This is a genomic window from Pseudomonas sp. lyk4-TYG-107, assembly GCF_030209055.1.
In the GTDB taxonomy this organism is placed as follows: domain Bacteria; phylum Pseudomonadota; class Gammaproteobacteria; order Pseudomonadales; family Pseudomonadaceae; genus Aquipseudomonas; species Aquipseudomonas putida_A.
Genome location: NZ_JARVST010000006.1, coordinates 1 through 112,744 on the forward strand (window position 1 = coordinate 1; position 112,744 = coordinate 112,744).

General features: G+C 60.8%; 108 protein-coding genes and 1 pseudogene (1 of these 109 cut by a window edge). 53 read left to right on the forward strand and 56 right to left on the reverse strand.

All coding sequences use genetic code 11. The features are described from left to right. Positions 1-69 precede the first annotated feature (69 nt). Positions 70-399 (reverse strand): thioredoxin TrxA, encoded by a 330-nt coding sequence (trxA, locus tag QRN61_RS05750; protein WP_003177349.1) that lies wholly within the window; start codon positions 397-399, stop codon positions 70-72. 120 nt (positions 400-519) lie between these two features. Beyond that, a complete protein-coding gene (locus QRN61_RS05755; RefSeq protein WP_097089549.1) occupies positions 520-1,227 on the reverse strand; it encodes a FadR/GntR family transcriptional regulator in 708 nt (235 codons plus the stop codon). A gap of 256 nt (positions 1,228-1,483) precedes the next feature. Between QRN61_RS05755 and QRN61_RS05760 the strand changes: the two genes are divergently transcribed. The 5 genes from QRN61_RS05760 to ppx all read left to right on the forward strand — a co-directional run bounded on the left by QRN61_RS05760 (position 1,484) and on the right by ppx (position 6,068). Beyond that, positions 1,484-2,269 (forward strand): transporter substrate-binding domain-containing protein, encoded by a 786-nt coding sequence (locus QRN61_RS05760; protein ID WP_285373404.1) that lies wholly within the window; start codon positions 1,484-1,486, stop codon positions 2,267-2,269. Between the two features lie 22 nt (positions 2,270-2,291). Next, entirely contained in the window at positions 2,292-2,960 is a 669-nt protein-coding gene (locus tag QRN61_RS05765; protein WP_202369147.1) for an amino acid ABC transporter permease, read from the forward strand. Next, entirely contained in the window at positions 2,957-3,607 is a 651-nt protein-coding gene (locus QRN61_RS05770; RefSeq protein ID WP_150370105.1) for an amino acid ABC transporter permease, read from the forward strand. Before QRN61_RS05765 ends, QRN61_RS05770 begins: the two co-directional genes overlap by 4 nt. Then, positions 3,594-4,331 carry an amino acid ABC transporter ATP-binding protein gene (locus QRN61_RS05775; protein WP_139055145.1) on the forward strand — a complete coding sequence of 246 codons (738 nt, stop codon included), beginning with the start codon at positions 3,594-3,596 and terminating at the stop codon, positions 4,329-4,331. Before QRN61_RS05770 ends, QRN61_RS05775 begins: the two co-directional genes overlap by 14 nt. 234 nt (positions 4,332-4,565) lie before the next feature. After that, positions 4,566-6,068, forward strand: a complete 1,503-nt coding sequence (gene ppx, locus QRN61_RS05780; RefSeq protein ID WP_027610472.1) for an exopolyphosphatase — start codon at positions 4,566-4,568, stop codon at positions 6,066-6,068. A 263-nt stretch (positions 6,069-6,331) separates the two neighbouring features. On the opposite strand, the gene ppk1 is transcribed toward ppx, so the two are convergent. Together ppk1 and hemB are read right to left on the reverse strand one after the other, a co-directional pair. Beyond that, the gene (gene ppk1 / locus QRN61_RS05785) at positions 6,332-8,557 is read right to left on the reverse strand and encodes a polyphosphate kinase 1 (protein WP_027610471.1); all 2,226 of its coding nucleotides are present in this window, start codon (positions 8,555-8,557) and stop codon (positions 6,332-6,334) included. An 18-nt stretch (positions 8,558-8,575) separates the two neighbouring features. Then, complete coding sequence (hemB, locus tag QRN61_RS05790; RefSeq protein ID WP_027610470.1) at positions 8,576-9,589, reverse strand: porphobilinogen synthase; 1,014 nt, start codon at positions 9,587-9,589, stop codon at positions 8,576-8,578. A gap of 207 nt (positions 9,590-9,796) precedes the next feature. On the opposite strand from hemB, the gene QRN61_RS05795 reads away from it, so the two are divergent. Together QRN61_RS05795 and elbB are read left to right on the forward strand one after the other, a co-directional pair. After that, the gene (locus QRN61_RS05795; protein WP_027610469.1) at positions 9,797-10,447 is read left to right on the forward strand and encodes a DedA family protein; all 651 of its coding nucleotides are present in this window, start codon (positions 9,797-9,799) and stop codon (positions 10,445-10,447) included. A 279-nt stretch (positions 10,448-10,726) separates the two neighbouring features. Beyond that, positions 10,727-11,395, forward strand: a complete 669-nt coding sequence (elbB, locus tag QRN61_RS05800; protein ID WP_027610468.1) for an isoprenoid biosynthesis glyoxalase ElbB — start codon at positions 10,727-10,729, stop codon at positions 11,393-11,395. Positions 11,396-11,533: 138 nt separating this feature from the next. Here elbB and QRN61_RS05805 read toward each other — a convergent pair whose 3' ends face one another. The 3 genes from QRN61_RS05805 to QRN61_RS05815 all read right to left on the reverse strand — a co-directional run bounded on the left by QRN61_RS05805 (position 11,534) and on the right by QRN61_RS05815 (position 14,979). Further along, the gene (locus tag QRN61_RS05805) at positions 11,534-11,989 is read right to left on the reverse strand and encodes a YaiI/YqxD family protein (protein ID WP_285373405.1); all 456 of its coding nucleotides are present in this window, start codon (positions 11,987-11,989) and stop codon (positions 11,534-11,536) included. A 108-nt stretch (positions 11,990-12,097) separates the two neighbouring features. After that, positions 12,098-13,993, reverse strand: coding sequence for an FTR1 family protein (locus QRN61_RS05810; protein ID WP_096796118.1), 1,896 nt, complete (start codon positions 13,991-13,993; stop codon positions 12,098-12,100). 86 nt (positions 13,994-14,079) lie between these two features. Continuing rightward, complete coding sequence (locus QRN61_RS05815) at positions 14,080-14,979, reverse strand: LysR family transcriptional regulator (RefSeq protein WP_096796117.1); 900 nt, start codon at positions 14,977-14,979, stop codon at positions 14,080-14,082. A gap of 128 nt (positions 14,980-15,107) precedes the next feature. Here QRN61_RS05815 and QRN61_RS05820 point away from each other — a divergent pair, with 128 nt between their 5' ends. The 5 genes from QRN61_RS05820 (at position 15,108) to QRN61_RS05840 (ending at position 19,884) form a co-directional block, all read left to right on the forward strand. Continuing rightward, positions 15,108-16,487, forward strand: a complete 1,380-nt coding sequence (locus QRN61_RS05820) for a COG3014 family protein (protein ID WP_096796116.1) — start codon at positions 15,108-15,110, stop codon at positions 16,485-16,487. A gap of 241 nt (positions 16,488-16,728) precedes the next feature. Next, positions 16,729-18,123: a COG3014 family protein gene (locus QRN61_RS05825; protein ID WP_285373406.1), complete on the forward strand. Its 1,395-nt coding sequence runs from the start codon at positions 16,729-16,731 to the stop codon at positions 18,121-18,123. A gap of 15 nt (positions 18,124-18,138) precedes the next feature. Further along, positions 18,139-18,513, forward strand: a complete 375-nt coding sequence (locus QRN61_RS05830) for a YcfL family putative periplasmic lipoprotein (RefSeq protein WP_007968467.1) — start codon at positions 18,139-18,141, stop codon at positions 18,511-18,513. A 36-nt stretch (positions 18,514-18,549) separates the two neighbouring features. Beyond that, positions 18,550-19,137 (forward strand): penicillin-binding protein activator LpoB, encoded by a 588-nt coding sequence (gene lpoB / locus QRN61_RS05835; RefSeq protein WP_003229365.1) that lies wholly within the window; start codon positions 18,550-18,552, stop codon positions 19,135-19,137. A 3-nt stretch (positions 19,138-19,140) separates the two neighbouring features. Next, positions 19,141-19,884 carry a hypothetical protein gene (locus tag QRN61_RS05840; RefSeq protein ID WP_047297243.1) on the forward strand — a complete coding sequence of 248 codons (744 nt, stop codon included), beginning with the start codon at positions 19,141-19,143 and terminating at the stop codon, positions 19,882-19,884. A 199-nt stretch (positions 19,885-20,083) separates the two neighbouring features. On the opposite strand, the gene QRN61_RS05845 is transcribed toward QRN61_RS05840, so the two are convergent. From QRN61_RS05845 to QRN61_RS05855, 3 genes are all read right to left on the reverse strand, one after another. Beyond that, on the reverse strand, positions 20,084-20,716 hold the full coding sequence (locus QRN61_RS05845) for a LysE family transporter (RefSeq protein ID WP_027610461.1): 633 nt from the start codon (positions 20,714-20,716) through the stop codon (positions 20,084-20,086). Between the two features lie 221 nt (positions 20,717-20,937). Then, on the reverse strand, positions 20,938-21,519 hold the full coding sequence (locus tag QRN61_RS05850) for a mechanosensitive ion channel family protein (protein WP_027610460.1): 582 nt from the start codon (positions 21,517-21,519) through the stop codon (positions 20,938-20,940). Next, complete coding sequence (locus QRN61_RS05855) at positions 21,519-23,429, reverse strand: ATP-binding cassette domain-containing protein (RefSeq protein ID WP_027610459.1); 1,911 nt, start codon at positions 23,427-23,429, stop codon at positions 21,519-21,521. The genes QRN61_RS05850 and QRN61_RS05855 overlap by 1 nt, the downstream gene beginning before the upstream one ends. Before the next feature lie 50 nt (positions 23,430-23,479). Between QRN61_RS05855 and QRN61_RS05860 the strand changes: the two genes are divergently transcribed. Continuing rightward, positions 23,480-23,944, forward strand: coding sequence for a TIGR02444 family protein (locus QRN61_RS05860; protein WP_247839674.1), 465 nt, complete (start codon positions 23,480-23,482; stop codon positions 23,942-23,944). On the opposite strand, the gene QRN61_RS05865 is transcribed toward QRN61_RS05860, so the two are convergent. Next, positions 23,941-25,113 (reverse strand): AlgP family protein, encoded by a 1,173-nt coding sequence (locus QRN61_RS05865; RefSeq protein ID WP_285373408.1) that lies wholly within the window; start codon positions 25,111-25,113, stop codon positions 23,941-23,943. The genes QRN61_RS05860 and QRN61_RS05865 overlap by 4 nt on opposite strands. 192 nt (positions 25,114-25,305) lie before the next feature. On the opposite strand from QRN61_RS05865, the gene QRN61_RS05870 reads away from it, so the two are divergent. Continuing rightward, a complete protein-coding gene (locus QRN61_RS05870; RefSeq protein ID WP_096796111.1) occupies positions 25,306-25,971 on the forward strand; it encodes an FKBP-type peptidyl-prolyl cis-trans isomerase in 666 nt (221 codons plus the stop codon). Between the two features lie 75 nt (positions 25,972-26,046). Here the strand turns inward: QRN61_RS05870 and QRN61_RS05875 are convergent, their stop codons facing one another. From QRN61_RS05875 to QRN61_RS05905, 7 genes are all read right to left on the reverse strand, one after another. Further along, the gene (locus tag QRN61_RS05875) at positions 26,047-26,505 is read right to left on the reverse strand and encodes an Rsd/AlgQ family anti-sigma factor (RefSeq protein WP_027610455.1); all 459 of its coding nucleotides are present in this window, start codon (positions 26,503-26,505) and stop codon (positions 26,047-26,049) included. A 186-nt stretch (positions 26,506-26,691) separates the two neighbouring features. After that, positions 26,692-27,243, reverse strand: a complete 552-nt coding sequence (locus tag QRN61_RS05880; RefSeq protein WP_027610454.1) for a disulfide bond formation protein B — start codon at positions 27,241-27,243, stop codon at positions 26,692-26,694. Positions 27,244-27,461: 218 nt separating this feature from the next. Then, positions 27,462-28,700, reverse strand: a complete 1,239-nt coding sequence (locus QRN61_RS05885) for a heme biosynthesis protein HemY (RefSeq protein ID WP_096796110.1) — start codon at positions 28,698-28,700, stop codon at positions 27,462-27,464. Continuing rightward, complete coding sequence (locus QRN61_RS05890) at positions 28,697-29,839, reverse strand: uroporphyrinogen-III C-methyltransferase (RefSeq protein WP_027610452.1); 1,143 nt, start codon at positions 29,837-29,839, stop codon at positions 28,697-28,699. Before QRN61_RS05890 ends, QRN61_RS05885 begins: the two co-directional genes overlap by 4 nt. A 16-nt stretch (positions 29,840-29,855) precedes the next feature. Next, a complete protein-coding gene (locus QRN61_RS05895; protein WP_285373409.1) occupies positions 29,856-30,623 on the reverse strand; it encodes a uroporphyrinogen-III synthase in 768 nt (255 codons plus the stop codon). Continuing rightward, entirely contained in the window at positions 30,620-31,561 is a 942-nt protein-coding gene (gene hemC / locus QRN61_RS05900; RefSeq protein WP_098966228.1) for a hydroxymethylbilane synthase, read from the reverse strand. Before hemC ends, QRN61_RS05895 begins: the two co-directional genes overlap by 4 nt. A gap of 137 nt (positions 31,562-31,698) precedes the next feature. Further along, positions 31,699-32,445 carry a LytR/AlgR family response regulator transcription factor gene (locus QRN61_RS05905; protein WP_003229385.1) on the reverse strand — a complete coding sequence of 249 codons (747 nt, stop codon included), beginning with the start codon at positions 32,443-32,445 and terminating at the stop codon, positions 31,699-31,701. A 472-nt stretch (positions 32,446-32,917) separates the two neighbouring features. Here QRN61_RS05905 and argH point away from each other — a divergent pair, with 472 nt between their 5' ends. Then, positions 32,918-34,312 carry an argininosuccinate lyase gene (argH, locus tag QRN61_RS05910; protein ID WP_096796108.1) on the forward strand — a complete coding sequence of 465 codons (1,395 nt, stop codon included), beginning with the start codon at positions 32,918-32,920 and terminating at the stop codon, positions 34,310-34,312. A 130-nt stretch (positions 34,313-34,442) separates the two neighbouring features. Here the strand turns inward: argH and QRN61_RS05915 are convergent, their stop codons facing one another. Then, positions 34,443-35,102, reverse strand: coding sequence for a glutathione S-transferase family protein (locus QRN61_RS05915; RefSeq protein WP_027610448.1), 660 nt, complete (start codon positions 35,100-35,102; stop codon positions 34,443-34,445). Between the two features lie 123 nt (positions 35,103-35,225). Between QRN61_RS05915 and QRN61_RS05920 the strand changes: the two genes are divergently transcribed. The 3 genes from QRN61_RS05920 to QRN61_RS05930 all read left to right on the forward strand — a co-directional run bounded on the left by QRN61_RS05920 (position 35,226) and on the right by QRN61_RS05930 (position 39,044). Continuing rightward, a complete protein-coding gene (locus tag QRN61_RS05920) occupies positions 35,226-35,510 on the forward strand; it encodes a hypothetical protein (protein WP_027610447.1) in 285 nt (94 codons plus the stop codon). A 260-nt stretch (positions 35,511-35,770) separates the two neighbouring features. After that, entirely contained in the window at positions 35,771-36,016 is a 246-nt protein-coding gene (locus QRN61_RS05925) for a TIGR02647 family protein (RefSeq protein WP_027610446.1), read from the forward strand. A gap of 184 nt (positions 36,017-36,200) precedes the next feature. After that, positions 36,201-39,044, forward strand: a complete 2,844-nt coding sequence (locus QRN61_RS05930; RefSeq protein WP_285373410.1) for a class I adenylate cyclase — start codon at positions 36,201-36,203, stop codon at positions 39,042-39,044. A 6-nt stretch (positions 39,045-39,050) separates the two neighbouring features. Here the strand turns inward: QRN61_RS05930 and rnk are convergent, their stop codons facing one another. The 3 genes from rnk to cyaY form a co-directional block, all read right to left on the reverse strand. Beyond that, a complete protein-coding gene (gene rnk, locus QRN61_RS05935) occupies positions 39,051-39,470 on the reverse strand; it encodes a nucleoside diphosphate kinase regulator (protein ID WP_115988639.1) in 420 nt (139 codons plus the stop codon). 259 nt (positions 39,471-39,729) lie between these two features. Further along, positions 39,730-39,948 (reverse strand): DUF1289 domain-containing protein, encoded by a 219-nt coding sequence (locus QRN61_RS05940; RefSeq protein WP_081730175.1) that lies wholly within the window; start codon positions 39,946-39,948, stop codon positions 39,730-39,732. 4 nt (positions 39,949-39,952) lie between these two features. After that, positions 39,953-40,285, reverse strand: coding sequence for an iron donor protein CyaY (gene cyaY / locus QRN61_RS05945; protein ID WP_003229398.1), 333 nt, complete (start codon positions 40,283-40,285; stop codon positions 39,953-39,955). 317 nt (positions 40,286-40,602) lie between these two features. On the opposite strand from cyaY, the gene lptM reads away from it, so the two are divergent. Genes lptM through QRN61_RS05975 form a run of 6 tightly spaced genes read left to right on the forward strand, consistent with a single transcriptional unit; the run spans position 40,603 to position 45,212 of the window. Beyond that, positions 40,603-40,776 (forward strand): LPS translocon maturation chaperone LptM, encoded by a 174-nt coding sequence (gene lptM, locus QRN61_RS05950; RefSeq protein WP_007911098.1) that lies wholly within the window; start codon positions 40,603-40,605, stop codon positions 40,774-40,776. Positions 40,777-40,785: 9 nt separating this feature from the next. Then, positions 40,786-42,033: a diaminopimelate decarboxylase gene (gene lysA / locus QRN61_RS05955; RefSeq protein WP_027610442.1), complete on the forward strand. Its 1,248-nt coding sequence runs from the start codon at positions 40,786-40,788 to the stop codon at positions 42,031-42,033. A gap of 3 nt (positions 42,034-42,036) precedes the next feature. Beyond that, on the forward strand, positions 42,037-42,867 hold the full coding sequence (gene dapF, locus QRN61_RS05960) for a diaminopimelate epimerase (RefSeq protein ID WP_027610441.1): 831 nt from the start codon (positions 42,037-42,039) through the stop codon (positions 42,865-42,867). 13 nt (positions 42,868-42,880) lie between these two features. Continuing rightward, on the forward strand, positions 42,881-43,606 hold the full coding sequence (locus tag QRN61_RS05965) for a DUF484 family protein (RefSeq protein WP_097089519.1): 726 nt from the start codon (positions 42,881-42,883) through the stop codon (positions 43,604-43,606). Between the two features lie 2 nt (positions 43,607-43,608). Further along, positions 43,609-44,508, forward strand: coding sequence for a tyrosine recombinase XerC (gene xerC, locus QRN61_RS05970; RefSeq protein ID WP_003229409.1), 900 nt, complete (start codon positions 43,609-43,611; stop codon positions 44,506-44,508). Continuing rightward, complete coding sequence (locus tag QRN61_RS05975; RefSeq protein WP_285373411.1) at positions 44,505-45,212, forward strand: HAD family hydrolase; 708 nt, start codon at positions 44,505-44,507, stop codon at positions 45,210-45,212. Before xerC ends, QRN61_RS05975 begins: the two co-directional genes overlap by 4 nt. Positions 45,213-45,401: 189 nt before the next feature. On the opposite strand, the gene sutA is transcribed toward QRN61_RS05975, so the two are convergent. The 4 genes from sutA to glnK form a co-directional block, all read right to left on the reverse strand. After that, complete coding sequence (gene sutA / locus QRN61_RS05980) at positions 45,402-45,728, reverse strand: dormancy-specific transcriptional regulator SutA (RefSeq protein WP_007951900.1); 327 nt, start codon at positions 45,726-45,728, stop codon at positions 45,402-45,404. Between the two features lie 102 nt (positions 45,729-45,830). After that, positions 45,831-46,256 (reverse strand): secondary thiamine-phosphate synthase enzyme YjbQ, encoded by a 426-nt coding sequence (locus QRN61_RS05985; protein WP_003229414.1) that lies wholly within the window; start codon positions 46,254-46,256, stop codon positions 45,831-45,833. A 215-nt stretch (positions 46,257-46,471) separates the two neighbouring features. Further along, a complete protein-coding gene (locus QRN61_RS05990) occupies positions 46,472-47,809 on the reverse strand; it encodes an ammonium transporter (protein ID WP_027610437.1) in 1,338 nt (445 codons plus the stop codon). Between the two features lie 36 nt (positions 47,810-47,845). Continuing rightward, on the reverse strand, positions 47,846-48,184 hold the full coding sequence (gene glnK, locus QRN61_RS05995; RefSeq protein ID WP_002555808.1) for a P-II family nitrogen regulator: 339 nt from the start codon (positions 48,182-48,184) through the stop codon (positions 47,846-47,848). A gap of 413 nt (positions 48,185-48,597) precedes the next feature. Between glnK and QRN61_RS06000 the strand changes: the two genes are divergently transcribed. Both QRN61_RS06000 and QRN61_RS06005 read left to right on the forward strand, forming a co-directional pair. After that, on the forward strand, positions 48,598-48,858 hold the full coding sequence (locus QRN61_RS06000; RefSeq protein ID WP_007920416.1) for an accessory factor UbiK family protein: 261 nt from the start codon (positions 48,598-48,600) through the stop codon (positions 48,856-48,858). Between the two features lie 763 nt (positions 48,859-49,621). Beyond that, a complete protein-coding gene (locus QRN61_RS06005) occupies positions 49,622-51,115 on the forward strand; it encodes a YifB family Mg chelatase-like AAA ATPase (RefSeq protein WP_097089516.1) in 1,494 nt (497 codons plus the stop codon). Here the strand turns inward: QRN61_RS06005 and QRN61_RS06010 are convergent. The 3 genes from QRN61_RS06010 to QRN61_RS06020 form a co-directional block, all read right to left on the reverse strand. Continuing rightward, a complete protein-coding gene (locus tag QRN61_RS06010) occupies positions 51,112-52,326 on the reverse strand; it encodes an aldose 1-epimerase family protein (protein WP_150370083.1) in 1,215 nt (404 codons plus the stop codon). The genes QRN61_RS06005 and QRN61_RS06010 overlap by 4 nt on opposite strands. 219 nt (positions 52,327-52,545) lie before the next feature. Beyond that, positions 52,546-54,522, reverse strand: coding sequence for a methyl-accepting chemotaxis protein (locus tag QRN61_RS06015; protein WP_285373412.1), 1,977 nt, complete (start codon positions 54,520-54,522; stop codon positions 52,546-52,548). Positions 54,523-54,703: 181 nt separating this feature from the next. Further along, the gene (locus QRN61_RS06020) at positions 54,704-55,624 is read right to left on the reverse strand and encodes a LysR substrate-binding domain-containing protein (RefSeq protein ID WP_047596753.1); all 921 of its coding nucleotides are present in this window, start codon (positions 55,622-55,624) and stop codon (positions 54,704-54,706) included. A 159-nt stretch (positions 55,625-55,783) separates the two neighbouring features. On the opposite strand from QRN61_RS06020, the gene QRN61_RS06025 reads away from it, so the two are divergent. After that, on the forward strand, positions 55,784-57,178 hold the full coding sequence (locus tag QRN61_RS06025; protein WP_285373413.1) for a NorM family multidrug efflux MATE transporter: 1,395 nt from the start codon (positions 55,784-55,786) through the stop codon (positions 57,176-57,178). Positions 57,179-57,304: 126 nt separating this feature from the next. On the opposite strand, the gene QRN61_RS06030 is transcribed toward QRN61_RS06025, so the two are convergent. Then, positions 57,305-58,978 (reverse strand): putative bifunctional diguanylate cyclase/phosphodiesterase, encoded by a 1,674-nt coding sequence (locus QRN61_RS06030; protein WP_097089513.1) that lies wholly within the window; start codon positions 58,976-58,978, stop codon positions 57,305-57,307. A gap of 254 nt (positions 58,979-59,232) precedes the next feature. Between QRN61_RS06030 and rep the strand changes: the two genes are divergently transcribed. Both rep and QRN61_RS06040 read left to right on the forward strand, forming a co-directional pair. Beyond that, a complete protein-coding gene (gene rep / locus QRN61_RS06035; RefSeq protein WP_027610430.1) occupies positions 59,233-61,242 on the forward strand; it encodes a DNA helicase Rep in 2,010 nt (669 codons plus the stop codon). 55 nt (positions 61,243-61,297) lie between these two features. Further along, complete coding sequence (locus tag QRN61_RS06040) at positions 61,298-61,870, forward strand: xanthine phosphoribosyltransferase (RefSeq protein ID WP_007962388.1); 573 nt, start codon at positions 61,298-61,300, stop codon at positions 61,868-61,870. Between the two features lie 128 nt (positions 61,871-61,998). Here the strand turns inward: QRN61_RS06040 and QRN61_RS06045 are convergent, their stop codons facing one another. From QRN61_RS06045 to dadA, 6 genes are all read right to left on the reverse strand, one after another. Next, a complete protein-coding gene (locus tag QRN61_RS06045; protein WP_285373414.1) occupies positions 61,999-63,921 on the reverse strand; it encodes an acetyl-CoA hydrolase/transferase C-terminal domain-containing protein in 1,923 nt (640 codons plus the stop codon). 135 nt (positions 63,922-64,056) lie between these two features. After that, a complete protein-coding gene (locus QRN61_RS06050) occupies positions 64,057-64,473 on the reverse strand; it encodes a c-type cytochrome (protein ID WP_041071964.1) in 417 nt (138 codons plus the stop codon). 182 nt (positions 64,474-64,655) lie between these two features. Continuing rightward, positions 64,656-65,204, reverse strand: coding sequence for a cupin domain-containing protein (locus QRN61_RS06055; RefSeq protein ID WP_007920393.1), 549 nt, complete (start codon positions 65,202-65,204; stop codon positions 64,656-64,658). Between the two features lie 88 nt (positions 65,205-65,292). Next, a complete protein-coding gene (gene alr / locus QRN61_RS06060) occupies positions 65,293-66,366 on the reverse strand; it encodes an alanine racemase (protein ID WP_285373415.1) in 1,074 nt (357 codons plus the stop codon). A gap of 94 nt (positions 66,367-66,460) precedes the next feature. Further along, entirely contained in the window at positions 66,461-66,814 is a 354-nt protein-coding gene (locus QRN61_RS06065) for a RidA family protein (protein WP_027610426.1), read from the reverse strand. Next, a complete protein-coding gene (gene dadA, locus QRN61_RS06070) occupies positions 66,786-68,090 on the reverse strand; it encodes a D-amino acid dehydrogenase (RefSeq protein ID WP_007962383.1) in 1,305 nt (434 codons plus the stop codon). The genes QRN61_RS06065 and dadA overlap by 29 nt, the downstream gene beginning before the upstream one ends. A 156-nt stretch (positions 68,091-68,246) precedes the next feature. On the opposite strand from dadA, the gene QRN61_RS06075 reads away from it, so the two are divergent. Further along, a complete protein-coding gene (locus tag QRN61_RS06075) occupies positions 68,247-68,735 on the forward strand; it encodes an Lrp/AsnC ligand binding domain-containing protein (RefSeq protein WP_003177284.1) in 489 nt (162 codons plus the stop codon). A gap of 110 nt (positions 68,736-68,845) precedes the next feature. Here QRN61_RS06075 and QRN61_RS06080 read toward each other — a convergent pair whose 3' ends face one another. Beyond that, a complete protein-coding gene (locus QRN61_RS06080) occupies positions 68,846-69,199 on the reverse strand; it encodes a YkgJ family cysteine cluster protein (RefSeq protein ID WP_027610425.1) in 354 nt (117 codons plus the stop codon). A gap of 147 nt (positions 69,200-69,346) precedes the next feature. On the opposite strand from QRN61_RS06080, the gene QRN61_RS06085 reads away from it, so the two are divergent. Beyond that, complete coding sequence (locus QRN61_RS06085; protein ID WP_285373416.1) at positions 69,347-70,657, forward strand: NAD(P)/FAD-dependent oxidoreductase; 1,311 nt, start codon at positions 69,347-69,349, stop codon at positions 70,655-70,657. Between the two features lie 141 nt (positions 70,658-70,798). Here QRN61_RS06085 and QRN61_RS06090 read toward each other — a convergent pair whose 3' ends face one another. After that, on the reverse strand, positions 70,799-71,044 hold the full coding sequence (locus tag QRN61_RS06090; protein ID WP_285373417.1) for a DUF1127 domain-containing protein: 246 nt from the start codon (positions 71,042-71,044) through the stop codon (positions 70,799-70,801). Between the two features lie 179 nt (positions 71,045-71,223). On the opposite strand from QRN61_RS06090, the gene QRN61_RS06095 reads away from it, so the two are divergent. Beyond that, entirely contained in the window at positions 71,224-72,642 is a 1,419-nt protein-coding gene (locus QRN61_RS06095) for an aminotransferase-like domain-containing protein (RefSeq protein WP_097089506.1), read from the forward strand. Here the strand turns inward: QRN61_RS06095 and QRN61_RS06100 are convergent, their stop codons facing one another. The 4 genes from QRN61_RS06100 to QRN61_RS06115 all read right to left on the reverse strand — a co-directional run bounded on the left by QRN61_RS06100 (position 72,643) and on the right by QRN61_RS06115 (position 77,050). After that, the gene (locus tag QRN61_RS06100; RefSeq protein ID WP_115988629.1) at positions 72,643-73,173 is read right to left on the reverse strand and encodes a DUF1120 domain-containing protein; all 531 of its coding nucleotides are present in this window, start codon (positions 73,171-73,173) and stop codon (positions 72,643-72,645) included. Next, complete coding sequence (locus QRN61_RS06105; protein ID WP_285373418.1) at positions 73,170-75,599, reverse strand: fimbria/pilus outer membrane usher protein; 2,430 nt, start codon at positions 75,597-75,599, stop codon at positions 73,170-73,172. Before QRN61_RS06105 ends, QRN61_RS06100 begins: the two co-directional genes overlap by 4 nt. Continuing rightward, entirely contained in the window at positions 75,599-76,312 is a 714-nt protein-coding gene (locus tag QRN61_RS06110) for a fimbria/pilus chaperone family protein (protein ID WP_247267202.1), read from the reverse strand. Before QRN61_RS06110 ends, QRN61_RS06105 begins: the two co-directional genes overlap by 1 nt. Positions 76,313-76,399: 87 nt before the next feature. Further along, complete coding sequence (locus QRN61_RS06115) at positions 76,400-77,050, reverse strand: DUF1120 domain-containing protein (RefSeq protein ID WP_027610418.1); 651 nt, start codon at positions 77,048-77,050, stop codon at positions 76,400-76,402. 312 nt (positions 77,051-77,362) lie between these two features. Between QRN61_RS06115 and QRN61_RS06120 the strand changes: the two genes are divergently transcribed. Next, positions 77,363-78,913: a phospholipase D family protein gene (locus QRN61_RS06120; protein ID WP_219737985.1), complete on the forward strand. Its 1,551-nt coding sequence runs from the start codon at positions 77,363-77,365 to the stop codon at positions 78,911-78,913. A gap of 32 nt (positions 78,914-78,945) precedes the next feature. Here QRN61_RS06120 and QRN61_RS06125 read toward each other — a convergent pair whose 3' ends face one another. After that, positions 78,946-80,091 (reverse strand): MFS transporter, encoded by a 1,146-nt coding sequence (locus tag QRN61_RS06125; RefSeq protein ID WP_285373419.1) that lies wholly within the window; start codon positions 80,089-80,091, stop codon positions 78,946-78,948. Positions 80,092-80,277: 186 nt separating this feature from the next. Then, on the reverse strand, positions 80,278-81,771 hold the full coding sequence (locus QRN61_RS06130) for an aldehyde dehydrogenase (RefSeq protein WP_285373420.1): 1,494 nt from the start codon (positions 81,769-81,771) through the stop codon (positions 80,278-80,280). Between the two features lie 234 nt (positions 81,772-82,005). Between QRN61_RS06130 and QRN61_RS06135 the strand changes: the two genes are divergently transcribed. Then, positions 82,006-82,368: a cupin domain-containing protein gene (locus QRN61_RS06135; protein WP_097089496.1), complete on the forward strand. Its 363-nt coding sequence runs from the start codon at positions 82,006-82,008 to the stop codon at positions 82,366-82,368. Between the two features lie 180 nt (positions 82,369-82,548). Here the strand turns inward: QRN61_RS06135 and rpmG are convergent, their stop codons facing one another. Then, the gene (rpmG, locus tag QRN61_RS06140; protein WP_003177274.1) at positions 82,549-82,704 is read right to left on the reverse strand and encodes a 50S ribosomal protein L33; all 156 of its coding nucleotides are present in this window, start codon (positions 82,702-82,704) and stop codon (positions 82,549-82,551) included. 11 nt (positions 82,705-82,715) lie between these two features. After that, on the reverse strand, positions 82,716-82,949 hold the full coding sequence (gene rpmB / locus QRN61_RS06145) for a 50S ribosomal protein L28 (RefSeq protein ID WP_003229474.1): 234 nt from the start codon (positions 82,947-82,949) through the stop codon (positions 82,716-82,718). Positions 82,950-83,394: 445 nt separating this feature from the next. On the opposite strand from rpmB, the gene QRN61_RS06150 reads away from it, so the two are divergent. Then, entirely contained in the window at positions 83,395-84,981 is a 1,587-nt protein-coding gene (locus QRN61_RS06150; RefSeq protein ID WP_285373421.1) for an ABC transporter substrate-binding protein, read from the forward strand. Between the two features lie 134 nt (positions 84,982-85,115). On the opposite strand, the gene radC is transcribed toward QRN61_RS06150, so the two are convergent. Next, on the reverse strand, positions 85,116-85,790 hold the full coding sequence (gene radC, locus QRN61_RS06155) for a RadC family protein (protein WP_098966267.1): 675 nt from the start codon (positions 85,788-85,790) through the stop codon (positions 85,116-85,118). Between the two features lie 136 nt (positions 85,791-85,926). Here radC and coaBC point away from each other — a divergent pair, with 136 nt between their 5' ends. The 4 genes and pseudogenes from coaBC to argB all read left to right on the forward strand — a co-directional run bounded on the left by coaBC (position 85,927) and on the right by argB (position 90,224). After that, positions 85,927-87,135 carry a bifunctional phosphopantothenoylcysteine decarboxylase/phosphopantothenate--cysteine ligase CoaBC gene (gene coaBC / locus QRN61_RS06160; RefSeq protein ID WP_285373422.1) on the forward strand — a complete coding sequence of 403 codons (1,209 nt, stop codon included), beginning with the start codon at positions 85,927-85,929 and terminating at the stop codon, positions 87,133-87,135. Positions 87,136-87,140: 5 nt separating this feature from the next. Further along, entirely contained in the window at positions 87,141-87,596 is a 456-nt protein-coding gene (dut, locus tag QRN61_RS06165; RefSeq protein WP_123585864.1) for a dUTP diphosphatase, read from the forward strand. A 328-nt stretch (positions 87,597-87,924) separates the two neighbouring features. After that, positions 87,925-89,301, forward strand: a pseudogene (locus QRN61_RS06170) (phosphomannomutase/phosphoglucomutase); the annotation flags it as partial. 17 nt (positions 89,302-89,318) lie between these two features. After that, positions 89,319-90,224 (forward strand): acetylglutamate kinase, encoded by a 906-nt coding sequence (gene argB / locus QRN61_RS06175; protein WP_285373423.1) that lies wholly within the window; start codon positions 89,319-89,321, stop codon positions 90,222-90,224. Positions 90,225-90,389: 165 nt separating this feature from the next. On the opposite strand, the gene pyrE is transcribed toward argB, so the two are convergent. Beyond that, on the reverse strand, positions 90,390-91,034 hold the full coding sequence (gene pyrE / locus QRN61_RS06180) for an orotate phosphoribosyltransferase (protein ID WP_011336558.1): 645 nt from the start codon (positions 91,032-91,034) through the stop codon (positions 90,390-90,392). 81 nt (positions 91,035-91,115) lie between these two features. Here pyrE and crc point away from each other — a divergent pair, with 81 nt between their 5' ends. Beyond that, complete coding sequence (gene crc / locus QRN61_RS06185; protein ID WP_003229491.1) at positions 91,116-91,895, forward strand: catabolite repression control protein Crc; 780 nt, start codon at positions 91,116-91,118, stop codon at positions 91,893-91,895. A 78-nt stretch (positions 91,896-91,973) separates the two neighbouring features. Here crc and gltS read toward each other — a convergent pair whose 3' ends face one another. The 3 genes from gltS to rph form a co-directional block, all read right to left on the reverse strand. After that, complete coding sequence (gene gltS, locus QRN61_RS06190; protein ID WP_285373424.1) at positions 91,974-93,182, reverse strand: sodium/glutamate symporter; 1,209 nt, start codon at positions 93,180-93,182, stop codon at positions 91,974-91,976. A 389-nt stretch (positions 93,183-93,571) separates the two neighbouring features. Next, the gene (locus QRN61_RS06195) at positions 93,572-93,940 is read right to left on the reverse strand and encodes a DUF4870 domain-containing protein (RefSeq protein WP_003229492.1); all 369 of its coding nucleotides are present in this window, start codon (positions 93,938-93,940) and stop codon (positions 93,572-93,574) included. Between the two features lie 29 nt (positions 93,941-93,969). Then, on the reverse strand, positions 93,970-94,692 hold the full coding sequence (gene rph / locus QRN61_RS06200; protein ID WP_027610407.1) for a ribonuclease PH: 723 nt from the start codon (positions 94,690-94,692) through the stop codon (positions 93,970-93,972). Between the two features lie 270 nt (positions 94,693-94,962). On the opposite strand from rph, the gene QRN61_RS06205 reads away from it, so the two are divergent. The 6 genes from QRN61_RS06205 (at position 94,963) to QRN61_RS06230 (ending at position 100,270) form a co-directional block, all read left to right on the forward strand. Then, on the forward strand, positions 94,963-95,826 hold the full coding sequence (locus QRN61_RS06205) for a YicC/YloC family endoribonuclease (RefSeq protein ID WP_047596795.1): 864 nt from the start codon (positions 94,963-94,965) through the stop codon (positions 95,824-95,826). Positions 95,827-95,836: 10 nt separating this feature from the next. Next, on the forward strand, positions 95,837-96,457 hold the full coding sequence (gene gmk / locus QRN61_RS06210; RefSeq protein WP_003229498.1) for a guanylate kinase: 621 nt from the start codon (positions 95,837-95,839) through the stop codon (positions 96,455-96,457). Positions 96,458-96,624: 167 nt separating this feature from the next. Beyond that, complete coding sequence (gene rpoZ / locus QRN61_RS06215) at positions 96,625-96,888, forward strand: DNA-directed RNA polymerase subunit omega (RefSeq protein ID WP_003229503.1); 264 nt, start codon at positions 96,625-96,627, stop codon at positions 96,886-96,888. A gap of 57 nt (positions 96,889-96,945) precedes the next feature. Continuing rightward, positions 96,946-99,051 carry a bifunctional GTP diphosphokinase/guanosine-3',5'-bis pyrophosphate 3'-pyrophosphohydrolase gene (gene spoT, locus QRN61_RS06220; RefSeq protein ID WP_064389568.1) on the forward strand — a complete coding sequence of 702 codons (2,106 nt, stop codon included), beginning with the start codon at positions 96,946-96,948 and terminating at the stop codon, positions 99,049-99,051. 24 nt (positions 99,052-99,075) lie between these two features. Further along, positions 99,076-99,456: a deaminase RidA gene (gene ridA / locus QRN61_RS06225; RefSeq protein WP_003229509.1), complete on the forward strand. Its 381-nt coding sequence runs from the start codon at positions 99,076-99,078 to the stop codon at positions 99,454-99,456. A 73-nt stretch (positions 99,457-99,529) separates the two neighbouring features. Next, positions 99,530-100,270: a putative periplasmic lipoprotein gene (locus tag QRN61_RS06230; protein ID WP_007962358.1), complete on the forward strand. Its 741-nt coding sequence runs from the start codon at positions 99,530-99,532 to the stop codon at positions 100,268-100,270. 136 nt (positions 100,271-100,406) lie between these two features. Here QRN61_RS06230 and QRN61_RS06235 read toward each other — a convergent pair whose 3' ends face one another. Next, complete coding sequence (locus QRN61_RS06235; RefSeq protein WP_096795393.1) at positions 100,407-101,264, reverse strand: SDR family oxidoreductase; 858 nt, start codon at positions 101,262-101,264, stop codon at positions 100,407-100,409. Between the two features lie 188 nt (positions 101,265-101,452). Here QRN61_RS06235 and exbB point away from each other — a divergent pair, with 188 nt between their 5' ends. From exbB to QRN61_RS06265, 6 genes are all read left to right on the forward strand, one after another. Beyond that, the gene (exbB, locus tag QRN61_RS06240; protein ID WP_166495212.1) at positions 101,453-102,409 is read left to right on the forward strand and encodes a tonB-system energizer ExbB; all 957 of its coding nucleotides are present in this window, start codon (positions 101,453-101,455) and stop codon (positions 102,407-102,409) included. A 6-nt stretch (positions 102,410-102,415) separates the two neighbouring features. Further along, entirely contained in the window at positions 102,416-102,844 is a 429-nt protein-coding gene (gene exbD / locus QRN61_RS06245; RefSeq protein WP_047297280.1) for a TonB system transport protein ExbD, read from the forward strand. Then, positions 102,841-103,590: an energy transducer TonB family protein gene (locus tag QRN61_RS06250; protein ID WP_095137707.1), complete on the forward strand. Its 750-nt coding sequence runs from the start codon at positions 102,841-102,843 to the stop codon at positions 103,588-103,590. Before exbD ends, QRN61_RS06250 begins: the two co-directional genes overlap by 4 nt. Before the next feature lie 275 nt (positions 103,591-103,865). Beyond that, positions 103,866-104,795, forward strand: a complete 930-nt coding sequence (locus QRN61_RS06255) for a hydrogen peroxide-inducible genes activator (RefSeq protein ID WP_007962352.1) — start codon at positions 103,866-103,868, stop codon at positions 104,793-104,795. A 9-nt stretch (positions 104,796-104,804) separates the two neighbouring features. Then, positions 104,805-106,880 carry an ATP-dependent DNA helicase RecG gene (gene recG, locus QRN61_RS06260; RefSeq protein ID WP_027610400.1) on the forward strand — a complete coding sequence of 692 codons (2,076 nt, stop codon included), beginning with the start codon at positions 104,805-104,807 and terminating at the stop codon, positions 106,878-106,880. A gap of 79 nt (positions 106,881-106,959) precedes the next feature. Then, the gene (locus QRN61_RS06265) at positions 106,960-108,360 is read left to right on the forward strand and encodes an aminoacyl-tRNA deacylase and HDOD domain-containing protein (RefSeq protein ID WP_095137709.1); all 1,401 of its coding nucleotides are present in this window, start codon (positions 106,960-106,962) and stop codon (positions 108,358-108,360) included. 256 nt (positions 108,361-108,616) lie between these two features. Here QRN61_RS06265 and QRN61_RS06270 read toward each other — a convergent pair whose 3' ends face one another. Further along, a complete protein-coding gene (locus QRN61_RS06270; RefSeq protein ID WP_003229522.1) occupies positions 108,617-109,000 on the reverse strand; it encodes a helicase in 384 nt (127 codons plus the stop codon). Between the two features lie 518 nt (positions 109,001-109,518). Between QRN61_RS06270 and QRN61_RS06275 the strand changes: the two genes are divergently transcribed. Further along, positions 109,519-109,890, forward strand: coding sequence for a DUF6124 family protein (locus QRN61_RS06275; RefSeq protein ID WP_027610398.1), 372 nt, complete (start codon positions 109,519-109,521; stop codon positions 109,888-109,890). A gap of 500 nt (positions 109,891-110,390) precedes the next feature. Here the strand turns inward: QRN61_RS06275 and QRN61_RS06280 are convergent, their stop codons facing one another. The 3 genes in view from QRN61_RS06280 to QRN61_RS06290 are tightly spaced (at most 60 nt apart) and all read right to left on the reverse strand, a layout consistent with a single transcriptional unit that may run on beyond the window. Further along, positions 110,391-110,990 carry a lysozyme inhibitor LprI family protein gene (locus QRN61_RS06280; protein WP_103369793.1) on the reverse strand — a complete coding sequence of 200 codons (600 nt, stop codon included), beginning with the start codon at positions 110,988-110,990 and terminating at the stop codon, positions 110,391-110,393. After that, entirely contained in the window at positions 110,987-112,072 is a 1,086-nt protein-coding gene (locus tag QRN61_RS06285; protein ID WP_103369792.1) for a tetratricopeptide repeat protein, read from the reverse strand. Before QRN61_RS06285 ends, QRN61_RS06280 begins: the two co-directional genes overlap by 4 nt. Before the next feature lie 60 nt (positions 112,073-112,132). Next, positions 112,133-112,744, reverse strand: partial view of a lysozyme inhibitor LprI family protein gene (locus QRN61_RS06290; protein ID WP_285373425.1) — the 3' portion only. 147 nt of this gene lie beyond the right edge of the window; the window shows 612 of its 759 coding nt (coding positions 148-759); the start codon falls outside the window, past its right edge — the gene reads right to left on this strand; it ends in the stop codon at positions 112,133-112,135.

Genomic DNA, 112,744 nt, shown 5'->3' on the forward strand with positions numbered 1-112,744 from the left:
GTGCATCGGGCATTTTGAGACTGAAACAGGTGTAAACCTATTTCAGGACTAGACAATTTACTGCGACGCTTAGATGTTGGCGTCGAGGAAAGCAGCCAGTTGCGACTTCGACAGGGCGCCGACTTTGGTCGCTTCAACGTTGCCGTTCTTGAACAGCATCAGCGTCGGGATACCACGCACGCCGTGCTTGGCCGGGGTTTCCTGGTTTTCGTCGATGTTCAGTTTGGCGATGGTCAGCTTGCCTTTGTAAGTCTCGGCAATCTCGTCCAGAACCGGAGCGATCATTTTGCAAGGGCCGCACCATTCAGCCCAGTAGTCGACCAGTACAGCGCCTTCGGCCTTGAGTACGTCGGCTTCGAAGCTGGCGTCGCTAACGTGTTTGATAAGATCGCTGCTCATGGAATTCTCCAGGTTGTAAGCAAAAAAACGTGGCCCATCATAGCCGCCCTTCCCTTGTTCAGGAAGCCGCAGTTGATTGAGTCTTGCTATGGCACTCGATGAGTTTGGGTATAGCCCAAGTCACGCCGTGGCGGGGGCAATGAAGGAAATTCCGGTGCGCAGGGCGGCGTTGCGCACGTGTTCCTGCATGGCCTTCTGGGCCGCAGCGGATGCCCGGCGCGCCAGTGCACGAAGGATCTTGCGGTGCTCCTGCCAGGTTTCCATCGCCCGTTCGGCGCGGATGAACGGTAGCTTCTGGCTCTCCAGAAAGATCTCGGCGCTGGCGGTGAGGATGCTCAGCATCGCCTGATTGCCGCTGGCCAGCAGAATACGCCGATGGAATTCGAAGTCGAGTTTCGCCGCGGCCTCGAAGTCGCCGGCCTTCAATTGCTCGCGCATCGCCGCAACGTTGTCCTCCAGCGCATCCAGATCGAACGTGCTCAAGGTCACCGCCGCCAGCCCGGCGGCAAACCCCTCCAGCGCATAGCGCAACTGAAAGATGTCCAGTGGCGAGGCCTGCGCTGCGAACGGCCAGCCCGGCGCATTGTCACCCTGCGCAATGTCCACCGGTGCCTGCACGAACACGCCTTTGCCCGGCTGGATGCTGACCACGCCCAGCGCACTGAGCGACGACAGCGCCTCGCGCAACGACGCCCGACTGACCCCCAGCTGCACCGCCAGATCCCGTTGCGACGGCAACGCATCGCCCGCACCGAAACCCTGCTCAGTGATCAGTTTGCGTATGGCTTGCAGCGCCACTTCGGGTACGGCGCGGGAGATCGAGTTCATGGTTTTTCAGACGAGCCAGGCCAAGGTGCGGCTAGTTGTAAAGCTATTCGCCGGATCCGGCAAGTCGTGCCCCAGCGGGGTTCGGCGCCCGCTGCCGGTGCGCCATCGGGGTGCGAAAAACAACCTGACTGTTCAGACCAGTAAGACCGAATAAACCCGGCAAACCCGCGGCCTGCCGGGGATAAATCCGGGTATTGGCACGGCCCGTGCTCTGTCCGATCGCAGAAATCACTTCCCGTCGATCCGGAGATTTGCCATGACCCTGCGTTACCGAGCCCTCCTCGCCGCTCTGTTTTCCAGCCTGATGCTGAGCCAGATCCCCGCCCACGCCGATGGCCTGGAAGACGTGATCAAACGCGGCACACTGAAAGTTGCCGTGCCTCAGGACTTCCCGCCATTCGGCTCGGTCGGCCCGGACATGAAACCCCGTGGCCTGGATATCGACACGGCGAAGCTGCTGGCTGATCAACTTAAGGTCAAACTCGAACTGACCCCGGTCAACAGCACCAACCGCATCCCGTTCCTCACCACCGGCAAGGTCGACCTGGTGATCTCCAGCCTCGGCAAGAACCCGGAGCGCGAGAAAGTCATCGACTTCTCCCACGCCTACGCGCCTTTCTACCTCGCGGTGTTCGGCCCGCCTGATGCCGCCGTCACTACGCTCGACGACCTCAAGGGCAAAACCATCAGCGTCACCCGTGGTGCGATCGAAGACATCGAGCTGACCAAGGTCGCCCCCGAAGGCGTGACCATCAAGCGCTTCGAGGACAATAACTCGACCATCGCCGCCTACCTCGCAGGGCAGGTCGACCTGATCGCCAGCGGCAACGTGGTGATGGTGGCGATCAGCGAGAAGAACCCGAAACGCGTGCCGGCGCTGAAAGTGAAGCTCAAGGATTCGCCGGTCTACGTCGGCGTGAACAAGAACGAGCCCGCGCTGCTGGGCAAGGTCAACGAGATCCTCGCCACCGCCAAGGCCGACGGCGCGCTGGAGAAAAACTCGCAGACCTGGCTCAAAGAGCCGCTGCCGGCCGATCTCTGATCGGTCGCGCGGGAGACAATCGATGGCTTATCAGTTCGATTTCATGCCGGTGGTGCAAAACACCGACCTGTTGCTGCGCGGCGCCCTGTTCACCCTGGAGCTGACGGCGATTGGCGCGCTGTTCGGGGTCGGCGTGGGCATCGTCGGCGCGCTGGTGCGGGCGTGGAACATCCGCCCGTTCTCGGCACTCTTCGGCGTCTACGTCGAGTTGATCCGCAACACGCCATTTCTGGTGCAACTGTTCTTCATCTTCTTTGGCCTGCCATCCCTCGGGGTGCAGATTTCCGAGTGGCAGGCGGCGGTGCTGGCGATGGTGATCAACCTCGGCGCGTATTCGACCGAGATCATCCGCGCCGGCATCCAGGCGATTCCGCGCGGACAACTGGAAGCCGCTGCCGCACTGGCGATGAGCCGTTTCGAAGCGTTCCGCCATGTGGTTCTGCTGCCGGCGCTGGGCAAGGTCTGGCCGGCCCTGAGCAGCCAGATCATCATCGTCATGCTCGGTTCGGCGGTGTGTTCGCAGATCGCCACCGAGGAGCTGAGCTTCGCCGCCAACTTCATTCAGTCGCGCAACTTCCGCGCCTTTGAAACCTATGCGCTGACCACGCTGATCTACCTGTGCATGGCGCTGCTGATCCGCCAGTTGCTGAACTGGATCGGCCGCCGCTATATCGCGAGGAGCAGCCGATGAGCGACTTCACTTTCTGGGACATCCTGCGCAACCTGCTGACCGGCCTGCAATGGACGCTGGCGCTGTCGCTGGTAGCGTTCATCGGTGGCGGCATCGTCGGTCTGCTGATTCTGATCATGCGCATCTCGAAAAATCCGTTATCGAGCAATATTGCTCGCACCTGGATCGAGCTGTTCCAGGGCACACCGCTGCTGATGCAGCTGTTTCTGGTGTTCTTCGGCGTGGCGCTGGCCGGGATCGAGATCTCGCCGTGGATGGCGGCAGCCATTGCCCTGACATTGTTCACCAGCGCCTATCTGGCGGAGATCTGGCGCGGTTGCGTCGAAGCGATCCCCAATGGCCAATGGGAAGCCTCGTCGAGTCTGGCGCTGAATCCGCTGGAGCAGTTGCGCTACGTGATCCTGCCGCAGGCGCTACGCATCGCCGTGGCGCCGACCGTGGGCTTCTCGGTGCAGGTGGTCAAGGGCACTGCGGTGACCTCGATCATCGGTTTCACCGAGCTGACCAAGACCGGCGGCATGCTCGCCAACGCCACCTTCGAACCGTTCATGGTCTACGGCCTCGTCGCCCTCGGCTACTTCCTGCTCTGCTACCCCTTGTCGCTCAGTGCGCGCTACCTGGAAAGGAGACTGCATGCCTCTGCTTAGAATTTCCGCCCTGCATAAATACTACGGCGATCACCACGTGCTCAAAGGCATCGACCTGAGCGTCGAGGAAGGCCAGGTGGTGGCGATCATCGGCCGCAGCGGCTCGGGCAAATCGACCCTGCTGCGCACCCTCAATGGTCTGGAGTCGATCAACGACGGGGTGATCGAAGTCGACGGCGAATACCTCGACGCCGCCCGCGCCGACCTGCGCAGCCTGCGGCAGAAAGTCGGCATGGTGTTCCAGCAGTTCAACCTGTTCCCGCACCTGACCGTCGGCGAGAACGTGATGCTCGCGCCGCAAGTGGTGCAGAAAGTACCGAAGGCCAAGGCGGCCGAACTGGCGCGCAAGATGCTCGAACGCGTCGGGCTGGGGGAGAAGTTCGACGCCTTCCCGGATCGGTTGTCCGGCGGACAGCAACAGCGCGTGGCGATTGCCCGGGCACTGGCGATGTCGCCGAAAGTGTTGCTGTGCGACGAGATCACCTCGGCGCTGGATCCGGAACTGGTCAACGAAGTGCTCGCTGTGGTGCGCCAACTGGCCAGGGAAGGCATGACGCTGATCATGGTCACCCACGAAATGCGCTTCGCCCGGGAGGTCGGCGACAAACTGGTGTTCATGCACCATGGCAAGGTGCATGAGGTGGGGGATCCGAAGGTGTTGTTTGCCAATCCGCAGACGGCGGAGCTGGCGAATTTCATTGGCACGGTGGAAGCAACAGCCTGAAATAGCCGCAGTGATGGGGCGGACGCCTTCGCGAGCAGGCTCGCTCCCACAGGGATCTCTGTTGGACCACTATGGTGAGTTCGCTGCAAAACCTGTGGGAGCGGGCTTGCTCACGAATGGCCGCGCCGCGGTCTCAAGCTTTTATGCGCAGGATCAACGGTTTGAACCATGCGCGTTGGCGTCAGCGTTTGATCGTGGCACGATGGCGGGGTTATCGACCGAGACCCCCTGACCATGCCGCAATCCAAAGCCAAGAATCTGTCCCTGATCGCCGCAATCGACCTGGGCTCCAACAGCTTCCACATGGTCGTGGCCAAGGCCCAGAACGGTGAAATCCGCATCCTGGAGCGCCTCGGAGAGAAAGTGCAGCTCGCCGCCGGTATCGACGATGAGCGCCATCTCAACGAAGAATCGATGCAGCGCGGCCTCGACTGCCTCAAGCGCTTTGCCCAACTGATCAACGGCATGCCACTGGGCGCCGTGCGGATCGTCGGCACCAACGCCCTGCGCGAAGCGCGCAACCGCCTGGAATTCATCCACCGCGCCGAAGAAATCCTCGGCCACCCGGTGGAAGTCATCTCCGGCCGTGAAGAAGCGCGGCTGATTTATCTGGGCGTTTCGCACACCCTCGCCGACACCCCGGGCAAGCGTCTGGTGGCCGACATCGGCGGCGGCAGTACCGAATTCATCATCGGGCAGCGTTTTGAACCGCTGCTGCGCGAAAGCCTGCAAATGGGCTGCGTCAGCTTCACCCAGCGTTATTTCAAGGACGGCAAGATCACCCCGGCCCGTTACGCCCAGGCGTACACGGCGGCACGGCTGGAGATCATGAGCATCGAGCACGCCCTGCACCGCCTGACCTGGGATGAAGCCATCGGCTCCTCGGGCACCATCCGCGCCATCGGCCTGGCGCTGAAGGCCGGCGGGCATGGCACCGGCGAAGTGAATGCCGAAGGCCTGGCCTGGCTCAAGCGTCGTCTGTTCAAACTGGGTGACGTCGACAAGATCGACTTCGAAGGCATCAAGCCTGACCGTCGGGCGATCTTCCCGGCGGGCCTGGCGATTCTTGAAGCGATCTTCGACGCCCTCGAACTGCAACGCATGGATCATTGCGAAGGCGCACTGCGTGAAGGCGTGCTCTACGACCTGCTCGGGCGCCATCACCACGAAGACGTGCGCGAACGCACCCTGACTTCGCTGATGGAGCGCTATCACGTCGATCTGGAACAAGCCGCGCGAGTTGAACGCAAGGCACTGCACGCCTTCGATCAGGTCGCCGCAGACTGGGAGCTGGATGACGGCATCTGGCGCGAATTGCTCGGTTGGGCAGCGAAGGTCCACGAAGTCGGCCTCGACATCGCGCACTACCACTATCACAAGCACGGCGCCTATCTGATCGAGCACTCGGACCTTGCCGGTTTCTCCCGCGAAGACCAGCAAATGCTCGCCCTGCTGGTGCGCGGCCATCGCCGCAACATCCCCAAGGACAAGTTCGCCGAGTTCGGTGACGACGGCGACAAGCTGATCCGCCTGTGCGTGCTGCTGCGCTTCGCGATCCTGTTCCACCACATCCGTGGTACCCAGGCGATGCCGCAAGTGACGCTGCACGCCAAAGGCAACACCCTCGACGTGGAATTCCCGGAGAACTGGCTGGATGAGAATCAGCTGACTCAGGCCGACTTTGGCCTCGAAGCCGACTGGCTGACGAGGGTGGGGATCGTTCTGACCGTGCATTGAGTAACGGGCAGGCACAAAAAAGGCGATCCTTCGGGATCGTCTTTTTATTGGGTGTTTGGCTTGGTTCAAAAGGGGTGCTTGAGATCGATCCCCCTCACCCCAGCCCTCTCCCCCAAAGGGGCGAGGGGGAAAGGGAGCCGATTTATGGGCCTTTCAAATCCTGAGTTCGACTCGAAATCTCAGGTCGATGTACCTCGAACATCCAACTCGGTCAGTCCCCTCTCCCTCCGGGAGAGGGTTAGGGTGAGGGCGCTTTTAAGCTGTTAGCTGCTCACCGGCAGAATCGGGCTGCCCAGGCGTTCCAGCAACGTCGCCTGCGCGCTGCGCGGGTTCTGGTTGCCGGTTGGCGTGTTGCGGATGTAACGGCCATCCGACTGCAGGCTCCAGCTGTGAGTGTTGTCGGTCAGATACAGCTCCAGCTCTTTCTTCACGCGGGTCAGCAGCTTCTTGCCCTCCACCGGGAAGCAAGTCTCGACGCGCTTGTCGAGGTTGCGCTCCATCCAGTCGGCACTGGAGAGGAACATCTGCTCCTCGCCGCCGTTGAGGAAGTAGAACACTCGCGTGTGTTCAAGGAAGCGACCGATGATCGAGCGCACATGGATGTTGTGCGAAACCCCGGCAATGCCCGGACGCAGGCAGCACATGCCACGCACCACCAGATCGATGCGCACGCCGGACTGGCTGGCCTTGTACAGCGCACGAATGATCTTCGGATCGGTCAGCGAGTTGAACTTGGCGATGATGTGCGCCGGTTTGCCTTCGACGGCGAACTGGGTTTCCCGGGCAATCATGTCGAGCATGCCCTTCTTCAGAGTGAACGGCGCGTGCAGCAGCTTCTTCATGCGCAGGGTTTTACCCATGCCGATCAACTGACTGAACAGTTTACCGACGTCTTCACACAAGGCGTCGTCGGAGGTCAACAGGCTGTAGTCGGTGTATAGACGCGCATTGCCGGCGTGGTAGTTACCGGTGCCGAGGTGCGCGTAACGCACGATCTCACCGGCTTCGCGGCGCAGGATCAGCATCATCTTGGCGTGGGTCTTGAAGCCGACCACGCCGTAAATCACTACCGCACCGGCCGCTTGCAGACGGCTGGCCAGTTGCAGGTTGGACTCTTCGTCGAAGCGCGCGCGCAGTTCGATGACCGCGGTCACTTCCTTGCCGTTACGCGCGGCGTCCACCAGCGCATCGACGATTTCCGAGTTGGCACCGGAGCGATACAGGGTCTGGCGTACGGCCAGAACATGTGGATCTTTGGCGGCCTGGCGCAGCAGGTCGACCACCGGGGTAAACGACTCGAACGGGTGCAGCAGCAGGATGTCCTGCTTGCTCACCACGCTGAAAATGTTCTCGCTGTTCTGCAGCAGTTTCGGGATCTGCGGGGTGAACGGCGTGTATTGCAGCTCCGGGTGGCTGTCCAGACCGGTGATGCTGAACAGACGGGTCAGGTTGACCGGGCCGTTGACCTGATACAGCTCGGTCTCGCTCAGGTTGAACTGCTTGAGCAGATAGTCCGAGAGGTGTTTCGGGCAGGTGTCGGCGACTTCCAGACGTACCGCATCACCGTAGCGCCGCGAGAACAGCTCGCCACGCAGGGCGCGCGCAAGGTCTTCGACATCTTCGGAGTCGAGCGCCAGGTCGGCGTTTCGGGTCAGGCGGAACTGGTAGCAGCCTTTTACCTTCATGCCCTGGAACAGGTCATCGGCGTGGGCGTGGATCATCGACGACAGGAACACGTAGTTGTCGCCCGGGCCGCCGACTTCTTCCGGAACCTTGATGATCCGTGGCAGCAGGCGCGGTGCCGGGATAATCGCCAGACCGGAATCGCGACCGAAGGCGTCGATGCCTTCCAGTTCGACGATGAAGTTCAGGCTCTTGTTCACCAGCAACGGAAACGGGTGCGTCGGGTCGAGGCCGATCGGGGTGATGATCGGCGCGATCTCGTCGCGGAAGTAGCGGCGCACCCAGGTCTTGATCTTGGTCGTCCAGTGACGGCGACGGATGAAGCGCACCTGATGCTTTTCCAGCTCCGGCAGCAGGATGTCGTTGAGGATCGCGTACTGGCGGTCAACGTGACCGTGCACCAGCTCGCTGATCCGCGCCAGTGCCTGGTGCGGTTGCAGACCGTCGGCACCGGCCTGTTCCCGGGCGAAGGTGATCTGCTTTTTCAGGCCGGCGACGCGGATTTCAAAGAATTCGTCGAGGTTGCTGGAGAAGATCAGCAGGAACTTCAGCCGCTCCAGCAACGGATAGGACTCGTCCAGCGCCTGTTCCAGCACGCGGATGTTGAACTGCAATTGCGAAAGCTCGCGATGGATATACAGGCTGCTGTCATCCAGGCCCGGGATCGCAATCACTGGCGCCACCGCGACGGCTTCGGTAACCGGCGCGGGTGGCGCAGGCTCGAGTTCCGGCGGGGTTTCGGTGATTTGCTCCACCACCGGTTGAGCTTCTTTTACTGCAACTTCAGTGAGTCCTTCGGTATTCATCGAATGTTCCTGGGAGGGCTATTTCTGCTCTCGTAACAATTGAGCGGCGCGGACAGCAAAGTAAGTCAGGATGCCATCAGCGCCGGCACGTTTAAAGGCGGTCAGTGATTCAAGAATTACCGCCTCGCTCAACCAGCCATTCTGGATCGCCGCCATGTGCATGGCGTATTCGCCGCTAACCTGATAGACGAAGGTCGGCACTTTGAAGGCATCTTTTACCCGGAAAAGAATGTCCAGGTACGGCATGCCGGGTTTGACCATGACCATGTCCGCGCCTTCAGACAAGTCCGCGCCGACTTCGTGCAGCGCTTCGTCGCTGTTGGCCGGGTCCATCTGATAGGAGGCCTTGTTGGCCTTGCCCAGATTCGCCGCCGACCCCACGGCATCGCGGAACGGCCCGTAATAGGCGCTGGCGTACTTGGCCGAGTAGGCCATGATCCGCACGTTGACGTGACCGGCCAGCTCCAGCGCCTCGCGGATCGCCTGAATCCGACCGTCCATCATGTCCGACGGCGCCACGACCTGAGCGCCGGCTTCGGCGTGGGACAGTGCCTGCTTGACCAGTGCGTCGACGGTGATGTCGTTCTGCACGTAGCCTTCTTCGTCGAGAATGCCGTCCTGCCCGTGGGTGGTGAACGGATCGAGGGCGACGTCAGTGATCACGCCCAATTCCGGGAACCGCTCACGCAACGCGCGAGTAGCACGTTGGGCAATGCCCTCGGGGTTCCAGGCTTCGGCAGCATCAAGGGATTTCAGTTCGACAGGCGTGACCGGGAACAGCGCCAGCGCCGGGATACCCAGTTCGACCCAGTTCGCCGCTTCTTCAAGCAGCAGGTCGATGGTCAGGCGCTCGACACCGGGCATCGAGGCCACGGCTTCGCGACGGTTTACACCATCGAGCACGAACACCGGCAAGATCAGGTCATCGACCGTCAGCACGTTTTCCCGCACCAGCCGACGCGAAAAATCATCGCGACGGTTGCGACGCAGGCGAGTGGCAGGGAACAGACGATTGGCAGGGGTAAAGCTCACGGCGGACTCCTGAGCCCGCGCAAACGGGCGAGCGTGACAGTTATAGACGGCCATTATGACCAACAGATTACAGTTGTGCGTACCCCGTGACATGTAGCCGCATTCCATTGTTAGCGTAGGAATTGTTCACGTCGAGACACATTTGGACACTTTCATGAATGTGTCCGAAGGGTTAGGCTGCGCGTTCATTTCGCCAGCACCCAGACAATGCTCCAACAATTTCTGCATGACTTTGGCTACTTTGCCTTGTTCCTCGGCACGTTCTTCGAAGGCGAAACCATCCTGGTGCTCGCAGGCTTCCTCGCGTTCCGTGGATACATGGACATCAACTTGGTAGTGGTCGTGGCGTTCTTCGGCAGCTATGCCGGCGATCAGCTGTGGTACTTCCTGGGGCGCAAGCACGGGCGCAAATTGCTCGCGCGCAAACCGCGCTGGCAGATGATGGGCGACCGCGCGCTGGAACATATCCGCAAACATCCGGACATCTGGGTCCTGAGTTTCCGCTTCGTTTATGGCCTGCGCACGGTGATGCCGGTGGCGATCGGCCTGTCGGGTTACCCGCCGGGACGTTACCTGCTGCTGAACGGCATCGGCGCGGCAATCTGGGCAACCGCGCTGGCGGCCGCCGCCTACCACTTCGGCGCGGTGCTCGAAGGCATGCTCGGCAGCATCAAGAAGTACGAGCTGTGGGTGCTCGGTGCGCTGCTGATTCTTGGCGTTGGTCTGTGGCTGCGCCGCCGCTTCAAGAATGCGCGACTGGCAAAACAGGTTTACGCCGATGAGCAAGCCGCAAAAGCGGCACTGCTGAATCAAGCCGAAGTGGCCAAACCTGCCGAACCGAAGACGCCAGCCGAATAACGCGCTGGCGCCTGGCGCACAGCCCTGCGCAAAGCCCGGGCTGGCCGGCTCTTTTAGTCATTTATCCCCTCTGCGCCAGCGGACTCCCGTTCGCCAGCGGCGTTCTCACGCCAAAAATCTCCTGCTCGTCACGAGGCAGGCAACCGCAAATAATGAACACCCCGCCGTTGTTGCGATCCATTTAGAAAGCGCTCCATGCAGGTGCCGCCGCCACTTTAGCCTATGGCAACGCGCGATAAATTAGTGGACATTTAGCGCCATGAATCTGGAGAGAAACCCATGAGCAAAAAAGTTGCAGTGATCCTGTCCGGCAGCGGCGTGTACGACGGCGCCGAAATCCATGAAAGCGTCATCACCCTGCTGCGCCTGGATCAACGCGGCGCACAGGTGCAATGCTTCGCGCCGAACATCGCGCAATTGCATGTGATCAATCACCTGACCGGTGAAGAAATGCCCGAAACGCGCAACGTGCTGGTGGAGTCGGCGCGCATTGCCCGCGGCAACATCAAGGACATCCGCGAGGCCGACGTCGATGACTTCGACGCGCTGATCGTACCTGGCGGTTTTGGCGCCGCGAAAAACCTCTCGAACTTTGCCGTAGAAGGTGCCGGCTGCGCAGTACAGCCTGAGGTGCTGGCCTTGGCGGAAGCGTTTGCCGAAGCGGGCAAACCGGTGGGCCTGATGTGCATCTCGCCGGCGCTGGCAGCGAAGATCTACGGCCCGGGCGTGACCTGCACCATCGGCAACGATGCCGACACCGCTACCGCGATGAACAAGATGGGCGCCAGCCACGAAGACTGCGCGGTGACTGACATCATTGAAGACAAGGCACGCAAACTGGTGACGACCCCGGCTTACATGCTGGCGCAGAACATCAGTGAGGCGGCTTCGGGGATCAACAAACTGGTCGACCGCGTGCTCGAACTGACTCACGAGAACGATGCCTGATGCGACCTTGATGAAGGTTTTTGTGGTGAGGGGATTTATCCCCGATGGCTGCGCAGCAGCCCCTTTGCATCTTGAAGCATTGGGCCTGCTGTGCAGGCCATCGGGGATAAATCCCCTCACCACAGGAATACGGTTGAATCAGGACTGACGTGCAAGGCGGGTGAGGATGCGGTCCAGCGCATTGGCAAACGCCTGCTTCTCACGCTCGCCAAACGGTGCCGGGCCGCCGCTGATCTGGCCCTGCTCACGCAGGTCGGTGAACAGGTTGCGCACCGCCAGCCGCTCGCCCATGTTCTGCGCATCGAATTCCTTGCCGCGCGGGTCCAGCGCCGCCACGCCCTTCTTCACCAGACGATCGGCCAGCGGGATATCGCTGCAGATCACCAGCTCACCAGGCACCGCGTGCTCGACCAGATAATCGTCCGCCGCATCCGGACCGCTGGGCACCACGATCAGTTTGACGATGGCCAGTCCCGGCTTGGTCTGCGGCTGCCCGGCCACCAGCACCACTTCGAACTGGCGCTTGAGGGCGAACTTCATCACCAGATCCTTGGCGGCCCGGGGGCAAGCGTCGGCATCGATCCATACACGCATGATTTTTTCCTCTTCAAAAAAGCATCGCGGGCAAGCCCGCTCCCACAAGGTTAACGCTAAACCTGTGGGAGCGTGGCTTGCCCGCGAATGTGAGCGCAGCGAATGCTGTTAAGCAGTGACCCGCTTCTTCTCCGCGATCCGACTCCGCCCGTACAGCACAACAATCGCCAGAATCGCCACGGCCTGAGCCGTCAGCGAATAGGCGTCGGCGTGAATCCCCAGCCAGTCGAATTCAAAGAACGCCACCGGTCGCGTGCCGAAGATCCCGGCTTCCTGCAGCGCCTTCACGCCATGCCCGGCGAACACCACCGACAAGGCACAGAGCAGACCGGCGTTGATGCTGAAGAACAGCGCCAGCGGCAGTTTTGCCGAACCGCGCAGGATCACCCAAGCCAGACCGATCAGCAGCACCAGCGCCGTCGCACCACCGGCCAGCACCGCGTCATGCCCGGCGGGGCCGGCCTGCAGCCACAGGGTTTCGTAGAACAGGATCACTTCGAACAACTCGCGGTACACCGAGAAGAACGCGAGGATCGCGAAGCCGAAACGTCCGCCGCCGCCCACCAGACTCTGCTTGATGTAATCCTGCCAAGCCGCGGCGTGCCGCCGGTCGTGCATCCACACGCCGAGCCACAGCACCATGACGCTGGCGAACAGCGCCGTGGCGCCTTCGAGCAGTTCACGCTGCGAGCCGCTGACGTCGATCACATACGCCGCCAGCGCCCAGGTGCCAAGACCGGCGAGCAACGCCAGGCCCCAACCGATGTTGACGCTGCGCACCGCCGACTGCTGGCCGGTGTTGCGCAGAAACGCGAGGATCGCCGCCAGCACCAGAATCGCTTCGAGGCCTTCACGCAGCAGAATCAGCAGGCCGGAGATAAAGCTCAGCGACCAGCTCAGACCATCGCTGCCGAGCAATTCGGCAGATTCTTTCAACTTGCCCTTGGCTACGTCCAGACGCTGTTCGGCCTGCGCCACCGGCAAGCCGTCCTGCAACGACTGACGGTAGGCCATCAGCGATTTTTCGGTGTCCTTGCGCACGTTGGCGTCGACGTTATCCAGCGAGCTTTCGACCAGTTCGAAACCTTCCAGATACGCCGCCACCGACAGGTCGTAAGCCTGATCGTGATCACCGGCGCGGTACGCCGCCAGGCTCTTGTCCAGCGTGGCGGCGGTGTAATCGAGCAATTGCGCCGGGCCGCGTTTGACCTGCGGCGGTTGCGCGCGCTGGGCACGGAAGCTTGCGGCGACCTGCGGGCCTTCGGCGGCTTGCACTTCGGCCGGCGTCTGGCGTGCCAGATCAGCGATGTTGAAGGTCTTGTCGGACTTGGCCGCAGCCGGGTCGGCACTGAAACCGGCAATGTAGGTCGCCAGATCCCAACGCTGACGGTCGTCCAGTTGATCGGCGAACGCCGGCATGTCGGTGCCTTCAACGCCTTGGCCGAGGGTGCTGTAGATCGCGTACAGGCTCAGGTGATCGATGCGTGCGGCATCGCGCAGATTGGCCGGCGGCGGCGTCATGCCGAGCCCCGCCGGGCCGTCGCCGGCGCCGGTTTCACCGTGGCATACCGAGCAGTTCTGCGCGTACAACGGCGCGCCCCGGGTCGGATCGGGAGTGATGATCGGCGCTTGGCTGACTTCATACGCCACCGCCAGTTTCGCCCCCAATTGTCGGGCGTGACGCGCGACGTCGGCGCCGTCCTGTTTCGCGGTGATGGCCGCGTGCAGAGCCTCGACACCCTGCTCTAGCTCAGCCTTCTCCGGTTTGGCCGGCAGACCGCCGATCAGCCCTTGCAGCACCTGGGTGAATTCCAGTTGCTCGCGATATTCGCCGTCGTCGACGACCTTGCCCGCCTCGACCGTCGGCGGGTAGTCGGCGCTGATGTAATCGAGCAGGTGCAGCGCCTGCGGGGCGCCTTCCACGGTGTCGGCCAGCAGGTTGAAACTGCTCAGGGCAAACAGCGGGAACACCAGCCAGGCCAGGAATCGGGACGCGGCAGTCATGAATGAGTCTCAAATGGAAATGCGAAGTTACATATTGTTCACTTCGAACGCTTTTCACTCAAGCTTTGTCGACGTCTCATGGCGTTTTAACGCAGCGCTGCGGCGGTGTTGCGGTAGTGCTCAAGCATGAATTCAACGAACACCTGCACCTTCAGCGCGACGTGCCGGGCATGCGGATAGAGCGCGTAATAGTGGCGCTGCCCAAGGCTGTAGTTGGGCAGGATTTGCACCAGCCGGCCGCTGAGCAGATCGTCCTGCACTGTGGCCCGGGTGAACGCGGCGATGCCAACCCCGGCCAACGCGGCGGCGTGCAGCGAACTGATCGAATCGGCCTTGAACCGGCCCTGCACGCGCACGCTGGTGGTGAGTCCACGCGTATCGGTCAGCACCCAGTCACTGCCACCGGCAAACGCCAGCAACTGCTGCTCGGCGAGTTCGCGCACCTGGCGCACCAGACCATTGCGCGCCACATACACAGGCGAAGCCACCAGCAACATGTCCGAGACAGTCAGCAACCGCGCCACCATGGATGAATCGGCCAAGGGTCCGCAGATGCGCAGGGCTACATCGAAACCCTCGGCGATCAGATCGACGAAGCGGTCATCGCAGGACAGGTCCACCTCAATCTCGGGATAGCGCTGCTGAAACGCTGGCAGCCAGCTCGCCAGTTCCAGCGTACCGATGACCATCGGTGCACTGATGCGCAGCACACCGCTGGGGCTTTCATGTGCCTGCCCCACCGCCAGTGCGGCTTGATCGAGGCGATCGAGAATGTCCACGCACGCCGCGTAATACTGCTGCCCCGCCGTGGTCAGGCTGAAACCTCGGGTGTTGCGATTGATCAGCCGCGTGCCCAGCTCGCGTTCCAGCTGCTGCAACTGCCGGGAGATGGTCGAGTGAGTGGTGTCGAGGCGCTCGGCAGCGGCGCTGAACCCGCGACACTCGACGATGCAACGAAACGCGCGCATGGCTTGCAGTTGATTCATTAAAGCCCCGGATCTGTTGAGCGCTGAGCGCGCAAGCCTAGCGCAATCCTTGTCCACCCGGCAGCAGCAAAGCGCCCCTATAATGCGTCACCTCCGTGCTTTTGCCGTTCAAGGAAGAACCCGTCTCCATGCGCCATTGCCTGCCGCTCTACCTGCTGCTTAGCCTCATCATGCAACTGAGTGGGTGCGCCGCTTACCGCAATTACGATCAGGAAATGCAGCAGACCATCGATCAGATGGCGCAGGGCAATCTCAACGAAGCGCTTTATCTGATGGAGCTGCACAATCCTTGGGAAGACAAGGATCTGCTGTATTTCATGGAACGCGGCGCGATCCTCAGCGCCGGCACCAACCTGCCAAAAAGCCAGGAAGCGTGGCGCAGTGCTGACCGGATGATTTTTCAGCGCGAAGAAGCCGTGCCCTCCGCAGGCATGAAGTTGCTGACCCGTTTCGGTAATGAAATGGGCACCATGCTGGTCAATGACAAGCTGCAGCGTTACGAAGGCTACGACTACGAAAAAGTCATGCTGACCACCGAAATGGCCCTCAACCAACTGGCGGAAAACGATTTCGACGGGGCCCGCGCCGACATCAAGAAAACCCACGAGCGCGAAACCCTGATCGCCCGCCAGCGGGAGCGGCAATACGAAGAGGCGCAAGAGCAAGCTACGCAACAGGGCATCACCTTGCACTACAAGGATCTGGAAGGCTATCCGGTGGCCATCCTCGATGCCCCGCAAGTGCTTGAGCTGAAGAACGGCTACCAGAGTGCATTCAGCCATTATCTGGCCGGCTTCACTTATGAAGCGCTGGGCGAACGCGCGCTCGCAGCGCCGGGGTATCGACAGGCGATCGAATTGCGCCCGGGCGTGCCGCTGCTCGAAAACGCTTTGCGCAACCTGGACAAGCCCGGACCGGCAGCCGATGAAAGCGAGATTCTGATCGTGGTCCAGGCCGGTTTCGCCCCGGCACGCAGTTCGGTGCAAGTGCCGATCCCGGTGCGGCTGAACGAAAACCTGACGATTGTTGCACCGATCTCGTTCCCGCTGATGGTGCCCGACACCCTCACACCTGCCGTGACCCAGATCCTCGTCGACGGTAAAAAGCACCCATTGACCATGATTAACAGCGTGTCGGACATGGCCATCCGCACATTGCGCGATGACATGCCGGCGATCATCTCTCGCGCCATGTTCCGCGCCAACATGGCCGCCATCAGCCAGGCGCAAAAGAACGAGCGCGATCCGTCCAAGGCGTCGTTGGTGGTGACCGATCCTGATCCTTTTGAAGAGGCTGACACTAGAACCTGGCGCACGCTGCCGGACAAAACCCTGGTCGCCCGTCTGCGCCTGAAAAAAGGCCTGCACCGCGTGCGCTTTCCGTATTTTCGTGCAGAAGACGGGTTCACGGTACGCGTCGACCACAGCCATCAAGTGTTCAACCTGCGGGTATTCATGGGCCAGAACTATTACGTCGGATCGGCATTGGTCCTGCCCGAAACGCCATGAACGAAAGGTGTCAGATAAAGCAGAGGAGTAATGGCACCAAACTAACAACTGCAATTAAAAAGCTATTACATGGCCAGCATCGCCCGCTTATAATGCCGCGCCCGCGCTATAGCAACGCGGCATAAAAGCTCCTCTGGTTATGAGGAATTGGCAGGAGGCCAGCGCCACTGTCGATGGGTCACACCAGCCCGACCAGCACCGGCGGCTGATGCAGTTACTAGCTCAGGGAAGAAGTCCCCCCATGGCATTGCGCACTCCCACCTTGATCGCGCTCAGCGCTGTCACTTTGCTGTCCGGCTGTTCGGCGTTTCGCAACTACGATTCGGAACTGGCCCAGACCAACCAGCAACTGGCCACCGGCAACGTCGACGCCGCGCTGAGCCTGCTGGAAAAGAACAACACCGGTCCGGACAAAGACCTGCTCTATTACTTCGAGAAAGGTGAGTTGCTGCGCGCCAAGGGCGACCTGTCCGGCAGCCAGAACGCCTGGACCAGCGCCGATCAGGTGGTTGGCCAGTGGGAAGATTCGGTCAAGCTCGACACCGGTAAATACCTGGCTCAGTTCGGCAGCTTCCTGGTCAACGACAAGGTGCGTCGCTACGAAGGCTACGACTACGAAAAAGTCATGTTGACCACGCAGATGGCCCTCAACCTGCTGGCGGTCAATGACTTCGACGGCGCCCGCACCGCGATCAAGAAGACTCACGAACGTGAAGCGGTGATCGCCGACCTGCGCGACAAGGAATACCTCAAGAGTGAGGAAGAGGCCGAGAAAGAAGGCATCAAGACTCAGTACAAGGATCTGCAAGGCTACCCGGTCGCCAGCCTCGACGCGCCGGAAGTGGTCGGCCTGAAAAACAGCTACCAGAGTGCGTTCAGCCATTACCTGGCCGGTTTCGTCTACGAAGCCCTGGGCGAGAAAGACCTGGCTGCGCCAGGCTACCGCAAAGCCGCCGAACTGCGTCCGAACACCCCACTGCTGGAGCAGGCGCTGGTCAATCTCGACAAGCCGACCAAGAGCGACGACAGCGACATCCTGATCGTCGTGCAAAGTGGTCTGGCACCCTCGCGTGATTCGATCCGCGTGCCACTGCCATTGCCGATCTCCAACAACGTGGTGATCACCCCGCTGTCGTTCCCGATCATCAAGCCTGACACCTCTACCGCACCATTCACGCAGATTGGCGTCGATGGCCAGCAAGTCAACCTGACCGCCCTCAACAGCACCACCGCCATGTCCCGTCGCGCCCTGCGCGATGACATGCCGGGGATCATCGTCCGCACCACCGTGCGCGCAATCACCAAAGGCGTGGCGCAGAAGAAGATCAACGAAACCAACCCGCTGGCCGGTCTGGCCGTGGGTATTTCTTCAGCTGTGCTGGAAGGTGCCGATACCCGTACGTGGCGCACCCTGCCGGACAACACCCAAGTGGTGCGTCTGCGCTTGAAGAAAGGCGAACACCAAGTCAGTCTGCCGAGCGCCGTCGGCGGTTCGCTGGTCAAGGTCACCGTCGATCAGCGTTATCAAGTGATCAGCCTGCGTGCCGTGGGCAATCAGGTATTTGCCGGCGGCGTCGCCGCCCATGTCATCCCGAGCGCCGGCGCGACCAACGTCGCCAGCCTCAAACAACCTTAAGAACGGAGTCTTTGCATGCGCTTCAAACTCTTCGCCGTTGCCGCCCTCGCCGTGCTGGCCAGCGGCTGCGCCACCCCGCCACCTCCTGAGCCGGGCAGCGCCGCGAGCAAGGTCGTGGCCATGGGCCCGCAGAAACACATTGCGGTCGGCGCCATGCGCGTCGCCCGTGAGAACGGCTTCATGACCGTCAATGTGCAGTTGACCAACACCCTCAACAGCAACAAGACGTTCTACTACCGCTTCGCCTGGCTCGGCCCGGAAGGTTTCCCGGTCGCCGAGGAAGAAGTCTGGAAGAGCCAATTGATGTACGGCGCTCAGACCAGCTTCATCCAGGGCATCGCCCCGACCCCGAAAGCCGTGGATTTCCGTCTCGAACTCAAGACGCCTTAAGTCCGCCACCCTATTCCTGTTTTAGAGAGCATTCCCATGTTTGCACGCTTTTCCCTGATCGCTGTCCTCGCCCTGCTGGCTTCCGGTTGCGCCAACACCTCGCCGACCCTGGGCAGCAAGAACATCAGCTACGGCGACACCAAAGCGGTTGAAACCGTGACCAACGAATTCGGTTCGACCGACCTGCAAATGATCGCCGAATCGATGACCCGCTCGCTGGCCCAGTCCGGCATTCTGCAGGGCCGCCCGGTGGTGCAGGTTTACGACGTGAAGAACAAGACCAGCGAGTACATCGATACCCGCGAAATCACCACCAGCATCAAGACTCAGCTGATGAAGTCCGGCACCGCCCGCTTCGCCAGCGACAACACCGCGATGCAGAGCCAGGTCGACCAGCTCAAGCTGCAGAACCAGAGCGGCCTGTACAAGAAGAGCACCGTGGCCAAGACCGGCAACATGATCGCCGCCAAATACCGTCTGGAAGGTTCGATCAGCTCCATCGTCAAGCGCAGCAGCGACTACAAGGACGTCTTCTACAAATTCAGCCTGCAACTGATCGACGTCGAAAGCGGTCTGGCCGAGTGGATGGACGAAAAAGAGATCCGCAAAACCACGGAGCGTTAAGCAATGCGCGCATGGATTGGCATGATGGCCCTGGCTTGTGCGTTCAGCGTGCAAGCGGCCCCGAAAGTCGCGGTAACGGATCTGGCGTATCAGGAACGCGTGGAGCAGTACATCCACATCGTTTCGGCGCAGAACAATTACCGCGAGGGTTACTACAGCTCCAGTGGTTCGTCGAACTACAACGAGCTGGAAGCGACCACCAGCTACATCGAACAGGGTGAACTGCGTAAATTCACCGGCGACATCAAAGGTGAAATCCTCCGCACCGGGATGTTCCAGCTGGTGCAGGGCACGCCGTACACCGCGTCGTCCAAGGGTGACGTCTACGACGTGATCAAGCGCATCAAGGCCGGCAGCTTCAAGGGTGCCGACTACGTGCTGTTCGGCACCGTGTCGGACATCGACTTCACCCAGGACATGAACGAGCTGGCGCACACCGACAGCTACTCGGCGGTTTTGGGCCTGACGCTGGTGGCGGATTTCAGCCTGATCAACACCAAGACCTACGAAATCACCTCGGCCTTCACGGCGATGGGCGAAGCGCAGGACACCAAACTGGTGAACGGCCGCGACATCAAGATCTCGCTGAACCGCCCACGGGTGGTACGTGAGGTATCGAAAGCGCTGGGTGAGGACGTGGCCGGGCAACTGAGCATGCAGCTCGGTGGCGGCGGTTACGAGCAGCCGCGTGAGGCGCAGCAGCGCAACAATCTGCCGCGTGATACCGCGCCGGTGATTTTGCACTGACCGGCTGAGTGAATAACTCTGTGGTGAGGGGATTCATCCCCGATGGACTGCGCAGCAGGCCCCTTCTTGTCAGGTCAAGAGCGGGGCCGCTTCGCGCCCCATCGGGGATGAATCCCTTCGCTACAACGGAGTTCACTGGAGAAATCAGTAGGAATAAAAAGGCGACCTCAAGAGGTCGCCTTTTTTGTGCCGGCAGGTTTTACACCGCCGCTTTACGCAACGTCGCCATGAATGCCGCCGCGCCAATGAACAGCCCGGCAAACGTGCGGTTCATGCGTTTCTGCTGCTGCGGTGTACGCAACAGGCGCAGCACCTTCGACGCCAGCCCGGTGTAACCGGCCATGACAATCAGATCCACGCAGATCATGGTCGCACCGATCACCACATACTGAATCAGCAACGGTGCGTGGGGATTGATGAACTGCGGCAACACCGCCAGCATGAACACCAGCGCTTTGGGGTTGCTGATGTTCACCAGAAACCCACGGAACACCAGCGCCAGCGGCTTGCCGATCGGCCGTACCGCCGCGTCATCGCTCATGTCCATGGGCAGCGCGCGCCACTGCTTGATCGCCAGATAGACCAGATACGCCACACCGAACCATTTGATCGCGTGGAATGCGGTGGCCGAGGCGGTGAGGATCGCGCCGACACCGGCGCCGACAATCGCGATCTGCACCGCCAGACCGATCTGCAGGCCAAGGGCGTTCCAGTAACCGCGCCAGAAACCGTATTGCAGACCGCTGGACATCGACGCAATGGCGCCCGCGCCCGGGGACAGACTGATCACCCAGCAGGCGGCAAAGAATGCCAGCCATGTTTGAAGCTCCATCGCACACCTCGACTCATGCTCGTGACAAGACGTCAAAGCTAATGCGCTTTGGCGCGGATGACTACCGATTTTTGCTGGAGGGTTCGGGCGCGGCTGATGATCCCTTCGCGAGCAAGCTCGCTCCCACAGTGTCCTGGGTGGAACACACAATCTGTGAAAACCAAATACCCTTGTGGGAGCGGGCTTGCTCGCGAAGGCGTCAGATCAGGTGACCGGAGAAACTACTTCTCGAAACCGCTCGATGGAAACACATCACTCCCGCGCCAGCGCCGCACCGAACGCTGGAAGAACAGGCTGTTCGGCACTTGCACCATGGCGCTGCCCGTCCCGAGTTCTTCAGCCTCGATCAACGTGGTGTAGAGCAGATTGATCGCCACCACCCGGCCTTTGACGCCAGGCTTGTCGGTGGTGTCCACCAGCTCGACCACATCGCCCAGGCGGAACGGGCCGACGGTGAAGATCAGAATCGCGCAAAGCAGGTTCGACAGCACACTCCACATCGCGAAGAACGCCACCGCCGCCACCGCGACGAAACCCGACAGCGCCGTCCACAACACCGTGGCCGATACGCCGAGGCGCTCCAGCACAAAAATCACCGCGCTGCCCATGATCAGCCAGCGCAATACGCCACGCAGGGGCATCAGCAACTGCGGCGGAAAAGGATAGCGCTCGCCCAGGCGGGTGAGGAATCGAGCGACGACACGTTGAGCGAAGTAGCCGGCCAGCAGGATCAGCAGAATCTGCACGCCGAGCCAGATCGGTTCGACCCACACCGCCGGCAGCGGCAGCTTGAACGCTTCCATCAGGACAGCGCCTCCAGCTCCGCCTGCATGCTTTCCAACGTTTCGAGTGCCTCCATCCACGCTTCTTCCAGCTCGGCTTCGCGCACTTTCAGCTTGGCCTGCTCTGCCAGCAGATCACGCAACTCGTTCTTGCGCGCCGGCTCGTAGATGTCGCTGTCGCCGAGGCTGGCATCGACCTTGGCGAGTTTTTCGTGGAGCTTGCCCAGTTCGGCTTCGAGCTTGTCGGCCTCGCGCTTGTGCGGTGCCAGTTGCTGACGCAATGCAGCAGCGGCCTGGCGCTGGGCCTTTTTGTCGGTCTTGTCCGGGTTCACCGGGGTGTTGCTGACCGGCGCATTGCGTTGACGATATTCCACCAGCCAGCGCGCGTAATCTTCAAGGTCGCCATCGAACTCTTCTACCTTGCCGTCAGCGACCAGGTAGAAGTTGTCGGTGGTGCTCTTGAGCAAGTGCCGATCGTGAGACACCACCAATACCGCGCCGCTGAATTCCTGCAGCGCCATGGTCAGCGCCAGGCGCATTTCCAGGTCGAGGTGGTTGGTCGGTTCGTCGAGCAGCAACAGGTTCGGCCGTTCCCAGGCGATCAATGCCAGCGCCAGACGCGCTTTCTCGCCACCGGAGAAATTCAGCACTGGCTCGTCAATGCGTGCGCCACGGAAATCGAAACCGCCGAGGAAGTCGCGCAGGGTCTGCTCGCGTTCGGTCGGCGCCAGACGCTGCAAGTGCAGCAGCGGGCTGGCCTTGGCATCCAGCGAGTCGAGCTGATGCTGGGCGAAATAGCCAACCACGGTGTTTTCGCCACGGGTCAGACGCCCGGCCAGCGGTTCAAGTTCGCCAGCAAGGTTCTTGATCAAAGTCGATTTACCGGCACCGTTCGGCCCGAGCAGACCGATCCGCGCACCCGGGGTCAGTTGCAGCTTGACCTTCTCCAGGATGGTTTTGTCGCCGTAACCCAGGCGCGCATCGGACAGGTCGATCAGTGGACTGGAGATCTTGGTCGATTCGCGGAACACGAAGTCGAACGGTGAATCGACGTGGGCCGCCGACAGCTCTTCCATGCGCTCCAGGGCCTTGATCCGGCTCTGCGCCTGACGGGCCTTGGTGGCCTGGGCCTTGAAGCGGGCGATGTAGCTTTCCATGTGCGCACGTTGCGCCTGCTGCTTCTCGTAGGCCTGTTGCTGCTGGGCCAGACGTTCGGCACGGGCGCGTTCGAACGCGGTGTAGCCGCCACGGTACAGGGTCAGTTTGCGCTGATCGACATGAGCCACGTGATCGACCACTTCATCGAGGAAGTCGCGGTCGTGGGAAATCAGCAGCAAGGTGCCCGGATAGCTTTTCAGCCACTCTTCGAGCCAGATGATCGCGTCGAGATCCAGGTGGTTGGTCGGTTCGTCGAGCAACAACAAGTCCGAAGGACACATCAAGGCCTGCGCCAGGTTCAGACGCATCCGCCAGCCACCGGAGAAATCTCCTACCTGACGATCCATCTGCTCGTTGGTGAAACCGAGACCGGCCAGCAACTTACGCGCCCGCGCATCGGCGGTATAGCCGTCGGCGCTGTCGAGTTCGGCGTGCAGGCGGGCCAGAGCCGTGCCATCGTGGGCCGCTTCGGCCACGGCGAGGTCACGTTGCACCTCGCGTAGACGCAGGTCGCCATCGAGCACATAGTCGACCGCCAGGCGTTCGAGGGTGTCGACCTCCTGGCGCATGTGCGCGATTCGCCAGTCGGCCGGCAGCAGGCAATCGCCCGAGTCCGGGTGCAACTCGCCGCGCAGCAAGGCAAACAGGCTGGATTTGCCGGCGCCGTTGGCACCGATGAGGCCGGCTTTGTGGCCGGCGTGCAGGGTCAGCTCGGCGTCTTCTAGCAGACGTTGCGGGCCACGCTGTAAAGTCAGGTTCTGAAGTCGGATCATAATGGCGGCGGAGTCTACCAGCTTCGCTCACAACTGGCGCGAGTAGCACGATGTCCTCTGACCTGTGGAGCTTTTCCCTTGCCATCTACGCCCGACCGGGCGTGGAACCTGCCTGCCTGCAACTGCAAGCGGCGGGGGCCAATGTCTGCCTGCTGCTGTGCGGTCTGTGGTTGGAACAACGTGGCGTGGCCTGCGACGAACAACGCCTGGAGCAGTTGAAAACGCTGGTGGGGCCTTGGGATGCGGAGGTGGTGCAGCCACTGCGTGCATTGCGCACTCAATGGAAAACCCTGGCCGAGGAAGATCCGGTACTCAAGGGTCTGCGAGAACAAATGAAAGCATTGGAGCTGGAAGCCGAACGGCATCTGCTGTGGCAACTGGAACAGGTTGCGCAGGATTGGCCGCGCGATGACGCATCAGCGTCGGGGGAGTGGCTGGAGAGTCTGACGGGATCGGCCGCCAGCCCGAACCGCGACGCGCTGCAAGTGCTGCGCGTCGCGGCAACCGGCACTTAGGAAGCGCTGGTCGGGTTGCTGCTGGCGCTCGACGCGGCGGCTGGCGTTGGCGCAGTCGTGGTGGTCGAGGTGGAAGCGGCTGGAGCAGGCGCGGCGGCGGCCGGCGCCGGAGCGGCTGGCTTGGCGGCAGGTGCAGTCGCCGGCTTGGCGGCAGGTGCAGTCGCCGGCTTGGCGGCAGCTGGTTTGGCAACGGCCGGTTTTTTCGCGGCAGGTTTGGCAGCTGGCTTGGCGGCTGGTTTAGCGGCTGGCTTTGCGGCTACTGGTTTGGCGGCAGGCTTGGCTGCAGCGGTCGCAGGTTTTGCTGCTGCAGGTTTGGCAGCGGTTTTAGCGGCAGGCTTGGCTGCTGGTTTGGCAGCAACCTTGGCAGCAGGTTTTGCCGCGACTGGTTTGGCCGCAGTCTTGGCTGCCGGTTTTGCCGCAGCGGTTTTCGCAGCCGGTTTGGCAGCAGGTTTTACCGCTACCTTGGCAGCCGGTTTTACTGCGGCGGTTTTTGCCGGAGCGACTTTGCGCGCAGCAGGTTTGGCCGCTGGCTTGGCAGCCGCTTTTGTCGCTGCAGGTTTGGCAGCGGCAGTACGTGCGGCCGGTTTCGCAGCGCTCGCCGCAGCCGGTTTTTTCACTGCGGTTTTGGCAGCAGGTTTGGCGGCGGTTTTAGCCGGTGCCTTGGCTGCTGGTTTGGCTGCCGGTTTTGCCGCAGCGGTTTTCGCCGGGGCTTTCGCCGCAGCAGGTTTGGCTGGCGCTTTTTTCGCAGGCGCTGCTGCTGGTTTAGCGGCGCGGGAGGACAGCGCTTTGCCGGCGGCCTCTTGCACCCGGCCGACACCCTGGGCCAGTTTCAGGCTTTCCTGGGCATCGCGCTTGAGTTGCAGAATGTAGCCGCGAGTGTCGGACTGACGATCCTTCAACGCATCGAGCAGGTCTTCAAGTTCTTTGACGGCAGCCTTGGCCTTGTTCTGTGCCTTGGCTTTACCGGCAGCAGCGGCGTCCTGCAATTTGGTGCGGGACTTGTGCAGTTTTTCTTGCGCCTTGCCGCGTTGCTTTTCCAGTTTGGCGAGCAGTTTTTCAGCATCAGCCAAGGCTTGGGAGCAAGCGTTTTCCAAATGCTCGAGCAGGCTGCCCGAGAGTTGTTGGAGTAAGTGCAACGGAGTGTTTACAGGCTTCTTGGTGGCCGACATGGTTTACCTCCTGGCTGACGTGAGTGCGGCTCATACTAGACCTCTGCAGTTACCGCCGCTAGGTCATCTTGACAGTAACGAAACCGTTGCGTTGCAACGAAGCGAAAATGTTCTGCACAAAGACAAAAGCAGTTCACCGTTGCAGACCTTCGCGCTGGCATAATCGCCCGCATCTCAGGACGGAGAGTGCCCATGTCGCGCTACCTTTTTTTATCCCTCTGCATGATTTTTTCCGCCGCCCACGCCGACGAAAAAACCACCGCGAACGATGCTCACGATCTGGCCTACAGCCTCGGCGCCAGCCTCGGTGAACGCTTGCGCCAAGAGGTGCCGCAATTGCAGATTCAGGCATTGGTCGACGGTTTGCAGCAGGCCTATCAAGGCAAGCCACTGGCACTGAGCGAAGCACGGATCGAGCAGATCCTCGCCGATCATGAATCGCAAAACGCCGAACACGCGTCGCTGCCTTCCAGTGATGCTGCGATGGAAAACGAGCAGCGTTTTCTCACCGCCGAAAAAGCCAAACCGGGTGTGAAGGAATTGGCCGACGGCATCCTGCTGACCGAACTGACGCCGGGCACCGGTGCCAAGGCCGGTCCGGATGGAAAAGTCCAGGTGTTGTATGTCGGACGCCTGCCGGATGGCACGGTGTTCGATCAGAACACTCAGCCACAATGGTTCAGCCTCGACAGCGTGATAGCCGGCTGGCGTTCCGCGCTGCAGAACATGCCGGTGGGTGCCAAGTGGCGACTGGTGATTCCATCGGATCAGGCCTATGGCGCCGACGGTGCGGGCGATCTGATCGCGCCGTTCACACCGCTGGTGTTTGAAGTCGAATTGCGCGGTGCAACGAGCTGAACGACGCCGATTCGCAGGCATAAAAAAACGCGGTGCGCTTTCGGCGCATCGCGTTTTTTTGCCTGAGAAAACCAATCAGGCCTGAGCGGTATCTTCTTCCTTGTGTGCCGTGTGCAACACTTCAATCAGGCAGTCTTCAAGTTCGAAGCGTTCGTGAAGCAGGCCACCGAGCTCCTTGAATTTCTCCGCAACGCATTTGCCTTCGTCGCAAAGGTCGTTGAACGCGAGGAGTTTTTCGGTGATGACGTCGATGCGCGGGTAGATTGTCTCGGCCAATTCCAGACCGCGCGTGTCACCGAACGCCTTGGCTTCACCGGTCAGCTGTTCGTAGATCTCGAAGTGCCCGGCCGAGACGTAATCGACCAGCACGCCGCAGAATTCAAGCAAGGGTTTACGGTTCTCGGACAGAGCCTGTGGTTTGTCACCCAACTTGTCGTAGGCACCGATCAGATCTTCACGCTCTTGCAACCAGCGGTCGATCAGCAGATGAACTCCACCCCAGCGTTCCTGAGCATTCTGACAACTTTCGAGCATGGCGATCTCTCTTCCCTTGTGGGTCATGCTGCTCTACACCCGCGCCCCTCTTCTGGCTGTTATCGCTTGGGGGCCGACCGGGCAGAGCGTCATCGAGCAACATAAATCCAATGACACGTGCGGGCCAGATTATGCCCGCACGCCTATGGCTTCAAGGTACGCAGGAGATAAAGTTCATACAAGTGTTTAATCCCTGACCAGCGTGCGGTGCGACGCTTCGCCGCTGAGCGGTCGCTGCAGAGCGCTCCAGACCAGCCGCAGCAATTGATAGACCGCCAGGATCGACATCGCCACAAAGAACAGCAGGCTCCATTCCGGGATGCTCAAATCGAACAGCGTCCAGGAAATTTCTGCGCAATCTACACCGCCCCTAAGCATCCGCAACGTTGCACACAACCACGGCAGGTTGCTGAACAACGCTTCGGCATCAGGCGCGCACCTCGCCATCTGCATCAACGGGTCACTCTGCAACAATACCTGTCGCCAGGCCGCCGTAGTCCCGCCCAGGCTCAGGCCAAGCGCGGCGACCCAGTACAGCGACAGGCCGACACGCCGTGGGCCGTGGACCGCCGCCAACCCGCAACAGAACGTCAGCAACGCCATGAAAAACCTTTGCGCCAGGCACAGGCTGCAGGGCGTCAGCCCGACCGCATACTCGAGATAATAGGAAGCTCCCAGGGCCATGGCCCCTGCAGTGAAAGCCGTGAAAAACAAGGAGCGTGAACAGGCCAACGACATGGCTTTTCCGTAACAGTGGAGACAGGCAGTTACGGTAGAGGAAAGCTTGTCAGCCTTTCAAGGCGGGGCCTTGGCGACAGTTCACCAGAAGTGTAGGGAAAACCCGACAGGTGCGAGAGGAATAGGTGTAGTCCGTTGTAGGACTTTGCCCAAGACGCCCGCCACAGGTAATTTTTCGCTCACTGAACGTTAACGAGGGAGCATGCTCCCTCGCGATATCAGGCGTGAACCGGCACCGGCAACGGCGCGGCCAGCAGACGCTCATCCAGCAATCCGAGACCTTCCTGGAACAGCTGGTTACTGCGCTCGGTGTCACCCAGTTGCGCAAGCAGACGCGCCAGCTCGGCGCAGGCTTCAGGGTTACGCTGCACTCGCAGACTGCTTTCCAGATAATCCCGTGCCTTGCCCCACAAGCTGGCTTGCAGACAGAGACGACCGAGGGTCAGCAACAGGCTCGGGTCAGCAGGATGTTCCTTGAGCCAACCTTCGGCGGTCTGCAACTGGCGCGCCGGGTCGCTGCCGCGCACCAGGCCATACAGACGCGCGAGATGGCTGTCGTACTTGCGCTTGAGGGCACTGCGCAGGATTTCTTCTGCTTCGACCTGAGCACCCAACTGACGCAATTGCTCGGCGTATGCCAGCACCAGCGCCGGCTCCTGACGCTGCGCGGAGGTCAACTGCTCCCAGGCACGGGTGAGTGACTGCAGACCGACCTTGCCGTCCTCGTCCCGATGCGCTGCCAGAGACAGGTTGTTGCCCCAGGCACGCCGCTCCAGTTCAGCCAGTTCGGCCGCAGGCAAAGCCTTGTCCTTGCGCAGCTCCGGCAACAGGCGAATCACCGCCGACCAGTCGCCGCGCTGCTGATGCAGACGCTGCAACTGTCGCAAGGTCTGCACGTTATGCGGATGTCGCTCGTGCATCGCCTGCAGGGTCACCAAGGCGCCGTCGGTATCACCACGATCGGTCTGCAACTGCGCATGACTCAAGGCAATCGCCAATTCGGCCTGCGGCTGGCGCTCCAGCGCACGTTCAAGCAGGTGATCACACTCTTCGTACTTGCCTTGTTCGTTGGCCGCGCGTGCCGCGCCGAGGTAATACAACAGCGGCTGGCGCTCGGCCTCGGCGGCGCGAGACAGATGACGTTGCGCGCTGGCCCAGCGACCTTCGGCCAGATCCAGCTGCCCGTGTTCGATGGCCACCTGCACCCGCCGGCTGCGGTTGCGGCGCGACCACGGATTGACCACGCCACTGGAGGCCATGAGCAGCTCGACCAAGGCCTTGATCCCCCAGATCAGCAGCCACAACACCGCGATCAGGCCCAGCGTGGCCCACAGACTGGCCTCGTAGCGGAAGCTCTTGTAGGCAATCAACACGTACCCGGAGTGCTCGGCAATCGCCAGGCCCAGTGCCGCCGTCGCCGCGATCACCAGAAACACGATCACATACAGGCGTTTCATGGCGTGGTCTCCTGCGCGGTGTTGGCGGCAGGTTTGGCGAACGGTTTGACCGATTCTTCAGCGTTGACGTTACGGCGCTCCAGATAAGCCTGCACCGCACTCAGCGTGCCGGTCAGGTCCGGCGTCTTGACCGTGACCGGTTGCTTGCTCAGCTCGGCAACCTGTTCAAGCATGATTTTGCTCTGCGGATTGTCCGGGTTGAAATTGCCCGTGAGCACATCCCGCGCTTCGGTCAGTGCCTGGGTGTAGACCGGTGCCTGGCCATTGAGCGCCGCCCATTGCGCTTGCTCCAGCGCGAGACTCAGGGCAAGGCGCACCTGGCTCAGACTTTGCCCGGCCAGCAGTGGCTTCACGTTCTTGTCGGCATTGAAATCGATGCGGATGTAACGCGACACCTGATCCCACCACTGCGCCCAGCGACTGGCGCCATCGCCGTCAGCGGTCAGGCCCAGCAGCGACTCGCCGCGATCCTTGTACTCAGGCGCCAGCTCGGTCAGTTCGATGACCTGATCACGCAAGGCACCGATGCGCAGGAACAGACCGGTGCGATCCGGCTGCTCGGTGCTGCGCAGCGCGACGAGGGTTTTCGCCACTTGCTCGCGGGCGGCGAACGAGCCGGGATCGTTCTGCTCACGCAGAATTTCGTCGGCACCCTGCACCAGCGCCTGGGCGCTGCTGATGTCCTGCAAGGCCGACAGACGCAGGCTGGCCAGACGCAGCAGATGCTCGGCCTCGGCCAGACGCCAGTCCTTGCGGCTGGCACCGAGGACGGTTTCCAGACGCTGGTTGAGACGCTGCTGATCCCCCTGCAGTTGCGTCACCAGACGCTGACGTTCGGCGAGTTCATCGGCACCGGGCAATTGCGCGAGGCGCTCGGTCAGGCGCTGTTCGTTGAGCTTGAGGCTCTGCGCCTGATCGTTCAGTGCCTGCACCTGGCCTGACTGTTGTGCGGTGTTGCTCTGCAGGTGACGCACCTGCCAGACACCCCAGCCACCGATCGCCACGCCGGCAGCGCCGAGCAACAGGGCGACAATGGCCAGTCCGTTGCCTCGGCGCGGCTCTTTGGCCGGCGGTGGAGTTTCAACCTGGGCATCGATCACAGGCTGGACATCATCTTTAGGCAAGGCTGTTTCGCTCACGTATCCATCCTTTGCATTAGAGAACGGGCACGGGATGCTCCCGTAACGCCGTCAGCAAAGCCGCGGCACTCGCGCCGCGGCAATCCACAACTGTTCGGGCCCCGGCGGCACGTGCCAGCTCGGCGACCCTTGGGCTTGGCACAAACAACGGCAACTGCGCAATTGACGGCCAGGCATCGCCGGCCATCTGGCGCAAGTGCTCGAAACCCTGTCCACTGCTGACCACCAGCCCGTTCAAGCGTTCCGCTGCGATGCGCCGCGGCAGCTCTTGCGGCGGGTAGGCCGGCAGGTCACGCCGATACAACTCCAGATACTCGACACTAGCACCAAGCGCGCGCAGGCGCTCGGCGAGCAGCTCGCGGCCACCCTCGCCACGCAGGATCAGAACCTGCGCGCCGGGCTCGGTGACCGCCTCGCGCAGACGCGACAATTGCAGCAGGGCTTCACTGTCATCGCCGTCGGCGGGACAGTGCACATCGAGACCGTGATCGCGAAGAATCTGCGCGGTCGCCGCACCGACGCTGAACCACGGCATCGACAGCGACTGAAGCCCATGAGCGTCTAGCAGATCAAGCGCAATCCGCGCCGCCGGTTTGCTGACCACGATGACCGCGCTGCAACCCGGCAGCTGCGCCAGCGCCTGACGTATCTTGTCAGAGACCGGCAGCGGCGCGATGTCCAGAAGCGGCAGGCAACTGCTGAAAATCCCCTGTCCGGCCAACACCGCGGCCAGCACCGCGCAGTCATCTGCAGGGCGCGTCAGCAGCAGGCGCCAGCCAGTCACTCGTGACCTGCCTCGCCATACACCGCTTTGAGAATGTCGTCGGCACCCTGACTGAGCAACGCTTCAGCGACCTGCACGCCCAACGCTTCGGCATTGGCCCGCGGCGCACGCGCTTCGGCGCTGAGCAGCTTGCCGCCGCTCGGCTCGCCCACCAGACCACGCAGCCACAGCTGCTCACCTTCAAGCACGGCGTAGCAGGCGATCGGCACCTGGCAGCCGCCATTCAGGTGTTTGTTGAGGGCACGTTCAGCGGTCACGCGCGAAGCGGTGTCGGCGTGATGCAACGGTGCGAGCAAGGCGTGGATTTGCGTGTCGGCGCTGCGGCATTCGATGCCGACAGCGCCTTGGCCACCGGCCGGCAGACTGTCGTCGACGCTGATCGCAGAAGTGATGCGCTCTTCGAAACCGAGGCGGATCAGGCCGGCCGCCGCGAGGATGATCGCGTCGTACTCGCCGGCATCGAGCTTGGCCAGACGAGTGTTGACGTTACCGCGCAGGAAGCGGATTTCCAGATCAGGACGACGGGTCAGCAACTGCGCCTGTCGCCGCAGGCTGGAGGTGCCGACGATGGCGCCGGCAGGCAGCGCATCAAGGCTGGCGTAGGTATTGGAAACGAAAGCATCGCGCGGGTCTTCGCGTTCGCAGATACAGAACAGGCCAAGGCCTTCGGGGAAGTCCATCGGCACGTCTTTCATCGAATGCACGGCGATGTCGGCTTCGTTTTCCAGCAGCGCGGTTTCCAGCTCCTTGACGAACAGGCCCTTGCCGCCGATTTTCGACAGCGGCGAGTCGAGCAGCTTGTCGCCGCGACTGACCATGGGCACCAGTGTCACCAGCAGACCCGGGTGGGCCGCCTCCAGACGGGCTTTGACGTATTCGGCCTGCCAGAGGGCCAGCGCACTTTTACGGGTGGCGATGCGGATTTCGCGAGAGGACATGGATCAATCCGTACTGAATAGATACGGCGGATAATAACAGCTCAGCCAAATCCACTTTGACTTGAATCAGAAACGGCGTGGCCTCCCTGGCCTGCAATGCCCGGCAGAAGAAAGTGCAACCGTGCGCGAAGGCCGGGTCAGAGGCCCTGCATCATCTTGCGCACACCGGCCACATGCCGGCGGCTGACAATCAGCGCATCACCATTGAGGCCTTTGAGGAACAGCTGGAAATGCCCCAGCGGTGTGCGTTGCAGACGCTCGATGCGGTCGCGGGCGACCAGCGCATTGCGGTGGATGCGCACGAAACGCTCGCCGAATTCGTCTTCGAGGGCTTTCAGCGGCTCATCCAGCAGCACCTCGCCGCTTTCATGGCGCAGGGTCACGTATTTGTGATCGGCAATGAAATAGACCACCTGATCCAGCGGGATCAGCTCGATGCCTTTGCGGGTGCGGGCGCTGATGTGACTGCGCGGGCCATTACCGCTTTCGGCGGCGGGACGGGTCAGGGCCGAGAGTTGCGCCCGGTTGGGACGTTCAGCCCGTTTCAGGGCGTCATGCAGATGTTCGGTTCGCACGGGTTTCACCACATAGCCCACGGCGCTGGCCTGCAGGGCTTCCACGGCAAATTCATCGGGGCCGGTGCAAAACACCACGGCCGGCGGCGTTTCGCGTTCGCACAGACGGGCAGCGACTTGCAGGCCATCAAGGCCCGGCATGCGAATATCGAGCAGCACGATATCCGGCTTGTGGCTGTCGATCAGCGCCAACGCCTCTTCGCCATTCGTGGCGCTGGGCTCCAGGACTGTATAACCCTCGAGCTCGCTTACCATTCGGCTTAGGCGCTCGCGAGCCAGTGGTTCGTCATCAACGATCAGGACATTCATATTGCGCTGGATTCCTGCGTGAGTCTCGCACAAGGATAGCGTAGACAGGTGAAGTGACGTCCGTCACCGCGATCCACGCTAAGACTAGCCCGAGCGCCAAAAAGTGCCGTACGTCGGCCAGCAATATTTGCCAGTGTCCGGGTCGTACCGCTCAAAGCCCGCTGTTTCCTGCGTTTTTCACGGGGTATGCCAAAGGACAAAACCACCCACCCCCTCTTCTTATAGTCGGCGTCCGGACCTTTGTGCGATCCGCAGTCGCGCCGACCCTTATGTCCAACTGTAGACGCTTGCCGGGCCGATATTGCTCAATCGAAAAATATCCTTGCGCAAATCCCCCGCAGACGGCGCCGACTATGAATGAGCAGATGAGAAAAAAACGTATCGACCGGTGTCAGCGACAGGATTGGCAACCCTGTTATTATCCGCGCCAGCGTTTCACGCCTTCTTTCTTCAAGCCGATACGAGCGAATTCATGAGCACTGACAAGACCAATCAGTCCTGGGGCGGCCGCTTCAGTGAACCCGTCGACGCCTTCGTCGCCCGCTTCACCGCCTCCGTCACCTTCGACCAGCGCCTGTATCGCCACGACATCATGGGCTCGATCGCCCACGCCACCATGCTGGCCAAGGTCGGCGTGCTGACCGATGCCGAGCGCGACAGCATCATCGACGGCCTGAAGACCATTCAGGGCGAAATCGAAGCCGGCCAGTTCGACTGGCGCGTCGACCTCGAAGACGTGCACATGAACATCGAAGCGCGCCTGACCGACCGCATCGGTATCACCGGCAAGAAACTGCACACCGGGCGCAGCCGCAACGATCAGGTCGCCACCGACATCCGTCTGTGGCTGCGTGACGAGATCGACCTGATCCTGGCCGAAATCACCCGCTTGCAAAAAGGTTTGCTGGAACAAGCCGAGCGCGAAGCGGCGAGCATCATGCCCGGCTTCACTCACCTGCAAACTGCTCAGCCAGTGACCTTCGGCCACCATATGCTGGCGTGGTTCGAAATGCTCAGCCGCGACTACGAGCGTCTGGTCGACTGCCGCAAGCGCACCAACCGCATGCCGCTGGGCAGCGCTGCGCTGGCCGGCACCACCTACCCGATCGATCGCGAATACACCGCGCAACTGCTGGGTTTCGACGCCGTCGGCGGCAACTCGCTGGACAACGTTTCCGATCGCGACTTCGCCATCGAATTCTGCTCGGTCGCCAGCATCGCGATGATGCACCTGTCGCGTTTCTCCGAAGAGCTGGTGCTGTGGACCAGCGCGCAGTTCCAGTTCATCGATCTGCCTGATCGCTTCTGCACCGGCAGCTCGATCATGCCGCAAAAGAAAAACCCGGACGTACCGGAACTGGTTCGCGGCAAGACTGGCCGCGTGTTCGGCGCATTGATGGGCCTGCTGACCCTGATGAAAGGCCAGCCACTGGCCTATAACAAGGACAATCAGGAAGACAAAGAGCCGCTGTTCGACGCCGCCGACACCCTGCGCGATTCGCTGCGGGCGTTTGCCGACATGATCCCGGCGATCAAACCGAAACACGCGATCATGCGTGAAGCGGCGCTGCGTGGTTTCTCCACCGCGACCGACCTGGCGGACTACCTGGTACGCCGTGGCCTGCCGTTCCGTGACTGCCACGAAATCGTCGGTCACGCGGTGAAGTACGGCGTGGATACCGGCAAGGATCTGGCCGAGATGAGCCTGGAAGAACTGCGTAAGTTCAGCGACCAGATCGAGCAGGACGTGTTCGCCGTGCTGACCCTGGAAGGCTCGGTGAATGCCCGTGACCATATCGGCGGGACGGCGCCGGCGCAGGTCAAGGCAGCGGTGGTTCGCGGTCAGGCCCTCATCGCCAGCCGCTAAGGTCAAAAGCTTCGCGAGCAGGCTCGCTCCCACATTTGGATTTTTGTTAAACACAAAATTTGTGGCCGACAAAAATCCCCTGTGGGAGCGAGCCTGCTCGCGAAGGCTTCCCTTCAGAGCGCTATAAAATTCACTTCTTGGCAGCGATCATCGCCAAAAACGCCGGCATCGCCGCCTCTTTGTCCGCTGCAATCTTCTGCACGTGCAGATTCTGCTCAAGCCGCTCCAGCAGCGCCTTGGCTTTCGGCATCTCTGCCAACAAATCGATCCCGAACAGTTTCTGCCCGACCGCACACGCCAGCGGCACGCTGTACAGGAAATACAAATCCGCGATGCTCAAACTGTCGCCCGCCACGTACGGGGCGAATTTGCCGTGGCGGCCCAGTGCCGCGAAACCCAGCAGCAGCTCGGCTTTGGTTTTCTCCTTGATCGCCTCCGGCACCGGCGAGCCGAAGAACGCTTCGCCATAACAGGCGCGGCCCGGCAGTTCGATGTACAACTCGATTTCCTTGGCGATCGCCAGCACCTGCGCCCGCTCGAATGGATCACTCGGCAGCAGCGGCGTGCCTTTCTGGGTCTGCTCGAGGTATTCTAGGATGATCGCGGTTTCGTTAATAAATCCGGCATCGACGCCGAGTACCGGTACTTTGCCGCGTGGGCTGATCGCCAGCGATTGTGGGGTCGGCGTCGGGTAAAACGTCACCTCTTCGAACGGCAGGCCTTTTTCCAGCAGCGCCAGCTTGACCATGTTGTAGTAGTTGCTGACAGCGAATCCGTAGAGCTTGAACATCACATAGCCTCCAGGCCGTGCGGGGTGGGCAGGCACTGTTTATAGATCGCCGGGCTCGATCCTGCCAGCAGCATCACGCCGCTGAATGCGGGTAAACTGGCGCCTTTCCTTGAGGAGCCTGCCATGAGCGAGCCGACTGACATCGACAATGATGAAGAAGAGTTCACCGAATCGACGCTGATCGAAGCGATCGAGAACCAGATCGAAAGCGACAACCCTCCAGCGGCCAAGGCAACCTTCAACAAGCTGACGCTGGTCGGTTACGAGCGTGATGACATCCTGAATCTGATGGCCCACGTGCTGGCCTACGAAATCGACGCGATGCTCGACGAAGACCGCGCGTTCAATACCGAGTGGTATGAAACTGCTCTGCGTGCGTTGCCTGAGCTGCCACCCGAAAAACAGTAGGCCAAATACATCCCCCTGTGGGAGCGAGCCTGCTCGCGAATGCCGTGCATCAGCAAAAACAACGCTATATGACACACCGCTTTCGCGAGCAGGCTCGCTCCCACACAATTTGTCACCCATCCATCCAGCCAACTCTCCGGCCCCGACTAGACTGGAATTCGCCTCAAGACAAAATCCCTGATCTGAGCACTGGACATGCCGCAAAAGCGGGTTCACCTTAGGGGCGCTGTCGTCCAATTCCTAGAAAGTCTGGAGTCCTTATGTCGCTTACCCCTGAGCTGGTTGCCGAACTGGAAGTCCTCGCACTCTTTCCCCTGGACAGTTCCCAGGAAGGTTTGAAAATTCATCAGACCGCTGCCCCGAAACATATCGCCGCCGCCAAACGCCTCTTCGAGAAAGACCTCACCGACCAGCCTGATGGCGGGTATCTGACCAGCCTGGGTCGTGATGCCGCGCAAAATGTGCAAACCGTGCTGACCATTTTGAGAGAGCAGGAAACCGCCTGATTTTTCCCCGTCTTTGCCCACGGGAACTCCTGCCACGGGATTTCCGCGGGCCCGCTTGATCGCTCACCGCTAAAAATCTGACGTCAAAAACAAATTCAGCTTAAAAGTCCCGCTGCGCAAAGGCTAAACTGCCTCCCATTCCGAGACCCTCTTCGTCCGAGCCTGCGAGCCGGTTTGAGCTGACATGACGCGCACCCATGAAATCCGCCCCGATCTGGACGAGGGAATCGACCGCAAGGTGCTCAGCCAGTTGCGTGCGCGCTTTCTCAAACTCAATGAAGGTCGCCTTGGCCGGGCGCTCGAAGGTCTGTCGAGCCGCCAGCAAGGCGTGCTGACCCTGCTGCCACTGTTCTTCCACGTCAATCACCCGCTGTTGCCGGGCTATGTTTCGGGCAGCACCCCAGCCGGGCTTTCCAACTATGAACCTGACGCCACCGCCCTCGCCGAAGCGCAGCGCCTGACTCGCTCGTTCTCCTACAAGCCACGCCACGGCAGCAACCCGCCACGGCCGATTCACGGTTTGTTCCTGATGGGCAGCCTCGGCACCCTGGCTCAGGCCGATCAGAGCGACATGGACGTGTGGGTTTGCCACGCACCGGACCTGAGCGACAACGAACTCGCCGAGTTGCGCAAAAAATGCCAGCTCCTCGAAGCCTGGGCCGCGACCCAAGGCGCCGAGGCGCACTTCTTTCTGATCGACCCGGTACGCTTCGTCAAAGGCGAACGCGACACCCAGCTCAGCTCCGAAAACTGCGGCAGCACGCAGCACTATCTGTTGCTGGACGAGTTTTATCGCACCGCGATCTGGCTGGCCGGGCGCACACCGATCTGGTGGCTGGTGCCAGTCTACGAAGAAAGCGCTTACGACCTGTACACCCACACTCTGCTGTCCAAGCGTTTCATTCGCGCCGACGAGACGCTTGATCTCGGGCATCTGGCGACAATTCCGCCGGGCGAGTTCATCGGTGCCGGCCTGTGGCAGTTGTTCAAGGGCATCGAGTCGCCCTACAAGTCAGTGCTAAAGCTGTTGCTGACCGAGGTCTACGCCAGCGAACACCCGAAAGTGCAGTGTCTGAGCCTGCGCTACAAGCAGGCCGTGTTCGCCAATCAGCTGGATCTGGATGAGCTGGATCCGTACATGGTGGTGTACCGACGCATTGAGGAATACCTCAGCGCCCGCAACGAACCGGAGCGTCTGGAGCTGGTGCGGCGCGCGCTGTACCTCAAGGTCAACCGCAAGCTCACCGGCAACAGCCGCACCCAAAGCTGGCAGCGTTCGCTGCTGGAGCGCCTGGCGCACGAATGGCATTGGGATCAGCGGCAACTGGCCTTGCTCGACAGCCGCAGCCAGTGGAAAGTCCGCCAGGTCAGCGCCGAACGCCGCGCCCTGGTCAATGAGCTGAATTACAGCTACCGCTTCCTGACCCAGTTCGCCCGCACCGAACAGACCGTCAGCCTGATCAACAAGCGCGACCTGAACGTGCTCGGTCGTCGCTTGTACGCCGCATTCGAGCGCAAGGCCGACAAGGTCGAATTCATCAACCCCGGCATCGCCCCGGATCTGGCCGAAGACACCCTGACGCTGGTGCAATCGCCGAACAAAAAAGAGCCCGGGCAAACCCAGTGGGGTTTGTACAACGGTAGCCTGAACGCGCTGGAGTGGGAGCACTTCGCGCCGATCAAGCGCAGCCGCGAGTTGCTCGAACTGCTGACCTGGTGCCACCGCAACGGTGTGATCGACAGCAGCACCCGACTGGCGCTGCACCCCGGCACTAGCGATATGAGCGAGTTCGAGCTGTTCAACCTGCTCGGCAGCCTGCAGCAGTGCATCGCCCTGCCCCTGCCGACCGTTGCCGAAGAACGACTGCTGCGCGCTGCGGTGCCGAGCGAAGTGCTGATGCTGGTCAACGTCGGTATCGATCCGCTCAAGCATCACCGCGACCTGAATATCCTGATGACCACCGAGCGCACCGACTCACTGAGTTACGCCGGGGTGCGCGAAAACCTTGTGCTGACCCTCGATCAGGTCACGCTCAACAGCTGGAATGAAGTGCTGGTCAACCGTTTCGACGGCCCCCACGCGCTGCTCGATTGCCTGCGCGACTACCTCAACAATCTGCCGCGCGGCGCGCAGCAGCCGTCATTGAAGGTGCGCTGCTTCTGCCACAACCGCGCGCAGTTCATTGCCCGGCGCGTGGAAGAAGTCATCGACACCGCGCAGACCCTGCTGCTCAGCGAGCTCAATCACCGCTACCTGATTCAGGTGCAACAGCACTATCACGTGCTGGAGCTGGTGCCGGGCCAGGTCAACCATGTCGCACTCGCCACACTGCCGGCGCTGCTCGATTATCTGGGCGAAGAACAGCCGCGCTACAGCCCGCTGCACCTGGACCCGATGGCGCTGGAGGATCACGACCTCGCGTTGATCCTGCCGATGGGTCAGCCGGAATCGATTCAGGTGTTCTACCGGATCAGCGAACAACAGGCCGAGCTGTACGTGCTGGATGAGTTCAACGCGCTGTGGCAACAGCATCTGCCGTATCACGATGAACAGAGCCTGCTGGTACCGCTGCAGCGCTTCCTGCAATCGATCCAGTACCGACGCGAAGCGCTGTTGCCGATGGATGGCAGCCCGGCGGTCGGCCTCGACACCTTGTATTACCAGCTATTGCCTTCCGGCCCCGGGCGGGCGCGCCGGGTCGAACCACGACCGGCGCCGCAGACACCGGCCAACAAACCGTTCTACGACGTGCAGGCGATCGTCGGCAAAGCCGCACCGGGCGAGGTGCAGGTCACCTTGTATTGCAATCAACGGGAATTCAGCGAGCTGGAATATGGCGACCAGCTGTTCCACGTGGTCGCCCGGGAGATCGTCGAGCAGCGCCGCGAGACCGAGCGCTATCGCTGCTACATCACCGACCTGGACCTCTCGGGCCTGCTCGGTGATGGTCAGAGTTCAAGCAATTTGTATCTGCGCTACAAGGCCGACCTGGAGCGCGCCCTGAACGAGGCGCTCGAACAGGTCTGAGGCGGGTTACTCCGGAAAGTCTCCACCCTTGATCGGTTGCGATTCGACCTCGAGCAAAATCAGTTTCAGGGTTTTGCCACCTGGAGCCGGCCAGTCGATGTGCTGACCAACCTTCAGGCCCAGTAGCGCGCTGCCGACCGGTGCGAGGATCGAGATCTTGCCTTCGTCGGCGTTAGCGTCCTTGGGATAGACCAATGTCAGGTGATAGTCCTTGCCACTGCCCTCTTCGCGGCAGTGCACGCGGGAATTCATCGTCACGACATCGGCGGGCACTTCATCGTGGCCGACCAGCGTATCGGCGCGGTCCAGTTCGGTTTGCAGCGCGATCACGCCCGGCGCAGCCTGGTCTTTCTCATTCAGGTTGTCGATCAAGCGCTCCAGACGTTGCACGTCCAGACGGGTAAGAGTGATGGAAGGTGCGGTCATGATCCGGGCAGACTCCTTTCTTCTGCACACAAAAAAAGCAAAACCCCGCCAAAAAAGACGGGGTTTTCACCAGGCCTCGATGGGTTGAGGCGTGTTCGGACACTATCACAGCTCAAAAAATATACAAGTCACCCACTTTTGATCTGGCAAGAACCCCTGTGGCGAGGGGATTTATCCCCGATGGGTCGCGCAGCGGCCCCAAGCTTCTGAGACTGCTGCGCAGTCTATCGGGGATAAATCCCCTCACCACAAGGTCGAGTCAAGTCAGGGCTTTTCGTGCGGCAGCCTGCTGGCAGATGATCCGGCGGCGTTGATCGTCTGCCGAGCGCCATTCGCGAATATCCTCGACATGGCGGAAGCAGCCGAGACAAACCTTCTGTTCATCCAGCCGGCACACGCCGCTGCACGGCGAAGGCACGGCCGGGCTGATGTTGCTGTAAAGCGGCTTTGGCGGACGAACAGGTGCGCTATCAGTCACGAAATCACAGACCTTCGAAATCGAATTCGACACCGGCCTGCTGCTTGACGATGCGTTCGAGCATTTCGCCCAATTGCTCTTCGCTCTTGTCGCACATCCAGCGCTCGCTCTCTTCGTCGTAGTCGAAGTGGAAACCGCCGGAGACCGCCGCCAACCACAGCTGACGCAACGGCTCCTGACGACTGAAAATCAGCTGCGTGCCGTTTTCAAACTTCACAGTCAGTACACCGGCCGAGCTTTCCAGGTCGATATCCAGGTCGCTTTCGTCAAAGATGTCCTCCAGTTTTTCCTGGGTTTCATCGACCAGATCGTGGAAACGCGCTTCGGACAAACTCATTGTGGCAACCTCAAAAAATGTCTGATCAGGCTCAAGCGCCGCAAGATACGGACGCTGCCGGCCGATTGCAAAGATTAACGACCAAGCACCTCAATAGCACTGTAAACACCGTACCGGTGGGAGCGGGCTTGCTCGCGAAGGGGCCGGCATATCCAGCAATTCTGCCTGCAGAACCACCGCTTTCGCGAGCAAGCCCGCTCCCACAGGGCTTGGTGCGCCTATAACTAGCCCCGCCGGACGGGAGGGCCATCACATAGGCAAGCTGCCGGGTGGCCGGTATACTCCGGCGCAATTAACGCATTTTCAAGGATTTCGCCATGAAGCGCCTGATCTCTTCCCTTGCTGCGCTCGTCGCGGTTGCCTGCCTCGTTTCGGCCTGTGGTCAAAAAGGCCCGCTGTACCTGCCGGATGACGATCAGGACCCGGCCGAGCAAGCCCAGTCTTCGCAAAAGCAGCCGTCCAAAGCACACAAGCACGACGTTTACCAATAAGGGATCGCCATGGACGCTTTTAACTACCGTGGCGGGGAGCTGTTCGCGGAAGGTGTGGCGCTGTCCGCCATCGCCGACCGCTTCGGCACGCCCACCTATGTCTACTCGCGTGCGCACATCGAAGCCCAGTATCTGGCCTACGCCGACGCGCTGGCCGGCATGCCGCATCTGGTCTGCTACGCCGTCAAGGCCAACTCCAACCTCGGGGTTCTGAATGTCCTAGCCCGTCTCGGCGCCGGTTTCGACATCGTTTCCCGTGGCGAGCTGGAACGTGTACTCGCCGCTGGCGGCAGCGCCGACAAGATCGTGTTCTCCGGCGTCGGCAAGACCCGTGACGACATGCGTCGCGCGCTGGAAGTCGGCGTGCACTGCTTCAACGTCGAATCCACCGACGAGCTTGAGCGCCTGCAAGTCGTGGCTGCCGAGCTGGGTGTTCGCGCACCGGTCTCGCTGCGCGTGAACCCGGACGTCGACGCCGGCACCCACCCGTACATTTCCACCGGTCTCAAAGAGAACAAGTTCGGCATCGCCATTGCCGACGCCGAAGACGTGTACGTGCGTGCCGCGCACCTGCCGAACCTGGAAGTGATCGGTGTCGACTGCCACATCGGCTCGCAACTGACCACTTTGCCGCCGTTCCTCGATGCCCTCGATCGCTTGCTGGATCTGGTCGACCGCCTCGGCGATTGCGGCATTCATCTGCGCCACATCGATCTCGGTGGTGGCCTGGGCGTGCGGTATCGCGATGAAGAGCCGCCACTGGCCGGCGACTACATCAAGGCTGTGCGCGAGCGTTTGAACGGTCGTGACCTGGCGCTGGTGTTCGAACCGGGCCGCTTCATCGTCGCCAACGCCGGCGTGCTGCTGACCCAGGTCGAGTACCTCAAGCACACCGAACACAAGGATTTCGCCATCGTCGACGCGGCGATGAACGACCTGATTCGCCCGGCGCTGTATCAGGCCTGGATGGACGTCACCGCGGTCAAACCGCGTGACTCCGCTGCGCGCAAATACGACATCGTCGGCCCGATCTGCGAAACCGGCGATTTCCTCGCCAAGGATCGTGAGCTCGCGCTGGAAGAAGGCGATCTGCTGGCCGTGCATTCGGCCGGCGCCTACGGCTTCGTGATGAGTTCCAACTACAACACCCGTGGCCGTGCCGCTGAAGTGTTGGTAGACGGTGATCAGGTTTTTGAAGTGCGCCGCCGCGAAACCGTGGCCGAGCTGTTTGCCGGCGAAAGCCTGCTGCCGGAGTAACCCATGCTGCTGCGTTTTACCAAAATGCACGGCCTGGGCAATGACTTCATGGTTCTCGACCTGGTCAGCCAGCACGCGCATATTCAGCCCAAGCACGCCAAGCAATGGGGCGACCGGCACACCGGTATCGGTTTCGACCAGTTGCTGATCGTCGAAGCGCCGAGCAACCCGGACGTGGATTTCCGTTACCGGATCTTCAACTCCGATGGCTCGGAAGTGGAACAGTGCGGCAACGGTGCACGCTGCTTCGCGCGCTTCGTGCTCGACAAACGTCTGACGGCCAAGCGGCAGATTCGCGTCGAGACCAAGGGCGGCATCATCGAGCTGGACGTGCGTAACGACGGCCAGATCGGGGTGAACATGGGCGCGCCGCGTCTGGTGCCGGCGGATATTCCGTTCGACGCACCGGCGCAGGCCAGCAGCTATCAGCTGGAAGTCGACGGCACCACGGTCGAACTGGCCGCTGTGTCAATGGGCAACCCCCATGCGGTGCTGCGCGTACAGGACATCAACAATGCACCGGTGCATGAACTGGGGCCGAAAATCGAACACCATCCGCGCTTCCCGGCGCGGGTCAACGTCGGTTTCATCCAGGTCATCGACCGCAACCGCGCGCAGTTGCGCGTCTGGGAACGCGGGGCCGGGGAAACCCAGGCCTGCGGCACCGGCGCTTGTGCCGCTGCAGTTGCGGCCATCAGCCAGGGGTGGATGGATTCGCCGCTGTTGATCGACCTGCCCGGCGGGCGTCTGTCCATTGAATGGGCAGGCCCTGGCCACCCGGTGTTGATGACCGGCCCGGCAGTGCGTGTATACGAAGGACAAGTGCGTCTTTGAGTGAGCAGAAACCATGACCGATAAGCCTCAGGTACCCGCCCGACAGTCCGACGAATCCGCGTCCGAGAGCCTGGAGGCGGCAGCGGTTGCCGCATACCTGGAGGCTCATCCGGACTTCTTCGTCGAGCACGAAGAACTGCTGCCTGCCATGCGCATTCCCCACCAGCGCGGTGACACCGTTTCGCTGGTCGAGCGGCAGATGAGCATCCTGCGCGACCGCAACATCGAGATGCGCCACCGCCTTTCGCAGTTGATGGACGTCGCCCGCGACAACGACCGGCTGTTCGACAAGACCCGCCGCCTGATTCTGTCGCTGATGGACGCGGCCAGTCTGGAAGACGTGGTGATCAGCGTCGAAGACAGCCTGCGCCAGGACTTTCAGGTGCCCTTTGTCAGCCTGATCCTGCTCGGCGACAACCCGGCACCGGTTGGCCGCTGGGTGACTCATGCCGACGCGCAAACCGCGATCGGCGGTCTGCTCACCGAAGGCAAGAGCGTCAGCGGCACCCTGCGTGAACATGAGCTCGACTTCCTGTTCGGCGAAGAACAGCGCAAGCAGATCGGCTCCACCGCGGTAGTCGCGGTCAGTCATCAGGGCATTCACGGCATTCTGGCAATCGCCAGCCGTGATCCGCAGCACTACAAGAGTTCGGTCGGTACGCTGTTCCTCAGCTACATCGCCGAAGTCATGGGCCGCGTGCTGCCACGGGTCAACAGCTCCCTGCGCTCGGTACGCTGAATATGGAACGACAACTGGACGCTTACTGCGAACACCTGCGCAGTGAGCGACAGGTGTCGCCGCACACCCTGTCGGCCTATCGCCGCGACCTCGATAAAGTCCTCGGCTGGTGCCTCAAGCAGAACATTGGCAGTTGGGCGGCGCTGGATATTCAGCGCCTGCGCAGCCTGATCGCCCGCCTGCATGCGCAGGGGCAGTCGTCCCGCAGTCTCGCCCGATTGCTCTCGGCGGTGCGCGGGCTCTATCACTATCTGAATCGCGAAGGTCTGTGCGATCACGACCCGGCGACCGGTCTGGCGCCGCCGAAAGGCGAACGGCGCCTGCCGAAAACCCTCGACACTGACCGCGCATTGCAACTGCTGGAAGGTGCGGTCGAGGACGATTTTCTCGCCCGTCGTGATCAGGCGATTCTCGAATTGTTCTATTCCTCGGGCCTGCGCCTGTCCGAGCTGACCGGGCTAAATCTGGATCAGCTGGATCTGGCCGACGGCATGGTTCAGGTGCTCGGCAAGGGCAGCAAGACCCGCCTGCTGCCGGTCGGCAAAAAGGCGCGCGAAGCACTGGAGCAATGGCTGCCGCTGCGAGCCATGACCAACCCGGCCGACGACGCCGTATTCGTCAGCCAACAAGGTCGGCGCCTCGGCCCACGGGCGATTCAGGTGCGAGTAAAACTGGCCGGCGAGCGTGAACTGGGGCAGAACCTGCACCCGCACATGCTGCGGCATTCCTTTGCCAGCCACTTGCTGGAATCCTCACAGGACCTGCGCGCGGTGCAGGAACTGCTCGGCCACTCGGACATCAAGACCACGCAGATCTACACCCACCTGGACTTCCAGCACCTGGCGGCGGTCTACGACAGCGCCCACCCACGGGCCAAACGCAGCAAAGGCGACGATTCATGAACATCCAGTTGATCACCTTCGACCTCGACGACACCCTGTGGGACACCGCCCCGGTGATCGTCAGCGCCGAAGCGGTATTGCGCCAATGGCTGAGCGAACACGCGCCGAATCTGGGCGCGGTGCCGGTGGAGCATTTGTGGGCGATTCGCGAGCGGGTGCTGGCCAGCGAGCCGGGCCTCAAGCACCGCATCAGTGCGTTGCGCAGGCGCGTGCTGTTCCACGCACTGGAGGAAGCCGGGTACGCCCACGGGGAAGCTGCGGATCTAGCCGACAAAAGCTTTGAAGTATTCCTGCATGCGCGGCATCAGATCGAGGTGTTCCCGGAGGTCGAACCGACTTTGGAAATCCTCGCCAACCACTACGCCCTCGGCGTGGTCACCAACGGCAACGCCGACGTGCGTCGGCTGGGCCTGGCGGATTACTTCAAGTTTGCCTTGTGCGCCGAAGATATCGGTATCGCCAAGCCGGATGTGCGGCTGTTTCACGAGGCGTTGCAGCGTGGTGGCGCCACAGCCGCAACCGCCGTACATATCGGCGATCATCCGGGCGATGACATTGCCGGGGCGCAGCAGGCGGGCATGCGCGCGGTCTGGTTCAACCCGGCGGGCAAGGTCTGGGAAGCGGAGCGACTGCCGGATGCCGAGATCCGCAGCCTGACCGATTTGCCAGCAGTGCTCGCACGCTGGAATGCCCTCTCCACCTGACGTAACCCCCTGTGGGAGCGGGCTTGCTCGCGAAGGCGGTGTGTCATTCAAATTGTATGTCGACTGACACGGCCTCTTCGCGAGCAAGCCCGCTCCCACAGGGGATTGCGTGTATCCATGACCTCTTTGTTTCAGGCATGAAAAAGCCCGCAGCGACGGCGGGCTTTTTCAGCAAGCAGGTAGCACGCCTCAGATAGGGCGGCTGCCGTACTTGTTGTCCGGCTTCTTGGGCGGATCGGCGACCACGTTGGCCTCCACTTCCTGCACCTTGCCGCCGCGCGCAAGGAATTCTTCCATGGCCTTGGCCAGGGCGTCGCGCTCCTTGTTCTTGGCTTCGATGCTCGGCAACTCGTCGACCGACACCGCAGCCTTGGCTTTGCCTTTGGCAGCCGGGGCCGGCGTATCGTCACCGCCATCGTCTTCAGCAACGTCTTCCGCTGCTGCTTCCAGACCGTCCTCGGCCTCGTCTTCGTCGCCTACTTCGAGGTCGTCGTTTTCCAGATCATCGTCGCTCATGTTCTACCTCATGACTTGCGAAAAGCAGATTAGTTATAGACCAGCTTTGGCGACTGTCGAAAGTCGCCGGAAAAAAATCGGTAACCGCGGGTGACCAACGGTTTACGCCCCTTCACCGTGCAGGGTGGCGAGGACTTTACGGGCACCGCCATGATCACGGTGCTCGCCCAGATAAACACCTTGCCAGGTGCCCAGTGCCAGTCGCCCTGCCGAAACCGGCAGACTGATCTGACAGCCAAGTACGCTGGCCTTGAAGTGCGCCGGGAGGTCGTCCAGGCCTTCGTCGTTATGCTCATAGCCGTCTGTTCCTTGTGGGATCAGACGATTGAAAAATCGTTCGAAGTCGCGACGGACCGCCGGATCGGCGTTCTCGTTGATGGTCAACGACGCCGAGGTGTGCTGCAGCCACAAATGCAACAGACCGACCCGGCACGCCTTGAGTTCAGGCAGGCCGGCGAGTAACTCGTCCGTTACCAGATGAAAGCCCCGGGGCCGTGCCCGCAGGGTTATCAGAGTCTGTTGCCACATACAGTTCTCCGCACGTTCGGGGCGCATTCTAGCGCGCTCTGGGAAAAAACAAAGGCCCTAATATTCCTGCAATGATGTAAGCGATTGGCCGCAGAAAAATGCCCGCCGTAAACACGACCAAAGCCGTACGAAAAATCCTTTCAGCCTTCCTTTCAATGACAAATTCCAGACAAAAAAATGCCCGGCGAACCGGGCAAGTTTTTTAATGCGCGTACTTACAGGTTGTAGCCGCGTTCGTTGTGTTGTGCCAGATCCAGACCCACCGACTCTTCTTCCTCAGTCACGCGCAGCCCCATCACGGCGTCCAGGACCTTGAGGATGATGAAGGTGACGATCGCGGTGTAGATCACCGTGAAGCCGACACCTTTGCACTGAATCCACACTTGAGCGGCGATGTCGGTGACGGTGCCGAAGCCACCCAGCGACGGTGCAGCGAACACACCGGTGAGGATCGCACCGAGGATACCGCCGATACCGTGTACGCCGAACGCGTCCAGAGAGTCGTCATAGCCGAGTTTGCGTTTCAGCGTGGTGGCGCAGAAGAAGCACACCACACCTGCCGCCAGACCGATCACCAGTGCACCCATCGGGCCCACAGTGCCGGCCGCCGGAGTGATTGCCACCAGACCGGCAACCACACCCGAGGCGATGCCCAGTGCACTTGGCTTGCCGTGGGTGATCCACTCGGCAAACATCCAGCCCAGTGCAGCCGCAGCGGTAGCAATCTGAGTGACCAGCATCGCCATGCCGGCGGTGCCGTTGGCGGCTGCGGCGGAACCGGCGTTGAAGCCGAACCAGCCAACCCACAACATCGCTGCACCCATCAGGGTGTAACCGAGGTTGTGCGGTGCCATCGGGGTGGTCGGGAAACCTTTGCGCTTGCCCAATACCAGGCAGGCAATCAGACCGGCCACACCGGCGTTGATGTGCACCACTGTGCCGCCCGCGAAGTCGAGTACGCCCCAGTCCCACATCAGGCCGCCGTTACCGGACCAGACCATGTGCGCGATCGGTGCATAGACGAGGGTGAACCAGATGCCCATGAAAATCAGCATCGCGGAGAATTTCATCCGCTCGGCGAATGCACCGACAATCAGCGCCGGGGTGATGATCGCGAAGGTCATCTGGAAGGTGATGAACACCGCCTCGGGGAACAGCGCCGCAGGGCCGGTCAGGCTCGAAGGCGTGACACCGGCGAGGAACGCCTTGCCCATGCCGCCGAAGAACGAGTTGAAGTTGACGACGCCCTGCTCCATGCCGGTGGTGTCGAACGCAATGCTGTAGCCATAAATGACCCACAGGATGCTGATCAGACCGGTAATGGCGAAGCACTGCATCATCACGGAAAGAATGTTTTTCGAGCGAACCATGCCGCCGTAAAACAGCGCCAGGCCCGGGATGGTCATGAACAGCACGAGGGCTGTCGAGGTGAGCATCCAGGCGGTGTCGCCGGAATTGAGGACCGGGGCCGCCACTTCGTCTGCCGCCATTGCAAGGCCGGGCATTACGATGGACAACAGGGCTCCTAGCCCTGCGAATTTACGCAGAGTCATATTGTTTTCTCCTGGGGCGTTGGGGTTTGTGGCGGCTTAAATCGCGTCGGTATCGGTTTCGCCGGTACGGATACGGATCGCCTGTTCCAGATTGACCACGAAGATCTTGCCGTCACCGATCTTGCCGGTGTTGGCCGCTTTGGTTATCGCCTCGATAACCCGATCCAGATCCTTGTCGTCGATGGCCACGTCGATTTTCACCTTGGGCAGAAAATCGACCACATACTCCGCGCCGCGATACAGCTCGGTGTGACCCTTCTGCCGGCCGAAGCCTTTGACTTCAGTAACGGTAATGCCCTGCACGCCGATTTCGGACAGCGACTCGCGCACGTCGTCCAACTTGAACGGCTTGATGATGGCAGTGACTAGCTTCATGAAACTCTCTCCCGAATTGGTGGACTTGCCCCAGGAAAACAAACCCGACTCAAGTCTAAGCGCAGTGCCTGGCTTTGTAACGCATCGTCGGCCTTACCTGCCCGACTGACGCCAGCTAACCGCTGCCGGCGAAACTCCCCGTCCCGCCTGCCGCACTGCATTCGTCACAGCGACTGCATCAGTGCATGGGTCACTACCGACTAAGCAGAAAGCTTGCCATCTCGCCAAATTCCCCTGATTTCAAGCCCTTGGCCGCTGCCGCAGGCGCCCGCGCAAAAAAGCCCCGACGGTTACGCACAACAACGGTGCGTTGCCGTCCGTCCGCTTGCGCGAAAAGCGTGCATCCGTGCCTGCGTCAATGACTATAGACACTGCGTGATACACTGCCCGCCACTGTTTACAGGACACATTCCATGCTCGCGCCCAAAGACTTCCTCGACGCCCTGAGCGGCACCGCCTCCCGCCTGTTCAGCGGCGACACCCCGCTGCCGAAAGCCGAAATCGAAAGCCAGTTCAAGATGCTGCTGCAGAGTGCGTTCAGCAAACTCGATTTGGTGAGCCGTGAAGAGTTTGATAGTCAGATGGTTGTATTGGCGCGTACCCGTGCTCGCCTCGAAAGCCTTGAGGCCAAAGTCGCCGAGATGGAAGCCAAGCTGACGCCGCCGGCCGAGTAAGTCTGCAGACCCTGAGCCAAAGTGCCTTGAAGTTTGCGAAAGAAATTAAACCGCTCCTGCCTAGGCAGGAGCGGTTTCCGTCAGATCAATCCTCTACAACGAATTATTCCAACGGTCTCGCAGAAACTCGTACAGGCGAAAAGCCCATAACGCGATTCTGACGAGGCGCCACATATGTTTAAGAAACTTAGACATACTTTGGCCCTCCTTGCGTGGGGCCAAACCTCCGATGCACTTTCCGGCGTACGAACACCTTCGGGACTACACGTGAGTGTGTCCGCCAAGGCGGCCGGGTGTGAGTCCCCCAAAAAAAGCACCGGCACGGGTCTCACACCGTGTCGAGGAACATGAAGTCTTTGCGCTCCCGGCCACACTTCGCGAATACCCCATGAGTGGGCATCGTCATTGCGGACTTTATGACAGCCCTTAGAAAGCGATTTAAACAACTTGTATCAAGTCGTTAGGCAAGTGCTGACAACATTACCGTTGCACCCGTTCAAGCCCTTTTGATACTTGCGCCAATGAGCAAACATGCATAACCTGATTTCACGTGAGTGTGTCCGCAAAAGGATACGCAGGCCTTGGCCTCACCGAAGCCTGCAAACTGAAAACCGTCTCCTCAAGGCGGTTTTTTTTCGCCTCGAGATTGGTTGACCACTTTCCCGCAACATCCAGTGAAAGTTCGCCCCGCCTGATCGCCCTTCCCCAACTACCCTTAAAAAACCCGCAGGAAGCGGCTCCCGATTCAGCTCAAGGAACGACCATGTCCCTCTCCATCGTCCACAGTCGCGCCCAGATAGGCGTGGATGCTCCCGCCGTCACCGTCGAAGTCCATCTGGCCAACGGTCTGCCTTCGCTGACCATGGTCGGCCTGCCCGAGGCGGCGGTGAAGGAGAGCAAGGACCGGGTGCGCAGCGCGATCATCAATTCCGGGCTGCAGTTTCCGGCGCGGCGGATCACCTTGAATCTGGCGCCGGCGGACTTGCCCAAGGATGGCGGGCGCTTTGATCTGGCGATTGCCCTAGGGATTCTGTCGGCGAGTGTGCAGGTGCCGTGTCTGACGCTGGATGAGGTGGAATGCCTTGGTGAACTGGCGTTGTCCGGCGCTGTGCGGCCGGTACGCGGGGTGTTGCCGGCGGCACTGGCGGCGCGCAAGGCCGGGCGGGCACTGGTGGTGCCGCGGGCGAATGCCGAGGAAGCGTGCCTTGCTTCGGGTTTGAAGGTGTTTGCGGTGGATCATCTGCTGGAGGCAGTGGCGCATTTCAACGGGCATACGCCGGTCGAGCCTTATGTCTCGGACGGGCTGATCCATGCGGCGAAACCTTATCCCGACCTCAATGAGGTGCAAGGACAGATGGCCGCGAAACGGGCGCTGCTGATTGCGGCGGCGGGCGCGCATAACCTGTTGTTCAGTGGGCCGCCGGGAACGGGCAAGACCTTGTTGGCGAGTCGCTTGCCGGGCCTGCTGCCGCCACTCTCCGAATGCGAGGCGCTGGAAGTGGCGGCGATTCAATCGGTCGCCAGCGGCGTGCCACTGACCCATTGGCCACAACGGCCCTTTCGCCAGCCGCACCACTCGGCCTCCGGGCCGGCACTGGTCGGTGGCAGCTCGAAACCGCAACCCGGCGAGATCACCCTCGCCCACCACGGCGTACTGTTTCTCGATGAGCTGCCGGAGTTCGATCGCAAGGTACTGGAGGTGCTGCGCGAGCCGCTGGAATCCGGGCATATCGTGATTGCCCGAGCCAAGGATCGCGTACGCTTTCCCGCGCGTTTCCAGTTGGTGGCGGCAATGAATCCGTGCCCTTGTGGATATCTTGGCGAGCCGAGCGGCAAGTGCTCGTGTACACCGGACATGGTGCAGCGCTACCGCAACAAGCTATCGGGGCCGTTGCTGGATCGGATCGATCTGCACCTGACGGTGGCGCGGGAAGCGACGGCGTTGAATCCGGCAGTGAAGCCAGGCGAGGACAGCGCCAGTGCGGCAGCCGTGGTGGCCGAGGCACGCGAACGCCAGCAAAAGCGTCAGCGTTGTGCCAATGCGTTCCTCGATCTGCCAGGCCTGAAGCGGCACTGCCAGTTATCCACAGCCGATGAGAAATGGCTGGAGTCAGCCTGCGAACGGCTGACCTTGTCACTGCGCTCAGCCCATCGTTTGCTCAAGGTCGCCAGAACCCTGGCAGACCTTGAGCAAGTCGATGCAATCAGCCGTGAGCATCTGGCCGAAGCGCTGCAATACCGCCCGGCGACGCCTTAATGCTCGGTCAGATCCACCAGCGGCGCCTGTCGCACTTCGGTTTCACGCCCGGCCTGGATTTCGCTCACGCGCTTCAGCGCGTTATCCACAGCGCCTTTTTCTGCCAGCAGGCTGTAGCTGATCTGAAACTGTTGGCTGGCCTTTGGCGCAATGGTCGGCACCAGATTCAGCGGACGCTGATAGCGGCGGTTGTAGGAAAAGCTGGTGCCTGGCTCAAGGCCCGTGACATAGCCCTGCCCTTGGGTGTCGGTGTTTTTCCACAGGGAAAACACTGGCAGCTGTTGAGTATTGAAGCCAACAGAGACACCGAGGCTGCCAGCCTTGTTGTGCAAAACAGTCAGGGTTTCGCCTTTGGCGTCGGCGTAGGGCACGACGTTATAGACGGTTTCATCGTAGTCCTTGGTTGGACCGCGATAAATCTGCCAGTCCGCCAACTCGGCTTTGGCCTTGTCGTTGAATGGCGAGACCTGTTTCACCGGCGCCGCGAACCGCGCGCCCTGCTCAAGGAACGGTGTACTGAAGTTACTGTGATACAGCGCCTGGTATTCCTTCGGATAATCACCGTTGTTGGTCAGCGTATCGTTGAGGGCAAAGCGCACGCTGCCCGGCTCGGTGACCAGCTCAGTGACGACCGAGAAGTCGACTTTCTTGAACGCCTGTTCCTTCAGTTCACCGCGCAGACTGATGGCGTAGGGTGGTTTTTCATCGATGTGCAGCGTGACAGTGCTGGCCGGAATGTTCGCGGCGCGGCCGTGCAGGGTCAGCAACTCGCCATTGTCCATACCGGGATGGCCGACCCATTCGTAACCGCAGCGGGTCACCAACTCATTGAAGCCTTCCAGCCAGCCCAGGCCACCGCGTCCATTGAGTTCGATGAAGGCCGGGTTGACCACTTCCTTGACCGGCGAATCCCAACCCATGCGCACGTTGCCGACAGACGCCTGCAGGACATTCATGCCACGGGTCGGCACCACCGAGAGTTTCATCGTGCCGTTATCGATATCGACGATGCTGACACCTTCCTGTCGCCCGCCGTGCAAGGTGCGCAGGCTGACGGAGAAAGGCTTGTCGGTTTTCAACCCGAGCTGCTCACTGGTAATGCTCCAGTTTTGCGCGGGCTTGTTGGTATCGAGGAGTACGTAATCCCAGGCCATGGCGTGGGAAGCAGCAGAGAGTGCGCCGAATGCAACGGCGAGTTTGAACGGGGTCATGGCAGCAGCCTTTATTGGAGTTGTGCCATTTTTATAGCGCTGCGGAAACGTTTCAGCAAGAAAAGATGAGAGACATATAGGATGATTTGCCATGGATCGGCGGCGTTGCATTCGCGAGCAGGCTCGCTCCCACAGAGTATTCGGGTGCTCAAACGATTTATGAGCTACCCCGGAAACTGTGAGAGCGAGCTTGCTCGCGAAAGCTATATCAAGGCTGTATCAACGGAAGCGATCAACCTCGGAACGCAGATCCGCCGCCAGCTTTTCAAGCTCTTTGGCGGTGACCGCGAGGTTCGACACCACCTCACGCTGCTCACTGTTGGCCAGCGCAATGCTCTGCAGGTTACTGCTGAGCAAAGTAGCCGTGCTGCTCTGCTCCTGGGTCGCGGTGGTAATCGCGGCGAACTGCTGCCCTGCCGAACGGCTCTGCTCATCGATCCGCGCCAGCGCCGACGCCACGTTGGCGTTGCGCGACAGGCCTTCCTGCATCAGCAGATTGCCCTGCTCCATGGTGCTGATGGCGTTGCCGGTTTCCTGCTGGATGCTGTGAATCATCCCGGAGATTTCATCAGTGGCCTGACGGGTGCGCGACGCCAGGTTACGCACCTCATCGGCGACCACGGCAAAACCACGGCCCTGTTCACCGGCACGGGCCGCTTCAATGGCCGCGTTGAGCGCCAGCAGGTTGGTCTGTTCGGCAATCGAGGTGATCACACTGACAATGCCGCCGATTTCCTGGGAACGCTGGCCAAGGGTGTTGATCACGGTAGCCGTGGTGTTCAACGCGCCAGCGATTTGCTCCAGCGAGGAAGACGCTTCGTCCATGGAAGTACGACCGATCTGCGTCTGCTGAGCGTTTTCCTGGGCCAAACGCTGGGTGGCACCCATGTTGTCGGCAATGTTCAGCGAGGTGGCGCTGAACTCTTCAACTGCGCCGGCCATGCTGGTGATTTCGCCGGACTGCTGCTCCATGCCTTCGTACGCACCGCCGGACAAACCGGACAGCGCCTGGGCGCGGCTGTTGACCTCTTCCGAGGAGCGGCGGATGTGTTCGACCATCGTCGACAGCGCCTGGCTCATCTGGTTGAACGCACGGGACAACTGTCCGATCTCGTCGTTGCTCGACACGTTCAGGCGCACGCTCAGATCACCTGCGCCCAGCGCTTCGGCCTGACGCACCAGATCACTCAGCGGCGCCAGTTTGCTGCGCAGCAACCACACCACCGAACCCACCGCCAACAGCATCGCCAGCAGGCTGCCGATGGCCAGTTGCGTGCCGACGCTCCAGGTCACCGCGCGAATCTCGGCTTTCGGCATGCTCGCCACTACCGCCCACGGCCCACCGTCGAACGGTACCGAAACACTGTAGAAATCTTCGTTCTTGTCGCCCCAGAACTGACCTTTGCCAGCGGTCTTGGCCAGAGCGCCAATCACCGTAACCGCCTGATCCAATGCCTGGACGCCCGCCGGGGCCACCAACCATTTGTTCTGCTCATCCAGCAGCGCCAGCGAACCGGTCTGGCCGATGCGGAAGCGCTTGAGGTTGTCGAACTGGGCGTTCTGCGCATCGGTGTAATCAAAACCAACGAACAACACCGCAATCACTTTGCCGCTGCCATCGCGCACCGGGGTGTATTGGGTCATGTAGGAACGATCGAACAGCAGCGCGCGGCCGACGTAACCCTGACCCGCCATCAACTTCGCGTAGGCCGGGTGTGCGTGATCAAGCAGAGTGCCGATAGCGCGCGTGCCGTCCTGTTTGGTCAGCGAGGTGCTTACGCGGACAAAGTCTTCGCCGCTACGCACGAACAGCGTGGCAACCCCAGCGGTCATTTGCTTGAACTCGTCGACTTCCTTGAAGTTGTTGTTCAGCACTTCGCTGCCCAGGTGCAGGCCCGGGGTCTGGGTACCGGCCACCGCCACCGGTGCATCCGGGTGAATGCTCAGACCGGCGCTGAAGCGCTTCTCGAACAGCCCGCTCAGGCGCTGGGTGCTTTCACGCAGCGTGCCGTGGAAAGTGCTCAACTGGTCGGCCAGCAGCCGCGCTTCACTGGCGAGGTGCTCTTCACGGGTGGCGAGGTTGGCGGAATCCAGCGAACGCAGGGCGAACACCGTACTGCCGCTGATGACGATCGCCAGTATCACAGCGAGCGCGAGGCCCAGCTGCGAGGCGATCCGAGCGCGAGGTTGAGACATGGACAGCTCCTGGCCGAACTTGCCGATCCTCCTTGATCGCAGCTCGGATAATTTTCTAATGGGGGTGAATCGTGGATACCTGCACGGCGGTTCCACATGCACGTATTCGGCGGTAAAGCCGAATACTTGAGCGAACAGCAGGGTTATGGCACAAGGCCGGCATTGTGGCGGCTCTAACGTTTCAGCTCAAGCGCTTGACCACCGGCAACGCCATGGCTCGCACTTCGCCTTGCAGGAAGTCGCTGAGACGGCGCAAACGTTCACCTCCCGGACGGGTTTTTGGCCATACCAGGTAATAATTCAATCCGCTGGCGACCGCGGTCGGCCATGGCAGGCTCAGTCTTCCTTGCGCCACATCTTCGGCGACCATCAGCAAGTCACCCATCGACACACCGTAACCGCGCGCTGCAGCGATCATCCCCAGTTCGAGGGTATCGAACACCTGCCCACCCTTGAGCGACACCTGATCGGACAGGCCCATGTGCTCCAGCCAACTGCGCCAGTCGCGCCGATCCGGGGTCGGGTGCAGCAGTTCGGTGGAGGCCAGGCGTGCGACATCCCACGGCTGGTCATTCAGCAGGTTCGGCGCGCCGACAGGAATCAGCTCTTCGGGAAACAGCAGGCTGGCTTCCCAGTCCGGCGGAAAATGCCCGTCACTGAGCAGCACGGCGCAGTCGAAGGGTTCGTTGTTGAAGTCCACCGAATCCACGTCCATCCACGCACTGGTCAGCTGTACCTCGTTGCCCGGTTGTAGATGGCGAAAGCGGCTGAGTCGCGCCAGCAGCCAGCGCATGGTCAGGGTTGAGGGCGCTTTCATGCGCAGGATGTCGTCTTCGGCGCGCAAGGTGTTGCAGGCGCGCTCCAGCGCCGCAAAACCATCGCGAATGCCGGGCAACAGCAGCCGCGCCGACTCGGTGAGTTGCAGGTTGCGTCCGCTGCGGTGAAACAGCTTGCAGGCAAAGTGTTCCTCCAGCGTCTTGATGTGCCGGCTGACTGCACTCTGGGTGATCGACAATTCCTCGGCCGCCCGGGTGAACGAACTGTGCCGCGCCGCCGCTTCGAATGCGCGCAGGGCATACAAGGGTGGAAGACGACGGGACATACACAAAGCTCCTTTAGCGGCATCCGGCCACCCCGGCGAGGTTTACTCATGATGAGTTTTAATCATGCCACCCATCCTTTTTATCCTTTTGTGCAAACCCTGCCAAGCGCCGAGAATCGACGGTCTCTTGTTCCCTCTGATTAATGGGTGGTGATGACCATGCAGCATCCTGTGCGTACCGAACTCTGGGCCATCCTGCGGCTGGCGGGGCCGTTGATTGCTTCGCAGTTGGCGCACATGTTGATGGTGCTGACCGACACCCTGATGATGGCGCGCCTCAGCCCCGAAGCCCTGGCCGGCGGCGGACTGGGGGCAGCGAGTTATTCATTCGTGTCGATTTTCTGCATCGGTGTGATTGCAGCGGTCGGCACGCTGGTGGCGATCCGTCAGGGTGCCGGCGACATCATCGGCGCGGCCCGCCTGACGCAGGCCGGGTTGTGGCTGGCGTGGCTGATGGCGCTGGGCGCCGGGCTGCTGTTGTGGAATCTGAAACCGGTGTTGCTGCTGTTCGGCCAGACCGAAACCAACGTCAACGCCGCTGGACAATTTTTGATCGCTCTGCCCTTCGCCCTGCCCGGCTATCTGAGCTTCATGGCCCTGCGCGGCTTTACCAGTGCAATCGGCCGAGCGACCCCGGTGATGGTCATCAGCCTCGGCGGCACTGTGGCCAACTTCCTGCTCAATTACGCATTGATTACCGGCATGTTCGGGCTGCCGAAACTGGGGTTGACCGGCATCGGCCTGGTCACGGCAATCGTTGCCAACTGCATGGCGCTGGCCCTCGCCTGGCACATTCGCCGGCACCCGGCCTACGACGCCTACCAATTGCGCGCCGGCCTGTCACGACCAAATCGTCAGTACCTGAAAGAACTGTGGCGCCTCGGCCTGCCGATTGGCGGTACCTACGCGGTGGAAGTCGGCCTGTTTGCATTCGCGGCGCTGTGCATGGGCACCATGGGCAGCACGCAACTCGGCGCACACCAGATCGCCCTGCAGATCGTTTCGGTGGCGTTCATGGTGCCGGCGGGGATGTCCTACGCGATCACCATGCGCGTCGGCCAGCACTACGGCGCCGGGCAACTGAGCGACGCACGGATGTCCGGCCGGGTCGGCATCGTTTTCGGTGCAGTGGTGATGCTGGGTTTCGCCATGGTGTTCTGGCTGTTGCCGAATCAGTTGGTCGGGTTGTTCCTTGATCACAACGATCCGGCCTTTGCCGAAGTGATTCGTCTGGCGGTGAGCCTGTTGGCCGTGGCGGCATGGTTCGAATTGTTTGACGGCACGCAGACCATCGCCATGGGCTGCATCCGTGGGCTCAAGGATGCGAAAACCACGTTTCTGGTCGGCCTTGCTTGTTATTGGTTGATTGGCGCGCCGGCGGCGTGGTGGATGGCGTTCCACCTGAACTGGGGGCCGACGGGAGTCTGGTGGGGTCTGGCGCTGGGCCTGGCCTGCGCGGCGGTGAGCCTGACCCTGGCGTTTGAATGGAAGATGAAGCGGATGATTCAGCGCGAACCGCAATCTCGGGGCTTCAACATCCCTCAACCTGAGTGAGTTTCACCTTGTGGGAGCGAGCCTGCTCGCGAATGCGATCGGTCAGTCAAATTATCTTTGCTGACACACCGCTTTCGCGAGCAAGCCCGCTCCCACAGGGATTCATGCCTAACCCGGAGATTGCGTTCAACTGACGATTTCGAGGGCTGGCTGCTGGCTAGAGCCGAAGGTCAGGTATTCAACCAGCTCTGCCAACGGCAACGGCCGGCTGATCAGATAACCCTGCACCTGATCACAGCCAAACCCGCGCAATAACTCCAGTTGCTCAGGGGTTTCCACCCCCTCGGCCACCACTTCCAGATGCAGGTTATGCGCGAGGTTGATCATCGCGTGCACCAGTTTGCGGTTCTCTTCGCGCTGCTCCATGCCGCCGACAAAGCTTTTGTCGATCTTCAGCAAGGTGATCGGCAGGCTGTTGAGGTGCACGAATGACGAGAACCCGGTGCCGAAGTCATCCAGCGAGAAACGCACACCGAGGCGGCCGAGGGCGTCCATGGTCTGTTTGACCAGATCGCTGCGGCGCATCACCGCGGTTTCGGTGAGTTCGAATTCCAGCCACTGCGCCTCGACCCCACGCTCGGCAATCAGCCGACTGAGCGTCGGCAGCAACTGACTGTCCTGGAACTGGCGGAACGACAGGTTGATTGCCATGTGCAGCGCCGGCAGCCCGCGTTCGCGCAGCGCCTGCATGTCACGCAGGGCGCGGGAAATCACCCAGTAACCCAGCGGCACGATCAAACCGCTTTGTTCAGCCAGCGGCACGAATTCGCTCGGCGGCAGCAGACCACGCTCGCCATGACGCCAGCGCACCAGCGCTTCAAGGCCGACGATTTGTCCGTCCGCCAGATTCAGGCGTGGCTGGTAGTGCAACTCCAGCTCATCACGACGCAAGGCCCGGCGCAGTTCGCTTTCGAGGTCGGCCATGCTCCGCGCGTTGCGGTTGATGCGTTCGTTGAAAATATGGAACGTGCAGCCCTGGGTGCTCTTGGCCTGCTGCATGGCGATGTGCGCGTGCCACATCAGCGGGTCGGCACCACCCTGTGCACGGGCATGGGCGATGCCCAGGCTGGAGCCGATCAACAGGCTTTCGCCATCGACCCAATACGGTTCGGCGAGGGCTTCGGTAATGCGTTCGGCCATCCACTCGGCGCGTTGCGGCGCGCGGCGGGTGTCGATCAGCAAGGCAAACTCGTCGCTGCCCAGCCGCGCCAGTTGATCCCCGGCCTCAAGCTGACTTTTCAGCCGCGCGACGACTTGCAGGATCAAGCGATCGCCGGCCTGATGACCGAGGGCGTCGTTGGCGTGACGGAAGTTGTCGAGATCGAGATGCCCGAGGGCCAGACCACGGCCGTCGTTTTCCGCCAGGCGCGCCGCGAGCAGGGTCTGGAAGCCCTGGCGGTTGGCGATGCCGGTCAGAGGATCCTGTTCGGCCAGGCGTTGCAGGGTGTTTTCGAGGACGCCGCGTTCACGCACATGGCGCAGACAACGGCGCAGCATGCCGGCGTCGAGGGCGTCGAACACCAGCCAGTCGCTGACACCAACCGGCGCGGTGACCGGCTCGTGATCCAGCAGCAACACCGTCGGCAGGCTGCAACGGCCCGGGGCCGGCTGCAACGCGGGAACGGTCAACAACACCGCGTGACGATTGTCTTCGAACAGACTGCTGACCGACTCCCAGCTCGGCGCACTGATCAGCACCGCCGCGCTCCCCATCGGAGCCAGACACTCGCGCAATAACGCTGTCCACGCTGGCTCTTCGGCCAGTAGCAGCAAACGCAAGGGTTCGACAGGCGTAGACAAGCTAGCTCCCTAGACTCTGCAATGATGTGGGCGGGGCATTATGCCGTTGCGATGTTCAATGACAACGATTATCAGAACGTTATTTTGTGTCACGAATGAGAACATTAGCCGCAAAATCACCGTGTATCCTCCGCGAAAGTAACAAAACCGGCAAATTTGAATCGCGTGGTACGTCACAAGTCGGACAGAGCAGCACAAATCGCTGAGCCTGTTAAAATGCCGGCCCATTTCGTCAACGACTCCCGAATTTTCGTATGTCCCGACTCAATCCCCGGCAGCAAGAAGCCGTGAACTACGTCGGCGGCCCTCTATTGGTGCTCGCCGGCGCTGGCTCCGGCAAGACCAGCGTGATTACCCGCAAGATCGCGCACCTGATCCAGAACTGCGGCATCCGCGCCCAGTACATCGTCGCCATGACCTTTACCAACAAGGCCGCGCGCGAGATGAAGGAGCGGGTCGGCACCCTGCTGCGTGCCGGCGAAGGTCGCGGCCTGACGGTCTGCACCTTCCACAACCTGGGCCTGAACATCATCCGCAAGGAGCATGCGCGGCTGGGCTACAAACCCGGTTTCTCGATCTTCGACGAGACCGACGTCAAAGCCCTGATGACCGACATCATGCAGAAGGAATACGCAGGCGACGACGGCGTCGACGAGATCAAGAACATGATCGGCGCCTGGAAAAACGACCTGATCCTGCCGGCCCAGGCGCTGGAAAACGCGCGCAATCCGAAAGAACAGACTGCCGCCATCGTCTACACCCACTACCAGCGCACGCTCAAGGCGTTCAACGCGGTGGACTTCGACGACCTGATCCTGCTGCCGGTAAAGCTCTTCGAAGAGCACGCCGACATTCTCGAAAAGTGGCAGAACAAAGTGCGTTACCTGCTGGTCGACGAATACCAGGACACCAACGCCAGCCAGTACCTGCTGGTGAAGATGCTGATCGGCAAGCGTAACCAGTTCACCGTGGTGGGCGACGACGACCAGTCGATCTATGCCTGGCGTGGCGCGCGGCCGGAAAACCTGATGCTGCTCAAGGATGACTACCCGTCGCTGAAAGTGGTGATGCTCGAGCAGAACTACCGCTCCACCAGCCGCATCCTGCGCTGCGCCAACGTGCTGATCTCGAACAACCCGCACGAATTCGAAAAACAGCTGTGGAGTGAGATGGGCCACGGTGACGAGATCCGCGTGATCCGCTGCCGCAACGAGGACGCCGAAGCCGAGCGCGTGGCCATGGAAATCCTCAGCCTGCACTTGCGTACCGACCGCCCGTACAGCGATTTCGCGATCCTCTATCGCGGCAACTACCAGGCCAAGCTGATCGAACTGAAGTTGCAGCACCACCAGGTGCCGTACCGCCTGAGCGGCGGCAACAGCTTCTTTGGCCGTCAGGAAGTGAAGGACCTGATGGCCTACTTCCGCCTGATCGTGAACCCGGACGACGACAACGCCTTCCTGCGGGTGATCAACGTGCCGCGCCGGGAAATCGGCTCGACCACCCTGGAAAAACTCGGCAACTACGCCACCGAACGCAAGATCTCGATGTACGCCGCCACCGACGAAATCGGTCTGGGCGAGCATCTGGACAGCCGCTTCACCGATCGCCTGTCGCGCTTCAAGCGCTTCATGGACAAGGTCCGTGAGCAGTGCGCCGGCGAAGATCCGATCTCGGCGCTGCGCAGCATGGTCATGGACATCGACTACGAGAACTGGCTGCGCACCAACAGTTCCAGCGACAAGGCTGCGGACTACCGGATGAGCAACGTCTGGTTCCTGATCGAGGCCTTGAAGAACACCCTGGAAAAAGACGAAGACGGCGAGATGACCGTCGAGGACGCCATCGGCAAACTGGTCCTGCGCGACATGCTCGAGCGTCAGCAGGAAGAAGAGGATGGCGCCGAAGGCGTGCAGATGATGACCCTGCATGCGTCCAAGGGCCTGGAATTCCCTTACGTGTTCATCATGGGCATGGAAGAGGAAATCCTCCCGCACCGCTCCAGCATCGAAGCCGACACCATCGAGGAGGAACGCCGCCTGGCCTACGTGGGTATCACCCGCGCCCGTCAAACCCTGGCGTTCACCTTCGCCGCCAAGCGCAAACAGTACGGCGAGATCATCGACTGCGCGCCAAGCCGCTTCCTCGATGAGCTGCCGCCGGACGACCTGGCGTGGGAAGGCAACGACGACACACCGACCGAAGTCAAAGCCGTGCGCGGCAATAGCGCATTGGCTGATATACGCGCGATGTTAAAGCGCTAGAATTGACCACTTTTTTAAAGCTTAGGGCGCACAAGCGCTGAACGAGGACAGCTTCATGGAAGCATTGCAGCAGAAAATCCGCGAACAAGGCATCGTGCTTTCCGACCAGGTCCTGAAGGTCGACGCCTTCCTGAACCACCAGATCGACCCGGCCCTGATGAAGCTGATCGGCGACGAATTCGCCACGCTGTTCAAGGATTCGGGCATCACCAAGATCGTCACCATCGAAGCCTCGGGCATTGCCCCGGCGATCATGACCGGTCTGAACCTGGGCGTGCCGGTGATCTTCGCCCGCAAGCAACAGTCCCTGACCCTGACCGAAAACCTGCTGTCGGCAACCGTTTACTCGTTCACCAAGAAGACCGAAAGCACCGTGGCCATCTCGCCGCGTCACCTGACCAGCAGCGACCGCGTGCTGATCATCGACGACTTCCTGGCCAACGGTAAGGCTTCGCAGGCGCTGATCTCGATCATCAAACAGGCTGGCGCCACCGTCGCCGGTCTGGGCATCGTGATCGAGAAGTCGTTCCAGGGTGGGCGTGCCGAGCTGGACTCGCAGGGCTATCGCGTTGAATCGCTGGCCCGCGTGAAATCGCTGAAGGATGGCGTCGTTACCTTCATCGAATAAACCACACCGCATTACCCCTGTGGGAGCGAGCCTGCTCGCGAATGCTTAGGGTCAGTCGACATCTTGGTTGACTGATACACCGCTTTCGCGAGCAGGCTCGCTCCCACAGTGGGTTTTGCGGTGGGCGGTTACTGCGCGGTGGCCTTCAGGCCGGTGAGTAGCAGGCGCTGGAACAGGTCTTCTTTCAGGCCTTCCGGGTTGGTCAGTTGCATACGTTCAAGGTGTTCGGGGAACGTCGAAGCCTCCGGCGCATCCAGCGCAGCCTTGCCCAGCTCCAGAATCTCGCTCAGCTTGAACTTGCTCTTCAGCCAGTTCAGCGCCCGCAGCAGATCGCGCTCGATCGCGGTGAAATCACAGCCCAGCGGATATTCCGGAAACAGGTTCGGATGCTTCGCGGCAATCACCTGCAAGCGTTGCGGGGTGTTGTCGACAAAGCGCGGATCGAGGCGGAAATCCTTCGGCAGTTTGCCAACCTTCTGTGCCTGCTCGATCAACCCCGGTTGGAAGCGTGAATCGCTGATATTGAGCAACGACTCGATCACCACCGCATCGGACTTGCCTCGCAGATCGGCAATGCCGTATTCGGTGACCACGATGTCGCGCAGGTGCCGTGGAATCGTGCAATGGCCGTACTCCCAGACGATGTTCGAGCTGACCTCGCCGCCGGACTCGCGCCAGCTGCGCAGGATCAGAATCGAGCGCGCATCGTGCAGCGCGTGGCCCTGGGCGACAAAGTTGTATTGCCCGCCGACGCCGCTGAGCACCCGCCCGTCTTCCAGTTGATCGGCCACACCGGCGCCCAACAGCGTCATGGTGAACACGGTGTTGATGAATCGCGCATCAAGGCGCTGCAAGCGCTTGAGCTCTTCCTGCCCGTACAGCTCGTTGATGTAGCTGATGCGGGTCATGTTGAATTCGAGGCACTTGCTCTGCGGCAACTCACGCAGGCGCTCGTAGAAACTGCGCGGGCCGAGGAAGAAGCCGCCGTGCACCGAGATGCCATCGGTCTGCGCCGACTCATCGAGGGTGCCGGCGTTGGCCTGCTCCTGCGTCTGTACGTCGGGGTAGACCTTGCGCCGGATGATCCCCGCATCGGCCAGCACCAGCAGGCCGTTGACGAACATTTCGCTGCAGCCATACAGGCCTTTGGCGAATGGCGCGGTACCGCCCTCGCGCTCGATCAACTGTGCCCACTGGCTGAGATTGATGTCGTTGAGCAAGGCTTGGTAACCGGCGTTGTTTGCCTGCCGCGCAAGCAGTGCGGCGGTCAGTGCATCGCCCATCGAGCCGATGCCGATCTGCAAGGTGCCGCCGTCGCGCACCAGCGTACTGGCGTGCAGGCCGATGAAATGATCCTGAAAACCCACCGGCATGTTCGGCGTGGAAAACAGCGTGCTGCTGTCCTTCGCGTCGATCAGCAGGTCGAAGGTATCGATATCGACTTCGGCATCGCCGGGCATGTACGGCAGATCGGTGTGCACTTGACCGACCAGCAAAATGGTCTCCCCGGCGTCGCGACGTTTGGCGATCATTGGCAACAGGTCGAGGGTGATGTCCGGGTTGCAGCTCAGGCTCAGGCGATCGGGATGCTCGCTGCTGCTGGCGAGCAATTGCGCCACCAGATTGAGGCCGGCGGCATTGATATCGCGGGCGGCGTGGCTGTAGTTGCTGCTGACGTAATCCTGCTGGGCCGGCGCGCTGTTGAGCAGGCTGCCGGGCTGCATGAAGAACTGTTCGATACGGATATTGGCGGGCAGGCTGTCACGCTGCAGATCGGCGAGGAAATCGAATTCGGGGTAGTCGCCGAACACGCGCTCGACGAAGGGTTCAATGAAGCGCTTCTGCAGACCGTCACCCAGCGTCGGCCGACCGAGGCACAGCGCGGTATAGATCGTCAGTTGCCGCTCGGGCAAGTCCTTGATCCGCCGGTACAGCGCGTTGACGAAGTGATTGGGCTTGCCCAGCCCCAGCGGCATGCCCATATGGATATGTGCCGGCAGACGTGCAAGCACATCGTCCACTGCCTGTTCGATCGAACACAACTGCACCATCTGAAGCCTCCTGCCCGTTCCGTGAATAGGGGTAGACCGAGCTTGCCTCGACTTTGCTGCAAAGGACAGCGAAAGCCGTGAATCGCAGGCACAAAAAAACCGTCCGAAGACGGTTTTTTTCGTCAGAAGCGCAGCTTATTTCAGGCCGGACATCTTCTGGATCGCGCCTTTCAACTCGTCGTCCGAGCAATCGGCGCAGGTGCCTTTTGGCGGCATGGAGTTGATGCCGGTGATGGCTTTGGCGAGGATGCCGTCAAGGCCGCCCTGGTGATCGGCGCGGTCTTTCCAGGCGGCGGTGTCACCGATTTTCGGTGCGCCCAGCAGACCCGTACCGTGACAAGCGTTGCAATGTTTTGCAATCACTTCATCCGGCGTCTTCGCCCCACCACCGCCGCCAGCGGAGGCAGCGACTTCCATCCCTTTGCATTCCTGCCCCTGAACGCACACCTGGCCGACCGGCTCGAGGCGCTTGGCAATGTCGTCATTCGTCGCAGCTTGAGCGCTGACAGCCCAGAGGGCCAGTACGGTTGCTGGTGCGGCCAGCATTTTCATAATTAGGTTCACGCGTTCACCCTCAATGGTGGCTATTCACGCCTGCGGCCACGGTTCGCAGGCGGGCGCAAGTATAGCGGGTAGCCCGCCACACTGAAACAACCCCATAGTCGAAGGGGTTATACCGCGCTGTGGAAAAACTCATCGGATGCCTTCACCGTCATGGCCTGGCACCTCTGTCTTTAAAAATTCGCCGGCGTGGCTGCGCTGATTAGTCGCGCGGGCGCGTCGAACGGATTACGGAAACGGTGCGGCTTGGTACTTTCAAAATAGTAGCTGTCGCCGGCTTCGAGAATAAAAGTTTCCAGACCCACCACCAGTTCCAGACGCCCTTCCACCAGAATCCCGGTTTCTTCGCCTTCATGGGTGAGCATTTCTTCGCCGGTATCGGCGCCGGGTGGGTAGATTTCGTTGAGGAATGCGATGGCCCGGCTCGGGTGCGCGCGGCCGACCAGTTTCATGGTCACCGCGCCGTCGGAGATGTCGATCAGCTCGTTGGCCTTGTAGACGATCTGGGTCGGCACTTCCTGCAGGATTTCTTCGGAAAAGAACTCGACCATGGACATGGGAATCCCGCCCAGTACCTTCCTCAGCGAACTGATCGAAGGGCTGACGCTGTTCTTTTCGATCATCGAAATGGTGCTGTTGGTGACGCCCGCGCGTTTGGCGAGTTCACGCTGGGAAAGCCCTTTGAGCTTGCGGATCGATTGCAGTCGTTCACCGACGTCCAAGGCGTGAGCCTCCTGATGTTGTAAGAATATTGAGCGTTATCATGGCGACAGCGTTCAGTATTTACAACACTTGGCCCCCGCAGCGGCGTCAACCCTCGGAATAGAGCCTTGGCACGCGACGCAGGTTGCAGAAGATCTGATACGGAATGGTGTCCGCCCACTGCGCCACTTCGCTGGCGAGGATGTTCTTGCCCCACAGCTCGACGGTCGAACCGAGGTCGGCTTCCGGCACATCAGTGAGGTCGATGCAGAGCATGTCCATCGATACGCGGCCAAGCAGGCGGCTGCGTTTGCCGGCCACCAGCACCGGCGTGCCGGTCGGGGCATGACGCGGGTAGCCATCGGCATAGCCCATGGCAACCACGCCGATGCGCATCGGCTTGTCGGTGATGAATTTGGCGCCGTAGCCGATCGGCTCGCCGGCGGGCAGTTCACGCACGCAGATGACTTTCGATTCGAGGGTCATCACTGGCTGCAGACGCTCGGCCACGGCGTTGGCTTCTTCGAACGGCGTGGCGCCGTAGAGCATGATGCCCGGGCGTACCCAGTCGCTGTGAATCTGCGGCCAACCAAGTACAGCCGGCGAGTTGCGCAGGCTGATTTCGGCGGCGAGGCCCTGACGCGCCGCTTCGAACACCGCGACCTGATCAGCACTGCTCTGCTCATGCAGTTCATCCGCACGAGCGAAGTGGCTCATCAGCACGATCTTCGCCACTTTGCCGCTGGCCAGCAGACGCTGATAGGCCGCCGCGTAATCCTTCGGATGCAGGCCGACGCGGTGCATGCCGGAATCGAGCTTGAGCCACACGGTGATCGGCTTGCTCAATGCCGTCTGCTCGATGGCTTCGAGCTGCCACAGCGAATGCACCACGGTCCAGAAATCATGCTCGACGATCAGTGCCAGCTCGTCAGCCTCGAAGATGCCTTCGAGCAACAACACCGGGGCCTTGATGCCGGCCGCGCGCAGCTCCAGCGCTTCTTCAATGCAGGCGACGGCAAACCCGTCGGCCTCGGTTTCCAGCGCCTGGGCGCAACGCACCGCGCCGTGACCGTAGGCATCCGCCTTGATCACGGCCAGCGCCTTGGCGCCGGTGACTTCGCGGGCAATTCGGTAGTTGTGGCGCAGGGCTTCTAGGTCAATCAGGGCACGGGCAGGACGCATGGCGGCAGACTTCTAGGCGGTCATGGAAATAAAAACCGGCGCCGACTGACGACGTGAACCGCCAACAGCACCGGGAGAGGGATCTTTGAATCGGTTACGGCAACGCGGCGACGATGGAGATCTCGACCAGGATGCTCGGCTTGGCCATCTTCGCTTCGACGGTGGCCCGGGCCGGCGCGGCGCCTTTGGGCAGCCACTGATCCCACACCGAGTTCATCCCGGCAAAGTGCGCCTCGATGTCATTCAGGTAGATCGTTGCCGACAGCAGATGCTGCTTGTCAGTCCCGGCCAGATCCAGCAAACGCTCGATGTTGGCGAGCACCTCGCGGGTCTGCTGTTCGACTCCGGCGTCGAAGTCGTCGCCGACCTGCCCGGCCAGATACACGGTGCCGTTGTGGGTGACGATCTGACTCATGCGCTCATTGGTGAGCTGGCGCTGGATTGCCATGTTTTGCGGACTCCTGAGGCTTGTTGCCGTAACGGGAAATATCGAGGCCTTCGGCGCTGATCTGCGGCTTTTTCTTCGCCATCAGATCGGCCAGCAAACGACCGGAACCGCACGCCATGGTCCAACCCAGGGTGCCGTGACCGGTGTTGAGGAACAGGTTCTTGAACGGTGTGGCACCCACGATTGGTGTACCGTCCGGGGTGGTCGGACGCAAACCGGTCCAGAAGCTCGCCTCGGCCAGATTGCCGCCCTGAGGATAAAGGTCGTTGACGATCATCTCCAGGGTTTCGCGCCGACGCGGGTTCAGCGACAGGTCAAAACCGGCGATTTCCGCCATGCCGCCGACGCGGATGCGGTTATCGAAACGGGTGATCGCGACCTTGTAGGTCTCGTCGAGAATGGTCGAGGTCGGAGCCATGGCCGGGTTGGTGATCGGCACGGTCAGCGAGTAACCCTTGAGCGGATACACCGGCGCCTTGATGCCCAGCGGCTTGAGCAACTGCGGCGAGTAGCTGCCGAGGGCCAGCACGTAGCGGTCGGCGGTTTCCAGCTTGCCGTCGATCCATACACCGTTGATGCGGTCACCGGCGTAGTCGAGGCGCTGGATGTCCTGGCCGAAGCGGAACTCCACACCGAGTTTCACGGCCATTTCCGCCAGACGCGTGGTGAACATCTGGCAGTCGCCGGTCTGGTCGTTCGGCAGACGCAGAGCACCGGCGAGGATGTCGGTGACATTGGCCAGTGCCGGCTCGACACGGGCAATGCCGGCGCGGTCGAGGACTTCAAACGGTACGCCGGATTCTTTCAGCACGGCGATGTCTTTGGCGGCGCCATCGAGCTGCGCCTGAGTGCGGAACAGTTGGGTGGTACCGAGGCTGCGGCCTTCGTAAGCGATGCCGGTTTCGGCGCGCAGTTCGTCGAGGCAGTCGCGACTGTACTCGGACAGACGCACCATGCGCTCCTTGTTCACCGCGTAACGGCTGGCAGTGCAGTTGCGCAGCATCTGCGCCATCCACAGGTACTGGTCGATGTCGGCAGTGGCCTTGATCGCCAACGGCGCGTGGCGCTGCAGCAACCACTTGATGGCCTTGAGCGGCACACCCGGCGCGGCCCACGGCGAGGCATAACCCGGCGACACCTGGCCGGCGTTGGCGAAACTGGTCTCCATGGCCACGGCTGGCTGCCGGTCGACCACCACCACTTCAAACCCGGCACGGGCCAGATAGTAAGCACTGGCGGTACCGATGACGCCGCTACCCAAGACCATTACGCGCATTTTTGTATCCCTCATCGCGGCGGGGCCGCGTACGTCTGTTGTTAGAGCAATGATGCGCGCAGTGTAAAAAAGAATGGCCAGTGCATTTCACTATATAAGCGCCTATATTTGGCGACAATTCTCGGCAAAAACCCTTTTCACGGAGGCGCATCCCCTATGCGTACCAACACTCAGACCAAACGTGAGCTGGACAAGATCGACCGCAACATTTTGCGGATCCTGCAGGCGGACGGGCGCATATCGTTTACCGAACTCGGGGAGAAGGTTGGTCTGTCCACCACGCCGTGTACCGAGCGGGTGCGGCGACTGGAGCGCGAAGGGATCATCATGGGCTACAACGCCCGCCTGAATCCGCAACACTTGAAGGGTAGCCTGCTGGTGTTCGTCGAGATCAGCCTCGACTACAAATCCGGCGACACCTTCGAAGAGTTCCGCCGCGCGGTGCTGAAACTGCCGCACGTGCTGGAATGCCATTTGGTGTCAGGGGATTTCGACTATCTGGTGAAGGCGCGGATTTCCGAGATGGCCTCGTACCGCAAGCTGCTCGGCGACATTCTGTTGAAGCTTCCGCATGTGCGTGAGTCCAAAAGCTATATCGTGATGGAAGAGGTGAAAGAGAGCCTGAGCCTGCCGATTCCGGACTGAAGATTGGCATCGCTCCATTCGCGAGCAGACTCGCTCCCACAGGGGAATGCATTTCAAATGTGGGAGCGAGCCTGCTCGCGAAGGCGTCAGCTCGGTTCCGAGTGAACCCGTTAAACCAACACCTGCCGATTCGCCGCCATGTACTCGAAGATCTGCTTTTCAACCCGCGGATGAATCAACTCCACCGGCCCCCGCCCGTTCGGGCATGGCAGGGTTTTGGTGGTACCGAACAAGCGGCAAATCAGCGGCCGCTCGCCATACACCGTGCAGCCATTCGGCCCCAGGTGTACACAGTTCAGTTCTTCCATCGCCGCATCCTGCTCGGCGCGGGTCTTGCGCGGCAGGCGTGACATTTCTTCCGGCGAGGTGGTCACCGGCCCGCAGCAGTCATGGCAGCCTGGCACGCACTCGAACGTGGGGATCTGCTGACGCAGGTCGCGAATGGTCTGGCGGTTGCAACTCATCGAAACGGTAATCCACATGAAATAGGCGGCAATTGTGCCGCAAAAGCCGAGATCCACACAGCAACGGCCGACCAGTGTTGCCCGTCTTCGGCCGTGCGGCTTATGCTCCGTCAAATTTTCTCGACACCCAGCCGTTGGATGATGCCCATGAATGCCCGCGCCCGAACCTTCGCGAGCCAACCCCACGTTGCCTCTTATTACGCCGCCAGCAGTCTGCCGCAGCCCGAGTATCCGGTGCTGCAAGGCGAGCTGAGCGCAGACGTGTGCGTGGTCGGCGGTGGCTTCTCGGGGCTGAACACCGCGCTGGAACTGGCCGAACGCGGCCTCAGTGTGGTGTTGCTGGAAGCGCACCGCATCGGTTGGGGTGCCAGTGGCCGTAACGGCGGACAGTTGATTCGCGGGGTCGGCCACGGCCTCGATCAGTTCAGCAACGTCATCGGCGCTGACGGCGTTCGCCAGATGAAACTGATGGGCCTGGAAGCGGTGGAAATCGTCCGCCAGCGCGTCGAGCGTTTCCAGATCCCGTGCGATCTGACTTGGGGCTACTGCGATCTCGCCAACAAACCGGCCGATCTCGAAGGCTTTGCCGAAGATGCCGAAGAACTGCGCAGCCTCGGCTATCGCTACGAAACCCGCCTGCTGCAAGCGGATGAAATGCACACCGTAGTCGGCTCCAAACGCTATGTCGGTGGCTTGATCGACATGGGTTCCGGGCATTTGCACCCGCTGAACCTGGCGCTGGGCGAAGCCGCTGCCGCACAGCAATTGGGCGTGCAACTGTTCGAGCAATCGGCGGTGACGCGTATCGATTACGGCCCCGCAGTTCGCGTCCACACCGCTCAAGGTTCAGTGCGGGCGAAAACCCTGGTGCTGGGCTGCAACGCTTACCTCAACGATCTCAATCCGCAACTCAGCGGCAAAGTACTGCCCGCCGGCAGTTACATCATTGCGACCGAACCGCTGTCCGAAGAACTGGCGCACAGCCTGCTGCCGCAAAACATGGCGGTCTGTGACCAGCGGGCGGCGCTGGATTACTACCGGCTCTCAGCGGATCGGCGCCTGCTGTTCGGCGGTGCCTGCCACTATTCCGGGCGCGACCCGAAGGACATCGGCGCCTACATGCAGCCGAAGATGCTCGAAGTGTTTCCGCAACTGGCGAGCGTGAAAATCGACTATCAATGGGGCGGCATGATCGGCATCGGCGCCAACCGTCTGCCACAGATCGGCAGGCTCAATGATCAACCGAACGTGTATTACGCCCAGGCCTATTCCGGGCACGGAGTGAATGCCACGCACCTGGCGGGCAAGCTGCTCGCCGAGGCGATCAGCGGGCAGCACAGCGGGGGCTTTGATCTGTTTGCCAAGGTGCCGCACATCACCTTCCCCGGCGGCAAGCATTTGCGCTCGCCGTTGCTGGCGTTGGGGATGTTGTGGCATCGGCTTAAAGAGTTGGTCTGAGGTTTTCTCTGCGTCCTTGAAACCGCCATCGCTGGCAAGCCAGCTCCCACAGGTTTTTGCGGCGAATACAAATATTGTGAACACCAAAATACTGTGGGAGCTGGCTTGCCAGCGATGAGGCCCGCAAGAAAAATACAGACTTCAGATCCGCCAGAACGGCTTCAACCCCTCCTCCTGCGCCTGCTCCCGGGTCAACCCGACGTCCTTGAGCTGCTCCGGCGTCAGATTCAACAGCGCCTTGCGCGTGTGCAGACGATGCCAGAACAGGCCCCAGCGACTCAGGCCGGATGGCGCGTTACGCATGGCGCTATTCCATGCACTGTCCTCCTGCCCTGCCGCCAGTTCCTGACTGCGTAACGTCAGCCGCACATCGCTCAAGCCGTTCATTTTTGTTGCTCCTGTTTACTTGGGTAGCCAGAGATTCCATGATGCGCGGGTCGGCAAAAGCATTACAGATTCAACACATCTGTATTAATTCCATACAGATTTGCCATTCCTGAGACTGAATTACCGATTTTTGCTGCATCTGTACTGGTTTAACGAATCACCTGCATCGAGGCAGTGCCATGACCCTGTATGTGAACCTCGCCGAACTGCTCGGCACCCGCATCGAACAAGGCTTCTACCGTCCTGGCGATCGCCTGCCTTCGGTGCGCGCCTTGAGCGTAGAACACGGGGTCAGCCTCAGCACGGTGCAGCAGGCCTATCGCATGCTTGAGGACAGCGGTCTGGCGACACCGAAACCCAAGTCCGGCTACTTCGTGCCGGTGGGTCGCGAGCTGCCGGAACTGCCCGCGGTCGGGCGCCCGGCGCAGCGGCCGGTGGAGATTTCGCAGTGGGATCAGGTGCTGGAGCTGATTCGCGCGGTGCCGCGCAAGGACGTGGTGCAACTGGGTCGCGGCATGCCCGACGTGACCACGCCAACGATGAAACCGCTGTTGCGCGGACTGGCGCGGATCAGCCGCCGCCAGGACATGCCCGGTCTGTATTACGACAACATCCACGGCACCCTCGAACTGCGCGAGCAGATCGCCCGACTGATGCTCGATTCCGGCTGTCAGTTGAGCGCCAGCGACCTGGTGATCACCACCGGTTGCCACGAAGCGCTGTCCACCAGCATCCACGCGATCTGCGAGCCGGGAGACATCGTCGCGGTGGATTCGCCAAGCTTTCACGGCGCCATGCAAACGCTCAAAGGGCTGGGCATGAAAGCCCTGGAAATCCCCACCGATCCGCTGACCGGCATCAGCCTCGAAGCGCTGGAACTGGCGCTGGAGCAGTGGCCGATCAAGGTCATCCAGATCACCCCCAACTGCAACAACCCGCTCGGCTACATCATGCCGGAGTCGCGCAAACGCGCGTTGCTGACGCTGGCGCAGCGTTTCGACGTGGCGATCATCGAGGACGACGTGTATGGCGAACTGGCCTACACCTACCCGCGTCCACGCACGATCAAGTCCTTCGACGAAGATGGCCGCGTATTGCTGTGCAGTTCGTTTTCCAAGACCCTGGCCCCGGGCCTGCGCATCGGTTGGGTCGCGCCGGGCCGTTATCTGGAACGGGTGCTGCACATGAAATACATCAGCACCGGTTCCACCGCACCGCAGCCGCAGATCGCCATCGCCGAATTTCTCAAGGGCGGCCATTTCGAACCGCACTTGCGGCGGATGCGCAGCCAATACCAACGCAATCGTGACGCGATGATCGACTGGGTTACCCGCTACTTTCCGGCCGGCACCCGCGCCAGCCGCCCACAGGGCAGCTTCATGTTATGGGTCGAATTGCCGGAGGGTTTCGATACGCTGAAACTCAATCGCGCGCTGCATGACCAAGGCGTGCAGATTGCCGTCGGCAGCATCTTTTCCGCCTCGGGCAAGTACCGCAATTGTCTGCGGATGAACTACGCGGCGAAACCGACACCACAGATCGAAGAGGCGGTTCGCAAGGTTGGCGCGGCGGCGATCAAACTGCTGGCCGAAGCCTGATCATTCCAGCTGAAACGTACCGAATCCCTCAAATCGCTGAAGGTCGGCGACACGACTTGAGGCATTACTGACGCGCGCTTCGATTTCCAGCTCCACCTCCAGATGGCGCCCGGCGGCGAGGCTGCCAGAGCGCCAGGCGGTAATGCGATCGCCAGGCTGCAACAGGCCCGCCTCGCCATCATCGCGCTGCCATTGCACCGGCGCGCCATCCAGACGCGCCGCCACAATGCGTATCTGCAACCGTCCCGGTGCCCAGCGGTAATGCAGCGCATCGCTGCTCGGGGCAGCAAAGTACCACCTGATCGCGCGCGCAGCCGGACATTGAATCCGTAGCTGAACCGTGCGCACACCAAAACTGCCGTCATTGCCCGATGGCCGGGCGAGCAGCTCCGCCCGCGTCGAAACGCCATAGTCCACAGCGCTCGGTGAGAGTGTCATCTGACAGGCCTCGCTGGCCATGACCGAGGTCGATGCCAACGATGCCAGCGTGATCAGGACAATCCATCGATGCATGCGCAATAACTCGGTCATGTAAGGTTCAAAGGCTGACAGAGCGCGTCGACGGGCTCGATCAATGCTTGCTCGTCCGGCGCTTCAGCCAGATTGAATTGCAGGTCGCAGTGCGCGCTATCCGACAGTTGCACCCGCAGCGACTGACCGGGTTTGATGTCCGGTAGAAAGATCGCCCCGGCCTCAAGCACCGTGGTCACGTATTCGCCTTGCCCGTTCTGTACGGCGAGGCCACTGGGCAGCCATTGCCGGTCAAGCGTCCTGGCCTTCAACAGCACACGCCGCACGCGGGTGATGGAAAAATCCATATGCTGAACCGAGCCACGCCCGGCCTCGACCTCCTGATAACCGTCGAGCACCTCGACGTTGCGCGGCAAACTCAACGGATCGACTTCCAGCCGGGCTGTGGAATAGGCCGGCAAACTCGCCACCACCGCCCGGCCCAATCCATCCGTCCACACCGGGCCTTGCGGCGTGTACAGCTTCAGACCCGCACGGTCGCCAGCCTTGAGCACGGCAAAGGTCTCGCGCAGCGGATACGGCGACAGCGTCACACCGTCGCGATGCAACGCCATGCCGCCGCGCAGCCCCAGGTCGAATTCGCTTGCCCCGGCTCGCTGGTTCAGGCCCAGATCCAGACTGGTGTAATGCGCCAGTGCGTTGACCCGCAAACCCAGCGATGGCGCCGCAGCTTCACGCTGTTCGGCACTGGCGCTATAGGCCAGGGTTTCACTGAGCACTTCACTCATCGACACGCCACGGCGCATCCCGGATCGTGGATCGCTGCGCAGGTAACTGCGAGCCCTGCGCTGATCGCCCAATGGCATCCCGGCCGTCAGATAGACCGAGGTACCCCGCTGCCTCGCGTCGGCATCGCCGATCCCCCGCTCCAGACTCAACGACAGGCTGATGCGCGCGGGCAGTGTCTGCGACCAGGACAATCCCAGGCGCATGTTGGGTGGCTCGCCCTCGCTGGTGTAGCGCGACCAGGTCATGCCGAATGCCCCCCAGCGCTCGACAGTACCGTTGAGCGAAAATGTCCAGTGATCTCGCCCGGGGGCATCGGCCCGTCCCTGCTGCTGGCTCCAGCCGGTGTCCGACAGGCTGCGAAAGCCCTTGCCACGGTGCACCGCAACCACACTGGTGGACAGATTCGGCGACAACACGGCACTGACGGTCATTTGTACCTCATGACCTGCAATGCCTGTGTCTCGATCGCTGGACAGCACCTGGCGCACACCGGTGCTCAGATTACCCGGCCATTGACGCTGCAGCCCCCAGCCTGCCGACAGATAATCCGCCCCACCGAGGAGCCCGCCGCTCACGCGCAACGCTCGTGACAGACTCCACTCTCGGCCAAGGGTGGCAAATGACGGCGCCTGACGACCATCCGAACCCTGGCGTCGCACCGTGCCAAGCGCCAGATTGAAGCCGTCGGCGCGATCGGATTGTGGATCCTGCAGGCTGGCTGCCGGGACGCGAAAACGCCGCACTTGCCCTTCCTGCTCGTGCACGCTGACTTCGAGGTCGAGCTGGTTGCTCAACAACGGCAGCGCGCGCAAGGTGAAGGGGCCGCCGGGAACCAGCGTGGTGTAGATCAGCACGCCGTTCTGCCGGACTTCGATTCGCGATGGCGACCAGGCAATGCCCTCGACCTCGCCACGTGCACCCTCCTGTGCCGCGCGCATTTGCGCGAACGCACCTTCCGGCAGAATCTGCACTCCGTTGAAAGATTCGCCGGCGAACAATGGCGACTGCAGGTTCAACTGGCCGATCTGCACGTTGGCTTCGTAGTCTTCCAGGGTGCGCGTGCCGTAGGCATACAGATGCTCGAAACGCGTGCTGCCGGGCAATTGCGTATAGGACTGGCGACTGCGCAAGACCCAGTTGCCGGCATTCAGGCCGAACTCCGAACCCAGCCTGCGAAAATCGCTACGTTGCCCCTCGTGCTGGCTGCCCATGACCAACGCATCGTAGTTGAACACGCCGCCCACTCCGCCATTGGCGAAGCTGCGTGGCTGGAATTCCGGCAACGCCAACAGCTCGGTCGGCAGCAGCAGGTCGATCTGTTCCTTGCCGGGATGCAATGCAATGGTTGCCGCTGGCAGACCTTCGCCCAGCGTCAGGCACTGCTGCGGTTGAACGGGGGGCAAAGCCGCTTGCGCGCGCACACCAGCAGCCTTGAGCAAGGCCGGTTGCAGGCACGGCTCGCCCTGTTCATTGAATGCCACGAACACCCGCCCCCGTGGCTGTCCATTGACCTCAAGCGCGACCAGCCATGTGCCTTGGGAGAAACGCGGTGCCTGGCGAAAGTACTCAGCCAATGCGGGGTCGAGCCCGCGCTCGCGAAGCACCTGCGCATCGAATTCCACCCCTTCACTGGCCATCGTCATGCCGATCGCATTCGCCATCAGCAGTGCCAGTCCCTGACGGGCACACGCGCGCATCAGTGCGTAACCGGGGCATCAAAGTGATCGACCGCAAAGCCATATGTGGTCGCCGGAAAGATCCGCACTGCCATGGTTCGCACTGTCACGTTCAACGGCGACCCGACAGACAGGCGCTCCCCTGGCAGGATCCAGGTACGCGGCAGATCCACCGCCTGCGTGCCCGGCAGCGGAACAATCGCTTTGGCCAGGCGCACCACGTAAGGACTGGGATTACTGACCAGCAAACCTTCAGCCGTGGCTGACCAGCTCAGGCGTTTCCATGGCTCGCGCTCCACTGGCAGACCGGCAGGGCGCAGGATCACCGGCAGGTTTTGCCGAACCCCCAGATTGACCCGGGCACCGTCGACACCCGCCACAGGATTGATCCCCTCAAAAATCACCCGTTTCAGACGCTCGGTCTGCAATGGTTCGGCGCTCTGCAACATGAACCGTACCTGCTGCACCGCACCAGGCTCGACACGGGCAATCGGCGGACTGAACAGCAACAGCTGTTGATCGTGCGGCTCGATATTTTCGACCGTGGTGTGCAGCAGGGCCGGACGCGTTTCGGTGTTTCGCACATTCATCGTCGCTTCACCGACACCCTCATCCACCACCAGCACAGGGGTTTGCGGCACCATTCCGGCAGCGTGAACCCCGGGCATCAAAATCAAGACGAGCAGGCACAGTGGCAACGCCCGCAAGCCTGGGCGGCACATTGAAATCGGCATCGGTATTGCTCCGCAGGGGGCAGCGCACCCGGCAAAGGGCGCGCTGAATGAACCTGAAAGAACCCGGTAATGGCCGGGTTCTGACGATCAGAGGTAGAACATCTCGAAGGTCACCGAGCCATCGAGCGGGATCTCGCTGGTGATCGGCAGCGCGTTGCTCGGGCCGATGATCGGCAACAGGCTCATCGGAAACCCGTGGTGACGGGCCGCGACCGGGCCAGCTGCCACGCCGGGACCCCATGAGTAGAGCGCCGGGGCATTGCCCACCAGCGGCGAAGCAGGCAGTTGCCACGCCGGTGCTGCCAGAGTGCGTGTCATCAGAGTCTGCGGCGCACCGTCGGCTTCCGGACGACCGTGACGCAGCGCAAATCCGCCGATACGGATGCCGTTGATTTCACCCAGGCCGTAGAACAAAGCCGGATCGTTATTACCGGCACCATCGTTGATGCCCGGCAATTTGGTGGCTGTACGATTGTCTCTGACCGACACCTCGACCGATGCCTCTGCATCACAGTTGATGTGCAGCGAAATGTCGTGGGTCGGCAGCAGCGTCTGCGTGGTCTTGTTCAGGGTAGCTGCGGATATCTTGCGCAAATCTACCGTGCCGCCACCGGCAAATGCGGGGATGCACGACGTCGGAATAATGGTTCCGACCACACTCAGGTCTACGCTCTCGGCGACCACCAGGGTGGGTAATACTGCAGCCGCGACGGCTACCATCCATGTTGTTTTTTTCATCAGTCCCTACTTCATCGGTTATTGATCAATGGCAGTTGTTGAGCGCATTGCCTTCACAAGACGCTGAACACCGGGGCGATGATTTCGTTTTTTGCAGGATTCGTATGTAGGAATAGGCACCGACCAAGAGCTGAAAAAACAACAAAGCAAATAGTCCAAAACCACAGGCGAACTCATTCCTACTTTTGAACGACTAATTGTTTACACAGTGTGGCGAGGATCCGCCGGAAACGGTCTTGGAAATCCTCTGCGTGCCATACTCCGTCACCCCCTGCCTCCAGCCGAGAAACCAACGTGCAACCCGGAAAAAAATTGCTCGCTGTCTGTGTGTTGTGTTCGTTGGCCAGTGGTTGCGCCACCCTCGATGCGCCGCGCGAACCCAGCCAGGCGTTGCCGGCCGCGGGCTCCGCATTCGGTCGCTCGATTCAGACCCAGGCAGCGCCCTGGCAGGGCCGTTCCGGCTTCCGCTTGCTGTCCAACAGCACAGAAGCCTTCACCGCCCGCGCCGAGCTGATTCGCAATGCGCAAACCAGCCTCGACTTGCAGTACTACATCGTCCATGACGGCGTCAGCACGCGGATGCTGGTGGAGGAACTGCTCAAGGCCGCCGACCGCGGCGTGCGCGTACGCATCCTGCTCGACGACACCACCAGCGACGGCCTCGACACGATCATCGCCACGCTGGCGGCGCATCCACAGATCCAGATCCGCCTGTTCAATCCGCTGCACCTGGGCCGCAGCACCGGCGTGACCCGCGCCGCCGGACGCTTGTTCAACCTGTCGCTGCAACACCGGCGCATGCACAACAAACTGTTCCTGGCGGACAACAGCGTGGCCATCGTTGGCGGGCGCAATCTGGGCGACGAATATTTCGATGCCGAGCCAAACCTGAATTTCACCGACATCGACATGCTCAGCGTCGGCCCGGTGGCAGAGCAGCTCGGGCACAGTTTCGACCAGTACTGGAACAGCGCGCTGAGCAAGCCGATCGACGAATTCCTCTCCAGCAAACCAAGCATCAAAGACCTGCAAAACACCCGCACGCGCCTGGAAGAATCGCTGGATGAAACCCGCAAACAGAACCACGCGCTGTATCAACAGCTGATGACGTTCAAGACCGCGCCACGCATGGACATCTGGCGCAAGGAACTGATCTGGGCCTGGAACCAGGCGCTGTGGGACGCGCCGAGCAAAGTGCTGGCCAAGGACGAACCGGACCCGCAACTGCTGCTGACCACGCAACTGGCGCCGGAACTGCGCGGCGTCAGCAAAGAGCTGATCATGATCTCGGCGTACTTCGTGCCCGGCCAGCCGGGGCTGGTGTACCTGACCGGGCGCGCCGACGCCGGGGTCTCGGTGAGCCTGCTGACCAACTCGCTGGAAGCCACCGATGTGCCGGCGGTGCACGGCGGTTACGCACCGTATCGCAAGGCGCTGCTGGAGCACGGGGTAAAACTGTATGAGCTGCGCCGTCAGCCTGGGGATAACTATGGCAGTGGCCCGCACTTGTTTTACAGCAAGTCTTTCCGTGGTTCGGATTCCAGCCTGCACAGCAAGGCGATGATTTTCGATCGGCAGAAAGCGTTCATCGGCTCGTTCAACTTCGATCCGCGCTCAGTGCTGTGGAACACCGAAGTCGGGGTTCTGGTGGACAGCCCGGAACTGGCCGAACACGTGCGCGAACTGGCGCTGCAAGGCATGGCGCCGGCCCTGAGTTATCAGGCGAAACTGCAGGATGGCGAGATCGTCTGGGTGACCGAGGACAACGGCCAAATGCACACGCTGAGCAAGGAACCGGGGAGTTGGTGGCGGCGCTTCAACGCGTGGTTCAGCACCACTGTCGGTCTTGAGCGGATGTTGTAATCGCATTTGTATGCGCTCCCACAGGGAAGTATTCAAGCAGTCTGTGGTTCGGTGCCGAATGCCCCCTGACGCATCAGTAGAATCACCAATCCAAACGCCCCCGCCGCCATCAACAACGGCAACGCATGCCCGCTGATCCACTGACTGCCCGCCCCCGCCAGCAACGGCCCGATCAGACAGCCGACACCCCACAGCTGCGCAATGTGCGCATTGGCCCGCACCAGCGCATCGTCGCGATAACGCTCGCCGATCAGAATCAGTGACAAGGTGAACAGGCCACCGGCACTGGCCCCGAACAACACCCACAACGGCCAGATCAACAGCGTGTCGATCAACAGCGGAATCGCCAGACTCGACAGCATCAGGATCACTGCGCAACCGGCGAACAACGTGCGCCGCGACAGGTAATCCGCCAGCGCGCCGATCGGCAGTTGCAACAGCGCATCGCCGACCACCACCGTGCTGACCATCGCCAACGCAATCTCGGCGGTGAAGCCCTGTTGCAGGCAATACACCGGCAACAGCGTGAGGATCATCGCTTCGAACGCGGCGAACAGTGACACCGCCCAGGCAATCGCCGGCAGCTCCCGGGCAAACCCCCACAGATCGCTGAACGTAACGCTGCTGGATTCACTGCTCGGCGCACCACTGCGACCCATCAACAGCAATGGCGAGACTGTCAGCAGCCCGACACCGACCCAGAACCCGTAATCATGCTCAGTGCCCAGCGCCCCCAGAAGCAATGGACCAGACAGTTGGCTCAATGCATAACTGCTGCCATACAGAGCGACCAGCCGCCCGCGCCAGTGTTCGACGACCAGTTGATTGATCCAGCTCTCGCCGAGGATGAATACGATGGTCAGGATCACCCCGATCATCAGGCGCAGCACCAGCCAGACCGGATAACTCGGCAACAGCGCGAGCAAGCCGATCGACAACGCCCCGGCCCACAGGCAAAGACGCATGAGGTTCGCGGTGCCGAAACGTGCCGCCAGATGACTGGAAATCTTCGCGCCCAGCAATACGCCAATCGCCGGCATCGCCGCCATCACGCCGATGGCGAAAGAGCCGTAACCCCAGCTCTCCAGACGCAACGACACCAGCGGCATGCTGACCCCCAGGGCCAGGCCGACACTCAAGACAGACGCCAACACGGCGAAATACGTCGCCCAACGCATGGTCCACGCTCCTGTGGATATTCTTATGTGCGCCACAAAATCACTGTGGGAGCGGGCTTGCTCGCGAAAACGATTTCACATTCAGCAGATGTGCTGACTGATACACCGCTTTCGCGAGCAAGCCCGCTCCCACAGGGGATCTCCGTAAGTTCGGGAGCCTGAACGAATCAGGCTCCCGCTAACGGCTTACAGCTTGATCCACGTCGCCTTCAGCTCGGTGTATTTGTCGAACGCGTGCAGCGACTTGTCGCGACCGTTGCCCGACTGCTTGAAGCCGCCGAACGGTGCGGTCATGTCGCCGCCGTCGTACTGGTTGACCCACACGCTGCCGGCGCGCAGTGCTTTGGCAGTCAGGTGCGCCTTGGAGATGTCCTGAGTCCATATCGCAGCGGCCAGGCCGTACGGCGTGTCGTTGGCGATCTGGATCGCTTCTTCGGCGGTATCGAAGGCGATGACCGACAGCACCGGGCCGAAAATCTCTTCCTGAGCGATCTTCATCGCGTTGCTCACACCGTCGAAAATCGTCGGCTCGACGTAAGTGCCACCGGTTTCCTGGAGGATGCGCTTGCCGCCCGCCACCAGTTTGGCGCCGTCGGTGTGACCGGATTCGATGTACGACAGCACGGTGTTCATCTGCTGGGTATCGACCAGCGCACCGACATTGGTTGCCGGGTCCAGCGGATTGCCCGGCTTCCAGGCTTTCAGCGCCTCGATCACCATCGGCAGGAATTTGTCCTTGATCGAGCGTTCGACCAGCAGACGCGAACCGGCGGTGCAGACTTCGCCCTGGTTGAAGGCGATGGCGCTGGCGGCGGATTCGGCAGCGGCTTGCAGGTCCGGCGCATCGGCGAAGACGATATTCGGGCTCTTGCCACCAGCTTCCAGCCACACGCGCTTCATGTTCGATTCGCCGGAGTAGATCATCAGCTGCTTGGCAATCTTGGTCGAACCGGTGAACACCAGCGTGTCGACGTCATTGTGCAGGGCCAGCGCCTTGCCAACGGTGTGGCCGTAGCCCGGCAGCACGTTGAGCACGCCTTTCGGAATGCCGGCCTCAACCGCAAGCGCAGCGATGCGGATGGCGGTCAGCGGGGATTTTTCCGACGGCTTGAGGATCACCGAGTTACCGGTCGACAGCGCCGGGCCGAGTTTCCAGCAGGCCATCATCAGCGGGAAGTTCCACGGCACGATGGCGCCGACAACGCCCACCGGCTCGCGGGTCACCAGACCCAGTTGATCGTGCGGCGTGGCGGCGACTTCGTCGTAGATCTTGTCGATCGCCTCACCGCTCCAGCTCAGCGCTTGCGCCGCGCCCGGTACGTCGATGTACAGCGAATCGCTGATCGGTTTGCCCATATCGAGGGTTTCGAGCAGCGCCAGCTCTTCAGCGTGCTGCTTGAGCAAGCTGGCGAAACGAATCATGGTGGCTTTGCGTTTGGTCGGCGCCAGGCGCGACCACACGCCGGAATTGAAGGTGGCGCGGGCGTTTTCCACGGCGCGTTGGGCGTCGGCGGCGTCACAGCTGGCGATCTTGCCCAGCAGACGGCCATCGACCGGGCTGATGCACTCGAAGGTTTCGCCGGAGACGGCGTCGGTGTATTCACCGTTGAGGTAGGCGCGGCCTTCGATCTTCAGGTCGCGAGCACGTTGTTCCCAATCGGCACGAGTCAGGGTGGTCATTCGAGTGTCCTCCTCTTGTTGAATAGAGCGCCGCGTTCTTCGCGGTCGTCTTCAGGAATGCTGCCCGGCCAGCCTGCTTTTCGGCCCAAGGCACCCGCCACCCTAAACCAGCGGCCGGGGTTGTTTCAATATATTTGACATAAGCGCGCCATACGCCCTTGCGGTGTTCATTTTAATAAACATAGACTTTGGCCCTTTCAAGCCACCGCGCCGTCATCACGGGAGAAAACAACAATGAACATCCAGAACGTCGTCGATATCAGCCTGACCAGCAGCGAAGCCGAACGCTATCGCCCGGACCCGGCCAAAGTGCTCAAGGGCGACCCAGAGCAAGCGGTGTTCAATCAGTACGACAGCCCTTGTGGGCAAATGGGTGTTGGCGTGTGGGAAGGTGCGGTCGGGCAGTGGACGGTGAACTACACCGAGCATGAATACTGCGAAATCCTGCAAGGGGTTTCGGTGCTGCGTGACAGCGATGGCAATGCCAAGACCTTGCGTGTTGGCGACCGCTTTGTGATTCCGGCCGGCTTCCGTGGTACCTGGGAAGTGCTGGAGGCTTGCCGCAAGATCTATGTGATCTTTGAACAGAAGGCCTGAGTCTTTCGCTGATATTACCGGCCCCCTTCGCGAGCAGGCTCGCTCCCACATTCGACCGCATTCCATTGTGGGAGCGAGCCTGCTCGCGAAAGCGTCGCAACAGTCCGCACAAAACTCAAGGCAACAAAAAAGGCCCGCATCTCACGATACGGGCCTTTTTCGTAAGTCGGGAAAAATCAATTACTTGATTTTGCCTTCCTTGTAGATCACGTGCTTGCGAACAACCGGATCATATTTCTTGATCTCGATTTTGTCCGGGGTAGTACGCTTGTTCTTGTCGGTAGTGTAGAAGTGACCAGTACCGGCGCTCGAGATCAAACGAATCAATTCACGCATGATTAGCTCCCTTAAATCTTGCCATCGCGGCGAAGTTCGGCGAGCACGACACTGATGCCACGCTTGTCGATGATGCGCATGCCTTTGGCAGATACGCGCAGACGCACAAAACGTTTCTCTTCTTCAACCCAGAAGCGGTGATGCTGCAGGTTCGGCAGGAAACGACGACGGGTTTTGTTGTTTGCGTGGGAAATGTTATTCCCGGTTACCGGACCCTTACCGGTAACTTGACATACTCTCGACATGCCTCAGCCCTCTAAAACCACATGCCCAACCCGGCATGGGTTGGCCGCTTAATCTCTCAGTCATTTGGCGCCAGGCGCCGCGTTTCTTTAGAGGTCTTACCGGCTACACCTACAGTGAAGGAACCGGGCCCCTAGAAAAGAGCGCTGCTTTATACCAGAAAGACCGGGGTGCAACAACAATGGATGTGCAATCGACCGGTAAAAAGGCGCATTTTCCGCCTGCAGACGCTTTGGATAAAGGCTGAGGCGAGTTTTGACCACTCGTCGCAGAAAACCGCTCTAACAGACGTTTTCGACTTTTCCTCGTGCACCGTGGTCTGAAAAACGTCACTGGGCTGCCCCAAAAATGCAAAAAGGGGATAGTCATTTGCAATCCAGCCCTCTAGGGTAACCCTTTTCCAGACTGCACCTGCAGATGGCCTTCGATCTGTAAAGGAAGCCGACCATGCGCCTCGCTGCCCTACCCCTGTTGCTCGCCCCGCTTCTGCTGAGCCCCCTGGCCCAGGCTGCCGCCCTGAGCGTGTGCACCGAGGCCAGCCCTGAAGGGTTCGACGTGGTGCAATACAACTCGCTGACCACCACCAATGCCTCGGCCGATGTGCTGATGAATCGCCTGGTCGACTTCGACACCGCCAGCGGCAAAGTCGTGCCGAGCCTGGCCGACAGCTGGGAAGTCAGCACCGACGGCCTGACTTATGTGTTCAAGCTGCACCCGCAGGTGAAGTTTCATAGCACTGACTATTTCAAGCCGACCCGTACCCTGAGCGCCGAAGACGTCAAATTCAGCTTCGACCGCATGCTCGATCCAGCCAACCCATGGCACAAAGTGGCGCAAAGCGGCTTCCCGCACGCCCAGTCCATGCAGTTGCCGGCGCTGATCAAGAAGATCGACGCGCTTGACCCGCTGACCGTGCGCTTTACCCTCGACCACCCGGACTCGACGTTCCTCGCGACCCTGAGCATGGGCTTCGCCTCCATCTATTCCGCCGAATACGCCGACAAGCTGCTCAAGGCCGACGCCACCGACAAGCTCAACAGCCAGCCGATCGGCACCGGTCCGTTCGTGTTCACGCGCTTCCAGAAAGACGCCTCTGTGCGCTACAAGGCCAACTCGGACTATTTCGGCGGCAAGCCGGCGGTCGACCCGCTGATCTTCGCCATCACCCCGGACGCCAACGTGCGCCTGCAAAAGCTGCGGCGTAACGAGTGCCAGATCGCCCTGTCGCCAAAACCGCTGGACGTGAAGGCTGCACAGGAAGAGCCGACCCTGAAAGTAGAAAAGACTGACGCCTTCATGACCGCTTTCGTTGGCATCAACAGCCAGCATCCACCGCTGGACAAGCCGGAAGTGCGCCAGGCGATCAACCTCGCCTTCGACAAGGCCAACTACGTCAAGGCCGTGTTCGAAGACACCGCAGAGCCGGCCAACGGCCCTTACCCGCCGAACACCTGGAGCTACGCGAAGAACCTGCCGGGCTACCCGCACGACTTGGCCAAAGCCAAGGCGTTGCTGGCCAAGGCCGGACTCAAGGACGGCTTTCAGACCACCATCTGGACGCGTCCGTCCGGCAGCCTGCTCAACCCGAATCCGAGTCTGGGTGCGCAATTGCTGCAATCGGATCTGGCGGAAATCGGCATTCAGGCGGAAATCCGCGTGATCGAGTGGGGCGAACTGATTCGCCGCGCCAAGGCTGGCGAGCATGACCTGCTGTTCATGGGCTGGGCCGGCGACAACGGCGACCCGGACAACTTCCTCACGCCGCAGTTTTCCTGCGCGGCGGTCAAGTCCGGCACCAACTTCGCCCGCTACTGCAATGCCGACCTGGACAAGCTGATCAGCGCCGGCAAGACCACCAGTGAGCAAGGCGTACGCACCAAACTGTACGAACAGGCGCAGGCGCAGATTCAGCAGCAGGCGCTGTGGTTGCCGCTGGCACACCCGACCGCTTATGCGCTGACGCGCAAGGATGTGCAGGGTTACTCGGTGAGCCCGTTCGGGCGGCAGGACTACTCCAAGGTCAACCTGAAATAACCCGTCACAACACAATTCACCTGTGGGAGCGGGCTTGCTCGCGAAGGCGTCGGATCAGCCAAACTCTTATTGACTGACACATCGCCTTCGCGAGCAAGCCCGCTCCCACAGGGGTTGGTGTTTGCTGTTGAAAGCTACATCCAGCCACATTCCGCCATCGACAGCGGCTCGCCGTCGCCAATGATGAAGTGATCCAGCACCCGTACATCAATCAGGTCCAGAGCCTTCTGCAAGCGCTTGGTCAGTTGGCGGTCCGCCTGGCTCGGATCGCTGTTCCCCGACGGGTGGTTATGGCAGAGAATCACCGCCGCCGCGTTGTTGGCCAATGAGCGTTTCACCACTTCCCGGGGATGCACGCTGGTGTTATCGATCGAGCCGCGAAACAGCGCCTCGAACGTCAACACCTGATGCTTGGAATCGAGAAACAGGCAGCCAAACACCTCGTGTGGCTCGTGGCGCAGCATGGATTTCAGATAGTCCCGAACTGCCTGCGGATTCTCCAGCGCCGGTTTTTTACGCATGCGCTCGGCCAGGTGTCGCCGCCCCATTTCCAGCACCGCCTGCAACTGCGCGAATTTCGCAGGCCCCAATCCCAACTGTCCGCTGAACGCCGCAAGATCGGCCTCCAGCAACGCGCGCAGGCTGCCGAATTGCGTCAACAGGTGTCGCGCCAGATCCACCGCGCTTTTTCCCGTGACCCCGGTTCGAAGAAAAATCGCCAGCAACTCGGCGTCCGAAAGACTTCCCGAGCCCTGTTCAAGCAGCTTCTCCCGCGGCCGCTCCGCCGCCGGCCAATCGCGAATACTCATACACCTTCCTTGTCTGTGGGCACCGCTGTTCCGTAGCGGTCGCTGTGATATCGTAGCCCATCTTTTTTGCGGGCGAATTCACCCTGGGGAGGGGGTTTCGCCACGTATGTCACCCACGAAATGTAAAGGCAGACCTATGCAGCGGCTGTATCGGAAACGCATCGTTCTGGGCGTCGGCGGCGGCATTGCGGCCTACAAGAGCGCCGATCTGGTTCGTCGCCTGATCGACCAGGGCGCCGAAGTGCGTGTGGTCATGACCCATGGCGGCGCCGAGTTCATCACCCCGCTGACCATGCAGGCCCTGTCCGGGCACCCGGTTCACCTCGACTTGCTCGACCCGGCCGCCGAAGCGGCCATGGGTCATATCGAGCTGGCCAAGTGGGCCGATCTGGTGTTGATCGCCCCGGCCACCGCCGACCTGATCGCCCGTTTGGCCCAAGGCATCGCCAACGATCTGCTGACCACCCTGGTGCTGGCCACCGACGCCGTGGTGGCCGTCGTGCCAGCAATGAATCAGGCGATGTGGCGCGATCCGGCAACCCAAGCCAACCTGCAACTCCTTGAAAGTCGCGGCCTGAAGACTTTCGGCCCGGCCTCTGGCAGCCAGGCCTGCGGCGACGTCGGCATGGGCCGGATGATGGAAGCCACCGATCTGGCGCAGTGCGCGGCGGATTGCTTCCAGCGCCAAGCGCTGACCGGCAAGCATGTGGTGATCACCGCCGGTCCGACCCAGGAAAACATCGACCCGGTGCGCTACATCACCAACCACAGCTCCGGGAAAATGGGCTTCGCTCTGGCCGAAGCCGCGGTGGAAGCCGGCGCCCGCGTGACCCTGATCAGTGGCCCGGTGCACCTGCCGACGCCGGATCGCGTCACGCGCATCGATGTGGTCAGTGCCCGCGACATGCTTGCAGCGTGCGAATCGGCCATCCCGTGTGATGTGTTCATCGCCTCGGCAGCGGTGGCGGACTACCGTCCGGAAGTCGTTGCCCCGCAAAAACTCAAGAAAGACCCTACAAGCGGCGACGGCTTCGTCCTGCAAATGGTGCGTAACCCGGACATCCTGGCCACCATCGCGACCCGCCCCGACCGCCCGTTCAGTGTCGGCTTCGCCGCCGAGACCGAACACCTGCTCGACTACGCTGCACGCAAGCTGAAAGACAAGAATCTCGACCTGATCGTCGCCAACGACGTCGCCAACCCGAGCATCGGTTTCAACAGCGAAGAAAACGCCTGCAGCGTGATCGACCGTGAGCTTCATGCCACTGTTTTCGCCCAGACCAGCAAGAGCAAGATCGCTCGCCAACTGGTCACTTTTATCGCCGAACGTCTGAACCAGGTTTAATTTACATGCACGCTTTGCAAGCCAAGATCCTCGACCCACGCATCGGTAGCGAATTCCCGCTGCCGCAATACGCCACCCCAGGCTCCGCCGGCCTCGACCTGCGCGCCATGCTGGAACAGGACATCGTGATCAAGCCGGGTGAAACCGTGCTGATCCCTACCGGTCTGTCGGTCTACATAGGCGACCCGAACCTCGCCGCGCTGATCCTGCCGCGCTCGGGCATGGGCCATAAGCACGGCATCGTGCTCGGCAACCTCGTCGGCCTGATCGACTCGGATTATCAAGGCCCGCTGATGGTGTCGTGCTGGAACCGTGGTCAGAGCGACTTCACCATGACCGTCGGCGAGCGTTTGGCGCAGCTGGTATTGGTGCCGGTGGTGCAGGCGCATTTCGAAATGGTTGAAGAGTTCGTCGAAACCGAACGCGGCGCGGGCGGATTTGGCCATACCGGCACTAAATAACCCTGAAATATTATTGTGGCGAGGGGATTTATCCCGATGGGCCGCGAAGCGGCCCCAAGGCTTTTGGATCTGCTGCGCAGCAATCGGGGATAAATCCCCTCACCACAAAATTTGTGCTTTTTCGGCAGCAGGTTTTAGCACCGAAAATCAAGGTTTTGCCGGCCGCAGGCCACGCCAGACGAGGCGTCATGGCCCTTTCACACCACGAACTCTCTGCGGAAAACGCCGTCATACCCTTCAGTTTGAGCCTGCCGCCGAGTGAATCGTCGGTGTGTCCCGCCACTTTCGAGATGGAGCATTTGTGCAGATGAGCACCCCCGCCAAGATCGCCCCGAAGCTTCCCGACAGCATCTTCCGCGCCTATGACATTCGCGGCACCGTGCCGGAATTCCTCAATGCCGAAACCGCTTACTGGATCGGCCGCGCCATCGGCTCACAGAGCCTGGCCCAAGGTGAACCGAATGTTTCCGTCGGTCGCGACGGTCGCCTGTCCGGCCCGGAGCTGGTTGCAGAACTGATCCGCGGTATCGCCGAGAGCGGCTGCCACGTCAGCGACGTCGGCCTGGTCCCGACGCCTGCGCTGTATTACGCGGCGAACGTATTGGCCGGCAAGTCTGGGGTGATGCTCACCGGCAGCCATAACCCGTCGAACTACAACGGCTTCAAGATCGTGATCGCCGGCGACACCCTCGCCAACGAGCAGATCCAGGTGCTGCACGAGCGCATCAAGACCAATGACCTGACCAGCGGTCAGGGCAGCGTGACCCAGGTCGAAATCCTCGACCGCTACACCACCGAAATCGTCCAGGACGTCAAACTGGCCCGACGTCTGAAAGTCGTGGTCGACTGCGGCAACGGCGCGGCCGGCGTGATTGCCCCGCAACTGATCGAAGCGCTGAACTGCGAAGTCATCCCGCTGTTCTGCGAAGTCGACGGCAACTTCCCCAACCACCACCCGGATCCGGGCAAGCCCGAGAACCTCGTCGACCTGATCGCCAAGGTCAAGGAAACCAATGCCGACCTCGGTCTGGCCTTCGACGGCGATGGCGACCGCGTCGGCGTGGTGACCAACACCGGCAGCATCGTCTACCCGGACCGCCTGCTGATGCTGTTCGCCCGCGACGTGGTGGCGCGCAATCCGGACGCGGAAATCATCTTCGACGTCAAATGCACCCGCCGCCTGGTGCCGCTGATCAAGGAATACGGCGGTCGCCCGCTAATGTGGAAGACTGGCCATTCGTTGATCAAAAAGAAAATGAAACAATCCGGTGCTCTATTGGCCGGTGAGATGAGCGGGCACATCTTCTTCAAGGAACGCTGGTTCGGTTTCGACGACGGTATCTACAGCGCCGCACGGCTGCTGGAGATCCTCAGCAAGGAAAAATCCACCGCCGAAGAGCTGTTTGCGACCTTCCCGAACGATATTTCTACGCCGGAAATCAATATCCATGTGACCGAAGAGAGCAAATTCAGCATCATTGATGCACTGCACGACGCACAGTGGGGCCCAGGCGCCGACCTGACCACCATCGACGGCGTGCGGGTCGATTACGCCAAAGGCTGGGGCCTGGTACGCGCCTCCAACACCACTCCGGTGCTGGTGCTGCGCTTCGAGGCCGATGACGAGGCTGAATTGCAGCGCATCAAGGACGTGTTCCACGCCCAACTGAAACGCGTTGCACCTGATCTCCAACTACCGTTCTGATTCACCCGGAGCCCTGAATGACCCTCGAACGCGAAGCCGCCGCCCACACCGCCCAGGTTCTGTCCGAAGCGTTGCCTTACATCCGACGTTATGTCGGCAAGACCCTGGTGATCAAATACGGCGGCAACGCGATGGAAAGCGAGGAGCTGAAAACCGGCTTCGCCCGCGACATCGTCTTGATGAAAGCCGTGGGCATCAACCCGGTGGTGGTTCACGGCGGCGGCCCGCAGATCGGTGATCTGCTCAAGCGCCTGTCGATCGAAAGCCACTTCGTCGATGGCATGCGCGTCACCGACGCCGCGACCATGGACGTGGTGGAAATGGTCCTCGGCGGTCAGGTCAACAAAAGCATCGTCAACCTGATCAACCGTCACGGCGGCAGCGCCATCGGCCTGACCGGTAAAGACGCCGGGCTGATTCGTGCGAAGAAACTGACCGTCACCCGCCAGACCCCGGAGATGACCCAGCCGGAAATCATCGACATCGGTCATGTGGGCGAAGTGGTCGGGATCAACACCGAGTTGCTGAACCTGCTGGTCAAAGGCAACTTCATCCCGGTGATCGCGCCAATCGGCGTGGGTGAGAACGGCGAGTCGTACAACATCAACGCCGACCTGGTGGCCGGTAAAGTCGCCGAAGCGCTGAAAGCCGAGAAGCTGATGCTGCTGACCAACATCGCCGGCCTGATGGACAAGTCCGGCACCGTGTTGACCGGCCTGAGCACCCAGCAGGTCGACGACCTGATCGCCGACGGCACCATCTACGGCGGCATGCTGCCGAAGATCCGTTGCGCACTGGAAGCGGTTCAGGGCGGTGTTGGCAGCTCGCTGATCATCGACGGTCGCGTACCGAACGCGATCCTGCTGGAAATCTTCACCGACACTGGTGTGGGCACGCTGATCAGCAATCGCAAGCGTCCGTAAGCCGTCGCGGAAACGAAAAGACCCCGCTCAGCCTGACTGAGCGGGGTCTTTTTTTGCCTGCAACCCCTGTAGGAGCTGCCGCAGGCTGCGATCTTTTGATGTTTTGCTTTCAAAAAACAAGATCAAAAGATCGCAGCCTTCGGCAACTCCTACAAGGGCAGCGCGTCAGACGCCGAACTGGGCGCGATACGCTTCCACGGCTGGCAAATGCTGCTTGAGCTGCGGGTCGTCGGCGAGGAATTCCAGCACCTGGTTCAGCGAAACGATGCTGATCACCGGAATACCGAAGTCACGCTCGACTTCCTGGATTGCCGACAATTCGCCGTTGCCACGCTCCTGACGGTTCAGGGCGATCAGCACGCCGGCCGCTTTGGCGCCGTCCTGAGACGCGATGATCTGCATCACTTCGCGGATCGCGGTGCCGGCAGTGATCACGTCGTCGATGATCAGCACGTCACCGGTCAGCGGCGCGCCGACCAGGCTGCCGCCTTCGCCGTGGGCCTTGGCTTCCTTGCGGTTGAAGCACCATGGCAGGTCACGGTTGTGGTGTTCGGCCAACGCGACAGCGGTGGTGGCTGCCAGCGGGATGCCTTTGTAGGCCGGGCCAAACAATACGTCGAAAGGAATGCCGCTTTCGGCGATGGCTGCCGCGTAGAAACGCCCCAGCTGCGCCAGGGCCGAACCCGAGTTGAACAGGCCGGCATTGAAGAAGTAAGGACTGGTGCGCCCGGACTTCAGGGTGAACTCACCGAAGCGCAAAACGCCGCGATCGATGGCAAAACGAATGAAATCGCGCTGATACGCTTGCATGAAAAAACCCCAAATACCACGGATTTAGCTAATTAGCTTGACGCCGTGTATCATACACGCACGCGATTTTTGGGGCCATTTATGCGGATCATCAGTGTGAACGTCAATGGTATTCAGGCTGCAGTCGAGCGTGGTTTGCTCAGTTGGCTGCAAGCACAGAATGCCGACGTCATCTGCCTGCAGGACACCCGTGCCTCCGCCTTTGAACTGGATGACCCAGCCTTCCAACTGGATGGCTACTTCCTTTATGCCTGCGATGCTGAAGTCCCTGCCCAAGGTGGCGTGGCTTTGTATTCGCGGTTGCAACCGAAGGCTGTCATCAGCGGTCTCGGTTTCGAGACGGCCGACCGCTACGGGCGCTACCTGCAAGCAGATTTCGACAAAGTCAGTATTGCCACCTTGCTGCTTCCTTCGGGGATGAACGGCGATGAGGACTTGAACCAGAAGTTCAAGCTCATGGACGACTTCGGCAAGTACCTGGACAAACAGCGGCGTAAACGTCGCGAGTACATTTATTGTGGCTCGCTGTACGTTGCGCAGCAGAAGCTCGACATCAAGAACTGGCGCGACAGCCAGCAATCCCCGGGCTTCCTGGCGCCAGAACGCGCCTGGATGGACGAGATTGTCGGCAACATGGGCTACGTCGATGCCCTGCGCGAAGTCAGCCGCGAAGGCGACCAATACAGCTGGTGGCCGGACAACGAGCAGGCCGAGATGCTCAATCTGGGCTGGCGCTTCGACTACCAGCTGCTGACCCCGGGCTTGCGCCGTTTCGTACGCAGCGCACGCCTGCCACGTCAGCCACGGTTCTCGCAGCACGCGCCGCTGATCGTCGACTACGACTGGACGCTGACCATATAAGCGTCGATCCGTCGTTAAAAAATGCCCGTATCGCGAGATACGGGCATTTTTTATGCCGCGCCTGAAGCCGTCCTGACCTCAGACGGCGACAAATAACGGCAAGGCCAGGTAAAGCTTGATGACGATCACGTTGATGATGTCGATGAAGAATGCACCGACCATCGGCACCACCAGAAACGCAATCTGCGAAGGCCCGAAACGCTGCGTCACCGCCTGCATGTTGGCAATGGCGGTTGGCGTTGCGCCCAGGCCAAAACCGCAATGCCCCGCCGCCAGGACCGCCGCGTCGTAGTTACTGCCCATCACTCTGAATGTCACAAAAATCGCAAACAGCGCCATGACCAACGTTTGCGCAGCCAGGATGATGAATATCGGCAGTGCCAACGCTGCCAGATCCCAGAGCTTGAGAGACATCAAGGCAATTGCCAGAAACAGCGACAGGCTGACATTGCCCAGCACCGACACTTCACGCTCGAATACCTGATACAGGCCCAGCGCCGATAGCCCGTTACGTAGCATCACCCCCACAAACAAAACGCAGACAAACGTTGGCAACTCGAATGCGGTTCCGTGCAGAAAGCCATTCAGAAGATTGCCAGCCAATAAACTGACCGCAATCAATGCCAGTGTCTCGATAAACGAAAAGGGCGTAATCGAGCGCTCTTTGTTCGGCTGCTCAAAACCCTTTGGCATCCGTGGCGTTTCTTGAAACTGGCAACCGGGCACCTCAACGCGCTTGATGAGCAGGCGGGCCACAGGCCCACCTATCAAACCGCCCAGGACCAAGCCGAAGGTTGCCGAGGCGATTGCAAGCTCGGAGGCCGAAGCAAGGCCGTACTTTTCACTGAATACCGTGCCCCACGCCGCCCCCGTACCGTGACCGCCCGCAAGCGTGATCGAACCCGTCAGGAGCCCCATCAACGGATCAAGACCCAACGTTTTGGCAAGGCCAATGCCCAAAGCGTTCTGAACCACCAGAAGCCCGGTAACCGCCAGTAGAAATATGCCGACTACGCGACCACCCTTTTTCAGGTTGGCAAAGTCTGCGCTCAAACCGATTGTGGCAAAGAACGCCAACATCAACGGCGTCTGCAGTGAAGTATCGAATCTGATTTCTATATCAAAAGTTCGCAATATCAATAAACCCAGCGCAACCACCAGTCCACCGGCGACGGGTTCAGGAATATTGTAATTACGCAGGAATCCGACTCGTGCAATAAGTCCACGCCCCAGTAATAGCACCAGAGAGGCGGCCACGAGCGTTCCATAAAAATCGAGCTGGATCATTGGGGATATTCTTGGCTATTTATTCATCAGGCGCACTTTTACCCGCGCACGCCTATTGAATCGGCTGATTGTCTCAACACTGATTGATGTGGAATTCAAGGGCCTTTGATGGCTTGAATATATCGAGATATTTCTGAAGCAATGTTGCGCGGAGCAACCTTAACAATCGACAAGTCCTGTTGCCAAGGACTGAGATTGCGTTAAAGCATTGCAGTTGTGACTAAAAGTGTAGGCGTTAGATATATAAAAAATATCCACTACCGCTTGTCGCAGATAGAACTGCTCCTACACGAAAGAGTAATTATTCGAGTTGCAAAAACACAAATGCCCTGACAAGTCAGGGCATTTAAATTAAAACTTTGCGAGACACGGAGGCTTTGCATTGATCTTTATTTGATCAGTCGCCAAGTGAATGGATAACGGTAGGGAAAGCCTTCGTTCGCCTTCACCCCAGCAATGATCGTCAGCACCAATGCGCCGATGGCCAGCAGGCCCAGCAAGAAGAAGCCGATGATCAACACCATCAGCAGCAGACAGATCGCGGCGGCAATCGCCACGGTGATCTGAAAATTCAGCGCTTCCTTGCCCTGAGCGTCAATGAACGGATCGGTTTCGCGCTTCATCTGCCACAGGATCAGCGGCCCGATCAGGTTGCCGAACGGAATCCAGATCCCCAGCAAGGCGGACAAGTGACAAAACATCGCCCATTGGCGAACCTCCTGGCTCGGCTTGGGCAGCAACTCTTGCTCATCACTCATCACGTCCTCCTTGCGGGTTGCGAACCTGCTCAGTCGGCCAGTGCAGCCTTTTGCAGTTCGAAGATTTCGTTCATGCCTTTCTTCGCCAGTTCCAGCATGGCGTTCAGATCTTCAGGCTGGAACGGCGCGCCTTCGGCGGTGCCCTGGACTTCGATGAAGCCACCGGTGCTGGTCATCACCACGTTGAGGTCGGTCTCGGCGGCGGAATCTTCAAGATAGTCCAGATCCAGCACCGGCTCGCCCTGATACATACCGACCGACACGGCGCCGATCATTTGCTTGAGCGGGTCGCCGCCTTTCAGGCCGCCGCGCTTCTTGATCACTTTCAACGCATCGACCAGTGCCACCATCGCGCCGGTGATGGACGCGGTGCGGGTGCCGCCGTCAGCCTGGATCACGTCGCAGTCGACGTACAGGGTGACGTCGCCCAGCTTGGACATGTCCAGCGCAGCGCGCAGGGAACGACCGATCAGGCGCTGGATTTCCAGGGTGCGGCCGCCCTGCTTGCCACGGCTCGCTTCACGCTGGTTACGCTCGCCAGTGGCGCGCGGCAGCATGCCGTACTCGGCGGTCAACCAGCCCTGGCCCTGGCCTTTGAGGAAACGCGGCACGCCGTTTTCGACGCTGACGGTGCAGATGACCTTGGTATCACCGAATTCGACCAGTACGGATCCCTCGGCGTGTTTGGTGTAGTTGCGGGTAATGCGGATCGAGCGAAGCTGATCGGCAGCGCGACCACTTGGACGTTTCATAGGGAATACCTGTACTGGGGACGGAAAACTGCCGAGCATTATAGAGCGCTGCACCGCGCCTGGGCACGGGTTAAAAATTCCAACCGTCGACCCAGGGCCCTGAAACACGCATAACCGACGGCCTGCAGCCCTTTGTCACACCGTGTGTTTGGGCGCATCCGCCGCACTGCGCTACAATCCTGCGCCTTTGCTGCCAGTCGGCTTAAATTCATTGATATCGAGCCTGCGGAACATCCCTTCTGCGCCGATCTGCATTGCGAGGTCACCGCCATGGTGCACAGCATGACCGCCTTCGCCCGCGTCGAGAAAGCCGGCGTCCAGGGCACCCTGAGCTGGGAACTGCGCTCGGTCAACAGCCGCTATCTGGAACCGCACCTGCGCCTGCCGGAGTCGTTCCGCGACCTCGAGGGCGCCGTGCGTGAAGCCCTACGTCAGGGCCTGTCGCGGGGCAAACTGGAATGCACCCTGCGTTTCACTGAAGAAAGCACCGGCAAGCCGTTGCAGGTCGACCGCGAGCGCGCCGCGCAACTGGTCGCCGCCGCCGAAACCGTTGCCGGCCTGATCAAGAACCCGGCAGCACTCAACCCGCTGGAAGTGCTGGCCTGGCCCGGCGTGCTGGTGGCCGACGCCACTGATCCACAAGCGCTGAACGCCGATGCGCTGGCGCTGTTCAATCAAGGTCTCAAGGAACTCAAGGCCGGCCGCGAGCGCGAAGGCGCGGAGTTGGCACGCCTGATCAACGAGCGCCTGACTTCCATTGAAGAGGACGTCGTGACCTTGCGTGAACTGGTGCCGCAGATGCTCGCGACCCAGCGTCAGAAAGTCCTCGACCGCTTCACCGACATGAAGGCCGAACTGGATCCGCAGCGCCTGGAACAGGAAATGGTCATGCTCGCGCAAAAGAGCGATGTGGCCGAAGAACTGGATCGCCTGAGCACCCACATCATTGAAGTGCGCCGGGTGCTCAAGTCCGGCGGTGCCGCCGGTCGGCGCCTGGACTTCCTGATGCAGGAGCTCAACCGCGAAGCCAACACACTGGGCTCCAAGGCCTTCGATCCGCGCAGCACCCAGGCCGCCGTCAACCTCAAGGTGTTGATCGAGCAGATGCGCGAACAAGTGCAGAATATTGAGTAAGGCAACAGACATGACCCACAGCACCGGCACCCTGTACATCATTTCCGCGCCATCGGGCGCAGGCAAGAGCAGCCTGGTCAAGGCTTTGACCGATGCCAATCCGGAGATCCGCGTCTCGATCTCCCACACCACCCGCGCCATGCGTCCGGGTGAAGTGGACGGCGTGAACTATCACTTCGTGACTCGCGAAGAGTTCGTGAAGATGGGCGAGCACGGCGATTTCCTCGAACGCGCCGAAGTCTTCGGCAACTTCTATGGCACCTCGCAAAGCCGTCTGCAGCAAACGCTGGACGAAGGTCACGATCTGATTCTGGAAATCGACTGGCAAGGCGCCGAACAAGTGCGCAAGCTGATGCCGCAGGCACGCTCGATCTTCATCCTGCCGCCGTCGCTGCAGGCCTTGCACCAGCGCCTGACCAACCGTGGCCAGGACAGTGACGAGATCATTGATGGCCGGATGCGCGAAGCCGTCAGCGAGATGAGCCACTATGTCGAGTACGACTATCTGATAATCAACGACGATTTCGCCCATGCACTGGACGATCTGAAGGCGATTTTCCGCGCCAATCAGCTGCAACAGAAACGCCAGCAGGTACGTTTCGGCAAATTACTGGCCGAACTGCTCGGTTAATCAGCACTTCCCAAAACCGCTGCAAGCGCTTTACATTGGTGCTTGCAGCGCGTTGAAGGGTCTGGTCAAAAAATCAGCGCTTCCCTAATCGCTGGTGATTTTTTAAACTGCTCAGTCCGCTCGCCCAACCGGGCAGCGCGCATATTGCATTCGCTCCGAGGAATACCATGGCCCGCGTAACCGTTGAAGACTGCCTAGAACACGTGGAAAACCGCTTTGAGCTGGTCATGCTCTCTACCAAGCGTGCCCGTCAACTGGCCACCGGCGGCAAAGAGCCACTGGTCCAGTGGGAAAACGACAAGCCGACCGTTGTCGCCCTGCGTGAAATCGCAGAAGGCCTGATGAGCTACGAGTTCATCGCCGAGCAGGAAATCGTCCACGAAGACCCGGTCTTCGCTGCGTTCGAGGACGAGTCCAACGAGGCCGTCTAAGCCTATGCCTGGTCGACGTAGCACGGCGCGGGAACACAGCCTACGGCAGGAGTCATCATGCCGAGCATAGACGCCCTCGCCGATCGCTTATCGACCTACCTCGGCAACGACCAGGTCAACCTGGTCCGCCGAGCGTATTTCTACGCCGAACAAGCCCATGACGGTCAGCGCCGTCGCAGTGGCGAGGCGTACGTCACGCATCCTCTTGCGGTGGCGAATATTCTTGCCGACATGCACATGGACCATCAGAGCCTGATGGCCGCGATGCTGCATGACGTGATCGAAGACACCGGTATCGCCAAAGAAGCGCTGCAAGCGCAGTTCGGTGAAACCGTGGCCGAACTGGTCGACGGGGTCAGCAAACTGACCCAGATGAACTTCGAGACCAAGGCCGAAGCCCAGGCCGAAAACTTCCAGAAAATGGCCATGGCCATGGCCCGCGACATTCGCGTGATCCTGGTCAAACTTGCCGACCGCCTGCACAACATGCGCACGCTGGAAGTGCTGTCCGGGGAAAAACGCCGCCGGATCGCCAAGGAAACCCTCGAAATCTATGCGCCCATCGCCAACCGGCTGGGCATGCACGCCATTCGTATCGAATTCGAAGACCTCGGCTTCAAGGCGATGCACCCGATGCGTTCGGCGCGGATCTACCAGGCGGTCAAGCGCGCCCGGGGCAACCGCAAGGAAATCGTCAACAAGATCGAAGAGTCCCTCGGCCACTGCCTCGCGATCGACGGCATCCAGGGCGAAGTCAGCGGTCGCCAGAAACACCTCTACGGCATCTACAAGAAAATGCGCGGCAAGCGTCGGGCCTTCAACGAGATCATGGACGTCTATGCGTTCCGGATCATCGTCGACAAGGTCGATACCTGCTACCGCGTGCTGGGTGCTGTGCATAATTTGTACAAACCGTTGCCGGGGCGCTTCAAGGATTACATCGCGATTCCCAAGGCCAACGGCTATCAGTCGCTGCACACCACGCTGTTTGGCATGCACGGCGTACCGATCGAGATCCAGATCCGCACCCGCGAAATGGAAGAGATGGCCAACAACGGCATTGCCGCCCATTGGCTGTACAAGTCCAGCGGTGACGAGCAGCCGAAAGGCACTCACGCCCGCGCCCGTCAGTGGGTCAAAGGTGTGCTGGAAATGCAGCAACGTGCCGGCAACTCGCTGGAATTCATCGAGAGCGTGAAGATCGACCTGTTCCCGGACGAGGTCTACGTGTTCACGCCCAAAGGCCGGATCATGGAGCTGCCCAAGGGCTCCACGGCGGTCGACTTTGCCTATGCGGTGCACACCGACGTCGGCAACAGCTGCATCGCCTGCCGGATCAACCGCCGTCTCGCACCGCTGTCCGAACCGCTGCAAAGCGGCTCCACGGTCGAGATCGTCAGCGCGCCAGGCGCGCGGCCGAATCCGGCGTGGCTCAACTTCGTGGTCACCGGCAAGGCACGTACGCACATCCGCCATGCACTGAAACTGCAACGTCGCTCCGAGTCCATCAGCCTCGGCGAACGCCTGCTGAACAAGGTGCTCAACGGTTTCGACAGCTCGCTAGAGAAAATTCCGACCGAGCGCGTCAAGGCGATGCTCACCGAATACCGCCTCGAACTGATTGAAGATTTGCTCGAAGACATTGGTCTGGGCAACCGCATGGCCTATGTCGTGGCGCGCCGCCTGCTTGGCGAAGGCGAGCAGCTTCCTAGCCCGGAAGGCCCGCTGGCGATTCGCGGTACCGAAGGTCTGGTGCTCAGTTACGCCAAATGCTGCACGCCGATCCCGGGCGACCCGATTGTCGGGCACCTGTCGGCGGGCAAAGGCATGGTCGTGCACCTGGACAACTGCCGCAACATCAGCGAAATCAGGCACAACCCGGAAAAATGCATCCAGCTTTCGTGGGCCAAGGATGTCACCGGCGAATTCAACGTCGAGCTGCGCGTCGAGCTGGAACACCAGCGCGGCCTGATCGCCCTGCTGGCCAGCAGCGTCAACGCGGCCGACGGCAATATCGAGAAAATCAGCATGGACGAGCGCGATGGCCGCATCAGCGTCGTCCAACTGGTGGTCAGCGTCCACGACCGTGTGCACCTGGCCCGCGTGATCAAGAAACTGCGCGCCCTGACCGGGGTCATCCGCATCACCCGCATGCGTGCCTAATTCACACCTAACAAGGAGTCATACATGACCAAGACCGTAATCACCAGCGACAAGGCCCCAGCCGCCATCGGTACCTACTCCCAGGCGATCAAGGCCGGCAACACTGTCTACATGTCGGGCCAGATTCCTCTGGACCCAAAGACCATGGAACTGGTTGAAGGCTTCGAAGCCCAGACCGTCCAGGTGTTCGAGAACCTCAAAGCCGTGGCTGAAGCCGCTGGCGGTTCGTTCAAGGACATCGTCAAGCTGAACATCTTCCTCACCGACCTGAGCCACTTCGCCAAGGTCAACGAGATCATGGGCAAGTACTTCGATCAGCCGTACCCGGCCCGCGCCGCCATCGGCGTTGCTGCCCTGCCGAAGGGTTCGCAGGTCGAAATGGATGCCATCCTGGTCATCGAGTAATGCGCACGGCGCAGCCTTCAAACGCTGCGCTGACTGCTCTGCGGTAAAGAAAAGGTTTTGAAAGGATTCCACCATGCGCAAAGCGCTTGCTCTCTCGCTGCTCGCCATTTTCCTCGGCGGCTGTGCCAGCGACCCCGCCGACCGTGACATCAGCGGCACCTGGATCAACCAGGTGGCGATCGACGCTGCTGCCAAGGGCGGCCCCCTGCGCGAAGCGCTTCAGGCCTATGGCCCGAACCTGGAGTGGGACGTCAACACCAAGGCCGGTCAGGCCCGCTACACCAACGGTTTCGAGAACGTTGAAGGACGGCTGCAGGGGGAACAGTCCGGCGCCTGGAAAGTCGACTTCTATGGCAGCTCCGGCAGCGAGCTGAAACGCGACGGCGGCCGGATGAAACAAGCCGCCACCGAGAACGAGCCGGATCAGTTGTTCGACCGTGCGCAAATCCCCGTACCGGAAGGCGCGCCAATCGGCGCCAGCTTCGAACGCGCACTGTATTCGGCCTATCTGGGCGGCAGCTGGAAGATTGCCAGCGGCGACGGCGAAGGCAACACCGTGCAGTTCCAGGCCGATGGCCAGGTCTCCGGCCTGCCCGGCGCCGACCGCTATGCCCTGTGCCTGGCAGGCGACTGCGCCTCAATGAACAGCGACCACGACAGCATGTGGCTGCAACTCAACGGCCAGGGCAACAACTGGATCTTTGCCCGCAAAGGCAAGGCGCTGGAGATTTTCCAGGCGGTGAACAGCGCACTGGCGGATGAAATGCCGCAGTTCACCCCGGGTGAGCGCAAGTGGTTGCTTGAGAAGCAGTAACCGCGCCTGAGAGCAACGCATAACCCTGTGGGAGCGGGCTTGCTCGCGAAGAGGGTGTGTCAGTCGACATCATGTTGCCTGACACACCCTCTTCGCGAGCAAGCCCGCTCCCACAGTGGTTTGTGGTGTCTGGAAGTCAGCATTTACCTTCAAGAATCGCCGCATAGCCTTCACGGTAACTCGGATACGTCGGCGTCCAGCCCAGTGCCTTCGCCCGGGCATTGCTGCAGCGCTTGCTGCCGGTGCGGCGTACGCTGGCGTCTTCCGCCCAATCGGTGACACCCAGATACTCGCGCAACCAGGCGACCACTTCGGCCAGCGGTGCCGGCGCATCGTCCACTCCGATATAAACATCCTGCAACGGCGTGCCCTGATGAGCTGCCTGCAGCAGAAACGCCATCAGCCCTGCTGCGTCATCAGCGTGAATGCGATTGCCGTACAGCGGTGGCTCGACCGCCACCCGATAACCACGACGCACCTGAGTCAGCAGCCATTCACGTCCCGGGCCGTAAATGCCGGTCAGGCGCACGATGCTCGCCGGGATACCGCTTTTCAGCGCCACTTGCTCAGCCTCAAGCATCACTCGCCCGGAATAGCCGCTGGCGACGGTCGCTGAATGCTCGTCGACCCACTCCCCTTCCTGCTGCCCGTACACACTGCTGCTGGAAACGAACAGCAGCCGATCAGGCGTCTGCCCGTAGTCGTCCAGCCAACTCAGTACATTCTGCAAACCCTGCACGTAAGCCGCACGATAACCTGCTTCATCGTGATCAGTGGCGGCCGCGCAATACACCAGATAATCCACCGCCCCGAATGGCCAGTTTTCCGGGCAGTCTTCCTTGAACAGGTCACCCGCCACGCCGATGACGCCATCCGGCAAACGCGAAACATCACGGCGCAGACCATGCACCTCCCAGCCGGCGGCCAACAATTGCGTAGCCAGACGACTGCCGACGTCACCGCAACCGGCAATCAAAACAGAAGGCGCGGACATCAAAAAACTCCCAAACGAAAGGAACAGATTAGCCCTCGCAAAGGACGAACGGCTAGCAATGAAGGAAAAAAAGAAACTCTATTACTTTTGTTAACAAGAATTACTTGCAATAATGCACCCCACTTTTGTTCTCGGCCTCACGAGGCCTGGAAGAGCATCAACCGTTTTCTACTTCAGGTCCGGCCAGCATGACACGTAATCAAAACCCCGCTTCGCCAACCAAACGACCTCGCGCCTTCAGCGCGGTGGCGGCCCTGCTGCTCAGCCTGATGCTGGCGCCGACCGCCGCCTTCGCCGATGCCCAGGCGCCAGCCGCCCCGGCTGCCACCGAACAACACGCACCTGCCGCCGCCGCGCCAGCCACCACCGATCCGGTGCAGGCGGTAGATGCCAGTCCGGCCGACGCGCCTGAAGTGCTCGAACCTGACAACAGCTTGGGCATGGCCCACGACCTGTCGCCATGGGGCATGTACCAGAACGCCGACATCATCGTGAAAATCGTGATGATCGGTCTGGCCATCGCTTCCATCATCACCTGGACCATCTGGATCGCCAAAGGCTTCGAGCTGATGGGCGCCAAGCGTCGTCTGCGCGGTGAAATCGCTGCCCTGAAAAAAGCCGCGACCCTCAAGGAAGCCAGCGCCACTGCGGCAAAGGAAGGCACCCTCGCCAACCTGCTGGTGCACGACGCCCTCGAAGAGATGCGCCTGTCGGTCAACAGCCGCGAGAAAGAAGGCATCAAGGAGCGCGTCAGCTTCCGTCTTGAGCGTCTGGTCGCAGCCTGTGGCCGTAACATGAGCAGCGGCACCGGCGTCCTCGCCACTATCGGCTCCACCGCGCCGTTCGTCGGCCTGTTCGGTACCGTGTGGGGCATCATGAACAGCTTCATCGGCATCGCCAAGACCCAGACCACCAACCTCGCCGTCGTGGCGCCGGGCATCGCCGAAGCGCTGCTGGCTACCGCGCTGGGTCTGGTTGCTGCGATTCCTGCGGTGGTGATCTACAACGTGTTCGCCCGCTCCATCGCCGGCTACAAGGCGCAGGTGTCCGACGCTTCGGCGCAGGTCCTGTTGCTGGTCAGCCGTGACCTCGATCACCAGCCTGAGCGCAGCAGCTCGCAACCACACATGGTGAAAGTGGGGTAATCGGCCATGGGCCTGCATTTGAAAGAAGGCGCAGACGACGATCTGGCCGAGAACCACGAAATCAACGTCACGCCGTTCATCGACGTGATGCTGGTGCTGTTGATCATCTTCATGGTGGCCGCGCCGCTGGCTACGGTGGACATCAAAGTCGACCTGCCGGCCTCGACCGCCAAACCGGCGCCGCGCCCGGAGAAACCGGTGTTCCTCAGCGTTAAAGCTGATCAGCGCCTGTACATCGGCGACGATGAAGTGAAAGCCGAAACCCTTGGCGCCGTGCTCGACGCCAAGACCCAGGGCAAGAAAGACACCACCATCTTCTTCCAGGCCGACAAAGGCGTGGACTACGGCGACCTGATGAGCGTGATGGATAAACTGCGCTCGGCCGGTTACCTGAAGGTCGGTCTGGTGGGCCTTGAGAGCGCAGCCAAGAAATGATCACGACGCGCCATAAGCTGACGCGTTACAGCGGTAGCCTGGCCGTGGTGCTGGGCGTTCACGCGCTGGCCATCGCGCTGGCGCTGAACTGGACCGCCCGCCCGCCCATCGAACTGCCGCCGCAGGCAATGATGGTCGAGCTGGCACCGGTTCCGACCCCGCCACCGCCTGCTCCGCCGAAAGTCGTCACACCGCCGCAGCCACCGGCTCCGGTTGAAGAGTTGCCGATTCCGAAACTGGCTGAAGCACCCAAGGCCGAGATTGCCGTACCGAAGCCCAAACCCAAGCCAAAACCGAAACCGCAGCCGCCCAAACCGGTCGAGAAAAAACCGGAACCGGTGAAGGAAAAACCTTCCGAGGAAAAACCGGCGGAGACGCAGCCGACCCAGGCACCGACGGAGAAATCCGCCCAGCCGGCACCGGGACCGTCGCCCGCACAAATGGCCGCCAAGGCCAGCTGGCAAAACACCCTGCTCGCGCACTTGGGCAAGTACAAGAAGTATCCGGCCAGTGCGCAGGCTCGCGGCAAGGAAGGCTTGAACCGTCTGCGTTTCGTCGTCGACGCTGAAGGCAATGTGTTGTCGTTCGAACTGGTGGGCCGCTCGGGCAACGCCGATCTGGATCGGGCCACCCTGGAAATGATCCGCCGCGCACAACCGCTGCCCAAGCCACCGGCCGACATGCTGAACAATGGCTCGATCGAAATTGTCGCGCCGTTTGTGTACTCGCTGGATAAACGCCGCTAACGCGATGCAAAACCTGTGGGAGCTGGCTTGCCAGCGATTGCAGTGTGTCAGACAAGGATTATGAACTGACCCTCCGCTATCGCTGGCAAGCCAGCTCCCACAAGTTTCTGTGTCAGCCAGAAGAACCCGACCCAAAAGGCACCGAAAGGTGCCTTTTGCCTATCTGGCAACGGCAAACTCACATTGCCCGGTGTCGCATTCCTCACTCAGTCTGATAACGTGCGTCTATCGATTGCAGCCGTTATGCTTGGCCCGCAACTTCATGGACGCTTGCTATGACCCTCACAGAATTACGCTACATCGTTACCCTCGCCCAAGAGCAGCACTTCGGCCACGCCGCCGAGCGTTGCCACGTCAGCCAGCCGACCCTGTCGGTGGGCGTGAAAAAACTTGAAGACGAACTCGGTGTGCTGATTTTCGAGCGCAGCAAAAGCGCCGTGCGCCTGACCCCGGTCGGCGAAGGTATCGTCGCCCAGGCGCAGAAAGTCCTGGAGCAGGCGCAAGGCATCCGTGAGCTGGCCCAGGCCGGCAAGAACCAGCTGACCGCTCCGCTGAAAGTCGGCGCGATCTACACCGTCGGGCCGTACCTGTTCCCGCACCTGATTCCACAACTGCACCGGGTCGCCCCGCAGATGCCGTTGTACATCGAAGAAAATTTCACCCACGTGCTGCGCGACAAGCTGCGCAACGGCGAGCTCGACGCGATCATCATCGCCCTGCCGTTCAACGAAGCCGACGTGCTGACCCTGCCGCTGTACGACGAGCCGTTCTACGTCTTGATGCCAGCCCAGCACCCGTGGACGCAAAAAGAATCCATCGACCCGGGCCTGCTCAACGACAAGAGCCTGCTCCTGCTCGGCGAAGGCCACTGCTTCCGCGACCAGGTGCTTGAGGCCTGCCCGACCCTGACCAAGGGCAACGACGGCGCCAAACACACCACAGTGGAATCCAGCTCGCTGGAGACCATCCGCCACATGGTCGCCTCCGGCCTGGGGATCTCGATCCTGCCGTTGTCGGCTGTCGACAGCCATCACTACGCCCCGGGCGTGATCGAAGTACGCCCGCTGTCGGCGCCGGTGCCATTCCGCACCGTGGCGATTGCCTGGCGCGCGAGCTTCCCGCGGCCGAAAGCCATCGAAATCCTCGCCGACTCCGTTCGCCTGTGCTCGGTGGCCAAACCCGCCGCGCCGGTCACGGCCGGTTAAGCCAGAGTCATGACTGAGCTGTCGCAAGTGTCGGTGACGGCACTCAAGGGTGTCGGCGAAGCCATGGCCGAGAAACTGGCCAAGGTCGGCCTGGAGAATCTCCAGGACGTGCTGTTTCACCTGCCGCTGCGTTATCAGGATCGCACCCGCGTGGTGCCGATCGGCCACTTGCGACCGGGCCAGGACGCGGTGGTCGAAGGCACCGTCAGCGGTGCCGACGTGGTCATGGGCCGGCGCCGCAGCCTCGTCGTGCGCATGCAGGACGGCACCGGCGGCCTGAGCCTGCGCTTCTACCATTTCAGCAATGCACAGAAAGAAGGCCTCAAGCGCGGCACGCGGATTCGCTGCTACGGCGAAGTCCGGCCCGGCGCTTCGGGGCTGGAAATCTATCACCCGGAATACCGCGCCATCACCGGTGACGAACCGCCGCCGGTGGACGAAACCCTGACCCCGGTTTACCCGCTCACCGAAGGCCTGACCCAACAGCGCCTGCGCCAGTTGTGCATGCAGACCCTGACGCTGCTCAAGCCAAACACCCTGCCCGACTGGCTGCCGACCGAACTGGCCCGCGACTACCAACTGGCGCCGCTGGCCGACGCGATCCGCTACCTGCACAACCCGCCCGCCGATGCCGATGTCGATGAGCTGGCCCTCGGTCATCACTGGGCCCAGCATCGGCTGGCCTTCGAGGAGCTGCTGACCCATCAACTGTCGCAACAGCGTCTGCGCGAAAGCATGCGTTCGCTGCGCGCGCCGGCGATGCCGAAGGCGAAAAAACTGCCACCGAAATACCTGGCCAACCTCGGCTTCAACCCGACCGGCGCGCAACAACGCGTGGGCAACGAAATCGCCTACGACCTCAGCCAGCACGAACCGATGCTGCGGCTGATTCAGGGCGATGTTGGCGCGGGCAAAACCGTGGTCGCCGCCCTCGCGGCACTGCAAGCGCTGGAGGCCGGTTATCAGGTCGCGCTGATGGCGCCGACCGAGATCCTTGCCGAGCAACACTTCATCACCTTCAAGCGCTGGCTCGAACCGCTGGGCATCGACGTCGCATGGCTGGCAGGCAAGCTCAAGGGCAAGAACCGCGTCGCCGCACTGGAACAGATCGCCAGCGGCACGCCGATGGTGGTCGGCACCCACGCGCTGTTCCAGGATGAAGTGCAGTTCAAGAACCTGGCGCTGGTGATCATCGACGAACAACACCGCTTTGGCGTGCAGCAGCGTCTGGCGCTGCGGCAGAAAGGCGTCGGCGGGCGCATGTGTCCGCACCAACTGATCATGACCGCCACGCCGATCCCCCGCACGCTGGCGATGAGCGCCTACGCCGACCTCGACACCTCGATCCTCGACGAACTGCCGCCCGGTCGCACCCCGGTCAACACCGTACTGGTCACCGACACCCGTCGCGTCGAAGTCATCGAACGGGTGCGCAGCGCCTGCGCCGAAGGGCGTCAGGCCTATTGGGTGTGCACCCTGATCGAAGAGTCGGAAGAGCTGACCTGTCAGGCCGCCGAAACCACGTTCGAAGACCTCACCGCCGCCCTCGGCGAGCTGAAAGTCGGGCTGATCCACGGGCGCATGAAGCCCGCCGAAAAAGCCGCGGTCATGGCCGAATTCAAGGCCGGCAACCTGCAACTGCTGGTCGCCACCACCGTGATCGAAGTCGGTGTGGACGTGCCCAACGCCAGCCTGATGATCATCGAAAACCCCGAGCGCCTCGGCCTCGCGCAGTTGCACCAGTTGCGCGGTCGCGTCGGCCGGGGCAGCGCGGTCAGCCATTGCGTGCTGCTCTACCATCCGCCGCTGTCGCAGATAGGCCGCCAGCGCCTGGGCATCATGCGCGAGACCAACGACGGTTTCGTCATCGCCGAAAAAGACCTCGAACTGCGCGGCCCCGGCGAAATGCTCGGCACCCGTCAGACCGGTCTGCTGCAATTCAAGGTCGCCGACCTGATGCGCGACGCCGATCTGCTACCCGCCGTGCGCGATGCTGCGCAAGCGCTGCTGGAACGCTGGCCGACTCACGTCAGCCCATTGCTCGACCGTTGGTTGCGCCACGGGCAGCAATACGGCCAAGTGTGAGCACCGTCGCAGTTTGTGCAGGATCGTTCCTACAGAGCTGGTTATACTCCTGCCATTGTTTCAAAAACGGATACAGACCATGACTGACGCAGCTCTCGCCCCCGAACTCCCGCACGCGCCGTCTGTAATTCGGCTGCTGCTCGGCAAGCTGGGGATCGCCTACGAAGAAGTGCTCGACCACCACGGCCTCAACGCTTCGCGCAAGGTACAAGCCGTGTTGCTGGACGATGCCGTCGGCGCGCTGATGGTGCTGTTTCCGCAGAGCCAGTTGCTCGACCTCAACCGCCTCGCCGAACTCACTGGCCGACGCCTGACCGCCGTGTCCACCGAGCGCCTGGAAAAGATGCTCGGCAAACACAGCCTGAGCCTGCTGCCGGGCCTGCCGGCGCTGACCAGTTCGCCGTGTCTCTACGAAGAGAGCCTGCTGCGCGAACCGAAGCTGCTGATCAACTCCGGCGAGCCGGGCCTGCTGCTGGAAATCACCAGCGAAGCCTTCAAGAGCATGCTGACCAAGGCCAGCGCCGCCAACTTCGGCGAAGCCCTGAGCAGCATCCGCCCGAACCTTGATCGCCCGGACGATGACCGCGAGGAAATCACCCAGGCCGTGCAGGCATTCACAGCACGCCGGATCCAGCAGCGTCTGGAAGCGACCATCGAAATTCCGCCGCTGGCTGAGACCGCGCAAAAAATCATCAAGCTGCGCGTCGACCCCAACGCCACCATCGACGACATCACCGGCGTGGTCGAAACCGACCCGGCGCTGGCTGCACAAGTGGTGAGCTGGGCGGCGTCGCCGTACTACGCTTCGCCGGGCAAGATCCGCTCGGTGGAAGACGCGATCGTTCGCGTACTGGGCTTCGATCTGGTGATCAACCTGGCGCTGGGTCTGGCCCTCGGCAAGACCCTGAGCCTGCCGAAAGACCACCCGCAACACACCACGCCGTACTGGCAGCAGTCGATCTACACCGCCGCCGTCATCGAAGGCCTGACCCGCGCCATGCCGCGCGCCCAGCGCCCGGAAGCCGGCCTGACCTACCTCGCCGGTCTGCTGCACAACTTCGGTTACCTGCTGCTGGCCCACGTGTTCCCGCCGCACTTCTCGCTGATCTGCCGCCACCTGGAGGTCAACCCGCACCTGTGCCACAGCTACATCGAGCAGCACCTGTTGGGCATCAGCCGCGAACAGATCGGCTCGTGGCTGATGCGCTACTGGGACATGCCCGATGAACTGGCCACCGCCCTGCGCTTCCAGCACGACCCAAGCTACGACGGCGCCTACGCCGAATACCCGAACCTCGTCTGCCTGGCCGTGCGCCTGCTGCGCAGCCGCGGCATCGGCTCCGGCCCCGACGAAGACATCCCCGACGCCCTGCTCGAACGCGTCGGCCTGACCCGCGACAAGGCAAATGACGTGGTCAGTAAAGTCCTCGAAGCCGAAGTCCTGCTGCGCGAACTGGCCTCGCAGTTCAGCCAGGCCTGAACCAAAACAGGCCCGCTCCCCCAAGGTTTACACAACCCCTGTGGGAGCGAGCCTGCTCGCGAAGAATCCACCTCGGTTTCCTGGATGTACTGAGCACCTGTGGCGAGGGAGCTTGCTCCCGCTCGACTGCGCAGCAGTCGCAAAACCAGCCAACAAGATATGCCTGACACAACAAGGCCTCAGGGTTCAGGGCCGCTCCGCAGCCCAGCGGGAGCAAGCTCCCTCGCCACAAAAGCTCTTCTCATCAAGACTCGGCTCAAGCCTTAGGCTTGGCCTTCCTCGGCTTCAAATACTTCATCAACCCCTGAAACCACATCACCAGCGCCGGATTCCCCTTTAGCTGAATCGACTTGTCCTGAATCCCCTGCATAAACGCCAGCTGCTTGTTCTTCGCCTGCATCGTGGCAAAGGCATAACCCGCATCCTTGAACGCAATCGCAAACGCCGGCTCCGCCACCACCCCAGACTTGCTGGTAACGCGCTGATTCTTCACCACGAAATGCCGCGCCACTTTCCCGTCCAGCGTCTGCAGCTGAAACACCAGATCCTTGTCACCCAACTGCTGCTGGAACGCAGGATTTGTCCGGCTGGCCTTCCCCATCAACAAACCCATCATCCACAGAAGAAAACGAAATTTCATGCGCACAGCCTCAAAAGGAAAATGAACGGCCGGGGCAGTGTAAGGGATTCAGACGATAACGCCACTATCGGCCGCTATTGGAAGATGATGCAGCCCATTTCCCGCACGATGACCGCCAAGTCACACTTCTGCACCCACCGTCCTACACCTGTTGAAACACATCCCTGTAGGAGCTGCCGAAGGCTGCGATCTTTTGACCTTCCAGCCTGCAAACCTATGGGAAATTTCCTGCAAGGCGTGGTGTTGTGCGTGAACTAGGCAGGATGATGGTTCATCGATAGCCTCAATAGGTCACCACGAATTGGTGATACGGACGTGCAAGTCCGGTGAGAGTCCACATTGGTTATGGCAATTTGCCGAGCGTTTTCCTATGCTCGCGGATCGTTATGGCTGCTGTGTATGGGAGGCCTTCGGGTCTGCCGGGTGACTCCACCGGTCTTGCACACCTATGCACAGCTGCCACCACTTTCGAAGTGCGAGCGAAACGGTGTCGGCTCCTGAAACTGGAGTAAGACCGAATGATCAAACCAACACCCAATCCCCCCGAAACCCCAGACATATCGCCCTACGAATCGCTGGAATCCAAGAAATTCCACGAAGCCGCCGAACGCGCCCTCGACCACCACTTCAAACCGCGCACCGAATCCCAACCCAAACGCGAAACTGGCCTCTTCAGCCTCACCCCCGGCACCGACGCCGAAGCCCTGATGGCCAACGCCTCCGAAGACCTCCTGTCCATCAGCGCCATCGCCTGCGACCTCGCCGACGACCTCCACGGCTCCCGCCGCTCAGTAGCACTGGCCCTGAGCAGAATGGCGGACGGGGTGCGATTGATGGTGGAAGGGACGCTCGACCATATTGAAGTGCGGAACCTGGCGGCCAAGTCGTAGCGGGATTTGCGGATGAAAAAAGGGGACTTTAAGTCCCCTTTCTCAAGTACGTGAGTCACCACTGACAGCCTGTTTCAGGCAAAGCATTCATGTTGCTATCGTGTTCGAATATGTACTTCTTTCCGGACTTACGGTTTGTGTAAACGATTCCGTAAACGAAGGGATCCTGGCTCGCCATTACATAATCACCAGTCACAAGGCCTCCCGACACCTCCTCCCACTTCGTCGTGATTTCGGGGGGCCGATTAGGGTTCGGAAACTCTTCTTCCGAGCCTCCATAGACGAGAGTAAGCGCCTCTTTCGACTTACTGTACCTAACGCTCGCAACTTGCCATTTGGCGCTCGAGTCGTGATACGTCCGCAATTCAAAATTGCTGCTCTTACCCTCTTGTGAACGGAAGCAATAGATCTCCGTTTTGACCTCGCTGTGAGCCACAAGAGGAAAGAGGAATGACAACGCAACAGATAACATCCGGATTGATTTCAAACCGATCATTCCTTCAACGGTTCAGAGGTAACTGAAAGCGCATCCGCACGCTGCAATTCGCGAAATCCTCACGGAACAAACGCTCGCTCATTTCGCAGTGCCCATCCGCATATTGCTTCCAAAGCGGATCATCGAACTCATCCCCTCCCAGTCGCTCAATGGCGGCCGCTAAGTCTCTCTCATGATCCTTCCCCGCAATCGCAGATGCCGCCTTGTAAAAGCCATCTAGCGGTAAGCCCGTCTGCAGAGCAATCAACTCTCCCAACCGGGCATTGGTTGTTTGCACGAGACACGCGAGCCTTTCGATGGGTGCCTCTGCACCGGGCAAAGCCGACTGATAGGTATCCTCGCAAAACGACTCTTTGAAACGCACCCATTTCTTCTGCACATCGGTCAGCTGATTCTTGTCAGCAGGCGCCAAACTGACCAAAACTTTCTTATATTGCTCATTCAACACTGCATCGACTTTCTCGAAAGTCTGCTGACCACAAATGATCAAATCGGGATTGGAAAAACTGTCGGGATTACAGACTTCCTGGGCATGCGCAGGAATCAGCAAAGCAGCAAAAAAAACACCCGCGACCGGCCTACAGAGCGCCTTGAGTTTGATCATGACCCGGATACTCCGCCACTGCGCTCAGCTACCCGAGCAGGAATTTTCAAAGCCTTTCCCGCGTCCGACATACGCGACGCATATTGCTTGTACGCCGATACCGCTCGCTCTTTATCGTTCATAGCCCAATAGCTATCTGCGAGATTCAGGTAAGCCACCGTCCGCGCTGGGTTGTGTGCAATCACCGCATTCAACAGCTCAATGGACTCTGCGTAGTAACCCGCTTCGCCGAGTAAAAAACCTAAGTCGTTGGACCAGCCGGGACGCTGCGGGTAGTAGTACTTTGCGACGATATAGCTATCGGGGGGACAAGTGTCATGCGAGCCACCGCCCATCAACACGTAGCTCATCGTATCCTTGAGGGAAAACTCATCACCCTTTCTATAGGCTGCCAGCGCCATATCCAGAAGATCAGCCGAATCGACGGTCATCAATTTCTTAACACCCTCAATACGACCAACACGAGCAACCTGCAACTTCTGCAGCACTTCACGCCCATCGAAAGAAGCGAGAGTGATTGGGCCCAATGTCTGCACCGGCAACTCCACTACGCTGACGAGCGATCGATCACATGAGTCGTTATTCGCCACTTCTAGCAGAGCTTTCAGCTCAAACTGCTTCGAGCTTCTATTGAAGGCGAACAACAGGTTGAAGTTATAAACCGCGTTGTCTTCCTCACTGGTTACCAGCGCTATGTAATCCCCAGCCTCAACGAACGGCTGCTTGACGACAGCTTCCTCAGCCTGCGGATCAATGACAGTCATGACGCCAGGGCGACCTTTGAGTACATGGACGCTGAAGACACCCTGAAGCGCAGACGAGTACTGACTCTTGATCAGAGGCAGCGCCTTCGACGTATCGAGCAAGATGTTCTCATCACGTGCCTGTACCGGCGCAATCAACAACCGGTTGGAGACCTCGTCCGCTTCGCCCGCCAGCACAAAGACGTTTTGCCGAGATTCATCGCCTAATAAGTTTGCCGGGATTTCCTTGAGAACTTGGGGCGCAGCAAGCGCGGGAGAACCCGGTACAGCGACACAACAAGTTAGAGCGCAGAGAACGCTCTGCAATACGCGTTTCACTTTCTTCAATCCTTGATTCAATCAAATGATGTCCAAATACGCCCAATAGATCTTGCCCGTTTAAGCACCGGGCTCAAACGAACCGCATTTCAGTTCTTTGATTTGCTCATTCTGAATCGGAATCACACAGGCAAGGCGCCTCTCTCCAAGTCCACGAAGCTCCGTCAAACTGAGCGTCACGTGCAACCCATCCTCGGCAAACGCATGATCCTCAAACCCGGCATCGGCATAGTCCGTCCAAAATGCCTTGCCTTCGAGACTGCAGAACCGCTTGGAGGACAGCACTCTCCAACCGCCATTGGGCGCCAATATCTGGACTGTCAGGCAAGGGCTGCCAAAGGTGCTGACATAGCGCGCGACGACATCCCCAAATCGATGGGCGTCGGTTCTGGACACTTTGTTGAGATCGACCACATTACCCGGCTCATCAGCGACGATTGTGTCCAGGTAAGCCGCACGTTCCAGACTCATTCTGGCCACGCAGTTGTTGATAGTCGTGACATGCGCTGCCACCCCAGGCTCGATTTCCGTGGCTTCAAGCGGGCATGTGGTGTCGCGTAGCTTGATCCAGGCGCGCTGGGATTCTCTGGCCATGGCGACCAGCGCCTTACCCTGCTCAGGGTCGCGCCGCTGTTGAGCCTCAAACCGTCCCAGCAGTTTCTTGTAGCTGGC

Bases quoted from the DNA above. Each gene is read 5' to 3' on its own strand.
- QRN61_RS06100 (WP_115988629.1), bottom strand. From the start codon at position 73,173: ATGACCGAGTTATTGCGCATGCATCGATGGATTGTCCTGATCACGCTG.
- QRN61_RS06270 (WP_003229522.1), bottom strand. From the start codon at position 109,000: ATGAAATTTCGTTTTCTTCTGTGGATGATGGGTTTGTTGATGGGGAAG.
- QRN61_RS06255 (WP_007962352.1), top strand. From the start codon at position 103,866: ATGACCCTCACAGAATTACGCTACATCGTTACCCTCGCCCAAGAGCAG.
- QRN61_RS06080 (WP_027610425.1), bottom strand. From the start codon at position 69,199: ATGAGTTGCAACCGCCAGACCATTCGCGACCTGCGTCAGCAGATCCCC.
- glnK (WP_002555808.1), bottom strand. From the start codon at position 48,184: ATGAAGCTAGTCACTGCCATCATCAAGCCGTTCAAGTTGGACGACGTG.
- QRN61_RS05820 (WP_096796116.1), top strand. From the start codon at position 15,108: ATGCGCCATTGCCTGCCGCTCTACCTGCTGCTTAGCCTCATCATGCAA.
- elbB (WP_027610468.1), top strand. From the start codon at position 10,727: ATGAGCAAAAAAGTTGCAGTGATCCTGTCCGGCAGCGGCGTGTACGAC.
- rep (WP_027610430.1), top strand. From the start codon at position 59,233: ATGTCCCGACTCAATCCCCGGCAGCAAGAAGCCGTGAACTACGTCGGC.
- QRN61_RS06010 (WP_150370083.1), bottom strand. From the start codon at position 52,326: ATGACCCCGTTCAAACTCGCCGTTGCATTCGGCGCACTCTCTGCTGCT.
- crc (WP_003229491.1), top strand. From the start codon at position 91,116: ATGCGGATCATCAGTGTGAACGTCAATGGTATTCAGGCTGCAGTCGAG.
- lptM (WP_007911098.1), top strand. From the start codon at position 40,603: ATGAAGCGCCTGATCTCTTCCCTTGCTGCGCTCGTCGCGGTTGCCTGC.
- gmk (WP_003229498.1), top strand. From the start codon at position 95,837: ATGACCCACAGCACCGGCACCCTGTACATCATTTCCGCGCCATCGGGC.
- alr (WP_285373415.1), bottom strand. From the start codon at position 66,366: ATGCGTCCTGCCCGTGCCCTGATTGACCTAGAAGCCCTGCGCCACAAC.
- rpmB (WP_003229474.1), bottom strand. From the start codon at position 82,949: ATGTCGAGAGTATGTCAAGTTACCGGTAAGGGTCCGGTAACCGGGAAT.
- spoT (WP_064389568.1), top strand. From the start codon at position 96,946: ATGCCGAGCATAGACGCCCTCGCCGATCGCTTATCGACCTACCTCGGC.
- QRN61_RS06095 (WP_097089506.1), top strand. From the start codon at position 71,224: ATGACCCTGTATGTGAACCTCGCCGAACTGCTCGGCACCCGCATCGAA.
- dut (WP_123585864.1), top strand. From the start codon at position 87,141: ATGCACGCTTTGCAAGCCAAGATCCTCGACCCACGCATCGGTAGCGAA.
- dapF (WP_027610441.1), top strand. From the start codon at position 42,037: ATGCTGCTGCGTTTTACCAAAATGCACGGCCTGGGCAATGACTTCATG.
- QRN61_RS05860 (WP_247839674.1), top strand. From the start codon at position 23,480: ATGTCCTCTGACCTGTGGAGCTTTTCCCTTGCCATCTACGCCCGACCG.
- QRN61_RS06040 (WP_007962388.1), top strand. From the start codon at position 61,298: ATGGAAGCATTGCAGCAGAAAATCCGCGAACAAGGCATCGTGCTTTCC.
- QRN61_RS06250 (WP_095137707.1), top strand. From the start codon at position 102,841: ATGATCACGACGCGCCATAAGCTGACGCGTTACAGCGGTAGCCTGGCC.
- QRN61_RS06130 (WP_285373420.1), bottom strand. From the start codon at position 81,771: ATGACCACCCTGACTCGTGCCGATTGGGAACAACGTGCTCGCGACCTG.
- QRN61_RS06115 (WP_027610418.1), bottom strand. From the start codon at position 77,050: ATGAAAAAAACAACATGGATGGTAGCCGTCGCGGCTGCAGTATTACCC.
- QRN61_RS06015 (WP_285373412.1), bottom strand. From the start codon at position 54,522: ATGTCTCAACCTCGCGCTCGGATCGCCTCGCAGCTGGGCCTCGCGCTC.
- radC (WP_098966267.1), bottom strand. From the start codon at position 85,790: ATGAGTATTCGCGATTGGCCGGCGGCGGAGCGGCCGCGGGAGAAGCTG.
- QRN61_RS06125 (WP_285373419.1), bottom strand. From the start codon at position 80,091: ATGCGTTGGGCGACGTATTTCGCCGTGTTGGCGTCTGTCTTGAGTGTC.
- QRN61_RS06065 (WP_027610426.1), bottom strand. From the start codon at position 66,814: ATGGCAATCCAGCGCCAGCTCACCAATGAGCGCATGAGTCAGATCGTC.
- QRN61_RS06265 (WP_095137709.1), top strand. From the start codon at position 106,960: ATGACTGACGCAGCTCTCGCCCCCGAACTCCCGCACGCGCCGTCTGTA.
- QRN61_RS06050 (WP_041071964.1), bottom strand. From the start codon at position 64,473: ATGAAAATGCTGGCCGCACCAGCAACCGTACTGGCCCTCTGGGCTGTC.
- QRN61_RS05815 (WP_096796117.1), bottom strand. From the start codon at position 14,979: ATGAATCAACTGCAAGCCATGCGCGCGTTTCGTTGCATCGTCGAGTGT.
- QRN61_RS06230 (WP_007962358.1), top strand. From the start codon at position 99,530: ATGCGCAAAGCGCTTGCTCTCTCGCTGCTCGCCATTTTCCTCGGCGGC.
- QRN61_RS05975 (WP_285373411.1), top strand. From the start codon at position 44,505: ATGAACATCCAGTTGATCACCTTCGACCTCGACGACACCCTGTGGGAC.
- exbD (WP_047297280.1), top strand. From the start codon at position 102,416: ATGGGCCTGCATTTGAAAGAAGGCGCAGACGACGATCTGGCCGAGAAC.
- QRN61_RS06235 (WP_096795393.1), bottom strand. From the start codon at position 101,264: ATGTCCGCGCCTTCTGTTTTGATTGCCGGTTGCGGTGACGTCGGCAGT.
- QRN61_RS05830 (WP_007968467.1), top strand. From the start codon at position 18,139: ATGCGCTTCAAACTCTTCGCCGTTGCCGCCCTCGCCGTGCTGGCCAGC.
- QRN61_RS06205 (WP_047596795.1), top strand. From the start codon at position 94,963: ATGGTGCACAGCATGACCGCCTTCGCCCGCGTCGAGAAAGCCGGCGTC.
- QRN61_RS05825 (WP_285373406.1), top strand. From the start codon at position 16,729: ATGGCATTGCGCACTCCCACCTTGATCGCGCTCAGCGCTGTCACTTTG.
- QRN61_RS06150 (WP_285373421.1), top strand. From the start codon at position 83,395: ATGCGCCTCGCTGCCCTACCCCTGTTGCTCGCCCCGCTTCTGCTGAGC.
- QRN61_RS06195 (WP_003229492.1), bottom strand. From the start codon at position 93,940: ATGAGTGATGAGCAAGAGTTGCTGCCCAAGCCGAGCCAGGAGGTTCGC.
- QRN61_RS05795 (WP_027610469.1), top strand. From the start codon at position 9,797: ATGCTCCAACAATTTCTGCATGACTTTGGCTACTTTGCCTTGTTCCTC.
- QRN61_RS05870 (WP_096796111.1), top strand. From the start codon at position 25,306: ATGTCGCGCTACCTTTTTTTATCCCTCTGCATGATTTTTTCCGCCGCC.
- trxA (WP_003177349.1), bottom strand. From the start codon at position 399: ATGAGCAGCGATCTTATCAAACACGTTAGCGACGCCAGCTTCGAAGCC.
- QRN61_RS06085 (WP_285373416.1), top strand. From the start codon at position 69,347: ATGAATGCCCGCGCCCGAACCTTCGCGAGCCAACCCCACGTTGCCTCT.
- QRN61_RS05845 (WP_027610461.1), bottom strand. From the start codon at position 20,716: ATGGAGCTTCAAACATGGCTGGCATTCTTTGCCGCCTGCTGGGTGATC.
- dadA (WP_007962383.1), bottom strand. From the start codon at position 68,090: ATGCGCGTAATGGTCTTGGGTAGCGGCGTCATCGGTACCGCCAGTGCT.
- ppx (WP_027610472.1), top strand. From the start codon at position 4,566: ATGCCGCAATCCAAAGCCAAGAATCTGTCCCTGATCGCCGCAATCGAC.
- QRN61_RS06020 (WP_047596753.1), bottom strand. From the start codon at position 55,624: ATGTCCCGTCGTCTTCCACCCTTGTATGCCCTGCGCGCATTCGAAGCG.
- QRN61_RS06275 (WP_027610398.1), top strand. From the start codon at position 109,519: ATGATCAAACCAACACCCAATCCCCCCGAAACCCCAGACATATCGCCC.
- QRN61_RS06045 (WP_285373414.1), bottom strand. From the start codon at position 63,921: ATGGTGCAGTTGTGTTCGATCGAACAGGCAGTGGACGATGTGCTTGCA.
- QRN61_RS06110 (WP_247267202.1), bottom strand. From the start codon at position 76,312: ATGCCGATTTCAATGTGCCGCCCAGGCTTGCGGGCGTTGCCACTGTGC.
- QRN61_RS05930 (WP_285373410.1), top strand. From the start codon at position 36,201: ATGACGCGCACCCATGAAATCCGCCCCGATCTGGACGAGGGAATCGAC.
- rpmG (WP_003177274.1), bottom strand. From the start codon at position 82,704: ATGCGTGAATTGATTCGTTTGATCTCGAGCGCCGGTACTGGTCACTTC.
- QRN61_RS05765 (WP_202369147.1), top strand. From the start codon at position 2,292: ATGGCTTATCAGTTCGATTTCATGCCGGTGGTGCAAAACACCGACCTG.
- QRN61_RS06135 (WP_097089496.1), top strand. From the start codon at position 82,006: ATGAACATCCAGAACGTCGTCGATATCAGCCTGACCAGCAGCGAAGCC.
- QRN61_RS06105 (WP_285373418.1), bottom strand. From the start codon at position 75,599: ATGCGCGCGTGTGCCCGTCAGGGACTGGCACTGCTGATGGCGAATGCG.
- QRN61_RS05840 (WP_047297243.1), top strand. From the start codon at position 19,141: ATGCGCGCATGGATTGGCATGATGGCCCTGGCTTGTGCGTTCAGCGTG.
- ridA (WP_003229509.1), top strand. From the start codon at position 99,076: ATGACCAAGACCGTAATCACCAGCGACAAGGCCCCAGCCGCCATCGGT.
- rpoZ (WP_003229503.1), top strand. From the start codon at position 96,625: ATGGCCCGCGTAACCGTTGAAGACTGCCTAGAACACGTGGAAAACCGC.
- QRN61_RS05985 (WP_003229414.1), bottom strand. From the start codon at position 46,256: ATGTGGCAACAGACTCTGATAACCCTGCGGGCACGGCCCCGGGGCTTT.
- QRN61_RS05920 (WP_027610447.1), top strand. From the start codon at position 35,226: ATGAGCGAGCCGACTGACATCGACAATGATGAAGAAGAGTTCACCGAA.
- QRN61_RS06025 (WP_285373413.1), top strand. From the start codon at position 55,784: ATGCAGCATCCTGTGCGTACCGAACTCTGGGCCATCCTGCGGCTGGCG.
- QRN61_RS05875 (WP_027610455.1), bottom strand. From the start codon at position 26,505: ATGCTCGAAAGTTGTCAGAATGCTCAGGAACGCTGGGGTGGAGTTCAT.
- QRN61_RS06075 (WP_003177284.1), top strand. From the start codon at position 68,247: ATGCGTACCAACACTCAGACCAAACGTGAGCTGGACAAGATCGACCGC.
- xerC (WP_003229409.1), top strand. From the start codon at position 43,609: ATGGAACGACAACTGGACGCTTACTGCGAACACCTGCGCAGTGAGCGA.
- QRN61_RS06000 (WP_007920416.1), top strand. From the start codon at position 48,598: ATGCTCGCGCCCAAAGACTTCCTCGACGCCCTGAGCGGCACCGCCTCC.
- lpoB (WP_003229365.1), top strand. From the start codon at position 18,550: ATGTTTGCACGCTTTTCCCTGATCGCTGTCCTCGCCCTGCTGGCTTCC.
- QRN61_RS05865 (WP_285373408.1), bottom strand. From the start codon at position 25,113: ATGTCGGCCACCAAGAAGCCTGTAAACACTCCGTTGCACTTACTCCAA.
- QRN61_RS05885 (WP_096796110.1), bottom strand. From the start codon at position 28,700: ATGAAACGCCTGTATGTGATCGTGTTTCTGGTGATCGCGGCGACGGCG.
- QRN61_RS05770 (WP_150370105.1), top strand. From the start codon at position 2,957: ATGAGCGACTTCACTTTCTGGGACATCCTGCGCAACCTGCTGACCGGC.
- QRN61_RS06090 (WP_285373417.1), bottom strand. From the start codon at position 71,044: ATGAACGGCTTGAGCGATGTGCGGCTGACGTTACGCAGTCAGGAACTG.
- QRN61_RS05855 (WP_027610459.1), bottom strand. From the start codon at position 23,429: ATGATCCGACTTCAGAACCTGACTTTACAGCGTGGCCCGCAACGTCTG.
- QRN61_RS05805 (WP_285373405.1), bottom strand. From the start codon at position 11,989: ATGCGTGTATGGATCGATGCCGACGCTTGCCCCCGGGCCGCCAAGGAT.
- QRN61_RS05850 (WP_027610460.1), bottom strand. From the start codon at position 21,519: ATGGAAGCGTTCAAGCTGCCGCTGCCGGCGGTGTGGGTCGAACCGATC.
- recG (WP_027610400.1), top strand. From the start codon at position 104,805: ATGACTGAGCTGTCGCAAGTGTCGGTGACGGCACTCAAGGGTGTCGGC.
- rnk (WP_115988639.1), bottom strand. From the start codon at position 39,470: ATGACCGCACCTTCCATCACTCTTACCCGTCTGGACGTGCAACGTCTG.
- QRN61_RS05880 (WP_027610454.1), bottom strand. From the start codon at position 27,243: ATGTCGTTGGCCTGTTCACGCTCCTTGTTTTTCACGGCTTTCACTGCA.
- ppk1 (WP_027610471.1), bottom strand. From the start codon at position 8,557: ATGAATACCGAAGGACTCACTGAAGTTGCAGTAAAAGAAGCTCAACCG.
- QRN61_RS06005 (WP_097089516.1), top strand. From the start codon at position 49,622: ATGTCCCTCTCCATCGTCCACAGTCGCGCCCAGATAGGCGTGGATGCT.
- QRN61_RS05965 (WP_097089519.1), top strand. From the start codon at position 42,881: ATGACCGATAAGCCTCAGGTACCCGCCCGACAGTCCGACGAATCCGCG.
- sutA (WP_007951900.1), bottom strand. From the start codon at position 45,728: ATGAGCGACGATGATCTGGAAAACGACGACCTCGAAGTAGGCGACGAA.
- QRN61_RS05990 (WP_027610437.1), bottom strand. From the start codon at position 47,809: ATGACTCTGCGTAAATTCGCAGGGCTAGGAGCCCTGTTGTCCATCGTA.
- hemC (WP_098966228.1), bottom strand. From the start codon at position 31,561: ATGTCCTCTCGCGAAATCCGCATCGCCACCCGTAAAAGTGCGCTGGCC.
- QRN61_RS05760 (WP_285373404.1), top strand. From the start codon at position 1,484: ATGACCCTGCGTTACCGAGCCCTCCTCGCCGCTCTGTTTTCCAGCCTG.
- QRN61_RS05915 (WP_027610448.1), bottom strand. From the start codon at position 35,102: ATGTTCAAGCTCTACGGATTCGCTGTCAGCAACTACTACAACATGGTC.
- argB (WP_285373423.1), top strand. From the start codon at position 89,319: ATGACCCTCGAACGCGAAGCCGCCGCCCACACCGCCCAGGTTCTGTCC.
- QRN61_RS05925 (WP_027610446.1), top strand. From the start codon at position 35,771: ATGTCGCTTACCCCTGAGCTGGTTGCCGAACTGGAAGTCCTCGCACTC.
- pyrE (WP_011336558.1), bottom strand. From the start codon at position 91,034: ATGCAAGCGTATCAGCGCGATTTCATTCGTTTTGCCATCGATCGCGGC.
- QRN61_RS05810 (WP_096796118.1), bottom strand. From the start codon at position 13,993: ATGACTGCCGCGTCCCGATTCCTGGCCTGGCTGGTGTTCCCGCTGTTT.
- lysA (WP_027610442.1), top strand. From the start codon at position 40,786: ATGGACGCTTTTAACTACCGTGGCGGGGAGCTGTTCGCGGAAGGTGTG.
- rph (WP_027610407.1), bottom strand. From the start codon at position 94,692: ATGAAACGTCCAAGTGGTCGCGCTGCCGATCAGCTTCGCTCGATCCGC.
- QRN61_RS06280 (WP_103369793.1), bottom strand. From the start codon at position 110,990: ATGATCAAACTCAAGGCGCTCTGTAGGCCGGTCGCGGGTGTTTTTTTT.
- QRN61_RS05905 (WP_003229385.1), bottom strand. From the start codon at position 32,445: ATGAATGTCCTGATCGTTGATGACGAACCACTGGCTCGCGAGCGCCTA.
- coaBC (WP_285373422.1), top strand. From the start codon at position 85,927: ATGCAGCGGCTGTATCGGAAACGCATCGTTCTGGGCGTCGGCGGCGGC.
- cyaY (WP_003229398.1), bottom strand. From the start codon at position 40,285: ATGAGTTTGTCCGAAGCGCGTTTCCACGATCTGGTCGATGAAACCCAG.
- QRN61_RS05775 (WP_139055145.1), top strand. From the start codon at position 3,594: ATGCCTCTGCTTAGAATTTCCGCCCTGCATAAATACTACGGCGATCAC.
- exbB (WP_166495212.1), top strand. From the start codon at position 101,453: ATGACACGTAATCAAAACCCCGCTTCGCCAACCAAACGACCTCGCGCC.
- QRN61_RS05755 (WP_097089549.1), bottom strand. From the start codon at position 1,227: ATGAACTCGATCTCCCGCGCCGTACCCGAAGTGGCGCTGCAAGCCATA.
- argH (WP_096796108.1), top strand. From the start codon at position 32,918: ATGAGCACTGACAAGACCAATCAGTCCTGGGGCGGCCGCTTCAGTGAA.
- gltS (WP_285373424.1), bottom strand. From the start codon at position 93,182: ATGATCCAGCTCGATTTTTATGGAACGCTCGTGGCCGCCTCTCTGGTG.